This window comes from Vibrio agarilyticus (assembly GCF_012641465.1).
Lineage (GTDB): Bacteria > Pseudomonadota > Gammaproteobacteria > Enterobacterales > Vibrionaceae > Vibrio > Vibrio agarilyticus.
In genome coordinates this window covers 288,356-403,698 of the sequence record NZ_JABAIK010000001.1, presented here as the reverse complement: position 1 = coordinate 403,698, position 115,343 = coordinate 288,356, and the positions used below count along the sequence as shown (strand labels likewise).

Annotated in this window: 95 protein-coding genes (2 of these 95 running past the window's edge); 51 read left to right on the top strand and 44 right to left on the bottom strand. The window is 45.8% G+C overall.

What is annotated here, in order from left to right:
• On the bottom strand, positions 1-67 hold the beginning of the coding sequence (locus HGP28_RS01710; RefSeq protein ID WP_168834696.1) for an SDR family oxidoreductase. Its footprint begins 761 nt before the window's first position; 67 of the gene's 828 nt are visible here — the first part of the coding sequence; its start codon is at positions 65-67; its stop codon lies off the left edge, out of view.
• A 27-nt stretch (positions 68-94) separates the two neighbouring features.
• Complete coding sequence (locus HGP28_RS01705; RefSeq protein ID WP_168834695.1) at positions 95-1,015, bottom strand: TIGR01777 family oxidoreductase; 921 nt, start codon at positions 1,013-1,015, stop codon at positions 95-97.
• A gap of 306 nt (positions 1,016-1,321) precedes the next feature.
• Between HGP28_RS01705 and yfcE the strand changes: the two genes are divergently transcribed.
• The gene (gene yfcE / locus HGP28_RS01700) at positions 1,322-1,879 is read left to right on the top strand and encodes a phosphodiesterase (protein ID WP_168834694.1); all 558 of its coding nucleotides are present in this window, start codon (positions 1,322-1,324) and stop codon (positions 1,877-1,879) included.
• A 26-nt stretch (positions 1,880-1,905) separates the two neighbouring features.
• Here yfcE and HGP28_RS01695 read toward each other — a convergent pair whose 3' ends face one another.
• From HGP28_RS01695 to HGP28_RS01685, 3 genes are all read right to left on the bottom strand, one after another.
• Positions 1,906-2,664: a sulfite exporter TauE/SafE family protein gene (locus HGP28_RS01695; RefSeq protein WP_168834693.1), complete on the bottom strand. Its 759-nt coding sequence runs from the start codon at positions 2,662-2,664 to the stop codon at positions 1,906-1,908.
• A gap of 110 nt (positions 2,665-2,774) precedes the next feature.
• Positions 2,775-3,308: a regulatory protein ToxS gene (locus HGP28_RS01690; protein ID WP_168834692.1), complete on the bottom strand. Its 534-nt coding sequence runs from the start codon at positions 3,306-3,308 to the stop codon at positions 2,775-2,777.
• Positions 3,308-4,234, bottom strand: coding sequence for a winged helix-turn-helix domain-containing protein (locus tag HGP28_RS01685; RefSeq protein WP_168834691.1), 927 nt, complete (start codon positions 4,232-4,234; stop codon positions 3,308-3,310). Before HGP28_RS01685 ends, HGP28_RS01690 begins: the two co-directional genes overlap by 1 nt.
• A gap of 410 nt (positions 4,235-4,644) precedes the next feature.
• Between HGP28_RS01685 and htpG the strand changes: the two genes are divergently transcribed.
• The 3 genes from htpG to hemH all read left to right on the top strand — a co-directional run bounded on the left by htpG (position 4,645) and on the right by hemH (position 8,463).
• Complete coding sequence (htpG, locus tag HGP28_RS01680) at positions 4,645-6,549, top strand: molecular chaperone HtpG (RefSeq protein ID WP_168834690.1); 1,905 nt, start codon at positions 4,645-4,647, stop codon at positions 6,547-6,549.
• Between the two features lie 152 nt (positions 6,550-6,701).
• Positions 6,702-7,346: an adenylate kinase gene (adk, locus tag HGP28_RS01675; protein ID WP_168834689.1), complete on the top strand. Its 645-nt coding sequence runs from the start codon at positions 6,702-6,704 to the stop codon at positions 7,344-7,346.
• 154 nt (positions 7,347-7,500) lie between these two features.
• Positions 7,501-8,463: a ferrochelatase gene (gene hemH / locus HGP28_RS01670; RefSeq protein ID WP_168834688.1), complete on the top strand. Its 963-nt coding sequence runs from the start codon at positions 7,501-7,503 to the stop codon at positions 8,461-8,463.
• A 56-nt stretch (positions 8,464-8,519) separates the two neighbouring features.
• On the opposite strand, the gene HGP28_RS01665 is transcribed toward hemH, so the two are convergent.
• The 5 genes from HGP28_RS01665 to nagA form a co-directional block, all read right to left on the bottom strand.
• The gene (locus HGP28_RS01665) at positions 8,520-9,911 is read right to left on the bottom strand and encodes a peptide MFS transporter (protein ID WP_168834687.1); all 1,392 of its coding nucleotides are present in this window, start codon (positions 9,909-9,911) and stop codon (positions 8,520-8,522) included.
• Positions 9,912-10,367: 456 nt separating this feature from the next.
• Positions 10,368-12,032, bottom strand: a complete 1,665-nt coding sequence (gene asnB, locus HGP28_RS01660; RefSeq protein WP_168834686.1) for an asparagine synthase B — start codon at positions 12,030-12,032, stop codon at positions 10,368-10,370.
• Positions 12,033-12,264: 232 nt separating this feature from the next.
• On the bottom strand, positions 12,265-13,857 hold the full coding sequence (locus HGP28_RS01655; protein WP_168834685.1) for a cation:proton antiporter domain-containing protein: 1,593 nt from the start codon (positions 13,855-13,857) through the stop codon (positions 12,265-12,267).
• 362 nt (positions 13,858-14,219) lie between these two features.
• Positions 14,220-15,434, bottom strand: coding sequence for a DNA-binding transcriptional regulator NagC (gene nagC, locus HGP28_RS01650; protein ID WP_168834684.1), 1,215 nt, complete (start codon positions 15,432-15,434; stop codon positions 14,220-14,222).
• Positions 15,435-15,436: 2 nt separating this feature from the next.
• The gene (nagA, locus tag HGP28_RS01645; RefSeq protein WP_168834683.1) at positions 15,437-16,573 is read right to left on the bottom strand and encodes an N-acetylglucosamine-6-phosphate deacetylase; all 1,137 of its coding nucleotides are present in this window, start codon (positions 16,571-16,573) and stop codon (positions 15,437-15,439) included.
• 565 nt (positions 16,574-17,138) lie between these two features.
• Here nagA and nagE point away from each other — a divergent pair.
• The gene (nagE, locus tag HGP28_RS01640) at positions 17,139-18,635 is read left to right on the top strand and encodes an N-acetylglucosamine-specific PTS transporter subunit IIBC (RefSeq protein ID WP_168834682.1); all 1,497 of its coding nucleotides are present in this window, start codon (positions 17,139-17,141) and stop codon (positions 18,633-18,635) included.
• 633 nt (positions 18,636-19,268) lie between these two features.
• Entirely contained in the window at positions 19,269-20,939 is a 1,671-nt protein-coding gene (gene glnS, locus HGP28_RS01635; RefSeq protein WP_168834681.1) for a glutamine--tRNA ligase, read from the top strand.
• A gap of 163 nt (positions 20,940-21,102) precedes the next feature.
• Here glnS and fcrX read toward each other — a convergent pair whose 3' ends face one another.
• The gene (gene fcrX, locus HGP28_RS01630) at positions 21,103-21,555 is read right to left on the bottom strand and encodes a ferric iron uptake transcriptional regulator FcrX (RefSeq protein ID WP_168834680.1); all 453 of its coding nucleotides are present in this window, start codon (positions 21,553-21,555) and stop codon (positions 21,103-21,105) included.
• A 188-nt stretch (positions 21,556-21,743) separates the two neighbouring features.
• Here fcrX and HGP28_RS01625 point away from each other — a divergent pair, with 188 nt between their 5' ends.
• A complete protein-coding gene (locus tag HGP28_RS01625; protein ID WP_168834679.1) occupies positions 21,744-22,250 on the top strand; it encodes a DUF4442 domain-containing protein in 507 nt (168 codons plus the stop codon).
• Positions 22,251-22,313: 63 nt separating this feature from the next.
• Here the strand turns inward: HGP28_RS01625 and fldA are convergent, their stop codons facing one another.
• The 3 genes from fldA to HGP28_RS01610 form a co-directional block, all read right to left on the bottom strand.
• Entirely contained in the window at positions 22,314-22,850 is a 537-nt protein-coding gene (gene fldA, locus HGP28_RS01620; RefSeq protein ID WP_168834678.1) for a flavodoxin FldA, read from the bottom strand.
• A 46-nt stretch (positions 22,851-22,896) separates the two neighbouring features.
• On the bottom strand, positions 22,897-23,118 hold the full coding sequence (locus HGP28_RS01615; RefSeq protein WP_168834677.1) for a DUF2788 domain-containing protein: 222 nt from the start codon (positions 23,116-23,118) through the stop codon (positions 22,897-22,899).
• Positions 23,119-23,264: 146 nt separating this feature from the next.
• Positions 23,265-24,038 (bottom strand): alpha/beta fold hydrolase, encoded by a 774-nt coding sequence (locus tag HGP28_RS01610; protein ID WP_168834676.1) that lies wholly within the window; start codon positions 24,036-24,038, stop codon positions 23,265-23,267.
• A 92-nt stretch (positions 24,039-24,130) separates the two neighbouring features.
• On the opposite strand from HGP28_RS01610, the gene seqA reads away from it, so the two are divergent.
• Positions 24,131-24,661 carry a replication initiation negative regulator SeqA gene (seqA, locus tag HGP28_RS01605; RefSeq protein WP_168834675.1) on the top strand — a complete coding sequence of 177 codons (531 nt, stop codon included), beginning with the start codon at positions 24,131-24,133 and terminating at the stop codon, positions 24,659-24,661.
• 83 nt (positions 24,662-24,744) lie between these two features.
• Entirely contained in the window at positions 24,745-26,391 is a 1,647-nt protein-coding gene (gene pgm, locus HGP28_RS01600) for a phosphoglucomutase (alpha-D-glucose-1,6-bisphosphate-dependent) (RefSeq protein WP_168834674.1), read from the top strand.
• Between the two features lie 200 nt (positions 26,392-26,591).
• Here pgm and HGP28_RS01595 read toward each other — a convergent pair whose 3' ends face one another.
• Positions 26,592-27,359, bottom strand: coding sequence for a DUF1853 family protein (locus HGP28_RS01595; protein ID WP_168834673.1), 768 nt, complete (start codon positions 27,357-27,359; stop codon positions 26,592-26,594).
• 351 nt (positions 27,360-27,710) lie between these two features.
• Here HGP28_RS01595 and HGP28_RS01590 point away from each other — a divergent pair, with 351 nt between their 5' ends.
• Positions 27,711-28,469 (top strand): Nif3-like dinuclear metal center hexameric protein, encoded by a 759-nt coding sequence (locus HGP28_RS01590; protein ID WP_168834672.1) that lies wholly within the window; start codon positions 27,711-27,713, stop codon positions 28,467-28,469.
• Positions 28,470-28,775: 306 nt separating this feature from the next.
• Here HGP28_RS01590 and HGP28_RS01585 read toward each other — a convergent pair whose 3' ends face one another.
• On the bottom strand, positions 28,776-30,065 hold the full coding sequence (locus tag HGP28_RS01585; protein WP_168834671.1) for a citrate synthase: 1,290 nt from the start codon (positions 30,063-30,065) through the stop codon (positions 28,776-28,778).
• Between the two features lie 396 nt (positions 30,066-30,461).
• Between HGP28_RS01585 and sdhC the strand changes: the two genes are divergently transcribed.
• From sdhC to sucD, 8 genes are all read left to right on the top strand, one after another.
• Entirely contained in the window at positions 30,462-30,854 is a 393-nt protein-coding gene (gene sdhC / locus HGP28_RS01580; RefSeq protein WP_168834670.1) for a succinate dehydrogenase cytochrome b556 subunit, read from the top strand.
• A complete protein-coding gene (sdhD, locus tag HGP28_RS01575; RefSeq protein ID WP_168834669.1) occupies positions 30,848-31,192 on the top strand; it encodes a succinate dehydrogenase, hydrophobic membrane anchor protein in 345 nt (114 codons plus the stop codon). Before sdhC ends, sdhD begins: the two co-directional genes overlap by 7 nt.
• Positions 31,193-32,959, top strand: a complete 1,767-nt coding sequence (gene sdhA, locus HGP28_RS01570) for a succinate dehydrogenase flavoprotein subunit (RefSeq protein ID WP_168834668.1) — start codon at positions 31,193-31,195, stop codon at positions 32,957-32,959.
• Between the two features lie 15 nt (positions 32,960-32,974).
• A complete protein-coding gene (locus tag HGP28_RS01565; protein ID WP_168834667.1) occupies positions 32,975-33,685 on the top strand; it encodes a succinate dehydrogenase iron-sulfur subunit in 711 nt (236 codons plus the stop codon).
• 95 nt (positions 33,686-33,780) lie between these two features.
• On the top strand, positions 33,781-36,606 hold the full coding sequence (gene sucA, locus HGP28_RS01560; protein WP_168834666.1) for a 2-oxoglutarate dehydrogenase E1 component: 2,826 nt from the start codon (positions 33,781-33,783) through the stop codon (positions 36,604-36,606).
• A gap of 27 nt (positions 36,607-36,633) precedes the next feature.
• Entirely contained in the window at positions 36,634-37,839 is a 1,206-nt protein-coding gene (gene odhB, locus HGP28_RS01555) for a 2-oxoglutarate dehydrogenase complex dihydrolipoyllysine-residue succinyltransferase (RefSeq protein WP_168834665.1), read from the top strand.
• Between the two features lie 334 nt (positions 37,840-38,173).
• Entirely contained in the window at positions 38,174-39,340 is a 1,167-nt protein-coding gene (gene sucC, locus HGP28_RS01550) for an ADP-forming succinate--CoA ligase subunit beta (RefSeq protein ID WP_168834664.1), read from the top strand.
• Positions 39,340-40,212 (top strand): succinate--CoA ligase subunit alpha, encoded by an 873-nt coding sequence (gene sucD, locus HGP28_RS01545; protein WP_168834663.1) that lies wholly within the window; start codon positions 39,340-39,342, stop codon positions 40,210-40,212. The genes sucC and sucD overlap by 1 nt, the downstream gene beginning before the upstream one ends.
• Positions 40,213-40,288: 76 nt before the next feature.
• Here sucD and znuB read toward each other — a convergent pair whose 3' ends face one another.
• Together znuB and znuC are read right to left on the bottom strand one after the other, a co-directional pair.
• The gene (znuB, locus tag HGP28_RS01540; protein WP_168834662.1) at positions 40,289-41,074 is read right to left on the bottom strand and encodes a zinc ABC transporter permease subunit ZnuB; all 786 of its coding nucleotides are present in this window, start codon (positions 41,072-41,074) and stop codon (positions 40,289-40,291) included.
• The gene (gene znuC, locus HGP28_RS01535) at positions 41,067-41,852 is read right to left on the bottom strand and encodes a zinc ABC transporter ATP-binding protein ZnuC (protein ID WP_168834661.1); all 786 of its coding nucleotides are present in this window, start codon (positions 41,850-41,852) and stop codon (positions 41,067-41,069) included. Before znuC ends, znuB begins: the two co-directional genes overlap by 8 nt.
• A 79-nt stretch (positions 41,853-41,931) precedes the next feature.
• On the opposite strand from znuC, the gene znuA reads away from it, so the two are divergent.
• From znuA to HGP28_RS01520, 3 genes are all read left to right on the top strand, one after another.
• Positions 41,932-42,843, top strand: a complete 912-nt coding sequence (znuA, locus tag HGP28_RS01530; protein ID WP_168834771.1) for a zinc ABC transporter substrate-binding protein ZnuA — start codon at positions 41,932-41,934, stop codon at positions 42,841-42,843.
• 573 nt (positions 42,844-43,416) lie between these two features.
• Complete coding sequence (locus tag HGP28_RS01525; RefSeq protein ID WP_168834660.1) at positions 43,417-46,791, top strand: AraC family transcriptional regulator; 3,375 nt, start codon at positions 43,417-43,419, stop codon at positions 46,789-46,791.
• A gap of 1,351 nt (positions 46,792-48,142) precedes the next feature.
• On the top strand, positions 48,143-48,373 hold the full coding sequence (locus HGP28_RS01520) for a FeoC-like transcriptional regulator (protein ID WP_168834770.1): 231 nt from the start codon (positions 48,143-48,145) through the stop codon (positions 48,371-48,373).
• Between the two features lie 169 nt (positions 48,374-48,542).
• On the opposite strand, the gene HGP28_RS01515 is transcribed toward HGP28_RS01520, so the two are convergent.
• The gene (locus HGP28_RS01515; RefSeq protein ID WP_168834659.1) at positions 48,543-48,983 is read right to left on the bottom strand and encodes an HIT domain-containing protein; all 441 of its coding nucleotides are present in this window, start codon (positions 48,981-48,983) and stop codon (positions 48,543-48,545) included.
• Between the two features lie 88 nt (positions 48,984-49,071).
• A complete protein-coding gene (gene argS / locus HGP28_RS01510; protein WP_168834658.1) occupies positions 49,072-50,805 on the bottom strand; it encodes an arginine--tRNA ligase in 1,734 nt (577 codons plus the stop codon).
• Positions 50,806-51,152: 347 nt separating this feature from the next.
• Between argS and HGP28_RS01505 the strand changes: the two genes are divergently transcribed.
• Entirely contained in the window at positions 51,153-51,779 is a 627-nt protein-coding gene (locus tag HGP28_RS01505; RefSeq protein ID WP_168834657.1) for a VOC family protein, read from the top strand.
• 75 nt (positions 51,780-51,854) lie between these two features.
• On the opposite strand, the gene purU is transcribed toward HGP28_RS01505, so the two are convergent.
• A complete protein-coding gene (purU, locus tag HGP28_RS01500; protein WP_168834656.1) occupies positions 51,855-52,688 on the bottom strand; it encodes a formyltetrahydrofolate deformylase in 834 nt (277 codons plus the stop codon).
• Between the two features lie 232 nt (positions 52,689-52,920).
• On the opposite strand from purU, the gene yoaA reads away from it, so the two are divergent.
• The 6 genes from yoaA (at position 52,921) to rnd (ending at position 60,010) form a co-directional block, all read left to right on the top strand.
• Positions 52,921-54,843, top strand: coding sequence for a DNA repair helicase YoaA (gene yoaA, locus HGP28_RS01495; RefSeq protein ID WP_168834655.1), 1,923 nt, complete (start codon positions 52,921-52,923; stop codon positions 54,841-54,843).
• The gene (tsaB, locus tag HGP28_RS01490; protein WP_168834654.1) at positions 54,840-55,538 is read left to right on the top strand and encodes a tRNA (adenosine(37)-N6)-threonylcarbamoyltransferase complex dimerization subunit type 1 TsaB; all 699 of its coding nucleotides are present in this window, start codon (positions 54,840-54,842) and stop codon (positions 55,536-55,538) included. The genes yoaA and tsaB overlap by 4 nt, the downstream gene beginning before the upstream one ends.
• Before the next feature lie 27 nt (positions 55,539-55,565).
• A complete protein-coding gene (locus HGP28_RS01485) occupies positions 55,566-55,904 on the top strand; it encodes a chromosome partitioning protein ParA (RefSeq protein ID WP_168834653.1) in 339 nt (112 codons plus the stop codon).
• Between the two features lie 25 nt (positions 55,905-55,929).
• The gene (locus tag HGP28_RS01480; RefSeq protein ID WP_168834769.1) at positions 55,930-56,793 is read left to right on the top strand and encodes an alpha/beta fold hydrolase; all 864 of its coding nucleotides are present in this window, start codon (positions 55,930-55,932) and stop codon (positions 56,791-56,793) included.
• A 107-nt stretch (positions 56,794-56,900) separates the two neighbouring features.
• Entirely contained in the window at positions 56,901-58,592 is a 1,692-nt protein-coding gene (fadD, locus tag HGP28_RS01475) for a long-chain-fatty-acid--CoA ligase FadD (RefSeq protein ID WP_168834652.1), read from the top strand.
• Between the two features lie 287 nt (positions 58,593-58,879).
• Positions 58,880-60,010 (top strand): ribonuclease D, encoded by a 1,131-nt coding sequence (gene rnd / locus HGP28_RS01470; RefSeq protein WP_439333803.1) that lies wholly within the window; start codon positions 58,880-58,882, stop codon positions 60,008-60,010.
• A 174-nt stretch (positions 60,011-60,184) separates the two neighbouring features.
• On the opposite strand, the gene minE is transcribed toward rnd, so the two are convergent.
• The 3 genes from minE to minC are packed head-to-tail and all read right to left on the bottom strand — an operon-like array spanning position 60,185 to position 61,949.
• Positions 60,185-60,451 (bottom strand): cell division topological specificity factor MinE, encoded by a 267-nt coding sequence (minE, locus tag HGP28_RS01465; RefSeq protein WP_168834768.1) that lies wholly within the window; start codon positions 60,449-60,451, stop codon positions 60,185-60,187.
• Positions 60,452-60,453: 2 nt separating this feature from the next.
• A complete protein-coding gene (minD, locus tag HGP28_RS01460) occupies positions 60,454-61,266 on the bottom strand; it encodes a septum site-determining protein MinD (protein ID WP_168834650.1) in 813 nt (270 codons plus the stop codon).
• Positions 61,267-61,286: 20 nt separating this feature from the next.
• Complete coding sequence (gene minC, locus HGP28_RS01455) at positions 61,287-61,949, bottom strand: septum site-determining protein MinC (RefSeq protein WP_168834649.1); 663 nt, start codon at positions 61,947-61,949, stop codon at positions 61,287-61,289.
• Positions 61,950-62,294: 345 nt separating this feature from the next.
• Between minC and HGP28_RS01450 the strand changes: the two genes are divergently transcribed.
• Positions 62,295-62,564 carry a YcgL domain-containing protein gene (locus HGP28_RS01450; RefSeq protein ID WP_168834648.1) on the top strand — a complete coding sequence of 90 codons (270 nt, stop codon included), beginning with the start codon at positions 62,295-62,297 and terminating at the stop codon, positions 62,562-62,564.
• Positions 62,565-62,739: 175 nt separating this feature from the next.
• Positions 62,740-63,756, top strand: coding sequence for a lytic murein transglycosylase (locus tag HGP28_RS01445; protein WP_439333810.1), 1,017 nt, complete (start codon positions 62,740-62,742; stop codon positions 63,754-63,756).
• 115 nt (positions 63,757-63,871) lie between these two features.
• Here HGP28_RS01445 and folD read toward each other — a convergent pair whose 3' ends face one another.
• Positions 63,872-64,729 carry a bifunctional methylenetetrahydrofolate dehydrogenase/methenyltetrahydrofolate cyclohydrolase FolD gene (gene folD / locus HGP28_RS01440; protein WP_168834647.1) on the bottom strand — a complete coding sequence of 286 codons (858 nt, stop codon included), beginning with the start codon at positions 64,727-64,729 and terminating at the stop codon, positions 63,872-63,874.
• A gap of 898 nt (positions 64,730-65,627) precedes the next feature.
• On the opposite strand from folD, the gene HGP28_RS01435 reads away from it, so the two are divergent.
• The 6 genes from HGP28_RS01435 to HGP28_RS01410 all read left to right on the top strand — a co-directional run bounded on the left by HGP28_RS01435 (position 65,628) and on the right by HGP28_RS01410 (position 74,421).
• The gene (locus HGP28_RS01435; RefSeq protein WP_168834646.1) at positions 65,628-67,070 is read left to right on the top strand and encodes a site-specific integrase; all 1,443 of its coding nucleotides are present in this window, start codon (positions 65,628-65,630) and stop codon (positions 67,068-67,070) included.
• Positions 67,067-70,423, top strand: a complete 3,357-nt coding sequence (locus tag HGP28_RS01430; protein WP_168834645.1) for a hypothetical protein — start codon at positions 67,067-67,069, stop codon at positions 70,421-70,423. The genes HGP28_RS01435 and HGP28_RS01430 overlap by 4 nt, the downstream gene beginning before the upstream one ends.
• A 4-nt stretch (positions 70,424-70,427) precedes the next feature.
• The gene (locus HGP28_RS19155) at positions 70,428-71,084 is read left to right on the top strand and encodes a hypothetical protein (RefSeq protein ID WP_246225498.1); all 657 of its coding nucleotides are present in this window, start codon (positions 70,428-70,430) and stop codon (positions 71,082-71,084) included.
• Between the two features lie 176 nt (positions 71,085-71,260).
• The gene (locus HGP28_RS01420; protein WP_168834644.1) at positions 71,261-71,824 is read left to right on the top strand and encodes a recombinase family protein; all 564 of its coding nucleotides are present in this window, start codon (positions 71,261-71,263) and stop codon (positions 71,822-71,824) included.
• Between the two features lie 9 nt (positions 71,825-71,833).
• Positions 71,834-72,250, top strand: coding sequence for a VPA1267 family protein (locus HGP28_RS01415; RefSeq protein ID WP_168834643.1), 417 nt, complete (start codon positions 71,834-71,836; stop codon positions 72,248-72,250).
• 56 nt (positions 72,251-72,306) lie between these two features.
• Positions 72,307-74,421: an AAA family ATPase gene (locus tag HGP28_RS01410; RefSeq protein ID WP_246225497.1), complete on the top strand. Its 2,115-nt coding sequence runs from the start codon at positions 72,307-72,309 to the stop codon at positions 74,419-74,421.
• A gap of 231 nt (positions 74,422-74,652) precedes the next feature.
• Here the strand turns inward: HGP28_RS01410 and HGP28_RS01405 are convergent, their stop codons facing one another.
• The 7 genes from HGP28_RS01405 to HGP28_RS01375 all read right to left on the bottom strand — a co-directional run bounded on the left by HGP28_RS01405 (position 74,653) and on the right by HGP28_RS01375 (position 86,151).
• On the bottom strand, positions 74,653-76,119 hold the full coding sequence (locus tag HGP28_RS01405) for a tetratricopeptide repeat protein (RefSeq protein ID WP_168834641.1): 1,467 nt from the start codon (positions 76,117-76,119) through the stop codon (positions 74,653-74,655).
• Between the two features lie 2 nt (positions 76,120-76,121).
• Positions 76,122-77,156 (bottom strand): protein kinase domain-containing protein, encoded by a 1,035-nt coding sequence (locus HGP28_RS01400; protein WP_168834640.1) that lies wholly within the window; start codon positions 77,154-77,156, stop codon positions 76,122-76,124.
• 713 nt (positions 77,157-77,869) lie between these two features.
• Positions 77,870-78,646: a M48 family metallopeptidase gene (locus HGP28_RS01395; protein WP_168834639.1), complete on the bottom strand. Its 777-nt coding sequence runs from the start codon at positions 78,644-78,646 to the stop codon at positions 77,870-77,872.
• Positions 78,646-81,948, bottom strand: a complete 3,303-nt coding sequence (locus HGP28_RS01390; RefSeq protein WP_168834638.1) for a type I restriction endonuclease subunit R — start codon at positions 81,946-81,948, stop codon at positions 78,646-78,648. The genes HGP28_RS01395 and HGP28_RS01390 overlap by 1 nt, the downstream gene beginning before the upstream one ends.
• An 80-nt stretch (positions 81,949-82,028) precedes the next feature.
• Entirely contained in the window at positions 82,029-83,273 is a 1,245-nt protein-coding gene (locus HGP28_RS01385; RefSeq protein ID WP_168834637.1) for a restriction endonuclease subunit S, read from the bottom strand.
• Positions 83,263-84,780 (bottom strand): type I restriction-modification system subunit M, encoded by a 1,518-nt coding sequence (locus HGP28_RS01380; protein ID WP_168834636.1) that lies wholly within the window; start codon positions 84,778-84,780, stop codon positions 83,263-83,265. Before HGP28_RS01380 ends, HGP28_RS01385 begins: the two co-directional genes overlap by 11 nt.
• A 144-nt stretch (positions 84,781-84,924) precedes the next feature.
• The gene (locus HGP28_RS01375; RefSeq protein ID WP_168834635.1) at positions 84,925-86,151 is read right to left on the bottom strand and encodes a ParB N-terminal domain-containing protein; all 1,227 of its coding nucleotides are present in this window, start codon (positions 86,149-86,151) and stop codon (positions 84,925-84,927) included.
• Between the two features lie 229 nt (positions 86,152-86,380).
• Between HGP28_RS01375 and HGP28_RS01370 the strand changes: the two genes are divergently transcribed.
• On the top strand, positions 86,381-87,505 hold the full coding sequence (locus HGP28_RS01370) for a hypothetical protein (RefSeq protein WP_168834765.1): 1,125 nt from the start codon (positions 86,381-86,383) through the stop codon (positions 87,503-87,505).
• Between the two features lie 440 nt (positions 87,506-87,945).
• Here HGP28_RS01370 and HGP28_RS01365 read toward each other — a convergent pair whose 3' ends face one another.
• The gene (locus HGP28_RS01365) at positions 87,946-88,326 is read right to left on the bottom strand and encodes a DUF2255 family protein (RefSeq protein WP_168834634.1); all 381 of its coding nucleotides are present in this window, start codon (positions 88,324-88,326) and stop codon (positions 87,946-87,948) included.
• A gap of 267 nt (positions 88,327-88,593) precedes the next feature.
• On the opposite strand from HGP28_RS01365, the gene HGP28_RS01360 reads away from it, so the two are divergent.
• Positions 88,594-89,085, top strand: coding sequence for a GNAT family N-acetyltransferase (locus HGP28_RS01360; RefSeq protein WP_168834633.1), 492 nt, complete (start codon positions 88,594-88,596; stop codon positions 89,083-89,085).
• A gap of 76 nt (positions 89,086-89,161) precedes the next feature.
• Here HGP28_RS01360 and HGP28_RS01355 read toward each other — a convergent pair whose 3' ends face one another.
• Positions 89,162-90,316 carry an aminotransferase-like domain-containing protein gene (locus HGP28_RS01355; protein ID WP_168834632.1) on the bottom strand — a complete coding sequence of 385 codons (1,155 nt, stop codon included), beginning with the start codon at positions 90,314-90,316 and terminating at the stop codon, positions 89,162-89,164.
• A 114-nt stretch (positions 90,317-90,430) separates the two neighbouring features.
• Between HGP28_RS01355 and HGP28_RS01350 the strand changes: the two genes are divergently transcribed.
• Positions 90,431-91,309, top strand: coding sequence for an AraC family transcriptional regulator (locus HGP28_RS01350; protein ID WP_168834631.1), 879 nt, complete (start codon positions 90,431-90,433; stop codon positions 91,307-91,309).
• Between the two features lie 102 nt (positions 91,310-91,411).
• Complete coding sequence (locus HGP28_RS01345; RefSeq protein ID WP_168834630.1) at positions 91,412-91,990, top strand: flavodoxin family protein; 579 nt, start codon at positions 91,412-91,414, stop codon at positions 91,988-91,990.
• On the opposite strand, the gene HGP28_RS01340 is transcribed toward HGP28_RS01345, so the two are convergent.
• Positions 91,987-93,054: a glycosyltransferase family 9 protein gene (locus tag HGP28_RS01340; protein ID WP_168834629.1), complete on the bottom strand. Its 1,068-nt coding sequence runs from the start codon at positions 93,052-93,054 to the stop codon at positions 91,987-91,989. The genes HGP28_RS01345 and HGP28_RS01340 overlap by 4 nt on opposite strands.
• A 259-nt stretch (positions 93,055-93,313) precedes the next feature.
• Between HGP28_RS01340 and HGP28_RS01335 the strand changes: the two genes are divergently transcribed.
• Positions 93,314-94,081 carry an arylamine N-acetyltransferase family protein gene (locus HGP28_RS01335; protein WP_168834628.1) on the top strand — a complete coding sequence of 256 codons (768 nt, stop codon included), beginning with the start codon at positions 93,314-93,316 and terminating at the stop codon, positions 94,079-94,081.
• An 85-nt stretch (positions 94,082-94,166) separates the two neighbouring features.
• Here the strand turns inward: HGP28_RS01335 and HGP28_RS01330 are convergent, their stop codons facing one another.
• The 3 genes from HGP28_RS01330 to HGP28_RS01320 all read right to left on the bottom strand — a co-directional run bounded on the left by HGP28_RS01330 (position 94,167) and on the right by HGP28_RS01320 (position 96,296).
• Complete coding sequence (locus tag HGP28_RS01330) at positions 94,167-94,700, bottom strand: acyloxyacyl hydrolase (protein ID WP_168834627.1); 534 nt, start codon at positions 94,698-94,700, stop codon at positions 94,167-94,169.
• A 227-nt stretch (positions 94,701-94,927) separates the two neighbouring features.
• Positions 94,928-95,857 carry an alpha/beta hydrolase gene (locus HGP28_RS01325; protein WP_211091835.1) on the bottom strand — a complete coding sequence of 310 codons (930 nt, stop codon included), beginning with the start codon at positions 95,855-95,857 and terminating at the stop codon, positions 94,928-94,930.
• Between the two features lies 1 nt (position 95,858).
• Positions 95,859-96,296, bottom strand: a complete 438-nt coding sequence (locus tag HGP28_RS01320) for a nuclear transport factor 2 family protein (RefSeq protein ID WP_168834625.1) — start codon at positions 96,294-96,296, stop codon at positions 95,859-95,861.
• 398 nt (positions 96,297-96,694) lie between these two features.
• On the opposite strand from HGP28_RS01320, the gene HGP28_RS01315 reads away from it, so the two are divergent.
• On the top strand, positions 96,695-97,393 hold the full coding sequence (locus HGP28_RS01315; protein ID WP_168834624.1) for an SDR family oxidoreductase: 699 nt from the start codon (positions 96,695-96,697) through the stop codon (positions 97,391-97,393).
• A 139-nt stretch (positions 97,394-97,532) separates the two neighbouring features.
• Positions 97,533-98,165 (top strand): DUF1349 domain-containing protein, encoded by a 633-nt coding sequence (locus HGP28_RS01310; RefSeq protein ID WP_168834764.1) that lies wholly within the window; start codon positions 97,533-97,535, stop codon positions 98,163-98,165.
• A 250-nt stretch (positions 98,166-98,415) separates the two neighbouring features.
• On the opposite strand, the gene HGP28_RS01305 is transcribed toward HGP28_RS01310, so the two are convergent.
• Complete coding sequence (locus HGP28_RS01305) at positions 98,416-98,898, bottom strand: outer membrane lipoprotein (RefSeq protein WP_168834623.1); 483 nt, start codon at positions 98,896-98,898, stop codon at positions 98,416-98,418.
• Positions 98,899-99,152: 254 nt separating this feature from the next.
• Positions 99,153-99,347 carry a hypothetical protein gene (locus HGP28_RS01300; protein WP_168834622.1) on the bottom strand — a complete coding sequence of 65 codons (195 nt, stop codon included), beginning with the start codon at positions 99,345-99,347 and terminating at the stop codon, positions 99,153-99,155.
• Positions 99,348-99,652: 305 nt separating this feature from the next.
• Here HGP28_RS01300 and HGP28_RS01295 point away from each other — a divergent pair, with 305 nt between their 5' ends.
• The 4 genes from HGP28_RS01295 to HGP28_RS01280 all read left to right on the top strand — a co-directional run bounded on the left by HGP28_RS01295 (position 99,653) and on the right by HGP28_RS01280 (position 105,016).
• Positions 99,653-100,225 (top strand): hypothetical protein, encoded by a 573-nt coding sequence (locus tag HGP28_RS01295; RefSeq protein ID WP_168834621.1) that lies wholly within the window; start codon positions 99,653-99,655, stop codon positions 100,223-100,225.
• Between the two features lie 210 nt (positions 100,226-100,435).
• Positions 100,436-101,851 carry a 30S ribosomal protein S12 methylthiotransferase RimO gene (rimO, locus tag HGP28_RS01290; RefSeq protein WP_168834620.1) on the top strand — a complete coding sequence of 472 codons (1,416 nt, stop codon included), beginning with the start codon at positions 100,436-100,438 and terminating at the stop codon, positions 101,849-101,851.
• Between the two features lie 241 nt (positions 101,852-102,092).
• Positions 102,093-102,734 carry a uridine kinase gene (gene udk / locus HGP28_RS01285; RefSeq protein ID WP_168834619.1) on the top strand — a complete coding sequence of 214 codons (642 nt, stop codon included), beginning with the start codon at positions 102,093-102,095 and terminating at the stop codon, positions 102,732-102,734.
• A gap of 185 nt (positions 102,735-102,919) precedes the next feature.
• The gene (locus HGP28_RS01280; protein WP_168834618.1) at positions 102,920-105,016 is read left to right on the top strand and encodes an AsmA family protein; all 2,097 of its coding nucleotides are present in this window, start codon (positions 102,920-102,922) and stop codon (positions 105,014-105,016) included.
• 82 nt (positions 105,017-105,098) lie between these two features.
• Here the strand turns inward: HGP28_RS01280 and cobO are convergent, their stop codons facing one another.
• From cobO to rne, 3 genes are all read right to left on the bottom strand, one after another.
• Positions 105,099-105,701, bottom strand: a complete 603-nt coding sequence (gene cobO / locus HGP28_RS01275; RefSeq protein ID WP_168834617.1) for a cob(I)yrinic acid a,c-diamide adenosyltransferase — start codon at positions 105,699-105,701, stop codon at positions 105,099-105,101.
• Positions 105,702-105,953: 252 nt separating this feature from the next.
• The gene (locus HGP28_RS01270; RefSeq protein WP_168834616.1) at positions 105,954-107,513 is read right to left on the bottom strand and encodes a SulP family inorganic anion transporter; all 1,560 of its coding nucleotides are present in this window, start codon (positions 107,511-107,513) and stop codon (positions 105,954-105,956) included.
• A 392-nt stretch (positions 107,514-107,905) separates the two neighbouring features.
• A complete protein-coding gene (gene rne, locus HGP28_RS01265; protein ID WP_168834615.1) occupies positions 107,906-111,133 on the bottom strand; it encodes a ribonuclease E in 3,228 nt (1,075 codons plus the stop codon).
• A 603-nt stretch (positions 111,134-111,736) separates the two neighbouring features.
• Here rne and rluC point away from each other — a divergent pair.
• A complete protein-coding gene (rluC, locus tag HGP28_RS01260; protein ID WP_168834614.1) occupies positions 111,737-112,690 on the top strand; it encodes a 23S rRNA pseudouridine(955/2504/2580) synthase RluC in 954 nt (317 codons plus the stop codon).
• Between the two features lie 157 nt (positions 112,691-112,847).
• Here the strand turns inward: rluC and HGP28_RS01255 are convergent, their stop codons facing one another.
• The gene (locus tag HGP28_RS01255; RefSeq protein WP_168834613.1) at positions 112,848-113,429 is read right to left on the bottom strand and encodes a Maf family protein; all 582 of its coding nucleotides are present in this window, start codon (positions 113,427-113,429) and stop codon (positions 112,848-112,850) included.
• Positions 113,430-113,680: 251 nt separating this feature from the next.
• Between HGP28_RS01255 and yceD the strand changes: the two genes are divergently transcribed.
• The 3 genes in view from yceD to plsX are tightly spaced (at most 35 nt apart) and all read left to right on the top strand, a layout consistent with a single transcriptional unit that may run on beyond the window.
• Positions 113,681-114,205, top strand: coding sequence for a 23S rRNA accumulation protein YceD (yceD, locus tag HGP28_RS01250; RefSeq protein ID WP_168834612.1), 525 nt, complete (start codon positions 113,681-113,683; stop codon positions 114,203-114,205).
• A gap of 35 nt (positions 114,206-114,240) precedes the next feature.
• Positions 114,241-114,411: a 50S ribosomal protein L32 gene (gene rpmF, locus HGP28_RS01245; RefSeq protein WP_011080823.1), complete on the top strand. Its 171-nt coding sequence runs from the start codon at positions 114,241-114,243 to the stop codon at positions 114,409-114,411.
• A 9-nt stretch (positions 114,412-114,420) separates the two neighbouring features.
• Positions 114,421-115,343, top strand: partial view of a phosphate acyltransferase PlsX gene (plsX, locus tag HGP28_RS01240; RefSeq protein ID WP_168834611.1) — the 5' portion only. Its footprint extends 103 nt past the window's final position; the window shows 923 of its 1,026 coding nt (coding positions 1-923); the start codon lies at positions 114,421-114,423; its stop codon lies beyond the right edge, outside the window.

Genomic DNA, 115,343 nt, shown 5'->3' with positions numbered 1-115,343 from the left:
GTAGGGCATGAGCGCAAGTGTAACCAATGCCACTGGAGCAGCCAGTAATAAGGATGGGTTCTTTCATGTTATCTCCATGATAAATGACCCAAGATTACCCTTTGTTAGACAGGCTGACCAAGTTTTTTAATGCCGGCTCTAAATGGGAGAAGCTAAATTGAAATCCGATCTCTGTGAGTCGTTTTGGTTTTGCTCGTAGGCTGTCTAGCAACAAACACGCCCCCTCACCGAGAAGAAGACGAATTCCCCATTTGGGCGTGGTAAGCAGATGAGGGCGATGCAGCGTTTTGGCTAACGTTTTACTAAACATGGCATTTGTGACGGGATGTGGCGCACAGAGATTAAATATCCCATGTGCTTGCGTGGTTTCAAGTAAATACAAAATCGCGCCGATTTGATCGAGTAGATGGATCCATGGAATGTATTGTTCGCCTTGGCCAATCGGTCCTCCTAGACCAAGTTGGTAAGGTAGCCACATTTTTTTAAGAGCGCCGCCATCGAGACCAAGCACCACTCCAGTTCGAATCACGCAAACGCGAGTTCGCTCCGATTGCGCGTGTAGGGCAATACGTTCCCACTCGGTGCACACCTGATGCGCAAATGCGTCACTTTCGACGTGTAACGTTTCATCAAAAGGATGTGCTTTTTGATCGCCATAGTAGCCGACAGCAGAGCCGCTGATAAACACGCTTGGCGGGGTTTGGCTGGCTTGAATCAGTTCAACAATCTGTGCGGTTGTCTGCCAGCGGCTATCACAAATTTTCTGTTTTTGCGCCTCAGACCAGCGCTTGTTCGCGATGGGTTCGCCCGCAAGATTGACCACGGCGTCAAACCCATCAAGTGAGTCGAGTAGGGCTAGGTTCTCAATGTACTTAATATTGCCAATATCAGTGTGTTGCAGTTTTTTTTGAGCTGCACCAATATCACGGGTTAAGAGTACAACTTCCCACGTTGTCAGATGCTTGAGTAATTCGGCACCAATAAACCCGGTACCACCAGTGAGCAATATTTTCATTGTTCTCTCCGTTTTCCATCGAATGCAGTGACGTTTCTCATGCGCATATTAATAGCTTTGATCACTCGTGCATTCACTGCAACTCTAAGTTGCTTAGGCATATATACCCAAACCACTTGAAGATGCAGGTAGGCGGCAAACGAGCAAAGCCTCTGAACACTTCGTGAACATAGATAAACTATGTGATGAGGTTTGTGAGAGCCTGCCAACAACGCTGCAACTTCAAGTGGAAAGGGTATATTGAATTCTGCTTCTTGAGCTCACTTAGGTGTACAATGGCGCCAACTGATTTATTGGAGCGGTATCGTGAAACTATTTTTTGCCTCAGATCTACACGGTTCACTGCCCGCAACGCAACAAATGCTGGCGCAATATGTTGCCTCGGGTGCACAACACTTAATTTTACTTGGTGACATTTTGAATCATGGACCGCGAAATCCGATTCCTGATGGGTACAATCCACCTGAAGTGGCCAAATGCCTTAATGCGTATGCTCACGAGATTATTGCGGTGCGAGGAAATTGCGATAGTGAAGTGGATCAAATGCTACTGACATTTCCGATGATGATGGATTACGCTTGGGTGCTGCTTGCGACCGGACAACGTCTTTTCCTGACGCACGGTCATCGCTACAATCAGAACAATCTCCCTTCCTTGGCTCAACGCGATGTTCTTGTGCACGGACATACTCACCTACCTGTGGCTCAATGGGTGGAAAATTGCCTGATATTTAACCCCGGCTCGGTCACTTTTCCTCGCGATGGTCATTTAGCCAGTTATGGTTTGCTCGAAGATGGCCAACTGAAAGTAATCAGTTTTTCTGGCGAGTTATTAGGGTCTGTATCACTGGCTGCAAATGCGTGACTTCAAATGCAAGAGCCACACCAAGGCTAGCTGAAAAGGAGCTTGAGGCCAACCAAGACGGTAAGTAGCTCAAATGCTAATTTAATCGTGCGATTACTCTGTTTGAGTGCGAGTTTAGCGCCAAGTGCGCCGCCAAGAAGTGACGAGAGTAATAAGATAGGAAGCCAAGGCCAATAGATGGGGGCTCCAGCCCAAACGACTGCGGCGCCCCCAATACCATTCCAAAATAGCCCAACACACACAAGGGTTAGAGCGACGGCTTGTTTGTACGCGAATCCAAAAAAACGGACTAGAAAAAGAGTCACTAGTAAACCAGAGCCTGCGGTGAGAGATCCGTTTGTCACCCCAATCATAAAGAGGCCTAAGGCGCCAATGGTAAAGCCAAAGACTGTGCGATTTTGTGGTGATTCCTGTTGGCCGAGTTCGGCTTGGATTCGTGAGTAAACACCCAGAGCTAGAATCATCACTCCAAGCAGTGTTTCGGCGAATTGAGTTGAAATATGTAAAATGAGGTTAGCACCCACAACGGCGCCAGCTGCGCCGGTGAGCGTTAAATAAAGGGCGAACTTCAGTGGTAGTTGACCACTGCGCACATGTGTTAAGGCGGCACCAAGCCCTAAAGCAACGCTGGCAACTTTATGTGTCGCAAGTGCTTGGCCAAACGGTAAATCAAGAAAAATCAGTAGTGGAAATTGCAATAAACCCGCGCCGCCGCCAGAAAGCGCAGCGAGCGTATTGGCCAGCAATGATCCTAAAAATAGGATGATAGTGTCAAGCCAGGTCATAGAATGGTGCTCCTGCGGTCGGGAATGCCCGAGTAATATTCCGCTCACTCCTTGAGCGGAATAATTAAAAACGAGTGAGGATGATGCGATCTGGCGCTCGACAATCCGAACTAATGACGGACTAACAGCGTTGAACCATGATCCAGCGTTGTCAACAGCAAGGTTTTCGCGTTCACAATATCGATTCGGCGACTCTGCTGTGCATCCATTTTAAACACTTGGGTGATAAGCTTCAGCTGCTCTGTAGAGAAATCGGTTAACTTCGAAGCGGAGAGATCTTTAAATTCTCGCGGTGACAAAAGTAAGTAACTGTCACTTACCTCCCAGACGCCGGACTCTGAAATATTGATCACAACATCATTGGTTGAATTATGCGGTGTCAACTTTAATGTTGACACACGAATATAGTGACCATCTCTTAGGTATTTGACGTTAGTTTTCACTTGAACTTCGCGCAGCGGACCAACCATCTCTCTGACTTGTTGATCATCAAAAATGACCGACTGACTGTAGGACTGCCACTCGCTTTCCGTTAATAGTGCTTTGAGCTTAAAGTCACTCACCCAGTAAACCCAAGCACTTAATGTCAAAGAGAGCAGTACAAAGCAAACATAAATACTCTGTTTTAGATAACGCCGTTTCATTATTGACAAACCTCATTGACCACTTGTTCATCTGTAAAGAGACGTAATGCGGAATTTTTACTCGATTGATCGAGATGATGGACAAAGTTAATCACCAATAAGTGATTTTGACCACCCGTGACAATCACTTGATTCAGATCCGATGCTTTGGCTTGATTTTTGGTGTATTGATTCACACAGCGTTTTATTGTTGGTAGCCAAGCTTTAATATCTGGATGATGTTGCGGCACCAAAATCGTAACGCCTGTATGGCTGGCAATTTGGCGAAACTCAGCTTCATTGGGTTTTGAGAGCGCAAACGCAGCAAGTGGTAATGCGATTAAAAGTAACAAAGAGGCAAGCCATCTCATGCGACGAGACAATGGGGATGAAAATAATGGAGCCTGCGCTACCTCGGATGACGTTTGGGTCGACATACTCCCGCTGACCGAATGGGTCATAATAGCAGGTGTGTCGGTTCCGTCCGCTATCATCGGCTCGAAATCAGCATGCGCAAGGTTATTCTCATTGCCGCTAAGGCCGCTATCGGTGATATCAGTCTTGGCATCTATCTTTGTTGGGCTCGGCTCCGGTGACACTGGCTTGACGCGTTCGACACCACAAATGAGCTGGTAACCACGTTTAGGAACCGTTTTGACGAATTCAGGCGTTTTGGTTGAATCTTTCAGCAGTTTACGCAGTGTCGAAATCGCTTGAGTGAGGCTCGAATCATCGACTTCAAAACCTTGTTCACGCCAGACAAACTCGTGCAGCTCTTGACGGCTTAAAATCGCATTTGGGTTCTCGCATAACAGTAATAAAATGCGGCTCTCGTTGCTGCCAAGGCGTACGAGCTCTTCGTCGTTTGCGTGATCGAGCAGCGAATTGTTGTTGGGATCAAAAACAAAGCGCTGCGCGATAGAATATTTGGTTCCAATGTTGCTCATGAGTTACATCGAGTTGATTACGTCATACCTGCGCTTGGCGTTACGGCGAAGCGGTGGCTCATCATCTATACCCATCCCACTTGAAGTTGCAGCGGTGTTGACTGGCACTCACACATCTTATCACATAGCTTATCTATGCTCAGCGGCGCTGTTCGCTTGTCGCCTACCTACATCTTCAAGTTCAAGTTGTTTGGGTATAAAAAAAACTGAATTGTCATTTAGATACTTTTATGGCGGTAGCATAATTAAATTTATATAAAAAAACAGCGTTTTTGATCTTATTAGCCTTGAATTTACATTTGTCAGCCATATGTTAAACGATAACGAAGCGATTGATGTGCAACCAAACGACATATTAATAAGCGTGCGGTTGAATATTGACGTGAATTCTACTGTTTAACGGAGCGAAGATGAGCGAGACAGCAACTCACAACAAAGAAACTCGGGGTTTTCAATCGGAAGTGAAGCAATTGCTGCACTTGATGATCCATTCTCTTTATTCCAACAAAGAAATTTTCCTGCGCGAATTGATATCAAACGCATCGGATGCGGCTGATAAATTGCGTTTTCAAGCATTATCGGCGCCTGAATTGTATCAAGGCAATGCTGATCTGGGCGTAAAACTCAGCTTTGACACCGAAGCAAATACCTTAACCATTGCTGACAATGGCATAGGTATGACGCGTGAGGAAGTGATCACTCACCTAGGTACTATCGCAAAGTCGGGTACGGCAGAATTTTTCTCCCAGTTATCGCAAGAACAAAGTAAGGACTCACAACTGATTGGTCAGTTTGGAGTGGGCTTTTACTCGGCGTTTATTGTCGCAGACAGTGTGACGGTTCGTACTCGCGCGGCGACGGCCAGCGAAGATCAAGCCGTTTTGTGGCACTCACAAGGCGAAGGTGAGTACACCATTGAAGATACTCAGAAAGCGAGCCGAGGCACTGAGATTATTTTACACATGCGTGACGAGGGCAAAGAGTTCCTGTCAGAGTGGCGCTTGCGTGAAGTTATCGGTAAATATTCCGATCATATTGGTATTCCTGTTTCGATTCAGACCACAGTACGTGATGAAGACGGCAATGAAACCGACCAAAAACAGTGGGAGCAGATTAACAAAGCTCAAGCACTTTGGACTCGCAGCAAAAGCGAGATCAGTGACGAAGAATACCAAGAGTTCTATAAGCATGTTGCCCACGATTACAGTGACCCTTTGACGTGGAGCCATAACCGAGTTGAAGGGAAAAACGATTACACCAGTCTATTGTACATTCCGGCAAAAGCGCCTTGGGACTTGTTCAATCGAGATCACAAATCGGGCCTTAAGCTCTATGTTCAGCGGGTCTTTATTATGGACGATGCCGAACAGTTCATGCCATCGTACTTGCGTTTTGTGCGCGGTTTGATTGATTCAAACGATCTTCCTCTTAATGTGTCGCGAGAAATTCTCCAAGATAATAAAGTGACTCAATCTCTGCGTAGCGCGTGCACCAAGCGTGTGTTATCCATGCTTGAGAAGTTGGCGAAAAACTCACCGGAAAAATATCAAGCCTTTTGGCAAGAGTTTGGTTTGGTCCTAAAAGAAGGTCCTGCGGAAGATTTCGCCAACAAAGAGAAGCTGGCAGGCTTGCTACGCTTCGCGTCAACTCATAATGACAACAATGAGCAAACTGTTGCGTTAGCTGACTACGTTGAGCGAATGAAAGAGGGCCAAGATAAGATTTATTATCTGACCGCTGACAGCTACCTTGCGGCAAAAAACAGCCCACATCTTGAGCAATTCAAAGCCAAAGGCATTGAAGTTATTTTGATGTTTGATCGCATTGATGAGTATGTAATGAACTATCTTACTGAGTTTGGTGGTAAGGCATTTCAGTCTATCACCAAAGCGGGCCTAGACTTGTCTCAGTTTGATGATGAAGGCGAAAAAGCGCAGCAGCAAGAGACAGAACAAGAGTTCAAATCGGTTGTCGAACGCACACAAAGCTACCTCGGCGATCGCGTCAAAGAAGTTCGTACCACCTTTAAACTGGCTAACACGCCCGCAGTTGTCGTCACCGATGATTTTGAAATGGGCACGCAAATGGCCAAATTACTGGAGGCTGCCGGTCAAGCTGCACCGAAAGTGAATTACATTTTTGAGCTTAACCCGAATCATTCGCTGGTGAAGCAGATGGCAGACGAGGCCGATGAGGTTCAATTTGGGCGCTGGGTTGAGTTGTTACTCGGACAAGCGATGTTGGCCGAGCGTGGTTCGCTTGACGATCCATCATTGTTCCTTGGTTCGGTTAACGCCCTTTTGGTCAATCGTTAAGCGCACAACGGCATTCTTTAGTCGTAGAGGCGCATTCGCAAGTGAAATTGTGTGTTAGAATGCGCCATGATTTAAAAGGGTTGGCCTGTCGCGAGCAGCTCGCGGCATCAACAGTGAGATTGACGTCTCGATACAATTTAAGAGGATTAAACATGCGCATCATTCTTCTAGGTGCTCCAGGTGCAGGTAAAGGCACGCAAGCAAACTTCATCATGGAGAAGTTTGGTATTCCACAAATTTCGACAGGTGACATGCTACGCGCCGCCATCAAAGCGGGTACTGAGCTTGGCCAAAAGGCAAAAGCGGTTATTGATGCTGGTCAATTGGTTTCTGATGAAATCATTTTGGGTTTGATCAAAGAGCGTATCGCGCAAGACGATTGTGAAAAAGGCTTTTTGCTGGATGGTTTCCCTCGCACAATTCCACAAGCAGATGGCTTGAAAGAGATGGGCGTTGATGTCGATTACGTCATTGAGTTTGATGTTGCAGATAGCGTAATCGTTGAGCGTATGGCTGGCCGTCGCGCGCATTTGGCGTCTGGACGTACTTACCATGTGGTTTACAATCCACCAAAAGTGGAAGGTAAAGACGACATCACAGGTGAAGATCTGGTTGTTCGTGATGACGATAAAGAAGAAACGGTACGCGCACGTCTCGGTGTTTACCATGAGCAAACGGCGCCACTTATCGAATACTATGGCAAAGAAGCCGCAGCAGGTCGCACCCAATACCTTAAGTTTGATGGCACAAAACCTGTGTCTGACGTGAGCGCGGATATCGAAAAAGCACTCGCATAATTTTTAGGTTATGTTTGATTTAAAGCGACCTTAGGTTTGACCTAACGGTCGCTTTGTTATTTTTTGGGTTTATACCCAAGTCACTCTCGCTGAACCGCGTGTCTTGAAGCCACTCGGGTATAGATGTTGAGAAAACGGCATGGAGAACCAGTCAATGGAACATAGAGACAAACAGGGTGTGTTACTTGTCAATCTTGGCACGCCGGATGCTCCGACCCCTGCGGCGGTGAAACGATTTTTAAGCCAGTTTTTGCACGATAAACGAGTGGTGGATTTGACACGTTGGCTTTGGTGTCCGCTGCTGCATGGGATTATTCTACCGCTTCGGTCACCTCGTGTCGCAAAACTGTATCAATCAGTATGGATGGATGAAGGCTCACCATTGATGGTTTATTCGCAACGTCAAGCGGCCAAATTGGAAGCGAAACTCAATCTTCCTGTTGAGCTTGGTATGACTTACGGTAATCCAAGTCTTTTAAGTGGTGTTCAGTCGCTTTTAGCACGTGGTGTTGAAGAGATCATCATTTTACCCCTCTATCCGCAGTACTCCGGTACCACCTCAGCTGCGGTGTTTGATGGTGTAAGTAAAGCCTTCAAACAGCTTCCTGTGATCCCCGCGTTTTCGCTGATTCATGATTATCACGCGCATCCTCAATACATTGAAGCATTAGCAGAGTCAGTCCGTGCCCATTGGGATGAGCATGGTAAAGGTGAGTATTTACTTTGCTCTTATCATGGCATTCCCAAACGTTATGCCGATAACGGTGATGTGTACCCAATGCATTGTGAGCGCACCACTTTGTTGCTTGGCCAAGCTCTGGGATTGACGGAGCAGCAGATTGGAATGAGTTATCAGTCGCGCTTTGGTCGGGAAGAGTGGCTAACGCCATACACGGATAAAACGTTGGAGCGTTTGCCGACCGAAGGTATTAAGCGATTGGATATCATCACGCCTGCATTTTCAGCAGATTGCTTAGAGACGCTTGAAGAAATTGCAGAAGAGTGCAAAGAGAGCTTCCTTGGCGCTGGGGGGGAAATGTTCCACTACATTGGCTGTCTTAACGACAGTGACTCTCATATTGAGATGATGACATCGTTGGTGGCGCGTTATCGTTAGTCGAATGAATAACATAAAAAAGGATCGCTTGAGCGATCCTTTTTATAACGTCGATGTTAAGCGAGCTGAGCTTTTGAGTTGTCAGCCTCACCTTCGGACGCAACAGCTGCGCCTTCTGCGCCATGCATCCAGCGCACGAGCGTATTTGCCAGTAGCAATAAAATAACGCCAGAAATCGCCGCAGCAATTGCAATACCGCCAAAGATTTGCAATGCACCGAATTCATTAACGTGTGAACCGATGTAACCTGCAGCATAACTTGCAATAGCATTAAAACCAAACCACGCGCCCATCATCAAAGAAGCGAGACGTAATGGTGCCAATTTCGTAATAAGCGACAAGCCAATCGGCGATAAACACAATTCACCAAGGGTGTGAAAGAAAAATGCACCAACAAGCCACCACATCGATGTTTTGGCATTCACATCACCACCTTGCTCTAGTACCGCGCCAACCATACAAGCAAAGCCAAGGGCTAGGAAAAACAGCGCCAAAGCGAACTTGATAGGGGAATTGGGTTCACGTTTGCCCAGTTTCACCCATAACGCAGCAAGAACGGGTGCCAGTGTAATGATGAAAAATGGGTTGAGTGATTGGAACCATGCAGTTGGCACTTCAAAGCTGCCTAACATACGGTCGGTATATTGTTGAGTATAAATATTCATTAAACCGCCAGCTTGTTCAAAACCGGCCCAAAAGACGATAACAAACAATCCCATCACTAAGATAACTTTAATGCGATCAATCTCTTGTGCTGTTAACGGCACTTTTTCGGCATTGTTATTTGCAGCGCGCTCGCGCACTGCTGCAGGGACATTACCAATCTCGCCAAGCCACGACGGAGCCAGCGTCATTTGCATGATAAGACTTATCACCATACCCAGACCTGCGGTAGCAAAGCCTGCTTGCCAGCCAAAACTGTTGGTCACTGAACCCGCAACGAGACCTGCTAACAACGCGCCAATGTTGATCCCCATATAAAAAATAGTGAACGCACCATCGCGGCGATTATCACCTTCTTGGTAGAGATCGCCCACCATGGTGGAGATATTGGGCTTAAACAATCCATTACCCGCGACAAGCAGCGCCAAGCCTGCGTAGAACGTCGTCATGCCGTCGATACCAAAATACCCAGCAGGAATCGCCAGAGTAAATTGACCAATGGCCATCAGCGCGCCACCAAGCAAAATGGCACGGCGTTGACCAAGGTAATTATCCGCAAGATAGCCGCCAATCAATGGAGTGATATAGACTAGACCGGTGTAGATCCCGTAAAGGTCAAGCGCGTCTTTTGTCGTCCAGCCGAGGCCGCCATTAATGGTGGTATCAGTGAGATAGAGTACCAAGATGGCACGCATCGCATAATAAGAGAATCGCTCCCACAGTTCGGTACCGAACAGGAGAAATAGGCCGCGTGGGTGGCCAAAAATTTGATGTTGTTTTGCCATAGATCGCCAACTTTTTCGTGACTGTAATTTTGAGCCGTTACATATACCCCTCAATGACGAAGATCACAATAAGATGCAAAATTAGGAAGTGAGGCGCTAAGATGCTAAGGAACTGAAAAATGGCAAAATATTTCTCTATCTGGCTCAAAGGTTGCGTGCGACAAAATAAGTTTTCATTTTTGATGTGTTTTATCGATATGCCCAAGTAACCTCAAGATGCATGGTTCAGCGAGAATGCCTTGGTTTATCAGTGGGCGAGGATTTGAAAATAGACTCGCTATTTCACTGCGTTGTTTGCTTTGCTCTCTGCCCAGTGATCTGGCTCTGAATCTTGTATCTTGAAGTCACTTGGGTATAAATAAAAAAGCGAGACCGTGATCGGACTCGCTCTCTCTCTACTCAGGGGCTAGGAAAATCGCTAGCCTCCTTTTGCACTGGTGGCACAGGGCCACACTTTTAGTATGCGTCGTTATGTACGGTTTGTACGGCGCGGCCTGATGGGTCAACGCAGTTTTTGAATGACTCGTCCCATTCAATTGCTTTGGCTGATGAGCATGCCACTGATGGCCCGCCAGGAACACATTCTGCAGCAGACGGTAGCGGGAATAGCTCTTCAAAAATTTCGCGATACACATAACCTTCTTTAGTGGTTGGTGTGTTATACGGGAAGCGAAATGCAGCGCTCTCCATCTGCTGATCAGTGATTTTTTCTTCTGCTACTGCTTTTAGAGTATCAATCCAGCTATAGCCAACACCATCTGAGAACTGTTCTTTTTGGCGCCACGCGATAGATTCTGGCAGATAATGCTCAAAGCATTCACGCAGAATGTGTTTTTCCATTTTGCCGTTGCCACACATCTTATCCGCTGGGTTCAGTCGCATTGCTACATCGATAAATTCTTTGTCTAAGAATGGCACTCGGCCTTCGACGCCCCACGCTGCCAGCGATTTATTTGCACGAGCGCAATCGAACATGTTAAGCGCGAGCAATTTGCGGACGGTTTCTTCATGGAATTCACGCGCGTTCGGCGCTTTGTGGAAATAGAGATAACCGCCGAAAATTTCATCAGCGCCTTCACCAGAAAGCACCATCTTGATCCCCATGGCTTTGATTTTGCGTCCCATTAAATACATTGGCGTTGACGCGCGAATGGTGGTGACATCATAGGTTTCAATGTGGTAAATAACGTCGCGAATGGCATCGAGCCCCTCTTGAATGGTGTACGTCATTTCATGATGAACGGTGCCGATTTTTTCTGCCACTTCACGCGCCGCTTTAAGATCTGGAGCGCCTTCAAGTCCCACGGCAAAGGAGTGCAGCTGTGGCCACCAAGCTTGGGTTTTTTCGTCATCTTCAACTCGCATTGCAGCAAAGCGTTTCGCTACCGCAGAAGTGATAGAAGAGTCGAGCCCGCCAGACAAAAGTACGCCGTAAGGTACGTCTGTCATTAATTGACGCTTCACTGCGGCTTCTAACGCTGCGGTAAGATCTTCTTTACTCGTAACATTATCTTTGACTTCATCATAGTGATTCCAGTCGCGAATATAGTAACGTTGCGGCTCAGCATCGTCAGAGCTGTAGTAGCTACCAGGAGGGAATTCACTGATGGTTTTACATACCGGAGTCAGCGCCTTCATCTCGGAAGCAACATAATAGTTACCGTGCTCGTCATAGCCTTGATAAAGAGGAATGATGCCAATATGGTCACGACCGACCAAAAACGCGTCTTTGGTTTCATCATAAAGCACAAAAGCAAAGATGCCGTTGAGTTCTTCCAGCGCTTCAACACCTTTATCTTGGTATAGCGCTAAAATCACTTCACAATCCGAATCGGTTTGGAATTGATAGCGACCTTCGTAACGCGCACGAATTTCTTTATGGTTATAAATTTCGCCGTTAACTGCCAAAATGAGAGATTTGTCTGGGCTGTAAAGAGGCTGAGCGCCACTGTTTACACCAACAATGGCCAAACGTTCATGGGCTAAAATTGCGCGCTCACTCGCGTAGATACCTGACCAATCAGGGCCGCGATGGCGTAATTTTTTCGACATCTCTAAAGCGATTGGGCGTAACGCTGCTGCGTCGGTTTTTATATCAAGAATGCCAAATACTGAACACATACCAAATCCTTTTTGAACAATTTTTAATGGTCTTGGCTTTACTCTGCCATTTTGAATCGAAAACGCAACGATAAACGATAAAAAAAATAAAACAAAAGCCATGTTGGTGGAAATTTTCTAATTAAAAGTTTGATTTGGTGAACTGAATTTAAAAACTGACCAAAATAACAACAAAAAAGCGCTCATTGGAGCGCTTTTAAAGTGAAATCAGAGAACATTGCTGGGTATAATCTCAATCAATTCTGGCAGTTAACGGCGGCTGAAGTTGTTCACAGACATGACGAGCAAAACCGCTACCAGCCTCGCTGTATATGTTGAATGCTGCATCGACGCCACTGGCAAAGAGACCGTCGAATTGGTCTTGGTACGCGGCAATGGCCGCAACTTGCCCTTTAAATCCTCGTGCTTTGAGCTGATTTAGAGCGGTCTGATTCCCCTGATGATGTGGCATCGCTAAGAGCACCAATTTGACTTGGGCGGTGTCTAAAATGCGCTCCCAAAAATCCGGGTCGGTAGCGTCGGCTGCGATGACATTACGGCCTTCTTCTCGATGTTCGGCCGCCGCATCTTCTTTTACTTCGATACCTAAGCAGATTGAGCCGTAGCGCGCCTTAAGTTCATCATACGCTCCGCTGCCAATTCGCCCCATACCTAAGATAAGCACTTGCGCTTGCCCTGGGTTAATTAATCGGTCACGTTGATTGAGTTTCTCTGCTGCATGTTCTTGTAACCACTTTCCAGAGTGCTGATAAATTTTGTGTCCAAGGCGATTCAGTGGGGCTGCGATAACAAAAGACAAGGACAGTGCTAATGCGAGTGCCACCATCATATCTGCCGACATCCAACCGAGCGAAAACGCCAAACCACCGACGATAAGACCAAACTCGCTGTAATTGAACAGCGTGAGTGAGGCTAATAATGAGGTGCGTACACGAAACTTAAAGGCATTGATAGTGATGAAATAGAGCAAACCTTTCAGCGGTAACAGAGCGATGAACAACAGAGCCAACAAGAGCGCGTTCAGTGTGGGCTCGGCAGAGAGCCCGATATTGAGGAAAAAACAGACTAAAAATAACTCTTTAATATTAAACAGTGACTTAGATAATTCAGACGCTTTGCGATGTTCAGCGAGCATCATGCCCATAATCAGCGCGCCCAAATCAGGCTTCATTCCCACTAAAGTAAACAAACCTGCGCCAACCACGAGCGCAAAAACAACGCCAAATAATACGAGCATTTCATTGTGGCCGACACGATTCAGCAGCCTAAAAAATATCGGTCGTAATAGTGGCAATCCAAACAGGATGATAGCGTACCAATGGGGGAGTTTTCCCGTTGAGGCAGTCAGAAAGATCACCGCAAAAATATCTTGCATGACTAAAATGCCAATGGCGACTGATGCGTACGTGGCGTTCATTTCGCCTTTCTCTTGCAGCGCTTTGACGGCAAATACGGTGCTTGAAAAGGAAAGAGCAAAGCCCAGTAACAGTAACTGACCGAGATCCATACTAGCAAAACTACCAAGACCGAGCAGTTTTAAACCGGCAAATAATGCGGCAAAAAGTACGCTGGTGGTTAAATTATGGAAGGTGGCGCTGGCCCAAATCTCTTTAGATAATAGTGTTTTGATGTCGAGTTTAAGACCAATTGTAAATAGCAGCAAAGTGACACCGAGGTCTGCAAGTGTCGTAATAGTTTCATTGGACTGATACCCCCACGCTTGCAGTGCAAAGCCCGCCAATAAAAAGCCAACTAAAGGGGGAAGGTGACATTTCAGTGCCGCAAATCCGGCAATGAAGGCTGCGCTTATGAGTACAATGTCCATGTGCTTAATCCTAAAAACGAAAACGGGCTGGATAACCCAGCCCGAGATTGTAGCCTAACCTAAGTTTTGCTCAAAGATATATCCCCTTAGCGCTTGAAAGCGAAGTGCTTTCTTCATGAGGTTATCCCCGTCCTACTTGAAGTTGCAGCGCTTTCCTTTAAAAAATGAAGGGACGAGCACTCACAAACCGCATCACATAGTTTATCTATGTTCACGAAGTGCTCAGAGGCTTTGTTCGGCTTTGTTCGCTGGTCGCCTACCTGCATCTTCAAGTAGTTTGGGTATAGGGACTGCTCTCATATACGTTGTCATTGAAAGTCCAAGCTCTTTGTAGCGAAGCATGTATCTTGAGGCGGCTGACCTTACTCTCCTAGCAGCTTTTGTAGTAATACACCATTGAGCATTGCGCGTTTGATAATGGCAAATCCGCCCAAGGTCGGCTCTTTGTCGATTTCAGAGGCGACGATCGGTAAATTATTATGGAAGGTAGTAAGGGATTGGGTTTGAATGTTTCGTTTGATCGCAGGGAAAATCACCGACTCAGCCATTGTGATGTCGCCGGCAATGACGATTTTTTGCGGGTTAAATAAATTGACCGTAATGGCAATGGCTTTACCTAGTTGGTTACCTACGCGAATTAAGCTTTGTGCTGCTAATTCATCCCCTGCAATAGCGTGGTTGCAAATGTCTGCCATGGTAACGGAGTTAAGCTCTGCAAGGCTTGAAGGGTAACCTTGTGTCAGCAACTTCGTGACAGTATTAACGATCGCAGGGTTGGCGGCAACAGTCTCTAAACAGCCAAAATTGCCACATTGACACTGTTCTCCCAGCGGATCGATTTGAATATGCCCAATTTCCCCAACATTACGGTTATAGCCAAGAAAAATTTGGCCATTGACAATGATTCCGGCTCCCGTACCGCGATGCACGCTGACTAAAATCGAGTCTTGGCAATCACGACTCGCGCCGAAATAGTGTTCAGCCAATGCCATGCTGCGAACATCGTTACCGACAAAGCAGCTGGTGTTGAAGCGTTCACTGATGATATTCCCAAGTTCAAGATTATCGATATCGGTGTTGGGCATGTATTCGACCACACCTGTGGTAGGATTCACTAATCCAGGTAGGGTGATTCCGATAGCGATAAACTGCTCAATTTGAGGAGTGCACTGGTTGATGAACTCTTCAAGTTGAGCCGTCAGTCCATCGATAAGCTCGTGTTGATTATGGTAATCTAGTGACTGTTGCTGATTTGCCAGAGCACGTCCGCTTAGGTCATAGAGTGCATATTGCACATAATCTCGACCAAGGCGGATGGCGATCGAATGAAAAGGGCGAGTTTCGGTTTGCAGAGAAATTGCGCGGCGACCGCCGGTAGAGGCTTGCTGCGCCACTTCTTTGATCAAACCGTGCTCAAGGAGCTGTCGAGTGATTTTTGTGACACTGGCTGGAGCCAATTGGCTGACGTCTGCCACCTGAATGCGAGAGATCGGCCCTTGCTGATCAATTAGGCGGTAAACTGCCGCACTGTTAAGCTGTTTTACAAGGTCTACATTACCGATCTGTCCGCCATTCATCACTAATTCTGCTCATATTGTCCGTTAACTACTGTCGCTTTTACTTTGAAATCACGGTCAAAAATGGCCAAGTTTGCAATCATACCAGGTTTGATTCGACCCAAATGGTCATCGACGCCAATGGCCTTAGCCGGGTAGAGTGTCGCCATTCTCAGTGCTTCGTCTAAAGCGATACCAACATGCTCAACTGTGTTTTGAACTGCTTCAATCATGGTCAAAGCTGAGCCGCCAAGTGTGCCATTTTCATCAACGCACTTGCCATCTCGGTAATATACTTTCTTACCAACAAAAATAAAGTAATCCATTTCAGCACCTGCTGGAGCTGTGGCATCGGTCACTAATACGAGTTTGTCACCTTTGATTTTATGAGCAATGCGAATATTGGCGTAATCAACATGGAAGCCATCCGCAATCACACCAGCATAAACATCGTCAGTATCGTAAATTGCGCCAACGACACCAGGCTCACGCCCTACCATAGGAGTCATTGCATTAAATAGATGAGTTGCAAAAGTGATCCCAGCATCAAAGGCTTGGCGCGCTTGCTGATAACTCGCATTACTATGCCCAATTGCGACCACAATGCCAGATTGGCGCAGCCGCGTGATGTGTTTTGGATGATTCAGCTCAGGTGCTAGAGTGACTTTGCGGACTACGTCGGCATTGTCACAGATAAAATCAATCATGCTGTCATCAGAAGGGCGAATGTAGTCGACACTGTGAATTCCCTTTTTCAATACATTGAGGTAGGGGCCTTCTAAATGCAATCCAAGGGATTGGTTACGATAGGTGGTTTGGTATTCTCGCGCGGCAATGATTGCGGCGCGCATATCGGCATCTGATGAGGTGATCAGTGTTGGTAAAAAACTGGTGCATCCAGATTTAAGATTGGCTTCATGCATAATTTGCATGGTGTTGGCTGAGATCTCGTCATTGAGCATAACCCCACCACAGCCATTAAGTTGTAAGTCAATAAAACCAGGGCTGATATTAGCGCCCTTCATATCATGTTGAGGAACATGATCGGCAATGTCACTCATAGGCACGATGGCGTTGATCAGGTTATTTTCGATGATCACAGCATGATCATACAGCACATCATTTCCTGTAAAAATTTTACCATTCGTTAGCGCGTACATAGTCTGCTAATCCTTATCGATTGAGATTTAAATTCTTTCAGTTCAAGGCGGTATCAGATGACGACTTGATATCATCTTGGCACTTTGGTTTCGCTGTGTTGAATTTCATCTTGAGACCTTTCGGATCACTGGGTATAGTGCGCCGCCTTGTGCGATTTATCGCGGATTCAACCAAGCTTTTAGTACAAAAACATAAGTCATTTTGTGCAGCAAAAAATCAAATTAATGCAAGAGCGATGACGATAGGAAAACATCGTTAGATGAATCAAACACCTGTTTGGAAAAGCATTCATCTCAACGGTCTAATACGCACGTTCATCTTAATAACTGTGAGTTTATGACAGTAATATTATCTTTGTCTTGTTATTTTTTTTAATCATAAAATAAGTTTTATGATCTCGCTAGCAAAAAAGTGCTTTAGCATAGAAATCTGGTGATTACGGTCACAAACATAGTCGTTTTAATTTGCGGAGCGAAATTATTTTTTTACACTGACCGTGACTAAATTGGATAACCGAAAAAAGTTGTCCAGCAGAAAACCAAAATTCCATAGGGGGAACATAAGGTGAATATTCTCGGATACTTCCAGAAGGTGGGTAAGGCACTCATGGTGCCCGTAGCCACACTTCCTGCAGCAGCGATATTGATGGGCATTGGCTACTATCTTGATCCAACGGGTTGGGGCGCTAACAATGCAATGGCCGCTTTTTTGATCAAAGCGGGCGCCGCCATTATTGATAACATGTCAGTCCTATTTGCGATTGGTGTGGCTTACGGTATGTCTAAAGACAAAGATGGCGCTGCGGCATTGGCAGGTTTTGTTTGCTATATGGTTGTGACAACGCTACTTAATCCTGCCACCGTAGAAGCGATTGGCATGATATCACTCAACAACGAAAGCACTTTGGCGTTCCAAAAAATCGGAAACCAGTTTGTTGGTATTTTAGCGGGTATCATCTCAGCAGAAATCTATAATCGTTACTCCGCGGTTGAGCTGCCAAAGGCTCTTGCATTCTTCTCAGGTAAGCGTTTAGTTCCCATTTTGACTTCTTTTGCCGGCATTTTGATGTCGTTTGTTCTGATGTTTGCATGGCCTGTGATCTTTAGTGGTCTTATCGGATTTGGTGAGAGCATTACTGGTATGGGCGAAGTGGGCTCGGGTCTTTATGGCTTCTTTAACCGTTTATTGATCCCTGTTGGCTTGCACCATGCACTCAATTCAGTATTTTGGTTCGATATGGCTGGCATCAATGATCTAGGAAACTGGTGGACGCCAAATGCAATCGAAACGGGTGTTGGTGTTGTTGGTGAGACTGGACGCTACATGGCAGGTTTCTTCCCTATCATGATGTTTGGCCTACCGGGCGCAGCATTGGCGATGTACCACTGCGCGAAACCTGAAAACAAAGCACGTGTGGCATCCATCATGATAGCCGCTGGTTTTGCATCGTTCTTTACTGGTGTTACTGAGCCGCTAGAGTTCTCATTCATGTTCCTTGCACCTGCTTTGTATGTACTTCATGCAGTATTAACCGGTATCTCTTTGTTTATCGCCGACTTGATGAACTGGACTGCGGGCTTTGGTTTCTCTGCTGGTCTTGTGGATATGCTGCTTTCTGCGCAAAACCCACTCGCGAACAAGTGGTACATGTTGCTACTGCAAGGCGCTGCGTTCTTCGCCATTTACTACGTGATTTTCCGCGCTGCAATCACCAAGTTCAGCCTGAGTACTCCTGGACGTGAAGACGACGAAAGTGGTGACACTGTCGTTGCAGCGGGTTCAGGTGACTCAGCAGGCCTCGCTCGTCAATACCTAAAAGCGTTAGGTGGTCATGAGAACTTAGCTAACATTGATGCGTGTATTACACGCCTGCGTTTGACCGTTAAGGATATGAGTGTCATTAACGAGAAAACATTAAAAGATCTTGGTGCCATGGGTGTCGTGAAGCTGGGTACGAATAACCTGCAAGTGATTTTAGGCCCGCTGGCAGAGATCATTGCCAATGAAATGAAGGCCATCTCAAATGATGAAGATCTGGCCGCGGTTGAGCTGCCAGCATAATTAGAGTAGTCGTTACCCTACGTATTACTTAGATAATCAAAAGTCTCGGCTTTCGGTTAAATGAGTACGAAAAATCCCCACTTCGGTGGGGATTTTTCGTTGTGAGGCAGAGTTTTGTCTGCGGTTGCGTCGCGCTTTACTGGCAAAGTGACAAATTGTTGGTATTTCAGCGCAGATCTAGTTGTCTATTTTAGTGGAATGATGGATCATAATTGGTTATATACCCAAGTAACCTCAAGATGCATGGTTCAGCGAGAATGACTTGATTTGTCAGTGAGGCGAGGGTTTGAAGATTGAGTGGTTCTCAATCGAAAATTGTCAACAAAGCTGATGAGCCAAGGCGGCTCGCCCTTTGGGAGCCAATCGCTGAACCGATAGCAGCGTTAAACAACTTGAAAATAGACTCGCTATTTCGCTGCGTTGTTTGCCTTGCTCTCAGCCCAGTGAGCCGGCTCTGAATCTAGCATCTTGAGGTCACTTGGGTATATACCTAGGTAAGAGGTCCGGACTTGTTTGCTGTTTACACTAGCGATAAGCGCTTTAGGAATCCCAAATCTGCCTTAAGGTAACCGCATTGGCGCTGTGAGCTAATGCGTCCATTTTCCGACAATACGAATATTTGAGGTGCTTTAGATGAGTGAAGCTGATGCTCGTCCATCAAACTTTATCCGCCAGATTATTGATAAAGATCTAGCGGAGGGCAAACATACCAGCGTGCATACTCGATTCCCGCCAGAGCCAAATGGCTACTTGCATATCGGTCATGCCAAATCAATCTGTTTAAATTTTGGTATTGCTCAGGACTATCAGGGCCAGTGTAACCTTCGCTTTGACGACACCAACCCTGAAAAAGAAGACATCGAATACGTTGAGTCAATCAAAAAAGACGTACATTGGCTAGGGTTTGAGTGGGCTGGTGAAGCGTGTTACTCATCAAACTACTTTGATGCGCTTTATGGTTATGCTGTTGAACTCATTAACAAAGGCCTAGCTTATGTGGATGAGCTAAGCCCTGATGAAATCCGTGAATATCGTGGAACACTGACGGCTCCAGGTAAACCGAGCCCATATCGCGACCGTCCAATTGCAGAAAACTTAGCACTATTTGAAAAAATGCGCGATGGCGGCTTTGAAGAAGGAAAGGCGTGTCTTCGTGCCAAGATTGATATGAGCTCTTCGTTTATGGTCATGCGCGACCCTGTGCTTTACCGCGTTCGTTTTGCGTCACATCATCAAACAGGGGATAAATGGTGTATTTATCCAATGTATGATTTTACTCATTGCATTTCTGATGCGATTGAAGGGATCACGCATTCAATTTGCACACTTGAATTTATGGATAACCGTCGTCTATACGACTGGGTTTTGGATAACATCACGATAGACTGTCGACCTCATCAGTATGAATTCAGTCGCTTGAATCTCGAATACACTGTGATGTCAAAACGTAAGCTAAACCAGTTGGTAAGCGAAAAGTTAGTTAATGGCTGGGATGATCCGCGCATGCCGACGATTTCTGGTTTGCGCCGCCGTGGTTTTACGCCAGCGTCCATTCGCGAGTTTTGCCAGCGCATTGGTGTGACGAAACAAGAAAATATGATTGAGTTTGGCGCGTTAGAGTCTTGCATTCGCGATGATCTCAATGAAAATGCGCCTCGCGCTATGGCGGTTCTCGATCCGGTTAAATTGGTGATTGAAAATTTCCCTGCCGATTCTATTGAGAATCTGACGGTTGCAAATCATCCAAATAAACCAGAAATGGGTGAGCGTGAAGTGCCATTTACTCGTGAGTTATGGATTGAGCGTGAAGACTTCCGTGAAGAAGCCAATAAGAAATACAAGCGCTTGGTTCTGGGTAAAGAAGTTCGCTTGCGTGGTGCGTATGTTGTCAAAGCAGAACGCATTGAAAAAGATGAAGCAGGTAATATTACCACCATTTTCTGCTCTTATGACGCAGAGACCTTAGGTAAAAACCCTGCAGATGGTCGTAAAGTGAAAGGGGTGATCCACTGGGTTTCTGCTGATAAAGCGCTGCCAGCGGAAATTCGTCTATACGATCGTCTGTTTACTGTTGCCAATCCGGCGGCTGCAAATGACTTTGCTGCAACCATTAACCCAGATTCACTCATTGTGATGCAAGGTTTTGTTGAGCCAAGTCTTGCGACAGCATTGCCAGAAGCTGGTTATCAGTTTGAGCGTATGGGTTACTTCTGCGCGGATGTTAAGGATTCACAGCCTGAGGCTTTGGTGTTTAACCGCACGGTTGGATTACGTGATACTTGGGCGAAAATTGACAACGATTGATTTGCGAGCCCTTAGCAATAAGGGCTAACCCGTTAAGGAATCTTGAGAGACTTAAGTTTAATCTGCCTTTTGAGACCACTTGAGAAAAGACGCGGCCAAGCTGCGTTATGTCATAAAAAAACCAGCACAATGTGCTGGTTTTTTTATGTGTCATGCTAATGAGCTAGCTTTGCTTTGGTTTGTGTGCATCACTTTGCGTTTTACAAGCGCCACCGATGCATTTGCCATAAAGATATAAGCTGTGGTTAGTTAGCTCGATATTATAAAGCGCGGCAATTTCTTTTTGGCGTTGTTCAATCATACTATCAGAGAACTCAATCACCTCGCCGCAATCTAAGCAAACAAGATGGTCATGGTGATGCTGCGTTGATAGCTCAAAAACGGATTTGCCGCCTTCGAAGTGATGACGCGTCACGATACCGGCATCATCAAATTGGTTGAGAACGCGATATACCGTGGCAAGACCAATCTCTTCCCCCAGATCGATCAGCTTCTTATACAAATCTTCAGCGCTGATGTGTTGGCAATCGGGCTGTTGAAGCACCTCAAGAATTTTTAGGCGTGGAAGCGTAACTTTGAGTCCGGCATCCTTCAGTGCCTGATTATTGTCTGGCATATACTTTCCCGTTGATGATCTGCGGTATCACGCATTGTTTATATTGGACCATTATAGGGGAAGCGCCATTAACAATAAACCACGAAGTTCAAAGGGTTGAAAAGAAGTGTTGTTTCCGTGCTACGAATACGAGTATAGTGCAGATCAGACCAGTAACATTTAAGTAACAAGTGCGGTGGTGATAGGCGATGAATAAACGTATGGTGAAATGGTATCGACCAAATACGGTGAAATGGGCGTTGAACCTGTGGCCGCCGTTTTGGGGGGCGGGAATATCTATTACCTCAATTAGTGAAGATTTTCGAGAGGTTAATGTGCGCCTTAAGCTGCGGTGGTGGAATAAAAATGCCAATCGCACTCAGTATGGCGGCAGCATTTTTTCGATGACGGATCCTGTATACTCTTTGATGCTCATGGGCATTTTAGGCGAGCAATATTATGTTTGGGATAGACAAGCTCAAATTAACTTTGTCAGCCCAGGTAAAGGCGATCTGACCGCACATTTTGAATTAACCGAGCCAATGCTCAACGAGATTTATCGCGCAACATGCGAGGGCGATAAGTTTTTTCCCTGTTTTAGCATCTTAGTAAAAGATGAAAGTGGTAAAGTCGTTGCAAATGTCGAGCGAACTTTGTACATACGAAAAAAGGCGCAGTATCGCGAATGGAGTGACGCAAAAAAAACGCCCTCCTAAAGAGAGAGCGTCAGAGTCAATATTCTTGTGTCGATGAAAGATATCATCGCGTCGAGTACCGAATTATTCTGCGTCTAGCTCAGCCAAACACATTTCATCGTAGATTTGCTTGACCCAATCCTCAACGCGCTTCTCAGTGAGTTCGGGCTGACGATCTTCATCAATACACAAGCCCACAAAGTGGCTATCGTCGCCGTTAACGAGTGCTTTAGATGCTTCGAACTCATAACCTTCAGTCGGGGTGTAGCCTAAAATGGTGCCGCCCTTTGCTTCGACGATATCGCGGATGGTGCCCATAGCATCACAGAAGTATTCTGCGTAATCTTCTTGGTCACCGCATCCAAAAATGGCGACGAGTTTGGTTGAAAAGTCAATTTGCTCGAGTTCTGGGAAAAAGTCATCCCAATCGCACTGAGCTTCACCGTAGTACCACGTTGGGATCCCAAGCAGCAATAGATCGAAGTTATCAATGTCTTCTTTACTGCTTTTTGCGATATCTTGGACGTGAACCAGTTGTTTACCGAGTTGCTTTTGAATCATCTTAGCGACTGCTTCAGTATTACCTGTGTCGCTGCCGAAGAAGATACCTACGCTTGCCATATAGTTTGCACCTTTGATTATCTTTTTAGTTGGGCCAAGCTCGTTTTTATCCGAGCCCAGCACCCTCCCAGCTAAGCTGGATTAGCCCTTTGGCAATGAACCCAGAACAGCCAAGAAACAGAACCAGCCATACAATACGACGGCCAAACGCTGGGACATTTCCGCGGTTCAATACGTCTCTTATTGCCATTGCGATCAAAAAAAAGATAGCGGCAAAAAGCAGGTCTAAACCGATGGATTCAAGCGCGTTGATATAGTCGTACAGCATAGCGTCCCTATCTGCGTGTTTTCGCTTGCAAGCACTATATCATTATGTGGCACCAAAGTTAATTGACTTTGCGACGCACTCGCATTGGCTGTGTCCTTTAAAAACGTGTTTGCTCCCTTCTTGTCACGTCAGACTGTCACTAGTGGTTAATGCGCTAGAAACTTTCGAATGGCGCGAATCACTAATTCAGGCTTTTCCGCGTGCAGCCAATGCCCGGTATGACTAATTACATGTGCTTTGGCGTTAGAAAATTGTGCTTGAATCGCGGGTTGATGCTCTGGGAGAAGATAGTCGGAATCGCCGCCCTTAATGAAGAGTGTGGGTATCGCGCTGGTTTTAATTGGCTGCCAGCCAATGATATTGGCGTAATTTTCGCTAAGGTGTGTGACATTGAAACGCCATTGCCAACGCTCAGTTTGTGGATGACGATAAAGTGATTTACCAAGAAATTGTCTCACCCCATCGAGCTCGATGAATTCGGCCATTTTCTGTAGCGCATCAGAACGTGATGTGGGTGGATGTGACTCTATGGCATTAAGAGCGCGAAACACAGATTCGTGACGATGCTCTTGGTAGTCGACTGGGGCCATGTCGAGGATCACTAATTTACTGATACGCGAAGCGGCGATCTCAGCTAATTTCATCGCCACTTTTCCGCCCATTGAGTGTCCGATCACAATCGCGTGATTGATGTTAAGGTGCTCAAATAGTGTGAGCAAATCTTCAGCTAAGGCCTGGTAGCTGTGCTCGTTATGATGAAACGAGAGACCATGATTGCGCAGGTCTACGCTAATTACTTGATAATCTTTTGAAAAATCTCGTGCTAAAAGGCCGAGATTTGCCAGGCTACCAAACAGACCATGGATCAAAATCAATGGCTGTCCTGTGCCTTGGATCGTGTGGTTAAGCAGTGCTGACATTTTATCTTATTCTTGATGGGTTTAACGTGGAGTATCGAGATGGATCTCGTTATAATCCTCGCAAGTTTAAACATTGAGATTGTGAAAAGCGAATGAAAACAATTGAGGTTGATGAGGAGCTGTATCGTTACATTGCAGGTCAAACCCAGCACATTGGTGAGAGCGCTTCCGATATTTTGCGTCGATTATTGGGTTTTGATGCTAAATCTGCGGCTGTTTTGCCAGCAGAATCTGTGAGTATCGTGGTCAGCAAAGAGGCAGATGCAGCACTGGCTGTGGATGGCGTTAAAGAGATGCGGACTTTATTGATTTCCGACGAATTCGCCACGCTTAAGAAGGCGATTGATCGCTTCATGCTAGTGCTGAGTACGCTGCATCACATCGATCCGAATGCATTTGCTCAGGCGACACAGGTGAAAGGACGCAAACGCGTTTATTTCGCGGATAATGAGGCAACGTTGTTGGCGAGCGGGACAACAACAAAACCTAAGCTCATTCCTAATACGCCTTTTTGGGTTATCACAAACAACAACACCAGCCGCAAACGGCAAATGGTAGAACAAGTGATGGCACAGCTTGAATATCCACAAGAGCTGATTGAAAAGGTCACTTTATCGATTTAAACATCGACGCTCCATCGCTTATTTTGACAGCGGTGGGGCGTTTTTTTTATTTTCCCATAATAACGAATTGAAGGATGTCGACTATGGCTATTTTTGCGCGCGCCGGACAAAAGGCTTTACAGGAAGACTTGCATAACATTCCTGCTTTGGTAGCAAACTACTACTTATTACAACCTCAAGCGAACAACCCTGAACATGCGGTCCAGTTTGGAACATCAGGCCATCGTGGTTGTGCAGATAATCATACATTTAATGAAGCTCATATTGTTGCGATAGCACAAGCTGTGGCAGACGTGCGCGCCGAGCGTGGCACGACGGGCCCTTTGTTTGTGGGTAAAGATACGCATGCGTTGTCAGAGCCTGCGTTTGCTAGCGTAGTAGAAGTTCTCGTGGCTAACGGCGTGACGGTTATTACTCAAAAAGACAACGGTTACACGCCAACACCGGGCATTTCACATGCGATTTTGACATACAACCTAGCGCACGAGGCGAAAGCCGATGGTATCGTGATCACTCCATCGCATAACCCACCACAAGACGGTGGTATTAAGTACAACCCGACTCATGGTGGTCCGGCAGAAGATGCGTTAACTAAGGCTATTGAACAACGAGCTAATGCTCTGATTGCTGATAACCTCGTGGAAGTAAAACGTCTGCCAATTGAACAAGCTAAACAGAGCCCACTGTTTGTTGAGCAAGATCTCGTTGCGCCTTATGTTGCCGATCTTGTTAATGTTATTGACATGGAAGCGATTCAAAAAGCCTCATTGAAACTCGGCGTTGATCCACTCGGAGGCAGCGGCATTGATTACTGGCGCCAAATTGGCCAAGCGTACAATCTTGAACTGACCTTAGTCAGTGAGGCTATTGACCCAACATTCCAATTCATGTCGCTTGATAAAGATGGCGTTGTGCGTATGGACTGTTCATCTCCATATGCAATGGCTGGCTTACTTGAAATTAAAGATCAGTATGATCTGGCGTTTGGCAACGACCCCGATTTTGACCGTCATGGCATTGTGACGCCAAAAGGTCTAATGAACCCAAATCACTTCCTTGCTGTTTGTATCGATTACCTTTACCGCAATCGTCGTGAGTGGCGTGCAGATGTGGCCGTTGGTAAGACACTGGTATCAAGCGCATTGATTGACCGCGTTGTGGCGGATCTTGGTCGTGAATTGTGTGAAGTGCCTGTCGGTTTCAAATGGTTTGTTGACGGCCTTTACTCCGGTCAATTTGGCTTTGGTGGTGAAGAGAGCGCTGGGGCGTCTTTCCTACGTAAAGATGGTACGCCTTGGGCCACAGATAAAGATGGTATTTTACTTTGCTTACTTGCGGCTGAGATCACAGCGGTGACAGGCAAAAATCCTCAGCAATACTATGAAGAACTTGCGGCGAAACATGGTGAGTCGAAATACAGCCGTATTCAAGCCGTCGCCAATGGCGAACAAAAAGCGATATTGAAAAAGCTCTCACCTGAGATGGTGGCGGCGCAAACACTGGCTGGTGATCCGATTACCGCTCGCTTGACGCATGCGCCAGGTAATGGTGCAGCTATCGGAGGCCTAAAAGTGACCACAGAACATGGCTGGTTTGCGGCTCGTCCATCTGGCACAGAAGACATTTACAAGATCTACTGTGAAAGTTTCAAAGGTGCAGAGCATCTCAAACAGATTGAAACGGAAGCGCAAGATATCGTTAATCAAGTGTTTGCTGATGCAGGCTTTTAATTAGTTAGCGTGATGTATTCACTATGCAAAGGCGACTTCGGTCGCCTTTTTTATTTGGGCATTATACCCGTCCCACTTGAAGTTGCAGCGGTGTTGACTGGCACTCTCAATCCTCATCACATAGCTTATCTATGCTCAGAGGTTTTGCTCGCTTGTCGCCTACCTGCCTCTTCAAGTTGTTTGGGTATTATCCGTCGCAGTTATTTGTTTTGACTGGTATCAGGCCATGAATCCGGCACCACAAACCAAAATCGACCAGTAGGACTGATGCCATGAATAAAGCGGTGGTGAGCGTTTTGAATCGCACGATGAAATGGCGCTTTCCCGGTCGCCCAATCGAGCTTTTCTAGAGGGTAAATTGGCTCGACGAGCTGAGATAACTGATGTTCGAAACACCAATAGCCGATACTTTGATTGGCATTGAGTTCAAAGCCTGCACACTGACTTGGAATTGGGGCCGGTTCAAAAGGATTCACATATAAGCGACCTTGAATAATGGCATGATGCGCGTGAGGTTCAATGTCTTTAAATTGAGCTATGAACTCCGGTGATTGGGTGAGGGTTAATTGCCGGTTTACCATGTGATCAATTTTTTTATCTAATCGGTCTTTGGCGTTTGGGCCATACCAACGGTTCTGATGTAGCAAGTAAAACTTAATCGCGACTTCCCAATGCTCAATCTGTTGCGAGTCATTATCGCGTAACAAAAAATCGATGGCACCGACTGTACGACCGTGTTGGTCATTGAGTTGAAGCTCTTCAGCCACTCGCGTGTAACGAGGCGTGTTTTGTAAAAGGCTGCTTATCAGTGATTGATAGACAAAGCCTAATCGAGGATTACCTTGATAAGTTGGCAAGGATGGCGGCGCAGACAGGCCAAGTGTGTGGGGCGAACAAAAAATACCGTCTTCTTTGACTAGCGACGGATTGCCAGTAATCCAGTGAGCAAATTGCATTAAAGATGACATTCAAGGCCCCGAGTAACGATTTGGTATCAATTTAAGGTACACTGCTAGACTATTTTCGTATATGCCCAAATAACTTAAAGTTACTTGGGTATATACCCGTCCTACTTGAAGTTGCAGCGGTGTTGACGGGCACTCACAAACCTCATCACATAGTTTATCTATGTTCAGAGGCTTTGTTCGCTGGTCGCCTACCTGCATCTTCAAGTTGTTTGGGTATAGTTTGTTTATTCTCAGAGGTTTTGTTTGTTTGCCGCCTAGCCGCAACCCTAAGTGTTTGGGTGTATGAACCACCTCAAGATGCAAACTTAAGAGAAGAGATTACCGATACTCATGACCAAAGTGAAACCGAATATGAACAATTTAGACTTAGAATCTCTGCTCAATGTAGAGTTGCATCCACATGCTATTAATGATTACTGTCCAAACGGTTTGCAAGTGGAAGGTCGAGCTGACATCGGTCATATTGTAACAGGCGTTACCGCCTCTCAAGCTTTGATTGATAAAGCGATAGAACTCAATGCTGATGCACTTTTGGTTCATCATGGCTACTTTTGGAAAGGAGAGCCAGAGCCACTGCGCGGCATGAAAGGGCGCCGTATTCGCGCTTTGATGAAAAACGATTTGAACCTCTACGCCTATCATTTACCGTTGGACATTCATGCGACCCTAGGCAATAACGCTCAACTAGCCCACCTTCTGGGTATTAAAGCGATTGAAGGCATGGAAGGGCACCCACACTCTGTGGCGATGATGGGGCGCTTTTCAAAAGCGTTAACAGGGGCGGAATTAGCGACGCGCATTGAGACCGTACTGGGCCGTACCCCTCTTCACCTTGAGCCAGAGCAGCGTAATAAACCGATTGAAACCATAGGGTGGTGTACCGGTGGCGGTCAGGACTATATTGAGCTTGCTGCGAGAAAAGGTCTTGATGCTTTTATTTCCGGAGAGGTCTCTGAGCGAACAACCTACACTGCGCGAGAAATGAACATCCATTATTTTGCCGCGGGCCATCATGCTACGGAGCGATACGGAGTTAAAGCACTTGGTGAGTGGCTGGCGGCGCACCATGGATTAAAAGTCACCTTCATTGACATTGATAACCCGGTTTAGTTGGTGGACCAATGTTTAAACAAAAAAGGCTTGAAACTCAATTCAAGCCTTTTTTATTTCATTATCGTATTCGATGACGATGCGGTGGTTAACAATCTCAGCCTCTTATACCCGTCCCACTTGAAGTTGCAGCGTTGTTGGCGAATTCTCACAAACCTCATCACATAGTTAGTCTATGCTCAGAGGCTTTGCTCCTTTGCCGCCTAGCTGCATCTTCAAGTTGTTTGGGTATAGACAGAAATACACCCTATCGTGAAGCCCCATTTGTTAATCAAACGCATCGCACAGCATTAAGCTAAACAGTGATTATTCACGTTCGTGCAATGGCTTAAAATCACGATGCATTTCACCGGTATAGAGCTGGCGAGGACGACCAATACGGTTCAGTGGATCGCTGTGCATTTCGTTCCAATGTGCAATCCAGCCGATGGTACGAGAAATGGCAAAGATAACGGTAAACATTGACACAGGAATACCGATCGCTTTAAGGATGATGCCAGAATAGAAATCCACATTTGGGTAGAGTTTCTTCGACACAAAATACTCGTCAGACAGCGCAATACGTTCTAGCTCCATCGCAACATCCAATAGAGGATCTTTGATGTTGAGCTCTTTGAGCACTTCGTGGCAAGTTTCACGCATGACCGTGGCTCGTGGATCGTAGTTTTTATACACGCGATGACCAAAGCCCATGAGGCGGAATGGGTCATCTTTATCTTTGGCGCGCGCAACAAACTCCTCAATATTGTCAACACTGCCAATTTCTTCAAGCATCTTCAAGCATGCTTCGTTTGCGCCGCCGTGAGCGGGTCCCCAAAGTGATGCAATACCTGCGGCAATACAAGCGAATGGGTTCGCACCTGACGAGCCGGATAGACGAACGGTCGAGGTTGATGCGTTTTGTTCATGATCCGCGTGGAGCGTAAAGATTTTGTCCATCGCACGCGCGACGACAGGGTTAACTTCGTACTCTTCGCATGGGTTGGCAAACATCATGTGCAAAAAGTTTTCTGCGTAACCCAAATCATTACGAGGGTAAATGAAAGGTTGACCAATGGAATATTTGTAACACATGGCGGCCAAGGTTGGCATTTTTGATAATAAGCGATAAGCCGCAATTTCGCGGTGTTCATCGTTATTGATATCCAGTGAGTCGTGATAGAACGCCGCTAATGCACCGACAACGCCACACATGACTGCCATTGGGTGCGCATCGCGACGAAAGCCATGGAAAAAGCTCGCGATTTGCTCGTGAACCATAGTATGGCGGGTAACCGTTGTTTTAAATTGTTCGTACTGCTCGCGGGTTGGGGCTTCGCCGTAGAGAAGAATATAACAGACCTCAAGGTAGTCAGCGTTGTTCGCTAGCTGATCGATGGGAAAACCGCGGTGAAGCAAAATGCCTTTCCCGCCATCGATGAAAGTGATCTGAGATTCGCAAGATGCAGTGGCAAGAAAACCAGGATCAAAAGTGAAGTAGCCGTTTGCTCCCAGCTTACGAACGTCAATTACAGGGTTCCCTAAGGTTCCATCCATAATTGGCAGCTCGATTGGCGCGTGACCTTCTACGTGAAGGGTCGCTTTCATATCTGCCATAACAATCTCCTTTATGTTTTATTTAATCCGTCCAGGATGTTTTGCGTGTCAAATTTGTACGTCTGTTCGTTAATAAAGTCAATTTTTCTCCGCCGATGTGTGCACTTGTTATGATTTTTTACATCGATAATGTTAAAAATTCGTCCTATGTAGCAAAAATTGTTACATCAATTGTATTAGAATGTTGCGGTCCGTATAGTGACAAAGTAAATAATGGTTCAATCCTTATCGTTTCAGGGCTTGCTGGCAATTGTAGCTGATTTTTTGAGTCTTGTTTGTTAACAACTTGTTTACATTAAAGTGGCCGAATAAGCCATTATGAGTGTTAATAAAATGTTAATTTCGATGGGTTGGCATCAATTTTTATTCATAACTATAAATGCCCAATGGAGCAGAGTGAGCAAGCCCGTGAAAGAAAGAAAGTCCAGACCTGTTAATCTCGATTTGCAGACCATTCACTTTCCGATTTCTGCAATCGCGTCGATCGTGCACCGAATCAGCGGTGTGATCACGTTTATTGCAATCGGAATATTGTTGTGGTTGCTGTCGATCTCATTGTCCTCGCCGCAAGGCTTTGACCAAGCGAGTGCCTTAGTAGGGCACGTTTTGGTTAAGTTTGTCCTTTGGGGCATTCTGACTGCACTTGCCTATCACATCGCTGGTGGCATTCGCCATTTACTGATGGATCTTGGGCATTTTGAAGAATTAGAAAGCGGCGCACAGTCGGCCAAAGTGGTCTTTGGTGCGACTGTCGTGCTATCACTGCTGGGAGGGATTTTAGTATGGTAAAGCAAGTGTCCTCCCTTGGCAGAAACGGGGTGCATGATTTTATTTTGATCCGTGCCTCCGCCATCATCATGACCCTTTACACCATTTATGTGATCAGTTTTTGTGCCTTTACTGATATTTCCTACACCACTTGGACGCAGTTTTTTGACAGCGGCTTTACCAAAATTTTTACCATGGTGACGCTTGCATGCATCATGATCCACGCGTGGATTGGCATTTGGCAAGTTTTAACCGATTACGTAAAACCTGCTCTATTACGCAGTGTTGTGCAATTAGCCGTGGTTGTGGTGCTGTTTGGCTATTTTTTCTCTGGTCTATTTATTTTGTGGGGTGCGTAAATGACGATTCCAGTAAGAGAGTTTGACGCTGTCGTGATTGGTGCTGGTGGCGCAGGCATGCGCGCTGCGTTGCAAATTTCAGCGCAAGGTTTAAGTTGCGCGTTGCTGTCTAAGGTATTTCCAACGCGCTCACACACGGTGTCGGCTCAAGGTGGGATCACCGTTGCGTTAGGCAATTCCCATCAAGATAACTGGCAGTGGCATATGTACGACACCGTAAAGGGGTCGGATTATATTGGCGATCAAAATGCGATCGAATATATGTGCAAAACCGGGCCCGAATCAGTTATTGAACTTGAGAAAATGGGCTTGCCGTTTTCACGTTTCGAAGACGGAACGATTTACCAACGCCCCTTTGGCGGGCAGTCAAAAGAATTTGGTGGCGAGCAAGCTGCGCGCACCGCTGCGGCGGCAGACCGCACAGGACATGCTCTGCTTCATACTCTTTACCAGCAGAACGTCAAGCATAAGACAACGATTTTTTCTGAATGGTACGCTTTGGATTTGGTAAAAAATCAAGATGGCGTAGTCCTTGGTTGTACCGCATTGTGTATGGAAACTGGCGAGATTTGCTACTTCAAAGCCAAAGCGACGATTTTGGCCACAGGCGGCGCTGGGCGGATTTATGCATCAACCACCAACGCGCATATCAATACGGGTGATGGTGTTGGAATGGCGTTGCGCGCAGGCGTGCCAATGCAAGATATGGAAATGTGGCAATTCCATCCAACAGGTATTGCTGGCGCTGGTGTGCTCGTGACGGAAGGATGTCGTGGCGAAGGCGGTTACCTACTGAATAAAGATGGGGAACGCTTCATGGAGCGTTATGCGCCGAACGCCAAAGATTTAGCAGGTCGAGATGTCGTCGCACGCTCGATGATGATCGAAATTCGCGAAGGGCGCGGCTGTGATGGTCCTTGGGGGCCGCATATTAAACTCAAACTCGATCATCTTGGTAAGGATGTCTTAGAATCACGACTTCCGGGTATTTGTGAATTATCGCGCACATTTGCCCATGTGGATCCAGTTAAAGAGCCGATCCCTGTGATCCCAACGTGTCATTACATGATGGGTGGCGTGCCGACTCAAGTCTCTGGTCAAGCCATCAAACAAACCGCAAATGGTGCTGATGTTGATGTGCAAGGTTTGTTTGCGTGTGGTGAAATTGCATCTGTATCGGTGCATGGTGCAAACCGTCTTGGCGGGAACTCGCTGCTTGATTTAGTGGTGTTTGGTCGTGCAACAGGGTTGCATTTAGGTGAAACGTTAGCGGCGCAAAGCGAAGCTCGTCCAGCGAGCGACTCAGACATTGAGGCTTCTCTTGCTCGAACGATGCGTTGGGAAAATAGCCAAAGTGGCGAAGATCCCGCGCAAATTCGCAAAGATTTGCAGCGCTGCATGCAAAATAGTTTCTCGGTGTTCCGAGAAGGTGATGCAATGGCCACCGGACTGGAAGAGCTCAAAACGATTCGCCAGCGTTTAAAAGAAGCCCACTTAGCGGATAAGTCAAGTGAGTTTAATACTCAGCGCATTGAGTGTTTGGAACTTGATAATCTAATGGAAACCGCCTATTCGACCGCTGTCGCGGCGAATTATCGAACCGAGAGTCGCGGCGCGCACGCGCGGTTTGATTATCCAGAGCGTGATGATGATAACTGGCTATGCCACTCCATCTACAATCCGGAAACGGAGCAAATGACGAAACGTGACGTTAATATGGCGCCAGTTTATCGTGATGCGTTCCCACCGAAAGTGCGTACATACTAGAAGGAGGACAACCGCATGAAATTAAACTTCTCAGTATATCGTTACAATCCGGATGTAGACACTAAGCCTTACATGAAAGACTATCAGCTTGAAGTCGAAGAAGGCTCAGATATGATGGTACTCGACGCGCTTATTCTGTTGAAAGAGCAAGATCCATCGATAGCTTTTCGTCGTTCTTGCCGAGAGGGGGTTTGTGGCTCAGACGGTTTGAATATGAATGGCAAAAATGGCCTAGCGTGCATTACGCCATTGTCTGCGCTTAAAGGCGATAAAGTGGTGATTAGACCGTTGCCAGGCTTGCCTGTTGTACGCGATCTTATTGTCGATATGACTCAGTTTTACGATAACTACGCTAAAGTGAAGCCTTTCTTGATCTCCGATGGTGCCTTACCGCCTTCGCGTGAAAACTTGCAATCGCCAGAAGAGCGTGCGCATTTGGATGGGTTGTACGAATGCATCATGTGCGCGTGTTGCACAACGTCGTGTCCGTCATTTTGGTGGAATCCAGACAAATTCATTGGCCCCGCAGGATTACTTGCCGCCTATCGTTGGCTTATTGATAGCCGCGATACGGCAACCGATGAACGATTAAGTGATCTTGATGATGCATTTAGTGTTTTTCGTTGCCATGGCATTATGAATTGTGTCAGTGTTTGTCCTAAGGGGCTAAATCCGACAAAAGCGATTGGTCACATTAAGACAATGTTGGTCAACCGCTCGGTGTAACTCATTAGAATAATAATTGCTGGCGTTAACTCGTCAGCATCCAATAACGCAGCCGTGATGGCTGCGAGTGTGAAAACTACTGGTTAAGGGAAAATATGCACAACGGCGTGATGAAGGCATGGCTCGAGTCTTCACACTTGGCTGGCGCCAATGCAACGTATGTAGAAGATCTCTACGAACTGTATCTGAGTGATCCCGATCTGGTAAGTGAGGAGTGGATACGTGTCTTTGAAGGGTTACCAAAACCCGTCGATGAAGTGGCAGAACAGCCACACTCGCGTATTCGTGATTACTTCCGACGTTTAGCTCAAGAAACAAAGCATTACAATGTCCAAGTTAGTGACCCCGATGTCGATGCAAAACAAGTAAAAGTACTGCAATTAATCAATGCATATCGTTTTCGTGGCCATGAAGCCGCAAAGCTTGATCCGCTTGGTTTATGGCAGCGTCCTCAAGTTGCGGAGCTATCGCCCGCATTCCATTCACTGACCCAAGACGATTTTGATGAGAGTTTTAATGTCGGTTCATTTGCGATTGGCAAAGAGACCATGGCGTTACGCGATATCGTTGATGCACTGGGTAAAATTTATTGTGGTTCGATTGGTGCAGAATATATGCACATTGTCGATACCGAGCAAAAACGTTGGATTCAACAACGGTTAGAATCGGTTATTGGTCAGCCACATTTCACCGAACAAGAAAAAGTCACCTTTTTGGAAGAGTTGACCGCGGCAGAAGGGCTTGAGCGTTACCTTGGTGCTAAGTTCCCTGGCGCGAAACGTTTCTCTCTCGAAGGGGGAGATGCGATGATCCCGATGATGAAAGAACTCATTCGTCATGCTGGGGCAACGGGAATGCGTGAAGTCGTCATCGGTATGGCTCACCGTGGCCGTCTTAACATGCTGGTTAATGTACTGGGTAAGAAGCCGCAAGACTTGTTTGATGAATTTGCCGGTAAACATGATGAGACATGGGGCACTGGCGATGTGAAATATCACCAAGGCTTCTCTGCCGATTTCGCCACACCCGGTGGTGATGTCCACTTGGCGCTCGCGTTTAATCCCTCACATCTTGAAATCGTCAATCCAGTGGTGATGGGCTCTGTACGAGCACGTCAAGACCGCTTGGGTGACAATATTGGTGCGAAAGTACTACCAATCACGATTCATGGTGATTCTGCAATTGCAGGACAAGGCGTTGTCGCAGAAACCTTTAATATGTCGCAAGCGCGCGGTTTTCAAGTCGGTGGCACGGTGCGTGTTGTGATCAACAACCAAGTTGGTTTTACCACATCAAACCCTCGTGATACTCGCTCAACGATGTATTGCACCGATATTGCAAAAATGGTGCAAGCGCCCATTTTTCATGTGAATTCGGACGATCCAGAAGCGGTGGCATTTGTTACACGCTTGGCACTGGATTATCGCAATGAATTTAAACGTGACGTCGTGATTGATCTCGTCTGTTATCGTCGTCATGGTCACAATGAAGCGGATGAACCAAACGCGACTCAGCCGCTCATGTATCAGAAAATTAAGAAGCACCCAACCCCACGTAAACTCTATGCCGATATACTAATCGATCGCCATGAGTGTGATATCGAAACTGCCACTCAGATGATCAACGAGTATCGTGATGCGCTGGATCGTGGCGAGGTGGTGGTCAAAGAGTGGCGACCTATGGCGCTGCATTCTGTCGACTGGTCGCCGTATCTCAACCATGATTGGGATATCAGTTGGGCAAATCAATTTGACGAGCAGCGTTTGATTGAGCTTGGTATGCGTTTGTGTCAGTACCCTGAGAGTCATAAGCTGCACAGCCGAGTCAATAAGCTTTATAACGACCGCATCGCGATGATGAACGGTGAAAAACCGCTCGATTGGGGTATGGCTGAAACATTAGCGTATGCCACGCTGGTGGATGAAGGTAAACGCATCCGCCTTTCTGGTCAGGATTCTGGTCGCGGTACTTTCTTCCATCGCCATTCAGTTTTGCATAATCAGTTGGATGCGAGTACCTACATTCCACTGTGTAATATTCATGATAAACAAGGTCCATTCCAAGTTTTTGACTCTGTTTTGTCTGAAGAAGCCGTTCTGGCGTTTGAATACGGTTACGCGACGGCAGAGCCGAGTGGATTGACCATTTGGGAGGCGCAATTTGGTGATTTTGCCAATGGCGCACAAGTGGTCATTGATCAATTTATCTCCTCTGGTGAGCAAAAGTGGGCAAGGTTATGTGGGTTAACAATGTTATTACCACATGGCTATGAAGGACAGGGACCAGAACACTCATCAGCTCGTCTTGAGCGCTATTTGCAGCTTTGCGCCGAGCAAAATATGCAGGTGGTCGTGCCGTCGACTCCGGCTCAGGTGTACCACATGATCCGTCGCCAAGTTGTGCGACCAATGCGTCGTCCGTTGATTGTGATGTCACCAAAATCTTTGTTGCGTCATCCATTGTGTACTTCGAGCCTTGAAGATCTTTCTGCGGGTAATTTCCTTCCTGCAATTGGTGAAATCGATGAGCTAAATCCTGCCGAGGTGAAGCGAGTGGTTTTCTGCTCTGGCAAAGTCTATTACGACTTGCTTGATCAGCGCCGTAAGAATGAGCAATTTGATGTGGCTATCGTGCGTATTGAGCAGCTCTATCCGTTCCCAATTGAACAGGTCAAAGCCGCTATTGCACCGTACGACAATGTTATTGATTATGTCTGGTGTCAAGAAGAGCCCCAAAATCAAGGGGCTTGGTACTGTAGTCAACACAATTTCCGCGCCGCAATTCCGAATCACGCACCCTTGCATTATGCCGGTCGCCCCGCATCAGCATCGCCTGCGGTCGGATACATGTCCGTGCATTTAAAACAACAAAAGGCGTTGATTGAAGACGCACTCAACGTAAATTCGACCGCGTCGAATTAAGAACGAGAAGTAAAGGAAGAAACAGATATGACAATTGAAATTCTGGTTCCAGATTTACCTGAATCAGTGGCCGATGCCACCGTCGCTACTTGGCACAAAAAACCAGGCGATGCTGTCGCGCGTGATGAAGTCATCGTTGATATTGAAACCGATAAAGTGGTACTTGAAGTGCCAGCGCCCGATGCTGGTGTGCTTGAAGCGATCATTGAAGATGAAGGGGCTACAGTTCTTTCTAAGCAGTTGATAGCGAAATTGAAGCTTGGCGCAGTGGCTGGCGAGCCAACCGCAGACACAACGGAAGCCACTGAAGCCTCTCCTGATAAGCGTCACAAAGCGGTATTAACGGAAGAGTCCAACGATGCGCTCAGTCCAGCCGTACGCCGTTTGCTCGCTGAGCACGGCTTAGAGCCTACGCAGGTGAAAGGGACTGGCGTGGGTGGACGTATTACTCGTGAAGATGTGCAGAGCTACCTTGACAGTGCGTCGAGTCGAGATGAATCCGTCGCTGCGGTAGAGGCACCCACAGTAACTGCTCGCAGTCAAAAACGCGTACCAATGACTCGCTTACGTAAAACCGTGGCAAACCGCTTGCTTGAAGCGAAAAACAGTACTGCCATGCTCACCACATTTAATGAAGTGAACATGAAGCCGATTATGGAATTGCGCAAGCAGTATCAAGAGCATTTCGAAAAGCGTCACGGAATACGTCTTGGCTTTATGTCGTTTTATGTCAAAGCGGTTACCGAAGCCTTGAAGCGCTACCCAGAAATCAATGCCTCTATTGATGGTGATGATATTGTCTACCATAACTATTTTGATATTAGTATGGCGGTATCGACACCTCGTGGTCTGGTGACTCCGGTACTAAAAGATTGCGACACCCTTGGTTTTGCTGATATCGAAAAAGGCATTAAAGATCTGGCGGTAAAAGGTCGCGATGGAAAACTCACTGTTGATGAATTGATGGGCGGTAACTTTACCATTACAAATGGTGGTGTGTTTGGCTCATTAATGTCGACGCCTATCATTAACCCGCCTCAAGCGGCGATTTTAGGCATGCACAAAATCCAAGACCGCCCTATGGCAGTCGATGGTAAGGTCGAAATTTTACCAATGATGTATCTCGCGCTTTCTTATGACCACCGTTTGATTGATGGACGTGAATCCGTCGGATTCCTCGTCACGATTAAAGAGTTACTGGAAGACCCAGCACGTCTATTGTTAGACGTTTAATATCGCTAAAACGTCGAGTCACGGTGGATGGCTCGACCTTGTCAGCGTGCAAGGCTAGACTGGCTCAACGTCTGGCCTTCAATTGAACTGCCACTATTCTTACTGTATATCCAAATTATTTGGCGATGCAGCTCGGCAAGAAGCGAAACAAGCCTTTCAGCATAGTAATGCTTTGTGATGAGATTTGTTCGTGCCAATCAACAACGCAGCGACGTCAAGTAAGACGGATGTATTTGCAGTTTATTTGAGAAGACCCACAAAAACGTGATAGCAGCGCCGCCTGCAGCGTGATGGATAAAAGAATCCCGTTAGGGAGAACAAATGGAATATCACAATGAATTTGCATGAATATCAAGCCAAACAGCTGTTTGCTGAGTTCGGGCTGCCAGTCCCAGAAGGATACGCGTGCGATACGCCGCAAGAAGCTTTTGAAGCGGCAGGTCGCATTAGCACTACCAAAAAAGTCGTTAAATGTCAGGTCCATGCGGGTGGACGAGGTAAGGCCGGTGGTGTCGAATTGCACGACACTAAAGACGGTGTTCGTGACTTTGCCCAAAAATGGCTCGGTCAGAACCTCGTGACTTACCAGACTGATGCCAATGGTCAACCTGTAACTAAAATTCTCGTCGAAGAAGCCTCAAGTATTGCCAACGAGCTGTATCTTGGCGCCGTGGTGGACAGAGCAAGTCGCAAAGTTGTCTTTATGGCATCGACCGAAGGCGGCGTGGAAATTGAGAAAGTCGCAGAAGAGACTCCTGAGCTGATCCACAAAGCGGCTATCGACCCCTTAGTGGGGCCGCAAGCCTATCAAGGTCGTGAACTGGCGTTTAAACTTGGCCTACAGGGCGACCAGATCAAGCAATTTGTCAAAATATTCCTGGGCCTAGCTAACATGTTTACTCAGTACGATTTGGCTCTGCTTGAAATCAATCCATTAGTGATCACGGGTGAAGGCAATCTGTTATGCCTCGATGGCAAAATTAATATTGATTCCAATGCATTGTATCGCCAGCCTAAGTTGCGCGAAATGCACGATCCTTCACAAGAGGACGAGCGCGAAGCGCACGCCGCACAGTGGGAACTCAATTATGTGGCGCTAGATGGCAATGTTGGCTGCATGGTAAATGGCGCAGGCCTTGCGATGGGAACCATGGATATTGTTAATTTGCACGGTGGCAAACCGGCTAACTTCTTAGACGTTGGCGGCGGTGCGACGAAAGAGCGTGTGGCCGAAGCATTCAAAATCATTTTATCTGACAGTAATGTAAAAGCCGTATTGGTTAACATTTTTGGCGGTATTGTCCGCTGCGATATGATTGCCGAAGGCATTATTGGCGCTGTCAAAGAAGTGGGTGTCGAAGTCCCGGTGGTGGTTCGTCTTGAAGGTACTAACGCCGATCTCGGCCGTGAAGTACTAGCAAGTTCGGGTTTGGATATCATTGCAGCCCAGTCATTGTCCGATGCTGCACAAAAAGTCGTTGCTGCTGCGGAGGGCAAATAATGTCAATACTAATTAATAAAGAGACTAAGGTTATCTGCCAAGGGTTTACCGGCGGTCAAGGTACGTTCCACTCTGAGCAAGCATTGGCTTATGGCACTCAACTTGTGGGTGGCGTGTCGCCGGGCAAAGGCGGTCAAACACATCTTGGTTTGCCTGTGTTTAATACAGTGCGTGATGCTGTGAAAGCAACAGGTGCGACCGCAAGCGTTATCTATGTGCCTGCGCCATTTTGTAAAGATGCCATTTTGGAAGCCATCGACGCGGGTATTGAGCTCATTGTCACCATTACCGAGGGAATTCCTACGCTTGATATGGTCGATGTTAAAGTCAAGCTTGAGGAGACCGGCGTCCGCATGATAGGCCCTAACTGCCCAGGTATCATTACGCCAGATGAATGTAAAATTGGTATTATGCCAGGACATATTCATAAAAAAGGCAAAGTAGGAATTGTGTCTCGCTCAGGGACGCTTACTTATGAAGCGGTTAAGCAAACCACAGACGAAGGTTTTGGTCAGTCAACTTGCGTTGGTATCGGTGGCGATCCAATTCCAGGCTCTAACTTTATCGATATCTTGGCGCTGTTTGAGCAAGATCCTGAAACTGAGGCAATTGTGATGATCGGCGAAATTGGTGGCACCGCAGAAGAAGAGGCCGCCGCGTATATTAAAGCCAATGTGACTAAACCTGTGGTTTCCTATATTGCTGGCGTTACGGCGCCTCCAGGTAAACGTATGGGGCATGCCGGTGCCATTATTTCAGGTGGTAAAGGGACCGCGGAAGATAAATTTGCGGCACTTGAAGAAGCGGGGGTTAAAACGGTTCAGTCGTTAGCCGATATTGGTATCGCTTTGCGTGACGTAACAGGCTGGTAATAGCGATATTATCACCAAGATAGCGAGAAATGAGCCCAAGCATCTGCTTGGGCTTTGTATTTTTTGAACTCTGAGCCTATTGACGCTGAGGCACAAGCTGCGCTAGGACAAAAATTATCGCCGCACTCAATACGACCGACGGGCCAGCAGGTGTATCCCAGTGCCATGATAATGCCAAACCAATACACACGGCAACCGCGCCAATACACGATGCGATCACCACCATTTGCTCCGGTGTTTTCGCAATACGGCGAGCGGCAGCGGCAGGAATGATCAACAAAGAAGTGATGATCAGCGCGCCGACAAATTTCATACCGACCGCTATCACGACGCCGATCATAAGCATGAGTAATAAACGATAAAATTCGGTGTTAATGCCTTCAACACTCGCCAATTCTTCATTTACCGTGCTAGAGATAAGCGGGCGCCAAAAGATGGCGAGCAAACCAAGAACAGCGGCAGCCCCCCCATAAATAAACACAAGATCGTTAGCTGAGACTGACAATAGATCGCCAAACAGGTAGCTCATTAAGTCGACGCGAACATGATCAAGAAAGCTCAGTGCGACTAAGCCAACAGAGAGCGCGCTGTGCGCCAAAATGCCTAGAATAGTATCGGTAGCGACCACGTTTTGACGTTGAAAGGTGACAAGTAAAGCAGCCAATGCGAGGCAGCATAATACCAAGGCAAGATTGAGATTGATGTCTAGCAGTAGACCCAGTGACAGCCCCATGAGTGATGCATGGGCAAGCGTGTCACCAAAATACGCCATTTTTCGCCAGACAACGAAGGAGCCAAGGGGACCCGCAATTGCCGCGATACCAAAACCTGCGAGCAGAGAAGGGAGTAAAAAATCAATCATGATGGTGTCCATGGCGATGATCACAGCAATGCTCCGCATCCCCCTCGACAGGGCTTCCGGCAAGGTCATGATGATGGTGAGCGTGGTTGTGGTGATAAATGGCAAGTGATTGAGCCGATTGCGCGCCAAAAAGCGCCAAATAAGCGGGATGCTGAGTGATTGCAGCGGGTGCACCTGAGCAGCAAATATGGTGATGTAGGCAAATGACTTCGTCGGTTTTTGCCATCACGAGATGCAGGTCATGAGACACCATCAGTACGGCACAACCGAATCGATGGCGAATCGCATCAATTAAATCATAAAGATCCATTTGACCTTGTATATCAACGCCTTGAGCAGGTTCATCGAGCACCAATAATTCAGGGCGACGCAAGAGTGCGCGAGCAAGCAAAACCCGCTGTGTCTCACCACCTGAAAGTTTGTGCATATTTTGACTGTAAAGGTGTTCAGCACCGACCAAATTGAGCGCTTCAAGACACTCTTGAGTACTGTATTTCGCCGACAGGTTGAGAAACCGTTTTACATCGAGCGGCAAACTATCATTCAGGTGAAGCTTTTGCGGAACATAGCCGATACGTAATCTTGCTGATTTATGAACAGTGCCGCTATCGGCTTTGATAAGCCCGAGGACGATTTTGACTAAGGTTGATTTTCCTGCACCATTGGGACCAATTAAGGTCGTGATTTTACCAAGCTCTAGAGCAAGCGAGACATTATCAAGCACTTGCCGTTGGTTAAATTGAATTGAAATATTAGCCAGTTGCAATATTGCAGCCATGAGAGAACTCGTTTGCTTTCGCGTAATGTTATAATGTAACATCTAGTCGATGATGACTCTACAGCGAATTAATGGACAGATGAACAAATTGATGATTGTTATGCTTGCAGCATTAATGCCATGGCAAGCGCAAGCGATGAATGTGGTTACCAGTATTAAACCAATTCAGATGATAACCTTTGCCTTAACCGATGGTGTTACCGAGCCTATGAGTGTGTTGCCAAGTAACGCCTCACCTCACGATTATGCCTTGAAACCTTCGGATGTAAAAGCGGTGCAGAATGCGGATTTGGTCATTTGGTTTGGTCCGGAACTGGAAGGTTTTATGGGGAAATTGCTTGAAGATCATTCAGCTGTGGTCACGTTAAGCAACGAGTCACGATTGCATCTCAATGCGTTCAGTGATGTCCATACCGATCATGATGGGCACAACCATGGTTCGACCGATCCTCATTTTTGGCTCGGTGTGAGTCAAGCAGAGCAGGCTGCGCAAATTATCGTCGAGGCACTGATAAAGCATGATCCCAAAAATAAGACGGTTTATGAGCGTAATTTAAAGTGGTTTCTTGCTCAGCTAAAGCAGACAGATGAGAAAATATCGCAGCAGTTGATGCCAGTGCGAGATCAGGGTTATTACGTATTTCATGATGCCTATGGATATTTTGAAAAACGTTATCAACTGAATAACCTCGGTTACTTTACCGTGAATCCGGAACGAAAACCGGGCGCTAAGACGTTAATATCAATTCGAAAAACTTTGGCTAAAGTGCCTGGCACGTGTGTGTTTGCTGAGCCGCAATTTACTCCAGCATTGGTAGAGCGCGTGGTTCAAGGTAGCGCGGCAAAAATTGGTCAATTGGATCCGATTGGTAGCGATATTGTGCTAGGCAAAACGAGTTACTTTGAATTTCTTCAACGGATGTCAGACGATCTTACTGCGTGTTTATACCCAAGTGACCTCAAAATGCTGGATTCAGAGCCGGCTCACTGAACTGAGAGCAAGGCAAACAACGCAGCGAAATAGCGAGTCTATTTTCAAGTTGTTTAACGCCGCTATAGGTTCAGTGATTGGCTCCCAAGGGGCGAGCTGTCTTGGCTCATCAGCTTTGTTGACGATTTTCGATTGAGAACCACTCAATCTTCAAATCCTCGCCTCACTGACAAACCAAGTCATTCTCGCTGAACCACGCATCTTAAGGTTACTTGGGTATAACAAAATGATGTTGCGTCGTCTCAATTGGTGATGTGTTCTATTTAGTAGGGAAATGTGCGGTATAGAAATGAAACGAAATAACGCAATTGCGTGATCCCCTAGCTATATTTGGGCGAAAATTTGCCGGGAATGGTTCCACCCTAAACCGAATCCGTTATCATAGTTTTGTCTAAAATTAGCAGCATAAAATAATAGTTTAAGCAAAGACTTAACACATAATTCTTCCCCTTATCGTAGCGTGTTACCACGGGCAGTATTAGACCGTTTTTCTGGCGTTGATGAGCCAAACGGTGGTACTGAGCATGATGCGAAAGGGAGGAATTACGCTGCGCTGGGGGAAGGAATAGGCAATTGTTTCGTTACATAGCGTCATATTGGGGGCTCTGTTTTGCGCTGCTGGCTGGTTGGAATACTGAATTTATCTCAGGTGCGACTGCGGCAGCCTTGTCTCGCGACGCAAATACGTTTTACGCACTGCCAAACCAGGCTCAGGGCACGTTTGTTGTTGCCCAAGATTTGCATGTAAGTGATGCAGGTGGAGTTTGGCTACATGATATTCATGGCAATGTGCATTATTTTGATGGTCGCCGTCTACTGCTGGCATACTCAGCACTAACCCGGGGAGAGTCTCATCTTTTGGCTTTTGCTGGGCAACAGTTTTGGACCGTTGTTGAGAATGAAGTGTTTCGAATTCTTGGGGATGGAACGCGAGAGTCAATGCTCCAATTGGCGGCGGGTACTGAAATAAAACGTATTGGTGCCTATGACGAGTATCTTTGGTTGAGCGATGGAAAATCTTTCTACACATTTGATGTCGCCAGCGAAGAACTCGATGTTTATCCACTTGACGGTTTGTATCAGCATAATCAAAGCAGTCAAATTACCATCAATCATGCTGTTAAGGTAGGGCGACGTTGGGTGTTAGCCACCTCATCGGGCTCTTATCTTTCTCAAGGACGCCAATTTACGCACTTGACGGCATCCAAAAAAAATTTCAACTCTAAATTGCACTATTCTACTCGCCGTAATGAAATATTAGTAGGCACTGGGGCTGGAGCGGTATTGGTTAATCTTGTTGATGCGACCACAACAAAACCGTTTATTGGCAACAGCAATGTCACCGCTATCACGGAAAACAATGATGGCTACTGGGTTGGAACTGAGCAAGGACTTTATTTTTACTCGTTTGCGAGCGGCAAAGTGGTTGAGCTTGCCAATAGTGTCGATGGTATACCGATTGGCGCTCTAAAAATTCACGCGCTAGACAGTGATCGCCACAACGGCATTTGGATAGCCACAAGTCGTGGTGTTTTTTATCATTCGTCATTTAGTCAGCATTTTTTACGTACGGTAAAAGATCAAATAGGCAATGAATTTGATGCACCAGGGCTTGGCAAAGTGGAGCGGAGCCAAGATGGAACCTTATGGTTTATGAGCGAAAATACGCTCTATCGGCAAACCGACGCACCAAGTGCAATAGAGGCGTTTCCACTAACGCTGACGATTAATGATTTTGCGTTAGGCAAAAACGTGGTTTGGTTAGCAACCGACACTGGGTTGTACCAGTTTGATTGGCAGGCAAACCGCACTCAGAAAGTGGCGCTGAGTTATGAGGTCGGTCATCGTTCGTTCGATCATATCGAAATTGATGACGCTCAAACCCTTTGGTTTAGCGATGGTTTTTATCTTTTTAACTACATACCTGAACATGAAGCGCTCAAAAGCTATGGCAATCAATGGCCAGTAAGTCAGTATTTGCCGTCTGCTATTACCGGATTAGAAAAAATGGCGGGGATCTCACTATTGGTGCGAACCGCTCATGGCGTGTACATCGTCAAAGGGGACCGAATTCAGTTCGAACGACATGCGTCCGCCTTTGGCAGTAGCATTGATGTTGCACAAGGACCAGATGGCGCCTTTTGGTATGCCAGTGCTTATGGAGTGTATAAATCCATTCCTCGTGGGAATGGTTTTCAGCGGGTTGAACTGCCTCGTGCAAATGCATTGCCCGCTTGCTTGATTGCGGAGCCACACGGTGTTTGGTTGGCGAGCTCGGTTGGATTAACGTTTTACACCAAAGAGGGGTTAATTGAACGCCACTTTGGTGCGCCTCTAGGCCTTATCAATAATGAATTTGTTGCTAACTCTTGTCCTGAGCTCAACTGGCCATCAAATCAATTGGTATTGGGGTCGCGTTACGGTGTCGTCCAAGTGGATAGGCAAGCACTATTGACCAGTTCACGACCAGACACTCAGATCACGCTGAGCCAAGTAAAAGTGAATGATAGGGTGATAAGCACAGGTCAGACTGAGGCTTCTTTTACGCAGCTGCCATACGGTTCAAGCGTCAGTATGTTAGTGGGCGTGCTGCCACTTTCAAGCAATCAAAATGTATTTTACCGCTTGGGAGACTCTGGAGAATGGCAATACGCTGAAAACGGCCAGGTGACGCTGACGCCACTGTGTTGTAACACGGTGACATTGCAACTGACCAATTCAAAGGACGGGGAGGTTATCCAAAGTGTGACGCTAGGTTTTGCAAAGCCTTGGTACTTCACAGCAAAGGCACTTATTGCAGTGCTGGCCATTGTTATTATTATGCTTGCGTTTTTAACCTACTGGCATCGTTATCGCCGAGCTCAGAATAAAAGCGAATTGAATTCGCAATTAAATAGCCGGACGGCAAAATTGAACCAAGCAACCGATAATTTACTGGTCGAAAATCAATTGTTGGCGCGACAAATCGAAGTTGATAAGCAGTTATCCTCGCATTGGTTATTATCCATTCATGCTCAGCTTTCAAAACTGGTCGAGCCATTGCAACGGCTCGAACCGATGACCAAACCGTATTTATTGGGACTGTTTGAAGACTTAGAATCATTAAGTGCGATTCATCGTTTAACGGATAATCAGACGCTACCGGGATTTGACCTCGACCTTGTAATAAGAACGTTGGTCTCAGTATGGCAAGCACCTTTACAGGCGCATAGGGTAACGCTGGAATATCAAGGAGAGGCCAATGCGCGCATTGAGGTGTCTCACTTTAATCTTGATGCACTTTTAAACACCTTATTGCTCAACTTAGTCACCCGTTCGCATATGAATCAGACATTAACATTAACACTCCGAATTCAAAGTGGTTTTGTTGTACTCTCTTCGCTTGACCAAGGTGATTCGGTCAAAACCGGTGCATCGGATGATCTCCCTGACTTATTGGACCGGTTGCGAGGCTATGTCGAAGAGAGTGGCGGGGAAATTATCGTATTTAGCTCAGAGTATTTGAATAAAATTGAGCTTATCTGGCCACAAGCTACCGATTCAATGAAAGCAGACGCGATTGACGATGCTGTGACGGCGTATTTGGAGATACATCAGAGTGATGATTCGCATAATGAATGCTGGCTGAATAAGGTGATCAATTTGGTCGAAACGCATTACGCAGATGCGACTTTTGGTACCAGTCTGGCCGCGAAAAAGCTTTATGTTTCAGAGCGAAGTTTACAGCGAAGATTTAAATTGCTTAATGAACAAACGTTTACTGAGTATCTTACTGAGGTTCGTTTGACCAAAGCGTCTCAACGGCTGTTAGCGGGAGAAAAAATTGCCGATGTAGCGTTTGCGTGTGGCTTTAATGATGCTTCTTATTTCAGTTTGCGCTTTAAGCAATATTTTGGCACATCCCCATCAAAATATGTCATTGATAAACATGATGAGCTGGTCAATTAACGTCTTTCATCTTATCTATTTTTTTCAAAGGGGCTTTTGCTAGCCTCTTTGTTTCCCTTCTTATTAAGCGATGCAGATTTGTCTCCCCAAGTGACTTCAATTGGCAGGATTCAGGGCCTGCTCCCCGAGCTGAGCGCAAGGCAAGCATCTTGAAAATACCCAGCCTATACCCTTTCCACTTAAAGTTGCCGCGTTGCTGGCTGGCTCTCACAAATCTCATCATATAGCTCGTCTATGTTCACGAAGTGCTCAGACGCTTTGCTCGTTTGCCGCCTCGCTGCAACTCCAAGTTGTTTGGCTATATTTTCAAGTCGTTTAACGCACTTTCGCTACAACAGAAAGCGGTTCAGTGATTGGCTCTCAAGGGACGAGCTGGCCTACCACTCAGAGAAATAAGCGGTTGTATCGGGAATGTTGGCGTTCAGCATAATGAGGAATGTGTCGACTTTAACTTATTGCGAAAAATTAATTAATATTATTTTCAAATAGTTAGCTATTTATCTATTGATGGAGAACAACATTAACAATGAAGAGAGTTGCTCGACTTCCATTGATGTTGTCAGTGCCTAGAAATTACGACTGTAGAATCAACAATCAATCGACTCAAGGAGCTTGGGGAATAAAGTGTTTTATTTCATTGGGATAGAATGAGTGCAAAAAAAATATCGTGGTATAGCCGGGGGGACTATACCACGGGTGTCAATGACACCTTCGCTTGCTGCCGGAGTGGTATGGAGGCCATACCACCTCTGGAATCTGTTTAAGAGCAGCTGCTCTCGATGAAATAACTTTATCTTAGCTTACTTATTTTTCATATTAAATTAACGACATCGTGCTAGCAAATTTACGACAACCTCAACGATTGGCTTTAACTTGTTGTATTTAAAGATTAATTTTATTTTTGGTCCTCTTCGCTATCATTGTGGCCAGTCATTCAGTGTGATCTGGAACAAGGCATTTGACAAAATTGACGTAGTCAATTTTGACGTAAATGACGGGTAGAAACTTAATATCTATACCCAAGTGACTTCAACATGCTGGATTCAGAGCCGGCTCACTGAGCTGAGAGCAAGGCAAACAACGCAGCGAAATAGCGAGTCTATTTTCAAGTTGTTTAACGCATTTTCGTTACAACAGAAAGCGGTTCAGTGTTTGGCTTCCAAGGCGCGAGCTTTCACAAACCTCATCACAGCGTTCGTCTATGTCCACGACGTCCGCAAAGGCTTTGTTGGTTTGCCGCCTAGCGGCATCGCCAAGTGGCATGGGTATAGGGGTGGAATTTTCTGCCTATCGATGATGCGGTGTATGGCATAATCAGCAAAGTAAAAGAGCTAATCTAAAGGTAATCATGATGATTTTGGACGCATTACTGACAGAAATATCGCAGCAAAATGGCGTGACTCGCGCAGAATTGGCTAAGTTGTTTGCGCTGAGTGAGGATGGGATTGATGCGATGCTCGCCGTATGGATAAAAAGAGGCAAAATCAGTCGTATGGTCGATACCAATCGCAACCAAGAGGTGGTGAGAGTGCGTTATTACCAAGTGATAAGCGGATCGATATCGCTTTCAGCGACATTATGATGATGTCGAGCCATACATTTTGTGTATGTCGCTTATACCCGTCCTACTTGAAGTTGCAGCGCTTTCCTTTAAAAAATGAAGGGATGGGTACTCACAAACCTCATCACATAGCTTGTCTATGTTCACGAAGTGCTCAGAGGCTTTGTTCGCTGGTCGCTTACCTGCATCTTCAAGTTGTTTGGGTATAGTCTGTGATTAGGCCATGATGTTTAAGCGCTGCTCGAATTACTAACGTCATTTCAATTTGAGTCTCTTCATCGCGTGGCTGCCCTGCGGTATTGCCCCATAATGGCCCAGGCCAAGCAATATCATCAATGAATCTCGCGATATGATGAACATGAAGCTGAGGCACGATATTACCCAACGCGCCAAAATTGATTTTGTCGGCTTGAAATAAGCGCTCAAGAGTGTGATTAACAGCTTGAGATTCCAATAAAAACTGCTGCTGATCTTGCATACTGAGATGGTGCAGCTCGCGCACGTTTTCTCGCTTAGGCACCAAAATGACCCATGGCACCGAGTTGTCTTTGTGCAGTAGGGCAAGGCAAAGAGGAAACTCACCAAGATACGTGGTATCTGCCAATAACTGTGGGTGAAGTGAAAACGCCATGATCGAACCTCAGTAGCAATAATATTATTCAAGATAAAAAAGGGCTGATGCATTCACATCAACCCTTAAAAGCATAGTCAAATCTGACTTACATACGCTCTAGTGTTTCAATACCAAGCAGAGATAAGCCTTGTTTGATGGTTTTTGCCGTTAGTGCTGCAAGTTTCAAGCGACTCGCTTTTACGGCGTCATTGTCAGCATTAAGAATCGGACATGCCTCGTAGAAACTTGAGAATTGACCAGCAAGTTCAAAAAGATACGCGCACATGATGTGCGGTTGACCTTCACGCGCGACACTTTGTACCGCTTCTTCAAATTGCAACAGTTTGGCAACCAGAGCCTTCTCTTTATCATCGTTAAGCTCAATTGCACCCGTCAATGCGTCCATCTCAACACCGGCTTTGGCGAAAATGGATGCCACGCGAGTATAGGCATATTGCATGTAAGGCGCAGTGTTGCCTTCAAAGGCCAACATATTATCCCAATCGAAGACATAATCTGTGGTGCGGTGTTTTGACAGATCCGCGTATTTAACCGCTGCCATCGCCACAGTATTAGCGATTTTCGCTTTTTCATCCGCAGCTAAGGTTGGGTTTTTAGACTCGATGAGATTGGTTGCTCGCTCCTGAGCTTCATCAAGAAGATCAGCAAGGCGCACAGTACCTCCGGCACGAGTTTTAAATGGACGGCCATCTTTACCCAACATCATACCAAAAGCGTGATGCTCTAGAGAGACAGACTCAGGAACATAGCCGGCTTTGCGTACAATCGTCCAAGCTTGCATAAGGTGTTGGTGTTGGCGCGAGTCAATAAAGTAGAGAACACGGTCTGCGCCAAGTTTTTCGTAACGATACTTGGCGCACGCAATGTCAGTAGTGGTATAGAGGTAGCCGCCATCGCGTTTTTGAATAATAACGCCCATAGGCTCGCCATCTTTGTTTTTGAATTCGTCCAAAAACACCACTTGGGCGCCATCATCTTCAACCGCAAGGCCTTTCTCTTTGAGATCCGCCACAATGACAGGTAGCATGTCGTTGTACATACTTTCGCCCATAACATCATTGCGTGTTAAAGAAACATTTAAACGGTCATAGTTGATCTGGTTGTGCATCATGGTGATGTCGACCAGTTTTTTCCACATATCGACACAAAACGCATCACCACTTTGCAGCTTCACTACATATTGGCGCGCTTTTTCCGCAAATGCGGCGTCTTCATCGTAGAGGGCTTTCGATTCGCGGTAGAAAGCTTCGAGATCGGCAAGCTCCATTGACACTTCACCGCTCTCTTGCTGCACACGCTCAAGATTGGCGATAAGCATACCAAACTGGGTTCCCCAATCCCCGATGTGATTCGCACGGATGACCTTGTGACCCAAAAATTCAAGTGTACGGACTACCGCATCACCAATGATGGTTGAGCGCAAATGGCCGACGTGCATCTCTTTTGCCACGTTAGGCGCAGAGTAATCGGCAACGATGGTTTGTGGTGTTTCACTGGCAACACCAAGACGCGTATCGGCCAGCGCCGTTTCTGCTTGCGCGGCCAAAAACGCATCACTTAAGAAAATGTTGATAAAACCGGGGCCTGCGATTTCTGTTTTACTCGCAATACCATCTAAGTCGAGAACATCGAGCACTTTTTGCGCAAACTCTCGAGGGTTTGTGCCTAACTGTTTTGCTACCCCCATAACGCCGTTCGCTTGGTAATCACCAAATTGTGGCTTGGCAGATTGACGAACCGCGGCAGGGCTGCCCGCAGGTGCGCCAGCGGCTTCAAGAGCCTGAGAGACTTTGTCGTTAATCAGTGCTTGGATATTCACTCGCATTTCCTTCATATAAGAAGAGCAGGTTCAAATGATTGAACCTGATAAAATTCACAAAATGGCGCCAATAATACCAAGTTTATTGCGTTACCAACAGGGTGATTATTGGGGTTTTACTCAAAAACGGTATTATTAGGGTCAGCTGTTTTTATACTAGCGCTATACGCTTGCCATTTGAAGTTGCAGCGATGTTGACTGGCCCTAACAAACCTCATCAAATAGTTTATCTATGTTCACGACGTGTCCACGACGTGCTCAAAGGCTTTGTTGGTTTGCCGCCTACCTGCATCGTTAAGTGGTGTGAGTCTATATTGGCGCCATTTAAAGATTAAAGAGAAGAACCCATGACTGACGTTTTGCATGCATTACACCATGAACGACTGCTACCTGAGCAAATGCTGAGTGACTTACCTGCATTTATTGAGAAAATTAAACAGCTTGCACAAGATCTCAAGTTAGATATTACCCAACTGCAAGCGGATCACGTCGCGCTGCGGATTAATGATGAGGCGTTGGCGCACGCGGCTCATCAGGCATGGCTTGAACATGGGCAGATGCTTTCTACCGCGCAGATAAACGGTCGCCCGATAGTGGTGTTAAAGTTCACGCACCCGATTGAAATTGGCGCTTGGCAAATCGCATGTCTTGAACTGCCATACCCTGCGAAAGGGAAGTTATACCCACGACAAGGCTGGGAGCACATCGAATTTGTTATTCCAGCGCCGTTTGTCTCAGCATCTGCTAGTGACTATTTGTCTGTGTTACAACATCAGAATCCGAATTTTGCCAACGCACTAGAACAGGCCGAAAGTCGAGGCATTTCTATTAAGCTCTCAAGTCCAAAAGGTGAGGGCGAGCGTTTGGCCAACCCGACTGTGGCATTTAAACGACAAGGTGTGTGCATTAAATTGCACCCTCATTCGCTGCTAGACATTGTCGCATCGGAACAAGCCGATACCCGTCCTACTTAACGTTGCAACAGGTTGACTTTGCAACAAATGAAGCAAAAGAAAAAGCGAACCATTGGGCGGTTCGCTTTATTATCGTTAAAGAATCACGGTTTTATTGCCTTGCACAAACACATGGTCGTTAATCACCTTGCTTAATGCTTTGCTTAAGACGTTTTTCTCGACATCACGACCCGCTTGTGCCATATCGGCTGCGGCAAAAGTATGGTCAACGGGTATCACATCTTGTTTAATGATTGGGCCTTCATCGAGATCATTGGTAACAAAATGTGCGGTGGCGCCAATGATCTTGACACCTCGGTCATACGCTTGTTGATAAGGCTTAGCACCAATAAACGCCGGCAGAAAGCTGTGGTGAATGTTGATGATTTTGTGTTGGTAACGCGCCACAAAATCAGGTGTTAGCACACGCATGTATTTGGCCAACACAAGATAATCGGCTTGATAGCTGTCAATAACCTTGAGCATTTCAGCCTCGTGCTCTTCACGTGAGAGACCTTCGTGGCTGACATAATGGTATGGGATATCAAATTTCTCTGTTAAGCCTTGCAAAGTGTCGTAGTTGCCGATCACCGCAGCAATCTCAACATCTAAGCTACCATCATAGGTTTTCATCAAAATGTCGCCAAGACAATGCGCTTCTTTGGTGACTAAAATGACAATGCGTTTGCGCGTGGAGTCCACCAAAGTGCGTTTTGCGCCTTGAGGTAACGCGTGGTCAAGATCGGCCAAAAAGGTGTGGTCATTAAAATAGCCTTCCAGTTCTGTACGCATAAAGAAATGGCCGCTGACATAATCAACAAACTCATTGTTGTGAATGATATTCAGCTGATGCTTATAACAGATATTGGTAATTTTCGAGATAAGGCCCGGCGCATCGCTGCAGTGGGTCAATAGCGTCTTTTTTTCCATGTTTGCGTAACTTCCTAACTGTGTATTTTTTGCTGCTCAAACTGCAGAACGGATGCAGATCGGCAGATTGCGTATATAGTTAATCGATTTTTCGATGATATACAACTAAATCTGGTGTCATACCTAAGTTTCACTTATTCCAAGTTGGTCTCTTAGCCAGCGCTCGCCAGCTTTCGGTGAATCTGCGATACTTGCCGACTGACTTTCACAGTGCAACGGTAGATCCACCTTCATGATCGCAACGGCATTCTCGCCTCAAGGCGCCATTAGCCAAGCCATTCCTGGTTTTCAAGCGCGTCAGCCTCAAATAGATATGGCTGTCGCGGTCGCCGATGCCATTGGTCAACAATCACAGCTAGTAGTCGAGGCGGGAACAGGAACGGGCAAAACATACGCCTATTTAGTCCCAGCGCTGCTTTCAAATAAGAAAGTGATCATCAGTACCGGTTCTAAAAACTTACAAGAGCAGTTGTATCACCGAGATCTGCCGACAATGGTGCAAGCCTTGGGCTTTTTTGGTCGTGTCGCTTTACTGAAAGGCCGTTCGAATTATCTGTGCCTTGAACGCCTTAGCCGTCAGATGATTGAAAGCCACAGTGAGTCGGCGCAAGCGGCGCTGTTTAGCCAGTTGGTGCAAGTGCGCTCATGGGCATCTGAAACGCAAACGGGCGATCTTGGTGAATGTGATGAGTTGCCAGAAGACAGTCTCATTATTCCTAGTATTACCTCAACCAACGATAACTGTTTGGGCAAAGAGTGCCCTAGTTATCAAGATTGCTTTGTGCTTAAAGCGCGTAAAAAAGCGCTTGAGGCGGATGTGGTCGTAGTGAACCACCACCTATTTTTAGCCGATTTGGCGATAAAAGAGACTGGCTTTGGCGAGCTTATTCCTGAGGCGGAAGTGTTTATTTTTGATGAGGCGCACCAACTGCCAGACATCGCCAGTGAATACTTTGGTCAGTCACTATCGAGTCGCCAGCTGCATGAGCTTGCCAAAGACATTGAAATTGCCTACCGCACAGAAGCGAAAGACATGCGTCAGTTACAAAAAGTCGCCGAACGTTTGGTACAAAGTGCTTACGATATGCGTTTGATACTCGGAGAGCCGGGTTTTCGTGGCAATTGGCGTGAAGCGCTTGCCAGTGATACTACTCGACGTGAGGTCAATAGAATGCAAGATGCGCTAACGTTGACCATTGATGTGCTCAAGCTGGCGCTGGGGCGCAGTCAATTATTGGATGCCGCGTTTGAGCGTGCCAATACTCTGCTGGGTCGTTTAAAGCGTGTTTGCGACGTTTCCATTACCGGTTATTCCTATTGGTTTGACACCAGCACACGGCATTTTGCGTTACACATTACGCCACTTTCTGTCGCGGATAAGTTTCAAGAGCAAATTGCCATCAAACAAGGTGCGTGGATATTCACCTCGGCAACGCTATCGGTATCAGGTGATTTTGACCATTTTACTCAACGTTTAGGTCTTACTCCTCGCGCGCAGTTTTCGTTACCAAGCCCGTTTGACTACCAGAGACAGGCACGATTGTGTGTTCCCCGCTACTTGCCCGAGCCGAATAGCCCGGGCATGGCAGAGAAATTAGTGACCATGTTAGCGCCGCTGATTGAACATAACCGAGGGCGCTGCTTTTTTCTGTGCACCTCTCACAGCATGATGCGTGAACTCGGTGCTCGTTTTCGTGACACCTTAACCTTACCTGTGCTGCTGCAAGGCGAGCAGAGTAAGCATAAAACCTTGGCTGAATTTATGGCGCTGGGCAACGCACTGTTGGTGGCAACGGGCGCCTTCTGGGAAGGGATAGACGTTAGAGGTGATGCGTTAACCTGTGTTATCATCGACAAATTGCCATTCACATCGCCAGACGATCCTTTGCTGAAAGCTCGTGTGGAAGATTGTCGTTTACGTGGCGGGGATCCTTTTGCTGATGTGCAGATCCCTGAGGCGGTGATTACCTTAAAGCAGGGGGTTGGGCGACTCATTCGCGATACTCACGATAAAGGCGCGCTGATCATTTGTGATAATCGCTTGGTCACACGTGATTATGGGGGCGTGTTTTTAGCCAGCTTACCGCCGATTCCACGAACACGCGATTTGGCGATTATTGAACAATTTTTAACTCAAGAGATAAACGAAACATGAGCGTAAAGATCCTTGCCATTGATACAGCTACCGAAAACTGCTCAGTAGCCCTACTCGTGGGTGACACGGTTTACTCGCGCAGTGAAGTAGCGCCACGCGACCACACAAAAAAAGTGCTACCTATGGTGGATGAACTGTTAAACGAAGCGGGAATCACTCTGGCAGAGCTGGACGCCCTAGCGTTTGGTCGTGGGCCAGGCAGTTTTACCGGCGTTCGCATTGGTATTGGTATTGCCCAAGGGTTGGCGTTTGGCGCAGACTTGCCCATGATTGGCATCTCTACTTTGGCGGCAATGGCACAAGCTCAATTTCGTTTGACCGGAGAGACGCACGTTGCGGCCGCGATTGATGCTCGAATGGGTGAGGTTTACTGGGCGCGGTATCAGCGTCTAGAGAACGGCACGTGGCACACATTTGATAGTGAGCGTGTTATTGCGCCAGAGGCGTTAGTCGCAGAGTGTCAAGCGGACTCTTTGAGTTGGTCTTCGGTTGGCACAGGCTGGTCGGCGTATCCTGAACTGGCTAAATTGCCCCTTACTTTGACAGAAAGTGCGGTGCTTTATCCTGACGCGCAAGACATGGTGGTGCTCGCCAAATATGAGCTGGCACAAGGCAACACTGTGGCGGTGGAAGCGTCAAGTCCGGTGTATTTGCGCGATAATGTCGCGTGGAAAAAATTGCCCGGTCGTGAATAGAACGGTTAATGGTAAGGGGCGTGGCGTATGGTATCAATTCAGGGTTTACCTCCATCCGTTGTTAGACAAAACCGCGGAGTAAAACGCAGCCAACAAGCCGCTTCGACCAATAAAGTTCAAGGCGCAGAAGTGGCGCGCAGTGAGGTGGTCTCAAGCGCTAATACGACAACCAAAGTCGCCACTGCCGTCGCACATTCGTTGGTTAACGCTCGTTCTTTGGCAAATGCACAATGGGATGAGAACGCACTTGGCTATGATTTGCCGCAAGGTCGGGCTCGTCAAGCATTGGAAAGCTATATGGATGTCATGAATCAAAGCAAAAAAGAGCAGCTGGCGCAGCTGCTTGGTGTAGACATTTATATCTAAGGGTCATTTCAACAAGGCTGCGATGATGCTACCACTTCCTTTTTCGCTGATGCATATCCAGTCATTGGCTGCGTTGACGATAAACAAAAACGAACCGACGGTCGGAACGGTGCTTTTCGTTCACGGATGGTTGGACAACGCCGCCAGTTTTATCTCCGTGATGAGCCAGCTCAACCGTTGCCTCCCCGATTGGCAGCTGATTGCCTTGGATCTTCCCGGGCATGGCCAGTCGCAACATAAGTCATCAGACCACTTTTATCCATTTCACGATTATATTGACGACCTTCATCAAGTAATTCGGAATTTATCGCCAAATCCCTTGGTGCTGGTAGGGCATTCTCTTGGCGGTTTGCTTGCTGCTTGCTATAGTGCGTCGTTTCCCGAACGCATTGCAGCATTAATGCAAATAGAGGCATATCGACCGCTGCATGAGCCTGCAAGTGAGGCAAAATCGCGTCTGCGACAAGGCATTTTAAGCCGACAGCGGATACGCAATAAACCGCAACGCTATTTTGCGACACGAGAAGACGCCATTGCTCGGCGTGCACATGTAAATCAACTGCCGCCAGAGTTAATAGCGCCCATTGTAGAGCGCGATCTTATTCAAGAGGCCGCGGGCTGGCGTTGGCGTCATGATCGCGCATTACACGCTCAATCGCTCTATCGTATGGATGAGATGCAAGCAAACCTATGGGTGGACGCTATTACTTGCCCTCACACAGTGGTGCTTGGTGAACAAGGATTTTCTCAGCTGCGGCAGACGGTTGCACTCGCAACTCGGCCTAAAGTAGTAACGGTTGCCGGAGGGCATCACTGCCATTTGCAAAGCCCGATCGAGGTTGCCCAACAAATTGTCGGGATAGTTAACAAAATCAACACCTGTTGCTGAGAGTTTCGAGCATACACTCAAAAGCTGTGGTGTAATAATGAAAAATAAATGTTGCCAAATTGTTATTTTGACTTGGCCAAAGCCAGCTTTTTACTAGGAGTATGATTGTGGAAAAACCATGGCTTGCGCGTTATCCCGCAGATGTCCCAACGACGATTGACCCAAGTCAATACGAATCATTGGTCGAAATGTTTGAACAGTCGGTACAACGATACGCCGATCAGCCTGCGTTTATGAACATGGGCTCAGTCATGACGTTTCGCAAATTAGAAGAGCGCAGTCGTGCATTTGCAGCTTATCTTCAAAATGAGCTCAAACTGAAAAAAGGCGACCGCGTCGCGCTCATGATGCCGAACTTGCTGCAATACCCAGTCGCGCTGTTTGGTGTGTTGCGCGCAGGCATGATTGCTGTGAACGTCAACCCGCTTTACACCCCACGAGAGCTGGAACACCAACTGAATGACTCTGGTGCGACAGCGATTGTTATCGTGTCTAACTTTGCAAACACATTAGAGCAAATCGTTGATAACACACCAGTGAAACATGTGGTGCTCACTAGCCTTGGCCAAATGTTACCGCGCGCCAAAGGCACGTTGGTCGATTTTGTGGTCAAATATGTCAAAGGCATGGTACCCAAGTACGATTTGCCAGGTGCTATCTCAATGCGTAAAGCGCTGCATAAAGGCCGTCGCCTGCAGTATGTAAAACCTTTCATAACGCGTGATGATATTGCCTTTTTGCAATATACCGGTGGAACGACTGGCGTTGCAAAGGGCGCCATTCTGACTCATGGCAACATGGTGGCGAACGTTCTACAAGCGAAAGGGGCGTACGGTCCTGTTTTGAGCGCGGGGCGTGAGCTAGTGGTGACCGCGCTACCGCTGTATCACGTATTCGCATTAACGGTAAACTGTCTGCTGTTCGTTGAGCTTGGCGGTAATAACTTGCTCATCACCAATCCACGAGATATTCCAGGCTTTATCAAAGAGCTGCAAAAATACTCATTTACGGCCATTACAGGTGTTAACACGCTGTTTAATGCACTGATTAATAATGAAGATTTCCACGAGCTTAACTTTGAACATATGAAGCTTTCTGTGGGAGGCGGTATGGCGGTGCAGCGTGCGGTCGCCGAGAAGTGGCAAAAAGTCACGGGTGTGCATTTGCTTGAAGGTTATGGCCTTACCGAGTGTTCGCCATTGGTGACGGGTAACCCATACGATCTAACGGCCTACACTGGCGCAATTGGTATTCCCGTCCCCTCTACTGACGTGCGCATTGTCGACGATGAAGGGCAAGTACTCACTAATGACAAGGTTGGTGAACTTCAGGTTCGAGGCCCACAGGTTATGCAAGGGTATTGGCAACGACCAGAGGCGACCAAAGAAGTCTTGAATGAGGAAGGCTGGTTATCGACCGGTGATATCGTTAAATTTGACGATGAAGGTCTACTGCATATTGTTGATCGCAAAAAAGATATGATTTTGGTGTCCGGTTTTAACGTCTATCCAAATGAAATCGAAGATGTGGCGATGCTTCACGGTAAAGTGCTGGAAGCTGCCGCAATCGGCCAACCACATGAAGTGTCTGGCGAAGTGGTGAAGCTTTACATTGTACGCCGCGACCCAAGTTTGACCAAAGAAGAACTCATTGCTCACTTCCGTCAACAGGTGACAGGTTATAAGGTGCCCAAGCTGGTGGAGTTCCGTGAGGAATTGCCAAAAACCAATGTCGGTAAAATTTTGCGTCGAGTTTTGCGTGAAGAAAATGACGCGGAGCTGGCGAAACAAAACGCTTAATTGTTGACCTTGTATGCCCAAACAATGTGGAATTGCAGGCATTAAACCAGCAAAGCCTCTGCAATTGCAAATGAGACGGGTATAACGGCGTCTTTTGATACATCGAGATGATGCTTAAGAATGTGCCAGCTTTATTGCTGGCCTTTTTATTTAACACTGACTGCAGTCAATGGCTGATCACGTAATGAGTGTGGTTAGTATAAGTTGCTTGTGTGGCGTGGTGGTGATTCGGCGTGAGGCCCACATTTTGAGCCCACTTAGGCAAAAAGCAAATGAGAGAAAAGAGCGTGAACTACACGATAATTAATACCCACGCAGCGTTAGAGCAGGTTTGCCGTCAAGCGCAAGAGCGCGACGTGGTAATGCTTGATACTGAATTTGTTCGTACGCGGACATATCATCCTCAGCTTGGCTTAATCCAGCTTTATGATGGTGAACATTTATCTTTGATTGACCCAACGGTTATCAGTGATCTTTCCCCTTTCGCGGCTTTATTGAACGATACCAGCGTCCTTAAGGTGCTACACGCTTGTGGTGAAGATCTTGAAGTGTTTCACAATGCTTTTGGTTGCGTACCAACCCCAATGGTTGACACTCAGATCATGGCGGCATTTTTAGGTCATGGTTTGTCAACCGGCTTTGCAGCTTTGGTCAATCAATACCTTGCTGTGGAGCTCGATAAGAGTGAATCTCGAACCGATTGGCTTGCGCGCCCTTTGTCTGTGAAGCAACTTGATTATGCGGCGGCAGATGTTCATTACTTATTGCCCCTATATCAACGCCTGCTAAGTGCGGTGACAGAGGCTGGTTGGTGGCAAGCGGCTTTGGATGAGAGCGCGTTACAAGCGAGCAAGCGTATTCGTCATCCGGATCCTGAGCTTGCCTATCTTGATATTAAAGGGGCGTGGCAGTTGACGCCGCGTCAGCTTGCTATACTAAAGCCTTTGGCAACTTGGCGACTTCAAGAGGCACTGCGTCGTGATCTGGCGTTAAACTTTGTGTTTAAAGAAGCAGACTTACTGACTGTGGCACGTTTGGGATTAACCAGCTTTAAGCGTATGGAGCAAGAAGGGCTCGATATCCGTTCCGTACAGCGACATGGAACACGCATCGCAGCGCTTGTGAAGCAAGGGCAAAGTGTTAGTGCCGAGGAATACCCAGCGCCAATTGAGCGCTTGATGGATTTACCTGGGTATAAGGCGCAATTTAACGTGTTAAAAGATGAGGTGAAATTGGCGACTCAGCGTTCTGGGTTAGCCAGTGAATTTTTGGCCTCGAAAAAGCAAATAAACCAACTCATCAGTTGGGTATGGCGTCGCGATTGCGATCCTTTACGCGTGCCGGATCTCATGCAAGGCTGGAGACTAACAGTGCTCGGCCAAGCAATGCGCGACCGAGTGAATGACCCTGTCCGCTAAATGGTATATACCCGTTCGACTTGAAGGTGCAGCGTTGTTGGCTGGCTCTCACAAACCTCATCACATAGCTTATCTATGCTCAGAGGCTTTGCTCGTTTGCTGCCTACCTGCAATTTCAAGTTGTTTGGGTATAACTAAGGTAAGAGCGGCCATTGGCCGCTCTTTTTGTGCGTATTATTGACGCTCTTCTTCAGGAAGTTGAACGTTAAGTTCTAACACTGAAATATCATCATCATTGTGCTCAAAGGAGAGATCGACCATAGAAGGGTCAATCGCTACATATTTGCTGATCACTTTCAAAATGTCTTCTTTGAGTTGTGGCAAATACGAGGGCGCAGGGTCGCCTTGACTACGGCGTTCAGCAACAATAATTTGCAACCGCTCTTTGGCCATACTGGCAGTGGTCTTCTTCTGTGGTTTAAAAAATTCCAACAGTGACATCATTAACCTCCAAAGAGTCGTTTAAAGAGTCCTTTCTTCTCCTCGGTGAGGAAACGAAAATCAACCTGATCGCCAAGTAGACGCGCAACCGTGTCATCATAAGCTCGGCCTGCATCAGACGCCTCATCGAAAATCACTGGCACGCCTTTATTTGAAGCGTTCAATACGGCCTGACTTTCTGGGATCACGCCCAAGAGAGAAATGTGTAGAATCTCTTCCACATCATTCACACTTAGCATTTCGCCTAAATTCACGCGCGCAGGGTCGTAGCGAGTCAACAGAAGATGTTGTTTCACAGGCTCAAGCCCTTGTTCAGCGCGTATTGACTTTGAATCTAAAATACCCAAAATTCGGTCGGAGTCGCGCACAGAAGAGACTTCCGGGTTAGTGGTTACGATGGCTTCGTCAGCAAAGTACAACGCCATCAGCGCGCCTTGCTCAATGCCTGCCGGTGAGTCACAAATAATGAACTCAAATCCCATCGCATCCATTTCATCTAAGACACGTTTCACACCATCTTTGGTGAGAGCGTCTTTATCACGCGTTTGTGACGCGGGAAGAATGAATAAGTTTTCCGCGCGCTTGTCTTTGATAAGCGCTTGATTAAGTGTCGCTTCGCCGTTGATGACATTCACAAAGTCATAAACAACACGGCGTTCACAGCCCATAATCAAATCAAGGTTACGCAGACCAATATCAAAATCGATCACCGCGGTCTTTTTGCCTTTTAGCGCAAGGCCTGCTGCGATTGCGGCGCTAGAGGTTGTTTTACCCACTCCGCCTTTTCCTGAGGTAACAACAATAATGCGTGCCATTGAGGACTTCCTTTCAAAATTTAAAGCGTGAGCGCTTCGAGGAGGAGTTGCTCTTCCGCCATGCTCAACATAACTTTTTTCTGCCAAAAATTAGGGTCGATTTGATCGCTTAACCAGTAAGAGCCTGCGATAGAGATCAATTCAGCCTGAAGATCGTGACAGAGGATTCGTGCGTCTTGTTGACCACTTGCGCCGGCAATAGCTCGCCCGCGCAAGGTGCCATGAATGTGTATTGAGCCGTCTGCGATGACCTCTGCACCTGCGCTAACATGACCTAGTACTAACAAATCACCATTTTTAGCGTAAATTTGTTGTCCAGAGCGCACTGGAGTGCGAACCACTTTTAAGGTTGGGATCGGTGCAGGGGCTTGGGAGGGAGATTTACTGGCTGACATGATGGCAAACCCCGCTTCTGCTGCGAGCGTTTGCATTCGTTTGTCTTTACAGCCTGTAATACCCACAGGAATCATACCCGCAGACGAAATCGCTTGTTTTAACTGAGTGAAATCGGGTTCTTGCGTCACCTGAGAAAGGTTAATCACAACTGGCGCATGCTCAAAAAAAGCAGGTGCTTGAGCGACTTTATCCATCAAATAGGATTTTGCGTCTTGAATCGACTCATCGGATAAATGAAGCACCGAGAGCGTAAAGCTGCTGCCTTTGAGTTCAGGAGTGCGGGACATTCGATTTCATTGCCTCAGTAATGGGTAAGCCAAGCGACTTAATATGCTGTTTTGCTCAATGCGATTAAACTTTCAGCCGCCAAGCCACTAAATATGGTGGGTTGGCAAGGCTCGGTGGTTGTCTATTCCGCGCTAAAGCACGGCTTCGCGTCGAGAGCCGGTTGTTTCGGTGAAGATTGAGTATATTCAACAATGTCATGTTATATTCCATCCTAGCAGGCAGCAAGTTATCTTGTCCTGATTTGAGCATTTTGCTCCAAAAATGTAATGAGTTAGCTATTTATATATGACTTCATCACGCGGAAATGCGCTCGATGGCGTCTCATTTAGGGTAAGGAGCAAGATATGCTTTGTTCAATCTACAAAAGTACTAAAAAAGATGGAGCGTATCTTTACGTTGCAAAAAAGGACGATTTTTCACGGGTACCAGAGGCGTTAATGCAGATGTTTGGCAAACCCAACCCAGTGATGACCATCAAACTTGAAGGACGACAGTTGGCGCAAGTAGATGTGGAAAAAGTCAAAACAGCGCTGATTGACGATGGTTACTTTCTACAATTGCCGCCACCTGTAGAAAATTTGCTTGAGCAGCATAAAGCGCGTAAGCGTGAGTAACAAATCACAAGAAATGGTATCGCTAAGAAGGCTTTTGATAGCGAGCAACTAGAATTAGAACGAAATGGCGGCCATGTGGTCAAAGACAAAAGCCAGGCGTTCAGGCTATTGAAAGGCTATCGTCAAGGCTCAATTTGATTGAAAGGAGCGAACAATGAAACGTCACTTTTCCCCACTGAGTAACACAGTATGTTCTGTAATGCTGGTCAGTTGCCTCGGAATGGGGATGACGCTTTATTCAGCGGCAGCGTCGTCAACAACAACGCCAGTTGAATCAAGTGAAGAAATGCGCTTTGAGCAATATCTAGAAAAATTACAAGCGGAAGCGCGTCAAGCCGGCATTTCGGAGAGTACGTTGCAAGCGGCCTTTGCCAATGTTGAGTATCGCCCACGTGCGGTAACGGCGGATCGTAATCAGCCGGAAAAAAAATTAACCCTGGATGAATATTTGCCGCGAGCGGTACCGGATTGGAAAGTCAAACAAGCCAATGAGTTGTATCAAAAACATTACGATACGTTACAGCGAATCGGACAGCAATATGGTGTTCAGCCACGATTTATTGTGGCCTTGTGGGGGGTTGAAAGTAACTTTGGCCGTTTTACAGGAAATTATCGCGTGATTGATGCCTTAGCTACCATGGCTTTTGAAGGGCGCAGAGAAGCGTTTTTTCGCAGCGAAACCATGGCGGCGCTGAAAATTCTCGATGAACAGCATATTGCGCTTGATGAGTTTAAGGGCTCTTGGGCGGGTGCGATGGGTCAGTGCCAGTTTATGCCAAGCTCGTTTTTAGCGTACGCGGCGGATGGCAATGGTGATGGTAAAAAAGATATTTGGACCACGGAAGCGGATGTGTTTGCATCGGCCGCAAATTACCTAGCCCATTTTGATTGGAATGATGAGTTCACTTGGGGACGACAAGTCCGTTTGCCAGCGACGTTCGATTACACCTTGGCTGGACGTGAAGCGGATAAAGCGAAAGATTTACAGCAGTGGCAAGCACTTGGTGTAAGACGCCTCAATGGTCAAGCATTACCAAAGCTTGATAAAGCGTTGCCTGCTTGGCTGGTGTTACCGGACGATACTAACGGGCGGGCTTATTTGGTCTATGGTAATTACAACGCCTTAATGCGATGGAATCGTTCGCATTACTTTGCTTTGGCGGTCAGTCATCTTGCGGATAAAATTCGCTGATATTCAGTGTAGCGTGCTCGGGTATCCTTATACCCGTCCTACTTGAAGCTGTAGCGCTTTTCGTTACAAAGTAAGGCCTCTGTTTGAGCGGCCTTACTTTATTTTTGAGTGATTTTTATAGAGAGTGATATTGCTCACACGCCATCAAGGTATTTTCAATGAGACTTGCCACTGTCATTGGGCCAACACCGCCAGGCACCGGCGTGATAAAGCTAGCGTGCTGTTTGGCAACATCAAAATCAACGTCACCAATAAGTTTGCCCGATTCGAGGCGATTAATGCCCACATCAATAACAACTGCCCCTGGTTTTATCCACTCCCCGGGAATAAATTTGGCTTTGCCTACCGCGACCACAACCAAATCCGCTTGACGCACATGCGATTCAAGATCATGGGTAAAGCGATGACATGTGGTTGTCGTGCAGCCTGCGAGCAATAGTTCAAGTGTCATTGGGCGACCGACAATATTAGAAGCGCCAACAATCACCGCGTGTTTACCACGAAGCTCAATATTGTAGCGTTCCAATAAGGTGATAATACCTTTTGGTGTGCAGGAGCGCAGTTTTGGAATACGCTGCGCAAGGCGACCAACGTTGTATGGATGAAATCCATCAACGTCTTTTTCGGGCACGATGCGTTCAAGCACTTTGGTGGTGTCAATGCCAGCCGGCAGTGGCAGCTGCACTAATATACCGTCAATCTCGCCGTCCTGATTAAGTGTGTCAATCAGCGCGAGTAATTCACTTTCGCTGGTGCTTGCAGGCATATCAAAGGATTTGGAAAGAAATCCCACCTCTTCGCAGGCTCGGCGCTTGCTGCCGACATACACCTGTGACGCGGGGTCATTTCCGACCAAAACGACGGCTAAGCCTGGTGCTCGCAATCCTGCCTCTACGCGCGCTTTCACTCGCGCAGCGACTTCTTCACGCACTGTTTTCGAAATGAGTGTTCCATCAATATGTTGTGCCGTCATGACTTTCCTTTTGCAACTCAGTGACCAACGATTTTGCGCGCTATTGTCGCAAAATATTGCAACAACATCCACAAGCAAACGTTTGCCTTTGAATGAAATCATCCGTGATAGTAAGAAATGACCTTTTTTTAAGCGTTTGAATAACGAAATTGGTAAAAGCGATTGATTTGAATATGTGAACTCGTATAATCCCACACTACTGCGCGCCCTTAGCTCAGTTGGATAGAGCACGTGCCTTCTAAGCATGTGGTCACAGGTTCTTATATTAGGTTAATTCTGGTGTAATGAACTGGCAAGTTTGCAAAGCGGTCGTGATAACACGTTTGGTGCAATGAAGGCCAAACGAAAAAATAATTTGAATTTCGTTTTTTAACTAGTTATAGTTTAAAAACTAAATAATGCGCCCTTAGCTCAGCTGGATAGAGCACGTCCCTTCTAATTGGCTAGTTTATACTAGCATTCAGGTTGGGCCTCTTTTTGGAAACGATAAGAGTGTAAGACGTCAAATTCGGGGAAACCTTACTTTTACGAGTTGGCAATCCCGAGCCAAGCCCAGTAATACTGGGAAGGTGTAGAGACTAGACGGCGTCTACCTAAAGCTTTAAAAGCTATGGTAAAGGGATAGTCCAGCGCACAAAGCCTCTATAGGTGGTAGCGAAAGCTATAGTGTGATGAAGGATGTGGTCGTAGGTTCGAATCCTACAGGGCGTGCCACTTTCGAAGAGCCAGTATCTATTAGTTTAGATACTGGCTTTTTTCGTATGCCTGCTAGAAAATTTCCCATCATTTAAAAACTAAAAAGCCAATGAATCCTTGTTTCCCTATTTCATTGCACCAAAATGAAACTACTGCTAGTTTATATATAGTTACTTAGGTTAATTATTGGTGCAATGGACTTATGCCTAGAAAAACAAAAAATCTAGCCAAGAGAGAGTTAAGAGATTCAGACGGCGTGGTGTTTTATTCATACAGATCGAATAACACAGGAAGGATTGTTGAGCTTGAAGAGCATATAAATGCAATGATTTTGAGTAGCCAACCATACAATACAGTTAAAGCTAAGGCTTCTGATCTTGCTAAATTTTATGACTACTTTATCGAGGCATCGATAGTGATGCATTCAGAAGACTACAACAACGCAGTCAGTGACAACCCCGCCATAGCAGCAAGTCATGAACTCAGAAGTACATTGACGTTAATTTTTGCTGGGTACACCTCATTTCTACTTGATGGGAAGCACTCTAAAAACCCTTTAGCAAGAATATGTGCTGAGAACTTAGACTCTAGTCCTCTAAAAAGAGCTTCTGTCAGTCGCATGATATCTAGTTTGTGTGATTTCGTGTCCGCGTCAAATGCCCTTGAGCATAGTTTGCAACGCCAGCGCAATGTGGATGGGTTAATAGATGTAGAACAAGGATTAACTGCTGTTGGTCAAGAGCTTGGAAAAGTCAGGCACTTATCATACAGAGAACGCGCTACCTTAGTTGAAAGGTCTTACATGGCATCTTGTATATCTGGTGGTGCAAAGGTCACAATGATTAAGAACTTTTTTAAACTTCCACCCACACCAAAAGCAGAACACGATAAGTTCTTTCCCCTTGAATGCGTTGGGCAATTCTATATCAATGTCAAAACCCATCGTGATAGAGCCATATATGCACTTTGTTTTGGAGGTGGATTGCGCATCTCTGAGGCTGCTTCTATCAGGTTTCAAGATGTTGACGTAGTAAAAGAACGCGTCAAGCTACACGACAAAGGTACAATCAGTTATTTAGAGTCAATTAGTTACACTAATGTAGCAGGTAAATCCATTGACCATTACTCAGTTCACTTGATTGAGCCGTTTAAGACTCTATTTTTTGAAGAGTTAACACTTTATTTGGAAAATGAGCGCCCGGAATCGGGTTCTGAATATCTCTTTTTACAGTCGCGTGGAGTCAAAAATAAACTCACTGAAGAAATGGTTTACCCTCCATATTTTCATTCAAAAGAGAGCACCATCAGTGAGGCTTGGAATCGTAATCTTACAAGAGCGGGTTTGACAGACGAGATTTTCGACGAGCTTGGAACTCACTCAATGCGTCACTTCTATGCGGTCTTTATGCGCAACTTTGCTCCGCGTCCTGAAGGCGGTCAGGGTTATTCAGATCAGGAGATTCAGTACTATATGCGCCACTCTGAATTCAAGAGCACTAAAAAATATTCCAAGGAAAGCTTTGCGAAAATGGCGCAAAAGATTGAAGAAACAAACAAAGCATTGATGGAGCATGAAACCGCTTTTTACGAGGGTAGGCCTACCAACAAGTTCACTATGATCGAAAAGCAGAGTAAAAAATTATGATCTTCAACGATAACTTCACAACAGACAGTTTCAGAACGATTGTTGACTCCTTTAGCATTAAATTAAAGGAGAGTTGCGATAGTGCCTTTCCTGCTTCATACAAACGAAAATTTAAAGGTGCTGACGATGGAAGTGATGATTGTATTGCTACCTTAATTAAAATATCCCAAATGCAACTTGATGAAATTAAGGATTTTTTGGTGGAAATGGAAACTCTGCTGAAAATGGAGGTTCGTGGCGATACTAAAGAAAAATATCTTCCTGTGTTGGACAAACTGGTACCATCATCCAATAAGATTAGACCGAATGACATCTTCAATCGCATGCACAATATGCGCCTCTTTGTGTCTTATCTTGCTTTGCAAAAACTTGTTGCATTGAACCCAATGGTAGGTTCCCACCCTAAATCAGCAAATGCTGCGATACGTATTAGCACTACAGCTATGAGCCAATTTATCCCACCGCTGGCCAGTGATTTCTGGCTTGGTGCGACAACGAAGCGATTTGAAACCAACGTCTCGTGCATACAAGTACCATCATTCAAAAAATGGTATGCGAAGTATATTCAATTGGAAAACTTGTCAACAGATAAGCTCAATCAGTCTTTCAAGCGACTAGCGGACATTATTGTGGCTCATGGAATTACAGACGCAAATGAAATAACCGTGGATGTTTTGCTCAGTTATCATGACGATTTAATGAAGCATCATAACAACAGCCCAGCCGGTTACAATATCAGCCCTGCGATTGACTTTCTAGTTCGCGCAGAACTTATGAATGAAAACGATATCTACAATGAGTTCATCGATAAGCGAGTTGCAATACAGAGGGTTACAAAGCCAGTATCAAATATAGCAGTATACGGTGAGAAATCGAGCAAGTTATGGAGCTTGGTTGGTAAAAATGTTCAAGGAATCAAAGAGATCACGGTTCCTACAAGAGATAGAAAAACCCTTATAGATTATGGCTACTGGTCTGGGAAGGGAGGCAGTGATGCAGCATTTTACCCTGAGCAACTGAATGATGATAATTTTTGGATAGCTGCGCAACATGATTATATTCGTGCAACCTCAAATGAAGCTGCAACAGTCAAACAGAAGAAAATGCGACTCAGTATTCTGAATAAATACCTATTCTCGTATCTACCCGCTTACTTTAATACTGACTTTTTTGGAAAATTCACCTACCCAGAGCGACCAGAAGATTTGCTGCATAGTATTTACGTTCAGCGGAGCAATGTATTTGAAATTGAAAATCGCGACAAATTTACAGAGGGCTTTCAATACCCAGTAACGCTTCAACAGTTTGTCTATGATATGACCTCTGCTGTACACCGAGATGATACTAAAAGTAACAACAGTGGTAGGGATGCTTTGCTAATCATCAGCAATTTTTTTGATTATCTTACTACTTTAGATTCGGGGTTGGTGCAGAACTTTAGAAACCCTCTTGTAGGAAAGGCTAAGGAAAAAAAGGGTAACAGGTATGTGAAAAATACCAAGTATGTCTTTGGTTTAGAATATTGGCTTGGTTTACGTAGTTTTTGTAAAGAGGTTACAAATCAGATTCTAGAGGAGTCGCAGAGAGCGATAGAAACAGGCGTAAATTGTAGGAACTATGTTGTAGTAGATCGAAATGTCAATATTGACGGTAGCGTTCCTATGAAAATAGGAAGAGTAAACCTAAGCCAAATGCCTCAGATAAAGCTGGTTAAAAATGATGCGGTCAGGAAGAAATTAGGCACTAAAGATGAGAACGTGTATATCCACAATCACATCGCATGGTCTCTAATGAATTTAGGTCTTCACTCTGGACTGAGAAGGTCAAATGCTATTTGGTTGGATGATCGAGAGTGCTTCAATTTATATTCTCCCAATGGTGGCGCGTACCAACAGTTGATAGTGACAAACGATAAGGCCAAAAATGAGTCGTATCCGGTCACGGTATCTAAAGAGACGATGGAGATTTTACTCAAGGTATATAAGATCAAAAAAAGGGCAATGGAGTCCAACCCGAGTATTTGTGGTGAAATTCCTTATGGTGGTTATGAGGACTCTAAATGGGGAAATGTCTCACCATTATTTAGAATAAAAAAGTTTCACAACGACGCCGCGTGTCCTCACTTTTTTAGTGAAATCATCAATGAGTATGAAGCGTTCCTAACCCGAAATGGTGTTAGTTTTGAGCCTACAACACTCTTTACCCCTGCACTTAACTATTCAGTGAATGAGTTCCTCTACCTTACGAGTTTAGGCGAGTTTGATACAAAACTATGCGATATTTCAGTTTCATATCATGATTGTCACAAGGCCGTTGCCTTTACACCTGTCATTAGAAAAACTCGAGTAACACCGCACTCATTGCGAACTATGACGGTCAGTGTTTTTGCACCAATTTTAGGGTCGAATGTAGTTGGTAAATACTTGACTGGTCAGTCTGAAGCGACAGTAGACTTCTATACAAAAAGTTTACCTGATAGCGCATCAAAGGAACTGATTAATCAGATTGTTATGATCATAGATGATGCTAAGGCAAACGATCAGAATGCCATACTATCTGTGCGTGATCTGGAAATTAACCAGCAGGCTTTTGAGAAGGAATTGAATGATTCACCAAGTAAGACAATAGCTAAGTATAACGCTCAATCGGTAAATTTCGATATGGGAGAAACTGTAATTCAACTCAACGGACTTACCGAGTTGGGGAGAGCTAACATCAACAATATTGCTTATTTCCGTACCCACATTTGCCCTACAGGTGGAGAATGTCCTAAAGAAATTATTAATAGCATTGGTGAGAAAAACTGCCATGCATGTCCATTAACTGTGTGCACAAACAACAACCTTCCTGCGATAACTTCAACAATTCGTCTTTTGTGTGATGACATTAAAACAATAAATACAAAGTTAGATAACTTTGAAATGCTTGAGACAGAAAGAAAAGAACTCGAGAACGAGAAAATGGAGTGTGTTATCAAAGCATCATATTGGGAAGTGCGTAAGAACGTGATCGAAGATGCTAACGCCAATGTTAACGGTATCTATTATGTGTCTGACGAGGGCTTACAGCTATTGAATTCAATGAAAGCTCATGGCGCAAGTGAGCAAGAAATGCTCATGTTAAGACTAAAGGAAACGGAGGGGATTCCGCATTTGCATAGTGATAAGCTAAAAATGCAAGCATCAAGACTTAGAAGAAAAATAGAGGTTAGGGCTAAAGATCGAGTGGGCCAGTCTGCTGATGATCTGTCTGATATAGAGTATTTAGTGGCAGTGGCAAAAACGAAGGCTGATCTTCGAGGATTAACCAATAATGAGATATTGGCTCTGATGAGTACCGGAAACCAGAGGTAGCGTTATGGCAACTTTAATAGAGCGGAAACAATCTCTTGCGAAGAAGCGGGTTGAATTTATTGAGAAAATTCTTGTTGAGTTAACAGCATCAAATTCAACGTTCGCATCTTCGCGTAAACTTTCGGAGTATGTAGCACAAAAAATGACGGAGTATGGGATGCCTGTCGATAGTTCTACATTGAGGAGATCAGGTAGTCGATATAAGGTTCTGATCGATAACTTTGTCGGCAAGAAAAAGGAAAAACCTGACGCAAAGGTTAGGCTCGAATTAAAGATCAGGCAGCAAAAGTTGGATATAGAGAGGCTGACCTCACGGGTGGATGAACTCGAGCATGAAGTCGATGGGAAAGAGAATGAAATTCGGTTGCTGTTAGTTGAAGCACAGGACAAACGAAACAGTGTTATAGCCTCTATTGCTCCACCTAAGGCCACAACATATACACAATCTGAATTAGCTACGATCAAACAATTGCATGAAAGTGACAAAGCGCAGCTTAGTAAGGCTCTTGAAGTTATCGAAAATTTACTAAAACCTGAGCTTCGAACAGCGCAAAACACGGAAGGTTCTTTCGTGGTTAAGAATGGTAAAGTCATTGACTTACTGACGGATAGTGAGCTTTTCAATCTGGAAAACCTACCTGACTATTTCAAGGACAAATAATCATTCCGCATGCTGGCTTTCTTGAAAAACTGTCCATAAAGGTACACTTTAGTTACACAAAAACAGCACCTGCCGTGGTGCTGTTTTTGTGTGTAACATAAGGTCTATTTTTGTTTGTTGACAGTCTGTAACTAAATGCGTAGTGTTTTTGTTACGATATCTCGGCGATTTCATTTATGACAACTCAAAAAGTCGGATACATACGAGTGTCCAGTGCAGAGCAGAACATTGACAGGCAATTAGTCGGTATTGATGTAGACAAACTATTTGTAGAGAGAATGTCTGCTAAGACTGTTCGAAACAGACCAGTACTCACAGAGTGCATTGAGTACCTTCGTTTAGGCGACGAGCTTTATGTTCACTCTATTGACAGGCTAGCTAGGAACCTCCTCGACCTTCAAAGCATTATCGATATGGTAAACAATAAAGGCGCTTCGGTTATATTTCTAAGTGAAAAATTAGAGTTTTCAACTAAAGAAGATCCTTTTGCCAAATTGACGATGCAAATGCTAGGGGCATTCGCAGAGTTTGAGCGAAAGCTGATTAATATTAGGCAGCGTGAAGGTATGCAAGCAGCAAAAGCAAAGGGAAAAAATATTGGTCGCCCCTCTTTATCTCAAGATGTAGTTCAGGTAATCCGTCAAAAAGCCAGTGCAGGTATACCCAAGTCACAGATTAGCAAAGAGTGTGGTGTATCTCGACAAACAGTGTATCGCGTGCTCGGTGCTAAAAACACATAAGGAATAGGAATGGCAAACGGTCAACAGTTAGCTCAAGAAAACTTGAACAAGTTCGAGATATGGAAGGCCACTAAGTCTGATTCGGATTATAAGAGCATGATTCATCGAGGTAAGCTCAACCGAGGTGAGATATCAAAGCAAGCTGATATAGGCAAGTCTGCATTTAGACAAAACCCTGCCCTTGCCAAAGCCCTAGAAGATCTAGAGAACTACCTGCGTAGTATAGGAATTCTTCCTAGTCCGGTTGGAAAATCATCCGCCACTAGAGCATCCCCCAGTAAAGAGCGAGACAAGAGTGCTTCTAAAGTTAGGCATCTAGAGGCTGAAAATAACAAGTTGAGGTCTGAGATATTGGAGCTTAAAGCCAAACTAGCTCGTTATTCCGAGCTGGAAGATGTCATCAATACGATGGGTAATATTTTATGAATGTGTCATCTCGGTATTACGTCAGAGTCACAACTGTATACGGTTTGAGAAATGGTATGTACAGATTCAATGGGATGTTCGTGCGAATCGAGGACTATGTAAATCGTGTACCAGCTAAATCCTATGCTTCGGTAGAAGTAAGCGAAAAGAAGCTCAATGCTGAACCGAGAGCAGGTCAGGTATGGGAGTTGTTAGGAAATGTGGACGAGAAGGCTGTAAACCATCGTGGTTATGAGCTTACACAATATTCTTTTACCCAACCGGACGCTGTTATGGTGCTACCAGAAACAGTAGAGGAGTTTATTCAATTTGTTTCTAGGGAGCCAGATTTTGAGGGTATTGGAGAGATTAAAGCGCGAAGAGTCTTCGAAGCATTTGGGGTAAAGTTATTTGAGTTACTTGAAACAGGAGAAACGAAGGAGATAAGTGACCTATTCACTCCTCAACTGGCAAGTAAGCTCGCAGAAGGGTATCGAAAATACGAAAACCTAAACGATGCTCTCTATTTTGCAAAAATGGGCATTCCGCCATTAGTTCAGCAAAAGCTTTTTAAGTACCACAAGTCTGAGGCTGTACAACAGATAAAACAAAATCCTTATTTGTTACAGCACTTTGGTGTCTCATTTAAAGATACAGATACATTAGCAACTGAAGCTTTCAAAATAGATCTGTATGACCCGAGAAGAATGAACGCAATAGTTGAAAAGGCAATGCATCAGCACTGTAAAGAAGGGCACACAGTCGCTCAAATTGACGAGCTGTGGCACTTGGTGATGGAGGCCTGTGAGGATGATGAAAGTTTGGCTGAGGAGTGCCTTGTAAATGCTCACAGCTCACTCGCTATCTATTACAACGATAAGACTCAGCAGATTCACCATACTGGCCTGTACATCATGGAGAGCGTGATTGCCAAGCGTATGAACTACTTGGCTAACTTAGGGAATGGGTGGCGCTCTGGAGCTGATGAGGCCTATAAAAATGCAGTAGCTCAATTCAAGTTCCCGTTAACTGAAAAGCAAAATGAAGCAATAATTCGGAGTCTTGAGCATCACGTATTTATCCTAACAGGTGGAGCTGGCACGGGTAAAACAACGGTAATGAAAGCAATTGTCGATAGTTATATGGCTCTTGACTTCAAAGTGTACGGGGTGGCACTAAGTGGTAGGGCAGCAAAGCGATTGCATGAGTCCATCCTAGTTGAAACTCAAACGATACATAGATTCTTGATGCTGAATGACGCAGATATCAATAGCCATGAGTCAATGTTACTTGTGATCGATGAGGCATCTATGGTTGATGTGCCTAGCCTCTATAAGTTAGTTATGAAGCTACCTAAGAGCACACGAATCATATTCGTAGGAGATGATGAGCAGTTACCGCCTATCGGCGCAGGGCTAGTTTTGTCGGAGTTGATACAGTATGGGGATCTACCAAGAACGCACCTTGACGTTGTTCGTCGGCAAAAGGTTGAAACGGGTATTCCTGACTATGCAGATGATATCAGGAATTCGAGAGTTCCAAAGGAACTGAATTATAAGAATGTTTTCTTCACCGAAACCAGTAGGGCTAATATCGTCAACGACATAGTTGATTTATATCTCAAGTTGAAAGCCAGTACTGATGTTCAAGTCATATCACCAACAAGAAAGATTGCCAGCGAGGTTAACCAACTTTGTCAGGCAATAGCGAACCCTTATGGAAAAAAACTTTTGCTCATATCTCCCGAAGGGCGAGTTGAAGATATTGGACTCAGGTTGGGTGACCCAATCATCTTTACAAGAAACAACTATGAGATTGACATACAGAATGGGACTTTAGGCAAGATTATTGAACTCCACGATAAGGAGAATAAAAGTATCTTGGCTAGGGCGAAAATTGATACAGGGCGAATTGTTGAGATCAAGTTGGATATCTTGGATGATATAGAACTCGCGTATGCTATCACTTTGCACAAAGCTCAAGGAAGTCAATTCCCAACAGTAATCGCACCCATCATAGATCACCGACTCATAGATAAGTCGTGGATATACACCGCTAACACAAGAGCGTCTGAAAATATGTATTGGCTGGGCAGTGAGCAGGCATTCGCCAAGGCAATAACGTCTCCGACAAAAGTAAGTCGGAGAAAGGTTTATTTGACTAAGTTGCTAAGAGAGTCAACTTCAAGGTAACCGCAAAGGTATGGGGTGCGTTGTGGCGAAGGTTACACGTTTAGTACTGAACATTATCTTGAGTGTGTTAGCTACAGCGCACTTCTTTATGGAGCATGAAAATGCTCCAGTATATGTTAGAATCCTTTCTCGATAATGAGCAGGGTCTAGACTTGTTGTAAAATAGCTCTCGATATATGGAGCTTAATGATATATTCCTATATTTTGAAGGGGTAGTAAGACTAAGCGATATTAGCTTATTTCCAACATTCCAAGCTTTTTGCCGAGTCTTACAGCTTCTTTTTTTACAAATGAAGCCTTTTCTGGGTTACAGTCCTTTAGCATCATTGAATAAAAATAATTAGCTACACACAATGAGCGTTGATTATTGTGTTTAGAAAGCAAACTAATGGATTTATCGTAATACTGTTGGCCCGTTTCAATGTTGCCTATAGAGAAAAATAACATTCCACACGTTGCATTAAAAGTTGCAACTGTCTGAACGTCTGTAGCATCGACTTTTTTCCTGAGTAATTCAATGTCTCGATGTATATCATCTAGTTCATTAGAGAGCATTTTTGCTACAATTAGGTTATTAAGCTCACTAAATCCCATATGTGATTTAGGTACTCTATTCTCTGATATTAGTTTCACGAAATTCATATCTTGCAAAGCAACAATACTTAAATACCCAGCATCTGAAATAGAAGCACTACTATATGGCTGGAAGTTATACATTTTCATTAGCTCTGATCTGCACTCTTTGAAGTTACCTTTTGAATACAAATCATTAATGTTTCTTTCTAAAGAAATAGAATTGTGATTCGCGTTTTTAATATTAACCTTGTGTTTATGATTGAGCCAAGATATGTGTGATATGACGTTTTCAGACGGTGAGACTAGTGCTTGGTTTACTAACTTTTTGCCTTTTTTTATAGAACCATTTTTTATGTCAATTGTGCCAATACAGGCCAGTAGTTCTGATATTCTACTAGCATCACCTTTCCAGTTACTAAGCAATTTCCTACCATCACTTACGTTATTTCTACCAATGTTATAACTGCTACATAAAGCTATATACGCACTTAATAGCATTGGATTACTTTTTAGGAAAGGATTTTTTCGCAGATTCCATTCAGCTAGCTCAGGATCACCTGAGTGGATTGCGTGACGAGTATAAGACCTTGATATAAAAGAATTGTTTATATCTAGGTTTCTCGCAACTGACACATGGTACTCTGCCTTGTCAGTTTCACCAATGATAGAGTAATAGAAACCAAGATCCATCCAGCTCCAAGAATCTCTTGGATTTTTTTCGACTAGTGCTTTTAATTTCTTAATTATCAATCTAATGCTATCTACGCTAGTCGAATACCCATAGGTTTCTGCTGTATCTAAATAATCTGCTTTTGGACAGACAAGGTTTTTAATCACATCAGGTAACTGTTGGTAAGATTTAATTAGCTGTTTGCTTAAGGTTGAATATAGTTTATGTTCTCTAAGATCATCCTGAACCAATCTGACAAATAGATCAATAGCATTAGGGAGAGTAGGGTTTTCTTTCCAAATATCAATAGCCTTTATTAGCCAAATATCATTTTCACCTGAAGTCACAATTTCCCGTGGTGCATTAGGAAAACTTAATTGGAACGCTTTCCTTGAAGTATGCCATCTAGGAATAAGCTGGCGGTCTTCCATTAATATAATATTATCATCCATAGCTAACAAATTCCTTTGACATATAGTTTTCTTTGAATGCTTGCCATTTTGCTTATGTATTTTTCGAGCGATAACCTTTGAACCTTCCGTGAATATTTTAGATTACCTCTGAAGTTGAAGTCTGGATAACACAGTTCTTTAACAACTTCACAGATTTCTGAGGCAATTTCTTCACCAAATTCATGCTCACATTTTTTGTGAAATTCGTCCATCATCTTTCCAAAAGCTAATTTTAGGAAAGGTAGCGCTTCATCATATGTCGTTAACGACGTGTTAGGTAATAGTTTTCTGGTTTCTTCAACCAATATGGGGGTCAACTGTATTCCCGAGATAATGTGGTAAATCAAACTACCGTACATATGTAAATCACCATGCCTTCGGTCAATAAAATCATTGCGAGGTGTCGCATTGAAGCGAAGTTCGATGGGGGCGTATGATTGGTCGCCAGTGAAAATAAGTTGGCTAAAGGGTGATTTTCCTTGTGCATCAGTTACTCGCCCTAAATCAGAAATCTTAGATACATCATTTGCAAAGCATAGTATGTTGGAAGGCTTAATATCTTGATGGGCAATACCGACATTATGTAATTGTTTTATACCAACACCTACGTGGTGCAAAGCTCGAAATACTTTGCTCCAAGAAGTAATCTCTTTGTTGATGTACTCTTTTCTTAAGTCACCCTCGGCGAAATCAAAAATGATATAGTAGACTTGATTTAGTGGAGCACCAAAATTAGGGTTGATTATTGAGCCAGAGTCGAGGGGGACGACGACTTTAGACAGATTTTGATCTCGACAATGATTAAGGATCTCCTGTTCAAACAGGTATTCACTGACAGTACGCTGTAGAGCCTCTAGTGAACCAGAATTGAGTGCCTTAGATAAATCCATCGCTTTCAAGAAGCCCGTTTTACCCTCAACTGATGTTGCTTCGTATTGAGTACAAAAGTTACCACCACTTCCTGATGTATTTTTGAGTAGTTTGTTAATAGACCAACCTGATTTCGTGACCAAGCCTTCTAGGGAGGATGCTGGCATTTGATAACCCTCTATTTAATTTTAGTTCCATCTATAACCACTAACTTAGCACATTTGTTGTTTTATAACCATCTAGCTTATTATGCTCAACTTATTGTTTATTAAAGCATAACTTAGAGCTTTCCCTTTGCTCCAAAATATATAGGGAAGTTGAATAAAGAATATCAATCACAAATCACATTTCAATTGATGCTCACCATACATCAAGTTCACGGTAACTGACATAGTTATCTAGAGCCTAGCTAGAATGATTTGTTCAAACGTAACTTTGAGATATCTCAGCATATCGCTTTCACTAAAATTACCCATTACATCAATCTCACCAAGGCATACCTATTGATTTATTGTGTTCAGCAATCGAGGTTGCTCTAGCGGGGTTCTGAGCTAGGTACTCCAAAGGTGTCGTACCATTAAATGGCTCATTATTATTCTGCATGCCCTTGAATTTTTGTCGGTTAACAGGGTTGTTGAATGCCATTAACAGGGACTCATGTATGTGCTCTAGCAAAGTACCATCGATACTTGACGCAATTGCGCTAGCCTGTTGTTCCGTTGCCCCCATGTTGCTAATAATTGCTGCGCTTTATCCATATCTCACACCCTGTGATTTAGCTATATAGGAAAATTCTTCCCAAGTTAGGGCGTATTTAGCTATATAGGAAAGTTTTACATCGTCTAGATCTCTTTCCTATTAAACCAGTAGCTCGAAATTATCACTCATTCAAGTACAATTCAGCCATGCCATCGAGCTTACTTTTCACTTCTTTCCAATGCGGCATAACACTTGTCAGCAAGCGCCAAAATCTTTCACTATGGTTGTGCTCGGCGATATGGCAAAGCTCATGCAAGATTACGTAATCAATGCACTCTTTGGGTGCTTTGATTAGATGAGGGTTTAGCATCAGATTCCCTTTGGCGGAACAGCTTCCCCACTGTTTGGACATAGGTAATACACGAAAGCTTGGGATACCATCAACCCATGTGGCTTGAGGAAGTAGTTCAGATAAGCGCTCATGGAAAATCCGTTCAGCCTGAATTTTGTACCAGTTGCGCACCAATGCTCGAACCATGGCCGTTTTGTTATCGTTAAATCGAGTCAAGGTCACGAGCAATTTGCCACGAGTCATCTTCACCGAAGGAAGAGCTTCTTTGTCTTCTACAATTTTTAAAACATAGCGGCGACCAAGATAAAATTGCATTTCACCGCTAACATACTGTTTAGGTTGGACGTATTCCAGATGTCCACGAAACTCTTTAAGCGCTTCATAAATCCACTTGGCACGTTTCATTACTGCCTGATGAATATTTTCACGCTCAGCGTCTTCTGGAGATGTCACTACGACTTCACAATTGGGATGAACCTTGATGGTTATTTTACGTTTCTTGGCTTCTAGGTGAGGCTTACGCACAACCTCGTAGGGAACAGCCTCATCGCCATAGACAAAGCTGTACTCCTCTTTGCTACCTTCTTTTGAATTTACCGATGTCATTAATGGTGGCCTGCTACGCCAAGGCGGGTGATCTGAATAATGTCGGCAATAATGACCTTAGCTGTATCCATCCCAATCGCTTTAAACAAAACAGGCAACAGCTTGCGGCGGATTTGGTTTTCAATCTCTTGTGGGTTGATTGAGAACTCGGCAACAGAAGCCGTCACAACATCATCTATTTGCATCGCATAGTTAAAGCGTTCGTCTTCACTCAAGCTACTGTCGGCACCCAAGTGCTTTAGGAACAGACCAAAGTAAGCTTGCACATGGCGCTTAATTTTAGGGTCTAGATCTGAGAAGCGATCCGTTGGTATGCCATCGACTTTACGCTCTTTCACTTGCTCTTCAAAATCAGCAAATAGCAGGTATTGCTTTACAGGTGCATCGAACATTTCTTTTGCCTGCTGAATCGCCTGCTTGAGCAGCTTCGAGAAATACTCTTGAGCATAAGGGTCATCGGCAAGATCTTGCTCAATCATCTTAGTCACACGGCCCGTGATTTTGTCTTTCTGGTTCCGCGCTTCATCGTCACTGAGCTGTTCTGGCTTGATATTTTTGCCCATATTGCCAACCAGATAAGCACCTTTAGATTCTTGGATTTCAACGCCACCTATATGCTTGTCTAACATTGTTCGGATGTTTTCAGCATATTCATCGTAATCAACCGTTTCTTCGGCATCTTCACGAACTTGCTTACGGAGTTCTGCCATGGACTTAAGCGTTTTCTTGTAGAGTTCACGCTTGTCATCGAAGCTTTTGTCTTCGAAGTATGTCGCCGATTGTAGAGCCACTTTTAAACAGTTAGAGAAAGCTGTTAAGGTCGAATAAAAATCTTCTCGCTTTTTCTGATTGGTATCGGTGAGCTGTCCGTCAATAGTATCGATTTTCGGAGCAAGTACTTGGCGTAGAGCCGGGCCGTCTTGCTTATTCGCCACTTCAGCAAAAATTGCCCAAAGCTCGCTGTATAAACCCGGTAGTTTTTTGTATTCCGTATCCATTCGGCTGTATAAGCCTTTAAGGTCGTCAATATCAAAGCCACCTTGGGTTCGTTCTGCCAAGTCTTGGTAGTCAGCGATGGTGGCATCTAGCTCTTTTAAGATGCCTCGGTAGTCGATGAGGTAACCAAACTCTTTCTTCTGATGTAGACGGTTAACGCGAGCAATGGCTTGGATAAGGTTGTGCTGCTTGAGCGGTTTATCGATGTAAAGCACGGTGTTCTTTGGTTCATCAAAGCCAGTTAGAAGTTTATCGACAACGATCATTAAGTCGGGGCCATTCTCTTTACCAAACTCTTCAATGATATGCTTAGTGTAGGCTTTTTCATCTTGTCCAAAGTTAGAGTCCATTACGTTCTCTTTCCACCAATTCTGTATCACATCCTTGCTTTCTCCATCGACCGTATCATGTCCCTCTCGGGTGTCTGGCGGTGACATGGCAACAACCGAGGTCACTTTGCCAATTTGGTCGAGAAGCTTCTTATATTGGATGGCAGAGGCTTTTGAATCACAAGCAAGCTGGCCCTTTAAACCTTGGCGCTTAAAGTTTTGGAAGTGATCTGAGATATCGTGAGCGATAAGCTCAATACGGCCTTCGGTTTGATATATTTGGCCTTTTTGAGCGAACTTCTTCTTTAAGTCTGTGCGTTGCTTTTCGGTGAGTTTATCAGTGATGCGGTCAAACCAAGCATCAAGAGCTTTATCGTTAGTACTTAACTCGGGGACTCGCTCTTCATACAGTAGTGGTGTGACTGTTTTGTCTTCCACCGCTTGTTGCATGGTGTAAGAGTGGATGATTTTTCCGAACTTGTTTTCAGTTTTATCGTCTTGCAGTAGTGGTGTACCCGTAAAGCCAATATAAGCCGCTTTTGGTAGGGCTTGCTGCATACGAATGTTGTTTTCACCGTTTTGGCTACGGTGTCCCTCATCAACTAGCACAATCATGTCAGGGCTGTTGTTATAACATTCAGGCAGTTCAATCGCGGTGCCAAACTTGTTGATGATGGAGAAGATAATACGCTCATTCCCTTTACCAATTTGCTCGGCAAGGCGTTTACCTGTGGTAGCCATGGCTGTTTTGCGATCTTTTTCAGACAGTGCACCGCCTGAGGCGAACGTACGTGCTAGCTGATCTTCCAAATCAACACGGTCAGTAACGACAACAACACGGCACTTGGCGAGTTCTTTAATCCAAATCAGTGCCTTGGACAAGAACACCATGGTGAACGACTTTCCTGACCCTGTGGTATGCCATATAACACCCCCATTACGTGCGCCTTTCTCATCGAAAGAAGTGACACGTTCAATTAGGGCTTTAATGCCGAAGACTTGTTGATATCGAGCAACGATTTTGCCTGCCTTCTTATCAAACAAGGTGAAAAGCTGAGTCATTTCTAGAAGGCGGTCATGTCGAAGTAGTGATACCAATAAACGGTCTTGGTCTGTCACCACTAAATCACCGCCTGCAATTAGCGATAAATATTCATCACGCACCTTGGCAGAACGGTGATCAAATAGCCGATGTAGTTGCACTGGTGAAAGTGCCGTGTTTTTAAGACGAGCAAAGGTCGCATCAGTGATCTCTTCTTCTTTCCACTTCGCCCAGAATTTACTTGGTGTGCCACATGTACCGTATAAACCTTCATGTCCATTCACTGACATGAGCAATTGACTATAGGCAAACAGGTGTGGGATCTCATCGACTTTTTGGTTGCGGATATTTTGTGAAATACCCTCGGCAACCGTCGGCTTGCCTTCATGAGAAGAGTCAGGACGCTTGGCTTCAATCACCACCCAAGGCAGACCGTTTACAAAGCAGACGATGTCGGGAATGCGATGACCCGTTCCATGAGTATTTTCTACTTCTAGCTCTTCGGTAAAGTGGAACTGGTTGTTCTCAGGCGTTTCCCAATCAATGATTTGAATGGTTGGGTTGGCTTTTTTGCCCTCGACAAACTCAGTCACACCAATACCATAAGTTAAGGCGTTATAGAGCTTTTCATTGGCCGCTTTTAGCCCTTCATTCATCGTAGGGTTAGCCAGCTCTTGCACGATTTTATCAATCGCAGCTTGCGATAAATGGCGATCTTTCCCCATAAATGAATAGGTTTTAAAGCTCAGAACCTTGCGTAACACCTGCGGCAAAATAACTGTGGTTTTGTTACCACGCATTGCCATGCATTCACTTGGCGGAATGAATTGATAGCCAAGGTTAGTCAGCAGAGTTAGTGCAGGGATTTTTGCGCTTTGTTCTTCTTTGAAATTCGGTGCGTGATGCTTAGGTTCACTGGGAGATAATGGTTCCATACTTAGCCTATGACATTGTTCTTATTGTTTATCAGGGCTTGCTAAACAAGCCCTGTATCGGTTGTCAAAAGATACGCTCGTTAAGCGGCTTCGGTTTCAGGAGCCTTTACGCGACGCTTTCCTGTTAACAACTGCTGCATCAATGCTTTTTTCTCTTGCTTAAAGTGAGCAAGTTTGGATTCAAGCATGTCAATTTCTTTATCGGCAACTGTTAGGACTGAGGCGATTTTTTGTTGTTCACTTAGGATAGGAAGACTCACCTTAAATGATTTTAAATCCGTCGTTGATATACTAGCCTGATTTACCGCACTCTTAGCATGACTACTAGCAAACGACTTACCTACACTCGATGAGAGCAGGAAGTACATAAACTTGGATGAAATCATTTTAGAAGAACGTAAAAGTAACAAGTTCATCCCATGATACAAAGTCTTATCATTTAAGAAATAAGCAACTCGACCAATATGATCTAAGCTATTAATGTGGCTGTATAATATGTCGCCGTACTGGAGTTTGAACTTTATTGTTCTATCGTTATCTGGAGCATATCCAACTTTAGAGTGGTTTATTTTACCAGTCGAAATAGTTTCAATTCGTGAAACTGGCAATCCCTCTGTTGCTTTTGAATCGTAGGTTAGGCCGTTAGTAATTTTTGTTAACACATCACCCAACTTAACCTCTTCCCATTCCCCCTCAAACGCTTTACCCGTTTCAGGATCAAGCAAACGCTTTTTACCCGTCAACAACTGCTGCATTAAGGCTTTTTTCTGTTGCTTGCTGGCATCAATCAGCTTTTCAGTGGTTGCAATACCGCGATCCCATGTAGAAAGGATTTGGGCGATTTTGCGTTGTTCTGGGAGTGGGGGGAGCAAAACCTCAAATCCACATACATCTTCGCGTGTAATGTTAGGATCTTTACGACTGCTGGCAGCAAACTTTTTCCACTGTCGTACATTTCCGTTCAAATAATTCAAAATGTATTTAGGGTCGGCTTTGTTTTCATCTAACATCAATCCAGACAAAGCTTGATTAATTGCAGATGGGACAGTCAATAATCCAGTTCTTCCAATTTGATTAAAACCTCCATACATAGCCACAAGAACTGTGCTTGCTGGGAAAATGGAGCATGAAGTTTCTTTTAGAGCTAATTCTGTGATGCGTTCATCTGTTTCGATGATTTCAGAATTATTCAAATCTAAAGTTTTAACCCAAGGAGTTCCGTTAAGGGAGTAATATAGCTCCTGTTTAGCTCGCAAAGGCGTTGAACCTGATTTAATTCGAGCAATATGCTTGAGCCGAGTATTCTCCCAACCATTAGGCACCATAACCCAACTCCTCTAGGTAGCTCGCCATTTCTGCTTCCAGATCCGCAAGCTCAGCTTGCAGCGCCAAACGCTCACTGCGCACTGCCATCAAATCAATTTCCGCTTCTTCTTCAAAAGTATCGACGTAACGAGGAATGTTGAGGTTGTAGTCATTCTCACGGATCTCATCGAGGCTTGCCACATACGCGTACTTATCCACGTTGTCGCCGCTGCGGTAAGTCTTCACAATTTTGTCGATGTTTTCTTGTGTCAGTACGTTCTGGTTTTTGCCTGACTTAAACTCACGCGAAGCATCAATGAACATGACATCGTTGGTGTCTTTCTTCTTTTTGAAGATCAAGATTGCCGCTGGAATACCCGTGCCAAAGAACAGTTTTTCAGGTAAACCGATCACGGCATCCAATAGGTTTTCTTCAATCAGTTGTTGACGGATTTTGCCCTCGCTTGATGCACGGAACAGAACACCATGAGGTACAACCACACCCATACGACCTGTTTGCGGTTTTAGTGTCTCAATCATGTGTGAGATAAATGCATAGTCCCCCTTGGTCTTTGGCGGAATACCACGACGGAAACGACCAAAATGGTCGTTACCAGCATCTTCAAAGCCCCATTTATCCAGCGAGAACGGCGGGTTTGCGGTTACCACATCGAAGTGAAGTAGGCCGCCTTCTTTATCCTGTAGCTTAGGGTTGCGAATAGTATCGCCCCATTCGATGCGGTGGTTATCTTCACCGTGCAGGAACATGTTCATCTTCGCTAATGACCAAGTAGAACCAATCGCTTCTTGGCCGAACAGTGCATACTGTTTTGAACCTGCAAAGTTCTTTTGAACTTGCTTACCACATTTCATCAGTAGAGAGCCTGAGCCACATGCAGGGTCGCAAATGCTGTCGCCTTGTTGTGGCTCTAGGATGATAGAAAGTAGGTCTGATACCTCTGGTGGGGTATAGAATTCTCCCGCAGATTTGCCGCTGCCAGCAGCAAAGTGTTTGATGAGGTACTCGTAGGCGTTACCAATCACGTCCAAAGAACCAACGCGGCTTGGGCGCAGGTTTAGGGTATCTTTACCGAAGTCTTCCAGTAGGTGGCGCAAGATATCGTTTTTCTGCTTTTCATCACCGAGCTTGTCGGTGTTAAAGCTGATGTCTTGGAATACGTTCTTTAGCTTAGTGCCGTTGGCTTCTTCGATGGCGTGTAGGGCTTGGTCGATGCGTGAGCCGTTACCAGCTTCGTAGCGAGCCTCATATAAGTCCCAGAATGTTGAGCCTGTAGGGATTTGGAATGATTGGGTGCCCATCATCTCTGCGATTAGCTCTGGCTCATCGCCGTACTCTGCTTTTAGCTCTTCGTACTTGTCTTGGTGAACATCAGAGATGTATTTCAAAAACAGCATAGTCAAGATGAAGTCTTTGTAGATAGATGGGTCGACAGTGCCTCGGAACGTGTCACAGGCAGCCCATACGGTTTTGTTAATTTCATCTTGGTTAATTGGTGTATGTGGCATGGTAATACTGACTTAAAAATGCGCTAGTGATAATTGCCGAGATTTTAACACGGAATGTGTTGAAAATGATTGATATGTGTAGGGTCGTTTAGAAAAGGTAAGGTGCTATGGGGAAAGCCTTTACTTTCCCCATAGCGCGACAGTTTATCTAATCTGGATATTGCTTTGTCTTTGAATGCTTCGAGGCGTTTTGCCCTTTGGTAAACATGGAACGGTAAATGGTTCGTTGATGTTACCTGAGGCTGGTAATGGGATGTTATTTCCATCCTCGTCTTTCTTGTATCGTGCAACGCGTCGAACGCTGATTTTATTGCCTGCGACCGAAATGCCTAGGTGCAAATTCCAACCCTTAAATATTGCTGCTAGCTTGCACAATAGTGCATAGGATGTTGACTCATGCACCAGTGATTGTAGGTAGTTTCGTACTTGGTATTCAACATCCTCTTCAGACTCTAGGCCAATGGATGAGATCACTCTGGTTAGGTAGGTCTCTGGTGTCAGTGGAAGCTCTTTTATCGGTAGCTCTACCAATTTTTTCTTTATGAGATAATGCGCAAACGCGTAAATAGCCTCAGAGGCTTGGCTTTCTAATCTGTGTCGTTTGACCACTTCACTGACAAATGCTACCGAGAGTGCCAGCTCACTATTTTGTTCTACAAACGCGAGAATTTGTGCTGGAGCAAATGACGTGCCTTGTGTGCCTCGAAATGCAAATGGATTTCTTGTCTCTTCGAAGGCTTTGGCGAGCATGGCAACACGCGATAATACCGAAGGGCTAACCTCAACCCCCGCCATTTCGAGTACTTGAGAGCGAGTTCGGTTGTTGCCTACATCAATATGCGCAAATGAAAGATCATCAGTTACACCATAGGTGACTGGAGCAATAAATCCTGATTGAGATTCGCATGATGCCTCTAGTCGATGGTGTCCATTTAGGATCTCACCATCACTAGAGATGATGATGGGTTCTCCGGTCAGACACCATTGTTTGTTTTTCATCATCTCAGCATAAGCTTTTACTCTGGCTCTGCTGATTGTTCTATTTTTATGGTCTGGGTTGATTGCACCTCGTCTAGAGTGTTGGAGCATATCGCGAGCTAACTCTGGACTTATATAGATATCAACGTGTTTTAGGCCAGTTTTTATGGTTTTGATCCCAGCGTAGTATTTCGCCTTCTCTTGGAATATTTCTGTAACTAGGTTTGGTGGCATGACTGTACTCGAATCGCCAATAAAGTGCCGGGAACTTGCGAGATAAGTAGTTGGATTTGGGGTTTCACCAAAATGCTCAAACAGTGTATCGATAATTGATGCCTCGACATGTTCGTCAGAGATTTCATCTTGTTTATTTTTGGTGGCTTTAGTTGTCATAAGGCAATCCTCACAATGACGTGTGGCAATATAGTGCTCATTAGCAAAAATTGGTTTAATATTGAACTTTAATTATTGATCCGACATGTTTGTCGGATCAAGTTTTGATTTTGTTCTAGAGTGGAATTGTCAGTTAAACAGGTCAAAGCATTTGAATCATATAGAGAATAAAATTAGTGGGGTTTTGGTTTCCACTGAAGGGCGAACGCACAAAGTACTCATCACTACTATGCCTACGGTTGAGTTAGCGAACTATTTTTCTACAGATAGGTTATTGCCCAGTCTTAATTGGGTTTCTGATGTTGCGGTAAACGCAAAAAATGCGGAGAGAGTGCAAGCCATTCAAAACCAACTTGAAGCGGTTGTTAATGAAAATGCGATAAGCGCACCGTTGGTATTGACGTTTGCAGTTGTTGGTAAGCCCCGTTTCGAGCGAGCCTCCCATCAACGCATAAACTTATTCTATAGTCCAACTTACACATGTGTAGTTGGTAACCCATTAGGGTTGGTTGCTACTTGTAAGTTGTTGGGACAAAGATCATTTCTATTCAGCTCAAGACTAAGTGTTAAGCAAGCTAATCAGCGCAGTGAGTTTCGACAAAGAATCGCAATGGAGCATGTTGAGGTTCGAGTGATCTTTGATGACGAAAATGGCTTTGATGAACATCAGGTCGTTGAGTTATTTAAACAGAACCGTATTTTTGATGCTCCGATCAATCTTCCGCATATCAGCGAACGTGAAGTTTTGCTGTCCGAGGATCAGTTTCCCCTAAAGTGTCAGGTCGAGCAGCTAATTCAGCAAACAAGCCTCGATTCTTTTGGTGGGGTGAGTTTTGATTCTAGGCATGTGAAAAAGTCGGATACTCATATCACTACCCAGTACATTTTGTTTAAGTTACTTGTTGGTGCAGTGGCTGGCATTGGTACTCAGGAGTACAGCAAAATGTCGAAGGATTTGACGCTACCAAATGGTGAGCAACTTTCTTCGGTTCTTTCTGATTATTGTGTTAATCGAGTCGCCATTTTTCTGAGAGCATGGCTAGAGCCACTGAAAAGTACGTTTGTTGATGACCGCTCAGGCTATCATCTGTCTCCACAGGTTTGGCAGGCTATCGGGTTGACGTTTCATCACCTAGACCAAGGCGATGTCTCAAATGATGAACTCGTATCCGCAGGTAATGCTCTAGGTAAGCTTGATTACAGTAAGACTGCTAAACATTGGAATGATTGCCCAGTCATGGATCTGGATGCAAAGGGTCGTATTTATAAAAACGCTGCTAGCTCAACTCGACTGTTTAGAGCTGGGTTAGCTGATTATTTTGTACAGGTTGTGGGTAGTGGTGGACTACGCTAAAAAGGAACATCTAACTAAGGTAGCGACTGATTGAATGCTATCAGCTATGACTTAATGATATAAAGATAAGCGTGAATAGTTATGCAAGGTTTTATTATTCACTATTTTGAATAATTTTTCATTTAGGGATTGTTGAGAACAGTTGCCGAGTTAGCACACGAAATAATGATCATGGCACAGTAAAAAGTAACATTAATTGCACCAGTGGTGCAATTAATGAGGTATGTGGGTTTGATTGCACTTTTATACAGAAAATATAGTTCTGGCTTATGTTTGGATGAAATTTCCACTCACTCACTCACTGGTTGGGGTTGAGATTAACCTAATATAAGGGTTCGAATCCTGTAGGGCGTGCCACTTATTGTAAAAACCCGATAGCTCATAGAGTTATCGGGTTTTTGCGTTTTGCGGTAAAGATGTCACCAAGAATACAGACGGCGTTAATCGAGCGAGGTTGGAATAAGTTCCATGGTTTTTGCCATATATTTTTCCCCCGTCATTTTATGCGCAATCTCAGGGTAATGGTGCAACCGAGTGTCGTATTTTTCGATATAAGCGGCGTTGATTTTTGAGTTGATGTCATCGAGATCCGCTGGGATTTGAGCTTGGATATCGATCACGGTGTCGTCACACTTTATGGCACCCTTAGGATCTTCGAGAAAGGCGCTATACCAGCTTCGTTTACCAAAAGAGTATTGGCGGCAAAAGATGCGCCCGTCGACGACCACCATCCAAATATCATTGAAATGGTGGGTTTCACCGGCGCGAATTTGTGGGGTTTTGGTCTCGTTGACAAGGTTTAGAACTTCATCTTTTTGCATCGCATACATCTCCTATCTTGTTGCTCTCAAAATCACATACGGTATTACTTCGCACGCAACTTCCACTGAGTGTAGTTAGGCGTAGGTGTTGTCTTGGTGAATAATTACACTGTCTCATTTGTTAACATGGTATCGAGGGTTTCGTTACCAACTTGAGTTTCGAAGGACGTGTTATAACGTCGTATTTTTGCGTCACTTGCTAGCTAAGAGATGCGGGAAAGGAATGGGTTTGTTGATATACTGCTTTTTTTCGAACGGAATAGATTCATGTCAAACAAGACGTTCATGATTAGCAATGAGATCACTATTTTGCCCGCAGCATTGGGGGAGGCTCAATTGGTGGGTGAATTGGTTTTTGCTATGGAAACGGAGCTGTGGGGGAATGATGCGTCAAAGCTTGATAAAGCGACCTTCATTGACACAGCAACGCATCTAATCGATGAGAATAACGGGTTTTGGGCGTTTATTGCCCGTGATGAAAAGCAGCGGCCTTTGGGTGTGGTGACACTTGTCGAAACTCGAGCGATTTATGCGTCAGGAACTTTGGGGCAGATCATGGAGCTGTATATTGTGCCAACACATCGCTCAACAGGTGTCGGAGCGAAACTTATTCAGTTTTGCCGTCAGTTCGGTGTTGATCGCGGCTGGGGCATTTTGGAGGTTGGCGCGCCAGCTCAACCTCAATGGCTAAGGACGAAAGCGTTTTATCAAGCGCAAGGGTTTAACGAGATCGGACCAAAACTTGAGATGGCCTTGTAAAGCGGATTATTTGAACGGGTAGTTGAATGAAAAAGGGTGGCTCTGATAGCCACCCTTTCATCATCAATGGAATAAACTAAACAATCGCTTGTTTTAGTCCTTGCGCCAGTCTTGATACGGCTTCAACCAACTCTTCGGGTTGCGCGTTGGTAAAGTTAAGGCGCAGTGCTGAGCTCGCTTCATTCGGATTTGGGTAAAAGACTGGGCTTGGTACGACAGCAACGCCGTTTGCAAGCAATGATTTTGCAAGAGCAAAGGTGTCACACGACGGTAATTCCACCCAAACAAACATACCGCCATCAACTGGATAAACGCGGCATGGACTTGGCAACTGAGCATCAAGTGCATCAAATAGCGCTTGGTAACGACCTTGATACAGCGCGCGAATCGTCGCAATGTGTTGGTCAAATCCTGAGTTTTCCAGTAGTCCGAGTAACAATGCTTGCATTGGCACGCTTGAGTGCAAATCAGCGCCTTGTTTCACTTTGACCATAGGGTCAATCAGCTCGCGCGGCCCGCTGACCGCGCCAAGGCGTAAACCGGGTGAGGCAATTTTTGAAAACGATCGCAATACAATCGCTTTATCTAAACAAAACTCCGATGCCATTGGCAGCATAGTGCCCGTAAAGCGCAATTCACGGTATGGTGCGTCCTCAATCAGTGTGACGTCATATTGATAACACAGTTTTGCGACCTGTTTGCGCGTTTCTAGGCTCCAGCACACACCGGTAGGGTTATGGAAATCGGGAACCGCGTAAAACATTTTTGGAGTTTGCGTTTTGAAACATAACTCAAGCTCAGCTAAATCTGGGCCCTGCTCGTTTTGTGATACGCCAACAATTTCCGCTTGAGCAAGGCCAAATACTTGCATCGCACCAAGATAACTTGGCGCTTCCATTACTACGCGGTCGCCGGGATTAATGTAAGCACGCGCAATCAAATCAAGCCCTTGCTGTGAACCGGTTGCCATCATGACAGTGTGAGTTTCTGGTAAGGCAAAGCGCTCACACAAATGTTGGATGAGCGGGCCGTAACCTGCGGTCGCGCCATATTGAAATACTTCCGGCATCTGGCTTAAGCGCTCGAGAGCGGGCTTCATCAACTCAATTGGGAAGGTTTGCTCATCGGGTAACCCGCCCGCCAGCGAAATGACATTTTTGTCGCTGGCAGCGGCAAGAATTTCTCGAATGTATGAAGAGGGGATGCGATTGAGTGCGTGTGCAATTTCCATTGGGTATCTCTTGTTCTTATTTTGTTTTTTTCAATATTACATGGGAATTGTCAAAATCTAGTTGTCCATTTATGCTGTAAAACATGTCCATTTATGCGATTGTGTGCCAAAGGAATGGAAAAACAGACAGCGCAACACATCTCACGAATTAACGATGTGTTATTTCATATTCATCAAGACATTACTCGCGATCTACCCGCAAAACGGTTGGCGGATATCGCCGCGTACTCAGAAGCGCATTTCCACCGCGTGTTTAAACAGGTTGTCGGTGAATCCGTTCACCAGTACATTCGCCGAACCCGCATGGAATATGCGGCAAATAAACTCATGTTTGAGGCTCGAGCGTCGGTTGCAGAAGTGTCGGGTTTATGTGGTTTTAACTCGATTTCATCGTTTAGCCGTGCGTTTAAGGCAACCTTTGGGATTTCGCCCGGAGAGTGGCGCGATCCTGAACGCCACCGTGCTGAAAAGTCTTATCTTAAAGATCCTGAGATTGCGGCCGGATACGCTCGAGTGTCGGGACGAGTGTTACCAGAGCCTGTGATAGTCGATGTACCCGAAAAAATGGCGGCTTACGTGCGTCACCGAGGGTATAACCGTTCCATTCGCAAGGCGTGGCTTATATTACAAGCTTGGGCGAATGTGGAGCGGCGTGATTTCTCAACCCAATATGGTTTACACCATTCAAATCCGGCGTGGGTCGATGTCGATAAGTGCCGTTATGTGGCATGCATTGCGATAGATAAGCCGATCCAAAGACGCAGTGTGGTGAATCAAATGGTGATCCCAGGAGGGCTGCATGCTGTGTTTCGCTTGAAAGGGATCTATGGTGAGCTGCTTCCTCAGATAAGTTTGGTGTTAGAGCACTGGCTGCCAAGCTCGGGCTTTAAACAGCGTTCAACCCCAGCTTTTGTCCACTATTTCCATAACCAGTTCCTTGAGCAAGATGAGCATTTTGAACTCGATTTTTATTTGCCAGTCAGTTTTGATTAGACGACGTTTGTTCGAGGGTGAGAATGGTTCATCATTTTCTAAAGAGCAATAAACTCATGCCTATACTTGTTTGTAATTCGCACAGGATAATAAGGAATGGGTATGAATGTCGTCGTGGTGTATCACAGTGGGTATGGTCATACTAAAAATGTCGCAGAAGCGGTTGCGATAGGCATAGAACAAGTGGACGGGGTGGTTGCACAAAAAGTCCCCATCGATGTGCAGGGCGATATTGACGCTGCGGCATGGAATGCACTGGATGCCGCTGATGCCATTGTTTTTGGCACGCCGACCTACATGGGGTGCGTTTCATGGCAATTTAAGAAGTTTGCCGAAGACTCCAGTAAGCGTTGGTTTCAGCTGAAATGGAAAGACAAATTGGCCGCCGGTTTTACCAATTCTGCGAGTATGAATGGCGATAAACATTCAACCATTGCTTATTTGATGACATTAGCGATGCAGCACGGCATGGTTTGGCTCGGTACTGGGCTGATGCCTGCGAATAATAAAGCCTCGGATCGTGATGACATTAATTATTTAGGGGCATTTTCCGGTTTAATGGCGCAAAGCCCTGCGGATGCGGATGCCAATGACGCGCCAACAAAAGGGGATATTGAAACGGCTAAGCTTTATGGTGAGCGCGTCGCCCAGTGGGCAAAGAAATTGGGCAGCGTAGGTTAGGCAAGCGCTCCGACCTGTTGTAATGTCTGCTTAACATCAAAAGTCTCGATATTTTTCACACACACTGACGGGTCGCTAAGCAGGCCAAAGGTAGTGGTACAAGTTCGATTATAAAGCCCAATGCATTTTACATTCGCAGAGTCTGCTAGGTGAAGCGGCCCAGTATCGCAACAAATAAAGGCATCAACTTGAGTGAGGTAGCTCGCCAGTAAGCGCAAATTGGGCGATGAAAATGTATCGATATCGCTGCGCAAAGGCTCCGGGATATCGGGACTGAGAACTTCGACCCACTGGATCGGCTTATCCACCTTCTGCTCAAAACGGTCGAGTAGTGAATCCCAATAGCTATCAGGCAGTAATTTTGCGCCTCGCGCGCCACGGAAATAGGCGATGAGTAACGCGTTTTCTGTTTGATCGGACTGAATTTTATCGACTTCTTGTTCCCCAAAGGCCTTCTCTTTCGCGCAAAATTCAATGCTGTGATCAATCGGCGCTAATGGAAACCCGGCGGCTGGCAACAGATAGAGGCTGGCAAGTGCAGCGTGCTTTTTTTCGCCTTGATACGGGAATACATGCGTATACGCCTCATTACGATTTAGAGTGTCGCGGCTGATTTTGTTTCGCGCAGGGATCAGTGCAGTCAATGCCGCGTCTTCTGCTGAGTCATTCGGTGCGAATATCACATCAAAGGGTTGTTGTCGTAAATCACGAACTAAGCGAAGCGTTTTGAAAATATTGCGGAAACTAAGGCGGCTGAAACAAAATTCGTCGACGCCTAAATTGGCGAATAATTCGGCTTGGCTTTCGTCACGAAGCATTAGTGTGAGATGGGCATCAGGGAAAACATCACGAACTTGGCGAAGAAAAGGGAGTAAAAATAACATGTTGCCAATACGTTTATTGTTTCGGACAATCAAAATTCGCTCGACTTGATCTTTCGAGAGTATGTTGGGCTCGCAATAGCTTTTGTGTCGAATGAGGCGGTGCAATACACCTTCTAGGCGGCACATTTTTGCTTTTCGATACTTATCAAATTGCCTCAGGTGGTTTTTGAGTACGCGCATTAATAAACTTCCATGTACGATTATGATTGCATAATAATACCACATTTGTTGCCAATTTGTTTCCTGATTTGGTGTCTTATTGTTATGGGTTCTCCGTGCTAGTAGATGGTTGAAGAGCGCGATGAAGGTCGATTGCGCAAGGTATTTGAGATTGCTAGCAGAATTGCGAGTGTTTCGAGCGAATGGATAATAATCGACATGGAGGAATAATGGCCTTGTCACTACACTTCGAACATCGATGAATAAAGAGGTGAGCACGATGGATGTCAGTCAATTTTTAGCGCGGATTCAGTATCAAAGTAAGGTGGTTCATTCCGTCGCATGTTTGGATGAATTGCAGCTGCATTTTATTAAACATGTCCCTTTTGAAAACATTGATATTATAAATAAAACGCCGCTCAATTATTATCCTGAGGCGGCGTTTGAAAAAATCGTTACACATCAGCGTGGTGGTGTCTGTTTTGAGTTAAACAGTCTATTTTATTGGGCGTTATCGCAACTTGGGTTTGATGTTACGCTCGTTGAAGCGGAGATGTTTCCCGGTGAACACATGAAGCACCAATTTGATCATATGGCATTGTTGGTGAATGTTGAGCAAGGGCTGTATCTGGTCGATGTGGGGAATGGAAAACATTTTGGCGCGCCGCTTAATGTCGCGCTAGGTGGTGAGTCAATTGGTGAAGGGGTTCGCTATAAGGTTGCGGATTATCACGGTAATTACCACGCGCTTTGCTGGTTTGAAGACCGTGATTGGCACTATCGCTACGTATTTCGTGAGATCCCGCGTAATCTTGCAGACTTCCAAGCCGCATCTCATTTCACTCAGACCTCACCCGATTCCCCTTTTACTCAAACATTATTAGCGACTAAGCTCGCAGATTTCGGACGACTCACATTATCGGGAAACACGTTGACCACAACCGATACAGACTTTAAGCAGCATAAAGTGACCATTCCAGACAATGACATTGAGGCAATCTTAATGAAGCGTTTTGGTCTTAATGTCACGCTTACGCCTTCGAGCTGAAGGCGTATTGTGGTCACTTAACGTTGAATCAAGGGCGCGCTTATTCGTTGAAAAAGGGGATTGGTTAGTGAAAAGTATTAGTTAATTAAAAGCGAAAGATATAAGAGGCGATCAAAGATTCTGAACCGGGATTTCGGTCGCCAAACCCACTATTGGATATGTGCCCATATTCCAGTCTTAAGGCGCTTTCTTCTGTCATATAGTAGGTGGCAGACAGCGTCGAATAAAATTGCAGATCATGGCCGAGGTGGTGTCCAAGGCTCGATGAGCCTGAATGGAGATAGCCACCAGAAACACTGACCCCAACCGACCAATTTGAATTAATCTGGTACTGATATTCGGCGCCCAACGCGAGGTAATAAAGGCTATCCTCCCCGATCATTCCTTGTAATATCGGGCTAAAACCGCCAAGCCGCTCTGGATCGCGATAAGCATAGCCAAGCTTGAAAATGGTGCTTTGTTTACTGTCAAAAACGCCAAAGGCGCCAGCGCCAAAGGAAACTTCATTGCGACTGACACTGCGCTCTGAAGTGGGGAGAGCAAATGCATCACTAAAGGTCGCACTAACCGTGATCAACAGCAGTGGAAACCTTGCGAGCATGATTCTATTTTTTGCCATTTTTATTCTCCCCCTTTTTTTTGTGACATAATTTTTTACGGTGTATACCCGTCCCATTTGAAGTTGCAGCGGTGTTGACTGGCACTCACAAGCCTCATCACATAGCTTATCTATGTTCACGAAGTGCTCAGAGGCTTTGCTCGCTTGTCGCCTACCTACATCTTCAAATTGTTTAGGTATAAAAAAGTAGTACTTGTCATCGCGCGATTTCTGACTCCAATTCGATGTTAAGGAGACAAGTGTTTATTAAACCAATGCGTGATCTGCTCAACGGCAATCGACACTTCTAACTCTTGATCGTAAAAATAGAATTGGTGGATTGGCGGCTCTAAATCGGTTTCGACCCAATAGAGGCTTTTGTCGGAGGTGGGAATTTTATTGAAAAAATTCTTAGTGTATTGAGGCAATACACAGCCATCGGAGTGAACCATAATTGTCGGTTTGTTCAGTTGACTGGCCGAGGGCATGGGGTCAAGGGTAAGCCAATCTTCCCAGCTCATGACCGCAAAGTTGTCCGCACTCCAATTGGGTACCGCGCCACGAGCCGGGTTCAAATAGTAGTCATAGTCGCCATACATAGCGGCGTTGGGGTCAGTTTTTGAAATCGTCGGGATGTACAACACTTCGCCGCGTTCTTGGTAGATCTTTTTTGCGGCTTGCGCTTCTTTAATTCGCCGCTGAACACCTTCTTCTCCGCCATAAAACAGCTTAACGGCTTCGGCATCATGCAACCAAGATGCTGATGTGCCGACCACGTGAATACGCTCGTCCTGCGCCGCGGCGATTAACGTATACATTGAGCCTGCACAAACACCAATCGCGCCAATTGCTTTTTGATTGACGTCGTGACGACTCAACAAATAGGTGACTGCATTGTAAATATCGCGCACTTTTTGCTCAGGGTGCTCATAAAAACGTGGCTCCCCCTCGCTTTCTCCATAATTGCTTGGGTCAAAGGCAAGCGCAAGGTAACCATTTTCCGCCATGCGTTTCGCGTAAAGCCCCGCCATTTGCTCTTTAACCGTGGTCCAACTTCCGGTTACCACGACAGCGGGGTAGCAGGATTTTGCATCGTAGTTTTCCGGCAAATAGAGATCCGCTGCGAGGCGATTTCCGTCGCTGAAAAAGAACAGTTTTTCGACCATTATATTTGCCATTTTATGCTCCTTGTAATTGCGCAAGAAAGTTCGGATTGCCTTTTTGTCCATGGACGATGAGCGTCATAGCGGCAATGAACCATTTTCCTTGACGCTCGACCAACTCAAACTGATAGCGGCCAAAACAATCCCATCCTTCAAACCCATCGGCTTGATGGCAGGCATAGACGTGACATTCGATAAACGCCACGTCACCTTGCAATGAATAGTCAAAGTTGGAGACCATATGGTGGGTAGAGGCTTTTTCGAGTGCGTGCTGCCAACCACCCACTAGGTCACCACGCGCAACATTGGCTTTGGGCTGGTGGTTGAGACTGGAGTAATCTACGGTAACTTCCTCGTCAAAATGGGATTTAGCGTCTTTCCATTGTTTCGTATCTATCGCGTTCACCATCTTGATAATGGTCTGTTGGAGTGGGAAGTGTGCCGAATCAACCATGGAGGCCTCCGTTTCATTGAGTTATGACGATACCCGTCCTACTTGAAGTTGCAGCGTTGTTGACTGGCGTTCGCAAACCTCATGACACAGCTCGCCTATGTTCACGAAGTGCTCAGAGGCTTTGCTCGCTTGTCGCCTACCTGCATCTTCACGTTGTTTGGGTATACGCCGCACTTTATACGTTTGGTTGTGCTATGTGCTTTAACGCCAGAGCAAATTAGAGTGACTTGCTTTGTATTGATAAAAATATTAGTCATTGGAATGCGTGGTTTCGAGATTGCGTAAGCTCAGTTTCATTGAGTATCTTATAACTAGGACGTTAGGAGGGGCGTTATGTCTGGATTTTGCACTGTCTCTCTTCTTGCGCGCATTTTATTGAAGTGAAAAGGACAGGACCGATGAGAAATGAATCGCCAATTGCGCTAGTCACTGGCGCTAATCGAGGGCTTGGCAAAGAAACCAGTTATCAACTGGCAAGTCAGGGTTATCATGTTTTAGTCACGGCTCGAGATAAAGAGGCGGCTCAACATGTCGTCGATGAATTTCCTCATCTATCGATGAGTGCGCACTCACTTGATGTCAGTGATGATGAGAGTGTGCGGCGGTTGGCACAAGCGATTACGGCGCAATACGGCCTTTTGGATGTGCTTATTAATAACGCCGCAATTCACTACGACACATGGGAAAATGTCGTCAATGCTGACATAACGACGGTTGATGAGGCGATACAGACCAATCTTTATGGGCCTTGGCGAATGATCCAAGCGTTTTTGCCACTCCTTCAGTGCAGTGCGCACCCGCGTATTGTGAACGTGAGCAGTGGCGCTGGAGCGCTGGCGAGTCAGACGGGATCAACGCCTGCCTATAGCGTGTCTAAAAGTGCGCTCAATGCAATGACATTGATGTTCGCTCACCAGCTGGGCTCGTCGCCGATTTTAATCAACGCCATTTGCCCAGGCTGGGTGGCAACCGACATGGGTGGTGCCGGAGGTCGACCTATTGCTGAAGGTGCCAGTGGCATTGTCTGGGCGGCAACCCTACCAGATAATGGCCCAACAGGTGGTTTCTTTCGTGATCGTAAGCCGATTGATTGGTAAGGATAGATCATGGTGGTTTGGCGATAGCGTATAGTGGGAAATTGTGATGATATCCGTAATTATGGAACCGCTTTCATTGAGGGTAAAGTAAAGCACGCTAAAATGAGGCTTTCAATATTAACGGATAAACATCATGAGTATGGTTTTGGATTTTACTCAAGCGGTTTGGCTTAATGAACCGAAACATCACAATGTTAGTGCAGATGCCGTAAGCATCACCACGGAGCCTGTGACCGACTTTTGGCAACGCAGTTATTACGGATTTCGCAACGATAATGCGCCCGCATTGCAGCTAACCTCTCGAGAAAACTTTACCTTTACAGTAAAGGTAAAGTTTGACTATCAAGCGCAGTTTGACCAGTGCGGCGTGATTATTTATTTAGATGACAATAATTGGTTTAAAGCCTCGATTGAGTATGAGAATGAAAGCTTCTCGCGATTGGGTAGCGTGGTGACAAACTTGGGTTACTCGGATTGGGCCACCACAGATATTCCATTGCCAAAGGCCATTTGGTATCGCTTAAGCCGTCGTGGTCCTGATTTTTTGATTGAGTCATCAGTAGATGGTATCACTTTCAAGCAGATGCGTATTTTTCATTTGCATCAGTTAGGTGAAACAAGCCTTGAAATGGGACAAGCCAATCCACCCATGACAGCAACTCAGCCAGTGCAATTTGGTCTTTACGCTTGCAGCCCTCTGCAATCATCGTTTGAGGCGGTATTCAGCGATATGAAAATGGAACCGTGCCTGTGGCGAGCACACGCGGTTTAATATACCCGTCCTACTTGAAGTTGCAGCGCTTTTCGTTACAAAGTAAGGGACGGGCACTCACAAACCTCATCACATAGTTTATCTATGCTCAGCGGCTTTGTTCGCTGGTCGCCTACCTGCATCTTAAAGTTGTTTGGATATATATTCATTGACTAAAAAAGCCGCGTTCAAATTGAGCGCAGCTTTTTTGAATGACACTATTCATATTGATCAAATACGATGACGTCGTGATTCAATCGGTAGGCGGGGCTTAGCGTGGCACGACGCGAGCGGTGTTACCATCCACATTTACCTGAACTTCTTCGCCAACCTGGAACATCATATTTGGGTTAACTTCTTGTACAATTGAAATTATCTGACCGTCTTCAAGGCGAATGGTAAGGTTCACGCCGTTGCGTTTGCCAAGTTCGCCTGCCGCCTCACTGCCGGCATACCCACCCAACAAGCCGCCGCCAATAGCTGCAATATCAGAGCCTGTGCCGCCGCCGATTTTTGAACCTAAAATGCCGCCAATAGCAGCGCCCGCAATGGTCCCAATGGCATTGCTGCCTTCGGATGAGTCTATGGTAACGGGTTCGGTTTTAATTATCGTGCCGTAGTAAACTTGTTGAATCGTCCGTGTGTCTGCGGAGCCATACGCATTACCATAAGGGTTAGGTGATGAACAGCCAGCAACACCGATAACGGAAACTGCGCCCACAGTAAGGGCGATAATAAATGAGCGATTTAACATCTTTAGACTCCATGGGGCAGGGTAATGACAAGAGTATAGAAGAGGAATCGTATTTTGCGCTTGCCTTGATACATGGAGATATAACTCAGAAATAAGAACCAGCAAAATAAACTGAGCGCCCACTTTCGCGGGGTTAAAAATGGACCATTTAGTATTGGCTAGGACAACAAAATAAAGCGTTATCACCAAAACAATGCGCCATTTTAGGTGCATAGCAATCAATGCCACATTGTTTAGTGATTCATAACGATGAATTAGCGAAATTGTCTTAGCAAGGTGCGGCTTTGGACTTGAGAGCCAATGAGCGCGATCAGCATCAGTGGGCCAAGTGTGATTGCAACGATAAGGTGAGTGACGCGTTGTACGCCCCAGCGGGAGGTGGCATAAGTGCCAAAGAAAAGTTGAGCGAAAAGATACAAGGTTAAACCGGTAAGTGACCAAAAAATCATGTGATATTCCTATGTGACGAGCCTTACTGCTCACGCCTTAAAGATATACGCAATTTCATCTTGAGCTGTATGAGCAAAATCACAAATCAGTAAATATTCTTCATTTGATGACTGCGTCAAGTGATCGGGCTTCGAATCATGTCATCTGTTAACGTGCAACGTCTGCGTTTATTTGACATCGCACCACATAGCCTGTCTAGGTGAGCGCTTGTCTTATTTATGAAACAAATGGGCTAAAGAGGTTCGCATCATGTGTGTTTTGTTTGTAGGATCGAACTGTTTGCAGACGCAGTTAGGAGTTTTCAATGAAGCGGGTGATATTATTTTTTCAACAGTCTTGGCTGTATCAGGCAGTGATATTTGGGCTCGATAAAAAACGCTCAATTTGGTCTTGTTTTCCTCTGATGCTCGCACTGTTAGGACTTCCTGTTGCAGCGGAGCAAGCTGAAACAAGTTCACCTATGGTGGCAGATGAGTCCCAAAATAAACCTCAAAGCGATCCGCAAAGCACGGACTCTTGGGAAAAGGCCAAAGCATCGGCCGCGCAAGCTTGGTCGGCTGCAAAAGAGGCCAGTGAAAATGCCTACGATGCGTCAAAAGAAAAGGGCGCTCAATGGCTGGAGGATGCGCAAACGAGCGGAGGCAGTTTTTGGGATGCGACAAAAGAAAAAAGCACCGAGCTGTGGGATAAATCCAAGCAGACGGGGCAAGAGCTGTTAGATAAGGGCGAACAAAAAGCGCAGGAGTTTATGGAAGAACACAGCACGAACTCAGACTCGGCTGAACCTGCTCAAGAAGAGGAATCTGCGCCCAAGCCGAAATCCGACGCATCAGAGAAGGGTCAATCTCAAACCAGCGATTACAACCAGCAGGCTTGATAACTCGATGTGCAGATCACATGTGCGCTTTCACGTTTAGTCAATGTTGAGGCTGGCTCAAAACTGGCATCTTGTCAGCACTTGGGTATAATCGCGAGCCAATATGGGTATTGCTGAGCGCCACGTTAATGTCGTGGGATGCCCCAAAGCTTGAGTCTATGATGATAGGCAATACTCGATAGATCATTTTATTCACTGTGAGCGCACTGCATGACTGTTGAAATTTTTACGCCGAATCAAACCACGACGTTAGAAACAGCAAAAAAGACCATTGATAAACAGAGTGAAGCGGCAGCCGTGACAACAGGCAGCGGCAGTAACAAAATTGGTTTTGTCTCGTTAGGTTGTCCGAAAAACCTGGTTGATTCTGAGCGCATTTTAACTCAGTTGCGCACTGAGGGTTATGAGATTGTCAGCACTTATCATGACGCTGATGTCGTGATCGTCAATACCTGCGGTTTCATCGATAGTGCGGTGCAAGAATCACTGGATGTCATCGGTGAGGCGATGAAAGAGAATGGCAAAGTGATTGTCACTGGTTGCTTAGGCGCGCGCGAGGATGAAATTTTAGAAGTGCATCCAGGTGTCCTTGGCATCACAGGCCCACATGCGTATGAAAATGTACTTGATCACGTTCACCAGTTTGCCCCGAAGCCAACGCATGATCCATTCACCAGTTTAGTGCCTGATCATGGCGTTAAATTGACGCCCAAACATTACGCTTATCTCAAGATATCAGAAGGCTGTAATCATCGCTGTACGTTTTGCATCATTCCATCAATGCGCGGCGATCTCGTGAGTCGCCCAATTGGTGAGGTCTTAAGTGAAGCAGAGCGTTTGAAAAACGCCGGTGTCAAAGAGCTGCTCGTGATCAGTCAAGATACCAGTGCCTATGGTGTCGATACGAAACACAGCTTGGGATTTGCCAATGGTATGCCTGTACGTCATAACCTTGAAGCGCTCAGCGAGGCGTTGGGTAAACTGGGCATTTGGGTTCGTTTACACTATGTCTACCCGTATCCACATGTTGATGACATCATTCCATTGATGGCGCAAGGCAAAGTACTGCCATATCTTGATATTCCTTTTCAGCACGCTAGCCCTCGCGTTCTCAAAATGATGAAACGTCCTGGTCGTGCGGAGCGCACGCTTGAGCAGATCAAAAAGTGGCGTGAGGTGTGTCCTGAGTTGGTGATTCGCTCAACCTTTATCGTCGGCTTCCCAGGCGAAACGGAAGAGGATTTTCAAATGTTGCTTGATTGGTTGCAAGAGGCGCAGCTTGATCGTGTTGGCTGCTTTAAATACTCACCCGTTGAAGGTGCGGCAGCAAATGAGATTGACGACCAGATCCCAGAATCAGTCAAGCAAGAACGTTACGACCGCTTCATGCAATTACAACAGCAAATCAGTGCGGCGAAATTACAGCTGCGCGTGGGCACAAAAATGACGGTTTTGATTGATGAAGTGGATGACGAAGGGGCTATTGGCCGTACTTACGCAGACGCTCCTGAAATTGACGGTGTGGTGTACTTAAATGGCGAGCACGCAGTAAAGGCGGGTGATTTAGTCGATGTTATGATTGAGCATGCCGACGAGTATGACCTCTGGGGTAATGTGATCCGCTGAGTCAATATGCATCAAACGTCAACTTCGGTTGGCGTTTTTTTTGAGAGCAAGAAGCGAAAACGTTTGCTTGTCGCAAAGCGGTGCAAGAGAGGCAAATCCCTCTCTCTAGAAGGGTAAAACCGACTAGTATCTTATAAATGATCTCCCTATAATCAGGCGGTTTAGACTCAGATCAGCAGCGAAGTCAAAAGATCTGAGCGGTTATCCCCTCACACCACCATTAATCATCGGGTAAAAACGAATGTCTGTGAATAATCAATGTGTCATTGTCGGCATTGCTGGCGCTTCTGCATCAGGTAAAAGTCTTATTGCAAGCACCATTTACAATGAGCTACTTGCCAAAGTAGGTGACCATCAAATTGGGGTGATTACCGAAGATTGTTACTACAAAGATCAAAGCCACTTGAGCATGGATGAGCGAGTGAAAACCAATTACGATCACCCTAATGCGCTTGATCATGATCTATTATGCCAACATCTTGAAAAGTTGTTGCGTGGTGAAGCGGTCGATATTCCTGAGTACAGTTACTCAGAACATACCCGTACCAGTGAAACCACTGCGTTCACACCAAAGAAAGTGATTATTTTGGAAGGTATTTTACTGCTTACCGATCCACGTTTGCGTGACTTAATGCATGCCACGGTGTTCATGGATACCCCATTAGACATTTGTCTATTGCGCCGTGTAAAGCGGGATGTTGAAGAGCGTGGTCGCACCATGGAGTCGGTACTGAAACAGTATCAGAAAACCGTGCGTCCGATGTTCATGCAGTTTATTGAACCATCAAAACAGTATGCCGATATCATCGTGCCACGTGGTGGTAAGAATCGCATCGCGATTGATGTATTAAAAGCGCACATCGCCAAGTTATTACGTTCGTAATTTCACGCAAGGATCGTCTTGAAATCTGCCAAGCAATATCGGCAAAAGAGATTTTGTGACGCACTTTATTTTTTATGAGATTAGTGGCACTTTGTTGCCACTTTTTTTTGTCTATCTTTATACCTAGGTGATCTGGGTGTACAGTGTGCTGCACCTTTGTGTCATGGATGCTTTGAGAATCTCATATGAAAAAATTGCTGGTGGTACTGGTTGCTGTGCTTGGCACAGCGTTATTGGCGGTTATTGCGTTAACTACATGGGTTAACCCAAACCAATTTAAACCTCTTATTGTTGAAAAAACCAAGGCAGCAACGGGTCTCGACTTGGTCATTGACGGTAATTTGTCTTGGCAGTTCTTTCCATCAATTGGAATTGAAATTGGCCGAACGGCGCTGCGTAATCCAAGCGGATTTAGCCAACCCTATTTATTTGAAGTGGATAAAGTCGCGGTGGATGTTGCGGTCATGCCGCTATTTCGTCAGCATTTAGATATCGGGAATGTAATACTAAGTGGCGCCAATGTGAACATTGAAACATTGAAAGATGGCCGCAGTAATCTCGATGCCTTAACGCAATCTCCCTCTGCCACAAAATCTGTCGAAACCCCAGCCAACAACCAATCCGAAACCATCACATCGACGTCAAGCCCTTGGCAACTTTCTTTGGCCGGAATCACGATGAGTCGCGGCCAGTTTGAGTTACGTAATGAGGCGACAGGCAGTGACATGTCACTAAGTGATGTGAATCTTGCGCTATCACAATTTGCTCTGGGATCTTGGAGTTCATTGACCCTTTCTTTAAAGGGAGAGATTGATGAGATGACATTTGCGATGTCCGGTAAAACAGAGATTGAAATCGCCACGGATTTACTGCGTTTTGAACTGCGTAACAGCGAATTTGACCTTAGTGCCCGTGACGCGGCTTGGCAGCTAGACTCGCTCAAACTCATGTTGGATGCGTTCGCGTTTGGGCGTGAAAGTACGCTCACATATCAACTTAACGCCAACATGAGCGATGCGATTTCGTCATTGGATGCCCAAGGTCGCGCAACATTTCAAGTAGATTCAGCGCTGTCGCAATTTGATGCGACCAGCGTGGCACTAACCGCTAATATCAAAGGGGAGGCATTGCCTCAGTCCCCTATGTCGCTAACTATGAACTCGGCGTTAACTTACAACGTATTGGCAAAACAACTGACTTTTGCGTTGCAGCAGCTCAAAGCAAATGACTTAGCGCTCAGTGGCGATGCCACTGTGACTTTAGCCGATGTAACCCAACTGCGATTTGCACTGCACAGCCCAGAGGTCAACCTTGACGCGCTCAGTGGTCAGGAGAGTGCGGCTAATAAGAACAGTTCAGTCTCCTCATCTGAAAAAACGGCTGCGAAAAGCAGTGAAATGGCGTCATCTGCACAACCTGATTTGAGCGCTTTAGCCGCTTATGACATCGAAGGGAAACTCACTACCAACCGGCTCATTGCCGCAAATGCAGAGCTGTCTGATGTGGCATTAAATATCAGTGCTAACCGAGGTTTTATCGAGTTGAAATCGCTTGCGGCTCAGCTATATCAAGGTACGATTTCCGCCCGCGCGACCGTTGATGCGCGCCAAACTCCTGCGCCATTTACCGCGAACGCTCAGGTGAATCATGTTGAGATTGAGCCTTTACTGAAGGCAGTCGCTAACATGGATAAACTAGCGGGCAAAGGCAACGTGGCATTGGATCTCGCTGGGATGGGTTTAACCCCCATTTCTGTGAAAGAGTCGCTACAAGGACAGGTCAATGTGACGCTGGCTGACGGCGCGGTAAAAGGTATCAACATTGCACAAATTATTCGTGATGGCTACGCCCGTTTCAAGGGGCAAAAGATCAATAACAATGAGGTAAAACAGACCGACTTTAGTGCAATGGGCACAACGATTGTCCTCAACCAAGGGGTGGCGTCTACCGATGATTTTTCCGCCCAATCGCCATTGCTGCGCGTTGCCGGTCAAGGCGAGGCAAATTATTTGGATGAGACAGTGGATTTCCTACTTCGAGTTTCGATTGTCGGTTCACTCGAGGGGCAAGGTGGGCAGAGCATCGATGAATTAAAGGACATCACGATTCCACTTAAAATCAGTGGCCCTTGGAGTAAGCCCAAGTACGCGATTGAGTTTGATGCTGTGTTAAAAGCCAAAGCTAAAAAGGAAGTTGATCGCGGGCTTGAAAAGCTGACCGATAAAATCAAAGATGAGAAGACGAAAAACGCTGTCGATGGCTTACTGAAAAAACTGTTTTAGGTCTTGGTCGTTGCGGCTCGTTTATCGCGAACCGCATGATAGTCACTGTGTGTTTGACGACTCAGTGACTTTCAGGACTGAATTACCAATCAATGCCTTTGCGCGCTTTAATGCCAGCGTCAAAGGCGTGTTTGACGTTGCGCACCTCAGAAACGGTGTCGGCTAATTCAACCAATTGCCTGTGGGCACCGCGGCCTGTGATGATGACCGATTGGTGCGCGGGTCGATGATTGAGCGCATCAATCACCTCAGCAAGTTCAATATAACCAAAGGTGACCATGTAGGTCAGTTCATCAAACAGCACCAGATCAAGACTGGCATCACTTAACATGCGTTTACACTCCTGCCATAGCGCTTGTGCAGCTTCAGTGTCAGCCTGTTTATCTTGTGTCTCCCAAGTAAAGCCAGTTGCCATCACATGAAATTCAACGCCCAGCTTTTCTAATACATTACGCTCGCCGTTTTCCCATGTCCCTTTAATAAACTGCGCGACACCACATTGCTGTCCGTGCCCAACGGCGCGGGTTACCGTGCCAAATCCCGATGTGGATTTGCCTTTGCCATTACCTGTGATCACCAGTAATAACCCTTTCTCTTCCGTGGCATTGGCGATTCGTGCGTCCACTTGCTGTTTTACTTTTTGCTGGCGCGCTTTGTGCTGTTTATCTTGGTGTGACTCAGACATAAATCCTCCTTAATTCGACCAATATACCCAAGTGTCTTCAACATGCTGGATTCCGAGCCCGCTCACTGGGTTGAGAGCAAAGCAAACAACGCAGCGAAATATACCCGTTCTACTTGAAGTTGCAGGGTTGTTGGCTGGCTCTCACAAACCTCATCACATAGTCTATCTATGCTCAGAGACTTTGCTCGTTTGCCGCCTACCTGCAACTCCAAGTTGTTTGGGTATAGAAAAGGCTCAAAGGTGTGCGGCAGGTTAGCCCGCCAGTACATCCGTTGCGACCTTATACGTAGGATCTTCTTTAAGATTGATTTCAATTAGACTGCCTGCTTTATCGAGCAGTTTACGACAATCTGGACTGAGATGGCGTAAATGCAGTGCTTTTCCTGCGCTAGCGTAGCGTTCTGCTAAAGTCTCGATGGCTTCGATTGCCGAATGATCCGTGACGCGTGAGTCGGCAAAATCGACGATGATATCTTCAGGATCGGTCGCTGCATTGAATAAATCAAGGAAATTGGCCGCGGAACCAAAGAAGATAGGTCCATGTATTTTGTACTCTTTTGAGCCCTCGTCGTTAATGTGAGTTTCGGCGTAAATGTGTTTTGCGTGATCCCACGCAAACATTAACGCAGAAACCACCACGCCAACACCCACCGCAACGGCTAAATCGGTTAGTACGGTGACCACGGTGACAAGAACAATGACAAAGAAATCTTTTTTCGGTACTCGGCGCGCCAATTTGAAGGTGGCCCATTCAAAGGTACCAATCACCACCATGAACATAACGCCGACCAATGCAGCGAGTGGGATCATTTCAATTAGCGACGAAGTAAAGAGGATAAACATCAGTAGCATCACAGCGGCGACAATACCTGATAAACGGCCGCGTCCACCCGAGTTGACGTTGATCATAGATTGACCAATCATAGCGCAGCCGCCCATCGCGCCGAAGACGGAGCAGGTGACGTTTGCCATGCCTTGACCAACGCATTCACGATTGGATTGACCACGCGTATTGGTCATCTCATCCAATACCGTGAGCGTAAGTAGAGACTCAATCAGCCCAATGGCCGCAAGAATAATGGCGTATGGCAAAATGATGTTTAACGTTTCAAGGGTCAAAGGAACCTGCGGCAGCGCGAATTTAGGAAGGGTTCCTGCCAATGTTGCGGCATCATTTCCGGACATTGCTCGAAGAAAGTCGACCACAGTACGAGTTTCTAACCCCATAAAATGGACTAAGCCTGTCACGGCAAGAATCGCCACCAAAGAAGATGGCACCGCAGTGGTCAATTTTGGCAAAAAGTAGATGATTGCCATGGTTAATAGCACTAAGGCAAACATGATTATTAACTGATTTTGCGGTAACCAAGTAAATACGCCTTCAATATTTGGGGCTTTAAATTGACCCAGTTGAGCGAGGAAAATGACAATCGCAAGGCCGTTCACAAAACCTATCATCACAGGGTGTGGAACGATGCGAATAAATTTGCCCAGTTTAAATAGACCCGCGGCAATTTGAAGTACACCAGCCAGCATAACAGCGGCAAAGAGATACTGAATACCATGCTCTGCCACTAGCGATACCATCACTACCGCCATCGCGCCCGTGGCGCCAGAAATCATACCGGGCCTGCCACCAAAAATTGAGGTGACAAGTCCGACTAGAAATGCGGCATAGAGACCGACCATAGGATCGACACCTGCGACAAACGCAAAAGCGACCGCTTCAGGCACTAGGGCAAGGGCAACGGTTAAGCCGGAAAGCACATCATTTTTAATCGAGTGCTTAGAAAATTGGGGAAATTCGAACATAAATTTGGGCTACGTCTGAGAGTGAATGAATTCGACGTACCGCGTATGAAAAGAACGGTGACAAGGGGGTTCAGCACGTCGTTGATCTACCGAAGTCACTCCAAGGTTCTGACTCATTCATCTTGAAATCACTTCGCGATAAGCTGCGGTATAGTAAAAGAAAATGTGATTTACTTCAAGGTTGTATGTCGATGTTTACTAACATCTGATGATGTTTTGTAACAGCGCTAAGTAAGTAGGCTGGAATTACTTTTATACCCGTCCTACTTGAAGTTGCAGGGGTATAACGAAACGCACTGCAGCTTCAAGCCGTTTGCATTGGGTTCGTAGACATAAAAAAGCCGAGTGGTGGACCACTCGGCTTTTGACTTTAGGCTATCACAGCGCTGATGTTACTCTTGTGATACCGCTTTAGTCATTGTGCTACTGGCTTGACTGGTTGCTGATTGGCTACCTGCGCCATGACCAACATAGCGGTGCTCACGCAGTGGCGCTGCATTTATCACAATTTCGCCCATATCATTGCTGCCAGGCGCTTTGGTCATCGCAGAGCCAGCGTGTGGCTTATTGATGGTTGCGACAGGTTTGATGCGCTCAGCGACGGGTTTAGACTCCGCAGGTTTTTCGGCAACTTCGTCTGACGCAATTTCATCTGGTGCAATAAACGTAGGCGCTTCTATTGCAGGCGCGCTTTCTGCCACCAGAGGCGCAGGTTGATTAGACTCCGAAATGTCGGTATCTGCGCGAGTGTCGCCGTCAGTGAATGTGGCGGCTGCATCAGTTTGAACAGGTTCGACATTCGCTGTCGAAACCGCCGCTTGCGATGTGACAGTGTCCATCACGTCAGCCATCACAGGCTTTTGCTGCTCTGACTCATTTACCTTCGCCGTTTCGGCCTCAATCACCAATGGCTCGTCAGTGACTGTCGCTTCATGCTGAGACGTGACACTCGGATTGAGCGCAGTCGCACGTGATACGATGACTTTACCCATTGCCATTTCAGGGCAGGCCACCCCACCAAGCGCGACGGTCACAGGGGCCATATCTTGCGTTGTAACTGCAGCTACTGCAGTAACATTTTCAACCGCAACAGCTTGAGTTTCTTCGCGTTTGTCTTGTTTCGCTACCGGTTTTGGAATGTAGCGTGGCATCACTTTGCCCATTGCCATTTCAGGTGACGCAACCCCACCTTTACGCAGACGGAATGGGTTAGGGCGACGATCGCGACCACGGCGACGACGCTGTCCGCTCGCGCGTAGATGACGAGGCGAGCGGCGATTGCGACGCTGTTTCGTTTCGCCATTTGCGTCTGAATCTTCACCTTGTGCTTTTTCGATACTTGGCTCATTTTGGCCTTTTTCTGGTTCAGCATTTGGTGCAGCGTGAGGTGTTACCGGACGTTCTGCGACGAGTTCAGTGTCAGTTGTCTGAACTTCAAGCGCTTTTTCTTCTACAGCTTCTGCCGTGACCTGCTCTTTTACGCGAACTGATTTGTTGAGTTTACGGCGTTGACGACGCTCTTTCACTTTCTCAGTTTTGGTCGCTTTAGGCTTGTCTTGTTTCACATCAGCGTGAGCATCTGCCGCCAGTTGCAACCCTTTTTCGGCAACTTTGACATTCGCTTGAGAAACGTTCTCTACGTTGTCACCCGCTTTGCCACGGTTTTGAGGTTTGCGTTTTGGCTGACGAGTTGGCTTAGCCGCATCGTTTTGCTCGGCTTGAGGCTGCTGCTCATCGCGAGGTTTGCGACGACGACGGTTATCACCGCGCTCACGGTTACCCTCTTTGTTGCCACTATTGCGGCGACGGTCATTACGATCTCGTCTTTGACGTTTGTCACCTTGCGGCTTCTCTGCCTGCTCTTTGCTATCGGCTTTTACCTTCTCGCCTGAGCCAAATAGGAAGTCGCCAATGGCTTTAAATAAACGGCCAAAAAGCCCTGCTTGCGCAGGCGCAGGTGTGGTTTTGGCTACTTCTACTGGCGCCGCTGCTTTAGGGGCAGGCGCTGATTGAGGCGTCTGAGCAAAACCTTTTAGAACAGGCTCTTCAATCTTCTTCGCTTTGATTTCTGGTGTAGGCTCTTTGCCTTCCGCTTCTTTCATTGCTTCGAGTTTCTTCGGTAGCAAGTAAGAAAGCAGATCAAACTCTTCGCCTTCACGAACGCGAATCACTTCAAAGTGTGGCGTTTCCATATCGGAATTCGGCACTACGGTGATTTTAACTTCTTGAATGCGTTCAATGTGATTCACGGAACGACGTTTTTCGTTCAGCAAGTACGAAGCGATAGGCACAGGCACCACAGCCAGCACTTGCGAGGTGTTGTCTTTTAGCGCTTCTTCTTCGATCAAACGCAATACCGATAGAGCCAATGACTCGTTATCACGGATCACACCAGTACCCGTACAACGTGGACAGATATGGTGGCTCGCTTCAGCAAGTGACGGGCTTAAGCGTTGACGAGACATTTCTAACAGGCCGAAACGAGAGATACGGCCAATTTGAACCCGGGCGCGGTCAAGGCGAACCGCTTCACGTAGGCGATTTTCGACTTCACGCTGATGACGAATTGGTGTCATATCTATGAAATCGATGACAACCAAACCACCGAGATCGCGAAGACGCAATTGACGGGCGATTTCATCGGCCGCTTCCAAGTTGGTATTGAGTGCCGTCTCTTCGATATCACCGCCTTTGGTCGCGCGAGCAGAGTTAATATCGATAGAAGTAAGTGCTTCTGTCGGGTCGATAACGATTGAGCCACCGGATGGTAAGCGCACCTCGCGTTGGAATGCTGATTCGATCTGACTCTCAATTTGGTAGTGGCTAAATAGCGGAACTTCGCCATCGTATTTTTTAACACGATTGATGAAGTCAGGGCGGACCAGCTGAATGTGTTCTTTGGCGCGTTCAAAAATGGTGGTGCTATCAATAAGGATTTCGCCAATATCACGACGCAGGTAATCACGGATGGCACGAACAATCACGTTACTTTCTTGATGGATCAAGAAAGGTGCTGGGTTTGAATCTGACGCATCTTTAATGGCTGCCCAATGGTTGAGCAGAACGTTTAAATCCCATTCCAGCTCTTCGGCGCTTTTACCAACACCAGCAGTACGAACGATTAATCCCATACCTTTTGGCAGCTCAAGGGTGTCTAGAGCTGCTTTTAGTTGCGTACGTTCATCGCCTTCGATACGACGTGAGATGCCACCTGCGCGAGGGTTATTTGGCATCAGAACCAAATAGCTACCGGCAAGAGAAATAAAAGTGGTTAACGCCGCGCCTTTGCTGCCACGTTCTTCTTTTTCGATTTGAACAATAACTTCTTGGCCTTCGTTTAGCACTTCTTTAATGCTTGGGCGACCTTGATAGCTGTATCCATCGGGAAAGTATTCGCGGGCAATTTCTTTAAGAGGAAGGAAACCGTGTCGCTCTGCACCATAGTCAACAAACGCAGCCTCAAGGCTAGGTTCGATGCGAGTAATTCGGCCTTTATAGATATTCGCTTTTTTTGACTCGTGTCCTGGACTTTCGATATCAAGATCGAACAGTCGCTGGCCATCGACCAAAGCGACACGCAACTCTTCTTTCTGAGTTGCGTTGATTAACATTCTTTTCATTTAAATAATTCTCGTTGTCTTTATGCTTTTATTTCTATCACTGACAATCGTCTTCATGGCGCCAGATCCCATGGCTTATCGAATTGCAGCCTCCCGGCTGGAGAAGGGATGCTCGTGGGCGCTTCAGCATCACAAGCTGAACGTAGGTACGCCTGTGACCCGCACAATTAGGGCGGTAATTGCTCAACATGAGTGAACGATGAGTAGGGTGATAGCGGTATGATTACACCATGTCTTACGCCAGTTGCTGCATGCGAACTCATCCATCTACTCGATTGCTGTGGATAACTGGTCATTGTCGTTTGATATTTGACCGAAGTTACCTTAGCAGCCATGAACTATAGCAGTGACTCGAAATATCAGCAATCAGCTTTGTGATTAACTGTGGAAAAAATGTTCTTTTTTATGATTTTGAGTTATCTAAATTGCTGTAAATTAGCAAAAAAATCGAAGCTTGCTCACGTATGAGTCAATTTGGGATAAATTGGTTTCTTTAGGTCGATTAAGCTCTTGCTCCAATGCCTGTTCAGTGCATTATTTACCCAAGAAAATTGCCAGAAAGAATCATGTGAACTTAAGCGGTTTTGGGTTTAGAATAGCGTCATGAACGAAATCAAAACTCAAGTCCAATTCGTTGAAATTGACGACGACATGGCCGGTCAACGTATCGATAATTTTTTACGCAACCACCTGAAAGACATACCAAAAAGTATGATCTATCGCATTTTGCGTAAGGGCGAAGTTCGCGTAAACAAAAAGCGCATTAAGGCGGAATATAAGCTGCAAGCGCTCGACGTGATTCGAATTCCTCCGGTTACATTAACGGAGCCACAGCAAGACACTGCGCCTAGCACAAAACTGGCTAAAGTGGCGGAGCTTGAACAGCGCATTATTTATGAAGATGAGCACTTACTTGTGTTGAATAAGCCGTCAGGTACAGCAGTGCATGGCGGGAGTGGTCTCAAATTTGGCGCAATCGAAGCGCTGAGAGCGTTACGTCCGCAAGCGCGTTTTCTTGAGTTAGTCCATCGCATTGACCGTGATACGTCCGGCATTTTGTTGGTTGCTAAAAAACGCAGCGCGCTGCGCCACTTGCAAGCTCAGTTCCGCGAAAAAACGGTCAAAAAATACTATTTTGCCCTAGTGATGGGGGAATGGAAAAACCAGTGCCGCGTCGTGAATGCGCCATTATTGAAAAACGAAACCAACAGTATTGTGCGAGTCAGTCAAGCCGGAAAACCCTCTGAAACGCGATTTAAAGTGCTTGAACGCTTGCCAAACGCGACGCTAATTCAAGCAAGCCCGATTACCGGACGCACTCACCAAATTCGAGTGCACACTCAGTATACTGGGCATCCTATTGCTTGGGACGATCGTTATGGCGACCGACGGTTTGATGCTTACACGGGCAAGGCGGGGTTGGATCGACTGTTTTTACATGCGGCGAACATTCAATTTGTCCATCCTGCCAGTGAAGAGGCGATGGAAATTCACGCCCCGATGGACAGTAAGCTTGAAGGCGTATTGAGTCAGTTGCGTTCGTTGGCATCGGCTTAGCCGGACCAACTTGAGGCGGCAGGGGAGCTTGCTGACTCTCACAAACCTCATCGCATAGTGTATCTATGCTAAAAAGCTTTGCTCAGAGGCTTTGCGCGTTTGCCGCCTATATGCATCTTCAAGTCGTTTGGGTTTGCCAGTATCGCTGATAGCGTGATTATAAGACTGGCATGCCAGCGCGTTTTAACATGCTGACTAATTCGATAAGAGGCAGGCCGACCAAGGTGTTTGGATCTTTGCCTTCGAGCCGCTCAAACAGCGCGATGCCGAGTCCTTCGCTTTTGAAGCTGCCCGCGCAAAAGAAAGGTTGCTCTTTATCAACATAGTGTTCAATCTGCGTCTGTGTTAGGACACGAAAATGAACGTGAAATTCATCCACCACAACGTCTGTGTGTTGATTTTGCGTGTTGTGCAAAGCCAGCCCAGTATAAAATGTAATGCGTTGACCACTTTGCGCTTGCAATTGAAGAATCGCGTTGTCGCGAGTATGCGGCTTGCCAACAATATTGCCATTGATGACACAGACTTGATCGCTGCCAATAATGAGCGAGTCGCTCGAGGTTTGGCACGATTCGGCTTTTTGTTTGGCAAGACGCGCCACTAACGCTCGAGGTGTTTCGCCGATAAAGGGCGTCTCGTCACACTCAGGTGTCGCTGTCACAAAGGGTAAGCCTAGCTTGGCGAGTAGCTGCTGACGAAAGGGCGAGGTTGAAGCGAGAACCAATTGGTAATTTTGCATATCGAGTATCGTGTTTAGAGATAATTTGATAATTCAATATTTACCGAAATGACATTGTTGTGCGAGAGATTTCTCGCATTTATTGGCAATACGCCATCGAATCTACACCCAAAAGCGTGTCGTCGGGATATCGGTATCTTGATGTCTCTTGGGTATACAGGTGGGAGAGGGGAAAAAACGCGGCGAAAACGCACAACTTTTTTACCTTTTCCTTTGACTAATTTTGATTTGGAAGATAATATTCGCGCCCTATGCAAAAGGTAAAACTACCGCGCTCGGTTGACCCAGCAAAAGCGGCTCAAAAACGATTGGATTACGATGGCATCATCCAAGCCAGTTTGTTTAAACGTCTAGCTGAAATGACCGATGGCGTTAAACGCGACGCCGAAGTCTCATTATCGTTTGAGATAGATGAACAAGGACTCACTGTTATCTCTGGTAAAGCTAACATTGATGTCGATTTAGAGTGTCAACGTTGTAATGAACCCTTCACCCATCGGGTTGAAGTTGAATTCCTTTACACTCCTTACTACGGTGAGAAGACAGAAAAGGAAGCGCCTGAAATTTATGATTTGGTAGATCTAAATGAATATGGCGAATTGGATATCATTCAGCTTGTTGAAGACGAGTTCATTCTAGCATTACCTCAAATCGCAATGCATGACGAAGCGGACTGTAGCGTTGATTCAAATAACATGGTGTTTGGCGAAATTCCGGACGAAGAGCCTGAAGATAAACCAAATCCATTTGACGTTTTAAAAAGCCTAAAGCGTTAAGCTTTGCGCTGAACCATAACATAGGAGTAGGGTCAATGGCCGTACAACAAAACCGTAAAACACGTTCTAAGCGTGGCATGCGTCGTTCACACGATGCGCTAACTACAGCTGCTCTTTCTGTAGACGCGACTTCAGGTGAGACTCACCTACGCCACAACGTGACCGCTGAAGGTTACTACCGTGGTAAAAAGGTAATCAACAAGTAAGGTTTACCTTTGCAAAGTCTTACCGTTGCACTTGATGCAATGGGCGGGGATTTCGGTCCTCGCGTCACAGTGCCTGCCGCCGTGCAGGCACTGTCGCATTTCCCAGAGCTAAAAGTGATCCTCATAGGTGATGAACCTCAAATCACCACGCAATTACTCCAACTTGGTGTGACGCCACATTCTCGTCTGCGCATTTTGCACAGTTTACGAGTGATAGGCGACGCTGAAAAACCCTCTTTAGCACTTCGTAATAGCCACAATAGTTCGATGCGCATGGCGATTGATCTCGTCGCGGAAGGCGAGGCAGATGCGTGTGTCAGCGCCGGAAATACGGGCGCGTTAATGGCGTTATCTCGGTTTATTCTCAAACTTCTTCCTGGCATTGAAAGACCCGCATTGATTTCATCCATCCCAACGAGCACTGGCCGTAAAAGTTGGATGCTGGATCTTGGCGCGAACGTCTCTTGTGATGCTGACAGCCTATTCCAATTTGCCATTATGGGCTCAGCGCTGGCAGAGCAGCACCTCGGCCATGCGCCTCGAGTGGCAGTGTTAAATGTGGGAACGGAAGAAATTAAGGGCAACGATGTCGTAAAACGTTGCGCTGAAATGCTCAATAAAACCCAAGCCATCAATTTTGTTGGCAATATTGAAGGCAATAAGCTGTTGCATGATGTTGCGGATGTGATTGTTTGCGATGGCTTTGTTGGTAATATCTGCTTAAAAGCGAGCGAAGGCACTGCACAGCTGTTTATTGATAAAATTCGAGCCAGTATGACCGCCTCTTCGGTGAAGGGCTGGATCGCACGTGCGCTGTTTTCTTCGTTATTTGATGAACTCAAAACCCTGAACCCCGACCAGTATAATGGCGCAAGTTTGTTAGGATTGCGCGGCATTGTCATAAAAAGCCATGGAAGTGCTGATGTAGCTGC

What these genes read in the sequence shown, in the direction of transcription:
- HGP28_RS01395 (WP_168834639.1), bottom strand. Translation starts at nt 78,646, where the DNA reads ATGACATCGGTAAATTCAAAAGAAGGTAGCAAAGAGGAGTACAGCTTT.
- HGP28_RS01340 (WP_168834629.1), bottom strand. Translation starts at nt 93,054, where the DNA reads ATGCGCGTACTCAAAAACCACCTGAGGCAATTTGATAAGTATCGAAAA.
- odhB (WP_168834665.1), top strand. Translation starts at nt 36,634, where the DNA reads ATGACAATTGAAATTCTGGTTCCAGATTTACCTGAATCAGTGGCCGAT.
- HGP28_RS01360 (WP_168834633.1), top strand. Translation starts at nt 88,594, where the DNA reads ATGTCAAACAAGACGTTCATGATTAGCAATGAGATCACTATTTTGCCC.
- adk (WP_168834689.1), top strand. Translation starts at nt 6,702, where the DNA reads ATGCGCATCATTCTTCTAGGTGCTCCAGGTGCAGGTAAAGGCACGCAA.
- HGP28_RS01435 (WP_168834646.1), top strand. Translation starts at nt 65,628, where the DNA reads ATGCCTAGAAAAACAAAAAATCTAGCCAAGAGAGAGTTAAGAGATTCA.
- HGP28_RS01590 (WP_168834672.1), top strand. Translation starts at nt 27,711, where the DNA reads ATGAACAATTTAGACTTAGAATCTCTGCTCAATGTAGAGTTGCATCCA.
- HGP28_RS01400 (WP_168834640.1), bottom strand. Translation starts at nt 77,156, where the DNA reads ATGCCAGCATCCTCCCTAGAAGGCTTGGTCACGAAATCAGGTTGGTCT.
- HGP28_RS01350 (WP_168834631.1), top strand. Translation starts at nt 90,431, where the DNA reads ATGGAAAAACAGACAGCGCAACACATCTCACGAATTAACGATGTGTTA.
- HGP28_RS01415 (WP_168834643.1), top strand. Translation starts at nt 71,834, where the DNA reads ATGGCAAACGGTCAACAGTTAGCTCAAGAAAACTTGAACAAGTTCGAG.
- HGP28_RS01505 (WP_168834657.1), top strand. Translation starts at nt 51,153, where the DNA reads ATGACTGACGTTTTGCATGCATTACACCATGAACGACTGCTACCTGAG.
- HGP28_RS01610 (WP_168834676.1), bottom strand. Translation starts at nt 24,038, where the DNA reads ATGTCAGCACTGCTTAACCACACGATCCAAGGCACAGGACAGCCATTG.
- sdhA (WP_168834668.1), top strand. Translation starts at nt 31,193, where the DNA reads ATGACGATTCCAGTAAGAGAGTTTGACGCTGTCGTGATTGGTGCTGGT.
- HGP28_RS01430 (WP_168834645.1), top strand. Translation starts at nt 67,067, where the DNA reads ATGATCTTCAACGATAACTTCACAACAGACAGTTTCAGAACGATTGTT.
- HGP28_RS01410 (WP_246225497.1), top strand. Translation starts at nt 72,307, where the DNA reads ATGTACAGATTCAATGGGATGTTCGTGCGAATCGAGGACTATGTAAAT.
- purU (WP_168834656.1), bottom strand. Translation starts at nt 52,688, where the DNA reads ATGGAAAAAAAGACGCTATTGACCCACTGCAGCGATGCGCCGGGCCTT.
- fldA (WP_168834678.1), bottom strand. Translation starts at nt 22,850, where the DNA reads ATGGCAAGCGTAGGTATCTTCTTCGGCAGCGACACAGGTAATACTGAA.
- HGP28_RS19155 (WP_246225498.1), top strand. Translation starts at nt 70,428, where the DNA reads ATGGCAACTTTAATAGAGCGGAAACAATCTCTTGCGAAGAAGCGGGTT.
- HGP28_RS01450 (WP_168834648.1), top strand. Translation starts at nt 62,295, where the DNA reads ATGCTTTGTTCAATCTACAAAAGTACTAAAAAAGATGGAGCGTATCTT.
- HGP28_RS01405 (WP_168834641.1), bottom strand. Translation starts at nt 76,119, where the DNA reads ATGGATGATAATATTATATTAATGGAAGACCGCCAGCTTATTCCTAGA.
- HGP28_RS01695 (WP_168834693.1), bottom strand. Translation starts at nt 2,664, where the DNA reads ATGACCTGGCTTGACACTATCATCCTATTTTTAGGATCATTGCTGGCC.
- HGP28_RS01625 (WP_168834679.1), top strand. Translation starts at nt 21,744, where the DNA reads ATGAATAAACGTATGGTGAAATGGTATCGACCAAATACGGTGAAATGG.
- HGP28_RS01485 (WP_168834653.1), top strand. Translation starts at nt 55,566, where the DNA reads ATGGTATCAATTCAGGGTTTACCTCCATCCGTTGTTAGACAAAACCGC.
- cobO (WP_168834617.1), bottom strand. Translation starts at nt 105,701, where the DNA reads ATGTCTGAGTCACACCAAGATAAACAGCACAAAGCGCGCCAGCAAAAA.
- sucD (WP_168834663.1), top strand. Translation starts at nt 39,340, where the DNA reads ATGTCAATACTAATTAATAAAGAGACTAAGGTTATCTGCCAAGGGTTT.
- HGP28_RS01690 (WP_168834692.1), bottom strand. Translation starts at nt 3,308, where the DNA reads ATGAAACGGCGTTATCTAAAACAGAGTATTTATGTTTGCTTTGTACTG.
- minC (WP_168834649.1), bottom strand. Translation starts at nt 61,949, where the DNA reads ATGTCCCGCACTCCTGAACTCAAAGGCAGCAGCTTTACGCTCTCGGTG.
- seqA (WP_168834675.1), top strand. Translation starts at nt 24,131, where the DNA reads ATGAAAACAATTGAGGTTGATGAGGAGCTGTATCGTTACATTGCAGGT.
- HGP28_RS01705 (WP_168834695.1), bottom strand. Translation starts at nt 1,015, where the DNA reads ATGAAAATATTGCTCACTGGTGGTACCGGGTTTATTGGTGCCGAATTA.
- HGP28_RS01345 (WP_168834630.1), top strand. Translation starts at nt 91,412, where the DNA reads ATGAATGTCGTCGTGGTGTATCACAGTGGGTATGGTCATACTAAAAAT.
- pgm (WP_168834674.1), top strand. Translation starts at nt 24,745, where the DNA reads ATGGCTATTTTTGCGCGCGCCGGACAAAAGGCTTTACAGGAAGACTTG.
- rpmF (WP_011080823.1), top strand. Translation starts at nt 114,241, where the DNA reads ATGGCCGTACAACAAAACCGTAAAACACGTTCTAAGCGTGGCATGCGT.
- udk (WP_168834619.1), top strand. Translation starts at nt 102,093, where the DNA reads ATGTCTGTGAATAATCAATGTGTCATTGTCGGCATTGCTGGCGCTTCT.
- nagC (WP_168834684.1), bottom strand. Translation starts at nt 15,434, where the DNA reads ATGAATGGCGGACAGATCGGTAATGTAGACCTTGTAAAACAGCTTAAC.
- HGP28_RS01385 (WP_168834637.1), bottom strand. Translation starts at nt 83,273, where the DNA reads ATGGTGCCTAATGGTTGGGAGAATACTCGGCTCAAGCATATTGCTCGA.
- HGP28_RS01480 (WP_168834769.1), top strand. Translation starts at nt 55,930, where the DNA reads ATGCTACCACTTCCTTTTTCGCTGATGCATATCCAGTCATTGGCTGCG.
- yoaA (WP_168834655.1), top strand. Translation starts at nt 52,921, where the DNA reads ATGATCGCAACGGCATTCTCGCCTCAAGGCGCCATTAGCCAAGCCATT.
- HGP28_RS01335 (WP_168834628.1), top strand. Translation starts at nt 93,314, where the DNA reads ATGGATGTCAGTCAATTTTTAGCGCGGATTCAGTATCAAAGTAAGGTG.
- HGP28_RS01320 (WP_168834625.1), bottom strand. Translation starts at nt 96,296, where the DNA reads ATGGTTGATTCGGCACACTTCCCACTCCAACAGACCATTATCAAGATG.
- folD (WP_168834647.1), bottom strand. Translation starts at nt 64,729, where the DNA reads ATGACGGCACAACATATTGATGGAACACTCATTTCGAAAACAGTGCGT.
- HGP28_RS01300 (WP_168834622.1), bottom strand. Translation starts at nt 99,347, where the DNA reads ATGATTTTTTGGTCACTTACCGGTTTAACCTTGTATCTTTTCGCTCAA.
- glnS (WP_168834681.1), top strand. Translation starts at nt 19,269, where the DNA reads ATGAGTGAAGCTGATGCTCGTCCATCAAACTTTATCCGCCAGATTATT.
- HGP28_RS01325 (WP_211091835.1), bottom strand. Translation starts at nt 95,857, where the DNA reads ATGGCAAATATAATGGTCGAAAAACTGTTCTTTTTCAGCGACGGAAAT.
- HGP28_RS01515 (WP_168834659.1), bottom strand. Translation starts at nt 48,983, where the DNA reads ATGGCGTTTTCACTTCACCCACAGTTATTGGCAGATACCACGTATCTT.
- HGP28_RS01615 (WP_168834677.1), bottom strand. Translation starts at nt 23,118, where the DNA reads ATGCTGTACGACTATATCAACGCGCTTGAATCCATCGGTTTAGACCTG.
- rluC (WP_168834614.1), top strand. Translation starts at nt 111,737, where the DNA reads ATGAACGAAATCAAAACTCAAGTCCAATTCGTTGAAATTGACGACGAC.
- znuB (WP_168834662.1), bottom strand. Translation starts at nt 41,074, where the DNA reads ATGATTGATTTTTTACTCCCTTCTCTGCTCGCAGGTTTTGGTATCGCG.
- minD (WP_168834650.1), bottom strand. Translation starts at nt 61,266, where the DNA reads ATGGCACGCATTATTGTTGTTACCTCAGGAAAAGGCGGAGTGGGTAAA.
- sucC (WP_168834664.1), top strand. Translation starts at nt 38,174, where the DNA reads ATGAATTTGCATGAATATCAAGCCAAACAGCTGTTTGCTGAGTTCGGG.
- sdhD (WP_168834669.1), top strand. Translation starts at nt 30,848, where the DNA reads ATGGTAAAGCAAGTGTCCTCCCTTGGCAGAAACGGGGTGCATGATTTT.
- hemH (WP_168834688.1), top strand. Translation starts at nt 7,501, where the DNA reads ATGGAACATAGAGACAAACAGGGTGTGTTACTTGTCAATCTTGGCACG.
- HGP28_RS01655 (WP_168834685.1), bottom strand. Translation starts at nt 13,857, where the DNA reads ATGGACATTGTACTCATAAGCGCAGCCTTCATTGCCGGATTTGCGGCA.
- yceD (WP_168834612.1), top strand. Translation starts at nt 113,681, where the DNA reads ATGCAAAAGGTAAAACTACCGCGCTCGGTTGACCCAGCAAAAGCGGCT.
- znuC (WP_168834661.1), bottom strand. Translation starts at nt 41,852, where the DNA reads ATGGCTGCAATATTGCAACTGGCTAATATTTCAATTCAATTTAACCAA.
- HGP28_RS01365 (WP_168834634.1), bottom strand. Translation starts at nt 88,326, where the DNA reads ATGCAAAAAGATGAAGTTCTAAACCTTGTCAACGAGACCAAAACCCCA.
- HGP28_RS01255 (WP_168834613.1), bottom strand. Translation starts at nt 113,429, where the DNA reads ATGCAAAATTACCAATTGGTTCTCGCTTCAACCTCGCCCTTTCGTCAG.
- HGP28_RS01420 (WP_168834644.1), top strand. Translation starts at nt 71,261, where the DNA reads ATGACAACTCAAAAAGTCGGATACATACGAGTGTCCAGTGCAGAGCAG.
- HGP28_RS01520 (WP_168834770.1), top strand. Translation starts at nt 48,143, where the DNA reads ATGATTTTGGACGCATTACTGACAGAAATATCGCAGCAAAATGGCGTG.
- HGP28_RS01565 (WP_168834667.1), top strand. Translation starts at nt 32,975, where the DNA reads ATGAAATTAAACTTCTCAGTATATCGTTACAATCCGGATGTAGACACT.
- HGP28_RS01280 (WP_168834618.1), top strand. Translation starts at nt 102,920, where the DNA reads ATGAAAAAATTGCTGGTGGTACTGGTTGCTGTGCTTGGCACAGCGTTA.
- rne (WP_168834615.1), bottom strand. Translation starts at nt 111,133, where the DNA reads ATGAAAAGAATGTTAATCAACGCAACTCAGAAAGAAGAGTTGCGTGTC.
- HGP28_RS01305 (WP_168834623.1), bottom strand. Translation starts at nt 98,898, where the DNA reads ATGTTAAATCGCTCATTTATTATCGCCCTTACTGTGGGCGCAGTTTCC.
- HGP28_RS01685 (WP_168834691.1), bottom strand. Translation starts at nt 4,234, where the DNA reads ATGAGCAACATTGGAACCAAATATTCTATCGCGCAGCGCTTTGTTTTT.
- HGP28_RS01330 (WP_168834627.1), bottom strand. Translation starts at nt 94,700, where the DNA reads ATGGCAAAAAATAGAATCATGCTCGCAAGGTTTCCACTGCTGTTGATC.
- sucA (WP_168834666.1), top strand. Translation starts at nt 33,781, where the DNA reads ATGCACAACGGCGTGATGAAGGCATGGCTCGAGTCTTCACACTTGGCT.
- tsaB (WP_168834654.1), top strand. Translation starts at nt 54,840, where the DNA reads ATGAGCGTAAAGATCCTTGCCATTGATACAGCTACCGAAAACTGCTCA.
- HGP28_RS01310 (WP_168834764.1), top strand. Translation starts at nt 97,533, where the DNA reads ATGGTTTTGGATTTTACTCAAGCGGTTTGGCTTAATGAACCGAAACAT.
- HGP28_RS01380 (WP_168834636.1), bottom strand. Translation starts at nt 84,780, where the DNA reads ATGCCACATACACCAATTAACCAAGATGAAATTAACAAAACCGTATGG.
- HGP28_RS01375 (WP_168834635.1), bottom strand. Translation starts at nt 86,151, where the DNA reads ATGACAACTAAAGCCACCAAAAATAAACAAGATGAAATCTCTGACGAA.
- nagA (WP_168834683.1), bottom strand. Translation starts at nt 16,573, where the DNA reads ATGTACGCGCTAACGAATGGTAAAATTTTTACAGGAAATGATGTGCTG.
- fcrX (WP_168834680.1), bottom strand. Translation starts at nt 21,555, where the DNA reads ATGCCAGACAATAATCAGGCACTGAAGGATGCCGGACTCAAAGTTACG.
- rimO (WP_168834620.1), top strand. Translation starts at nt 100,436, where the DNA reads ATGACTGTTGAAATTTTTACGCCGAATCAAACCACGACGTTAGAAACA.
- HGP28_RS01295 (WP_168834621.1), top strand. Translation starts at nt 99,653, where the DNA reads ATGAAGCGGGTGATATTATTTTTTCAACAGTCTTGGCTGTATCAGGCA.
- znuA (WP_168834771.1), top strand. Translation starts at nt 41,932, where the DNA reads ATGAACAAATTGATGATTGTTATGCTTGCAGCATTAATGCCATGGCAA.
- HGP28_RS01665 (WP_168834687.1), bottom strand. Translation starts at nt 9,911, where the DNA reads ATGGCAAAACAACATCAAATTTTTGGCCACCCACGCGGCCTATTTCTC.
- HGP28_RS01585 (WP_168834671.1), bottom strand. Translation starts at nt 30,065, where the DNA reads ATGGCAGATATGAAAGCGACCCTTCACGTAGAAGGTCACGCGCCAATC.
- HGP28_RS01370 (WP_168834765.1), top strand. Translation starts at nt 86,381, where the DNA reads ATGCCTACGGTTGAGTTAGCGAACTATTTTTCTACAGATAGGTTATTG.
- asnB (WP_168834686.1), bottom strand. Translation starts at nt 12,032, where the DNA reads ATGTGTTCAGTATTTGGCATTCTTGATATAAAAACCGACGCAGCAGCG.
- HGP28_RS01390 (WP_168834638.1), bottom strand. Translation starts at nt 81,948, where the DNA reads ATGGAACCATTATCTCCCAGTGAACCTAAGCATCACGCACCGAATTTC.
- HGP28_RS01270 (WP_168834616.1), bottom strand. Translation starts at nt 107,513, where the DNA reads ATGTTCGAATTTCCCCAATTTTCTAAGCACTCGATTAAAAATGATGTG.
- HGP28_RS01355 (WP_168834632.1), bottom strand. Translation starts at nt 90,316, where the DNA reads ATGGAAATTGCACACGCACTCAATCGCATCCCCTCTTCATACATTCGA.
- HGP28_RS01315 (WP_168834624.1), top strand. Translation starts at nt 96,695, where the DNA reads ATGAGAAATGAATCGCCAATTGCGCTAGTCACTGGCGCTAATCGAGGG.
- HGP28_RS01595 (WP_168834673.1), bottom strand. Translation starts at nt 27,359, where the DNA reads ATGTCATCTTTAATGCAATTTGCTCACTGGATTACTGGCAATCCGTCG.
- minE (WP_168834768.1), bottom strand. Translation starts at nt 60,451, where the DNA reads ATGTCACTGTTGGAATTTTTTAAACCACAGAAGAAGACCACTGCCAGT.
- htpG (WP_168834690.1), top strand. Translation starts at nt 4,645, where the DNA reads ATGAGCGAGACAGCAACTCACAACAAAGAAACTCGGGGTTTTCAATCG.